Origin of the sequence: Streptomyces flavofungini, from assembly GCF_014650815.1 — a bacterium.
Lineage (GTDB): Bacteria > Actinomycetota > Actinomycetes > Streptomycetales > Streptomycetaceae > Streptomyces > Streptomyces flavofungini.
In genome coordinates, this window is record NZ_BMVR01000012.1 from 168,962 (window position 1) to 280,921 (window position 111,960).

93 protein-coding genes and 2 pseudogenes (1 of these 95 running past the window's edge) are annotated in these 111,960 nt (G+C 72.6%); 38 read left to right on the forward strand and 57 right to left on the reverse strand.

The window, feature by feature from the left end:
* The 4 genes in view from IE274_RS28755 to IE274_RS28770 are tightly spaced (at most 41 nt apart) and all read right to left on the reverse strand, a layout consistent with a single transcriptional unit that may run on beyond the window.
* Positions 1–926, reverse strand: partial view of a 3-oxoacyl-ACP synthase III family protein gene (locus IE274_RS28755; RefSeq protein ID WP_190118819.1) — the 5' portion only. 121 nt of this gene lie to the left of the window's left edge; 926 of the gene's 1,047 nt are visible here — the first part of the coding sequence; the start codon lies at positions 924–926; its stop codon lies off the left edge, out of view.
* A gap of 19 nt (positions 927–945) precedes the next feature.
* On the reverse strand, positions 946–1,905 hold the full coding sequence (locus tag IE274_RS28760) for a ketoacyl-ACP synthase III (protein ID WP_190118820.1): 960 nt from the start codon (positions 1,903–1,905) through the stop codon (positions 946–948).
* Positions 1,906–1,915: 10 nt separating this feature from the next.
* Entirely contained in the window at positions 1,916–3,688 is a 1,773-nt protein-coding gene (locus IE274_RS28765) for a CoA-transferase (protein WP_229909865.1), read from the reverse strand.
* Between the two features lie 41 nt (positions 3,689–3,729).
* Positions 3,730–5,046 (reverse strand): beta-ketoacyl-[acyl-carrier-protein] synthase family protein, encoded by a 1,317-nt coding sequence (locus IE274_RS28770; RefSeq protein ID WP_229909866.1) that lies wholly within the window; start codon positions 5,044–5,046, stop codon positions 3,730–3,732.
* 265 nt (positions 5,047–5,311) lie between these two features.
* Here IE274_RS28770 and IE274_RS28775 point away from each other — a divergent pair, with 265 nt between their 5' ends.
* From IE274_RS28775 to IE274_RS28785, 3 genes are read left to right on the forward strand one after another with little or no spacing between them, the layout of a single operon-like run.
* Positions 5,312–6,631 (forward strand): beta-ketoacyl synthase N-terminal-like domain-containing protein, encoded by a 1,320-nt coding sequence (locus IE274_RS28775; protein ID WP_190118822.1) that lies wholly within the window; start codon positions 5,312–5,314, stop codon positions 6,629–6,631.
* A gap of 11 nt (positions 6,632–6,642) precedes the next feature.
* Complete coding sequence (locus tag IE274_RS28780; RefSeq protein ID WP_190118823.1) at positions 6,643–7,677, forward strand: beta-ketoacyl-ACP synthase III; 1,035 nt, start codon at positions 6,643–6,645, stop codon at positions 7,675–7,677.
* Positions 7,678–7,737: 60 nt separating this feature from the next.
* A complete protein-coding gene (locus IE274_RS28785) occupies positions 7,738–7,968 on the forward strand; it encodes an acyl carrier protein (RefSeq protein ID WP_190118824.1) in 231 nt (76 codons plus the stop codon).
* Positions 7,969–8,059: 91 nt separating this feature from the next.
* Here the strand turns inward: IE274_RS28785 and IE274_RS28790 are convergent, their stop codons facing one another.
* Positions 8,060–9,721: an MFS transporter gene (locus IE274_RS28790; RefSeq protein WP_190118825.1), complete on the reverse strand. Its 1,662-nt coding sequence runs from the start codon at positions 9,719–9,721 to the stop codon at positions 8,060–8,062.
* A gap of 89 nt (positions 9,722–9,810) precedes the next feature.
* Between IE274_RS28790 and abrT the strand changes: the two genes are divergently transcribed.
* The 3 genes from abrT (at position 9,811) to IE274_RS28805 (ending at position 12,042) form a co-directional block, all read left to right on the forward strand.
* Complete coding sequence (gene abrT, locus IE274_RS28795) at positions 9,811–10,548, forward strand: HTH-type transcriptional regulator AbrT (protein ID WP_190118826.1); 738 nt, start codon at positions 9,811–9,813, stop codon at positions 10,546–10,548.
* A gap of 179 nt (positions 10,549–10,727) precedes the next feature.
* Entirely contained in the window at positions 10,728–11,159 is a 432-nt protein-coding gene (locus tag IE274_RS28800) for a hypothetical protein (protein ID WP_190118827.1), read from the forward strand.
* 244 nt (positions 11,160–11,403) lie between these two features.
* Complete coding sequence (locus IE274_RS28805; protein ID WP_190118828.1) at positions 11,404–12,042, forward strand: alpha/beta fold hydrolase; 639 nt, start codon at positions 11,404–11,406, stop codon at positions 12,040–12,042.
* Here the strand turns inward: IE274_RS28805 and IE274_RS28810 are convergent.
* Positions 12,039–13,187, reverse strand: a complete 1,149-nt coding sequence (locus IE274_RS28810; RefSeq protein ID WP_190118829.1) for a serine hydrolase domain-containing protein — start codon at positions 13,185–13,187, stop codon at positions 12,039–12,041. The two genes, IE274_RS28805 and IE274_RS28810, sit on opposite strands and share 4 nt — an antisense overlap.
* Before the next feature lie 332 nt (positions 13,188–13,519).
* Here IE274_RS28810 and IE274_RS28815 point away from each other — a divergent pair, with 332 nt between their 5' ends.
* From IE274_RS28815 to IE274_RS28835, 5 genes are all read left to right on the forward strand, one after another.
* A complete protein-coding gene (locus IE274_RS28815) occupies positions 13,520–14,368 on the forward strand; it encodes an endonuclease/exonuclease/phosphatase family protein (RefSeq protein ID WP_190118830.1) in 849 nt (282 codons plus the stop codon).
* A 111-nt stretch (positions 14,369–14,479) separates the two neighbouring features.
* Entirely contained in the window at positions 14,480–15,898 is a 1,419-nt protein-coding gene (locus tag IE274_RS28820) for a helix-turn-helix domain-containing protein (RefSeq protein ID WP_268255594.1), read from the forward strand.
* A 437-nt stretch (positions 15,899–16,335) separates the two neighbouring features.
* Entirely contained in the window at positions 16,336–17,298 is a 963-nt protein-coding gene (locus tag IE274_RS28825) for a hypothetical protein (protein WP_229909868.1), read from the forward strand.
* 99 nt (positions 17,299–17,397) lie between these two features.
* Positions 17,398–18,921, forward strand: coding sequence for an amino acid permease (locus tag IE274_RS28830; protein WP_229909869.1), 1,524 nt, complete (start codon positions 17,398–17,400; stop codon positions 18,919–18,921).
* A 187-nt stretch (positions 18,922–19,108) separates the two neighbouring features.
* On the forward strand, positions 19,109–20,632 hold the full coding sequence (locus tag IE274_RS28835) for a carotenoid oxygenase family protein (protein WP_190118832.1): 1,524 nt from the start codon (positions 19,109–19,111) through the stop codon (positions 20,630–20,632).
* An 18-nt stretch (positions 20,633–20,650) separates the two neighbouring features.
* Here IE274_RS28835 and IE274_RS28840 read toward each other — a convergent pair whose 3' ends face one another.
* The 6 genes from IE274_RS28840 to IE274_RS28865 all read right to left on the reverse strand — a co-directional run bounded on the left by IE274_RS28840 (position 20,651) and on the right by IE274_RS28865 (position 26,525).
* Complete coding sequence (locus IE274_RS28840; protein ID WP_190118833.1) at positions 20,651–21,346, reverse strand: alpha/beta hydrolase; 696 nt, start codon at positions 21,344–21,346, stop codon at positions 20,651–20,653.
* Between the two features lie 125 nt (positions 21,347–21,471).
* Positions 21,472–22,836, reverse strand: coding sequence for a sensor histidine kinase (locus IE274_RS28845; RefSeq protein WP_190118834.1), 1,365 nt, complete (start codon positions 22,834–22,836; stop codon positions 21,472–21,474).
* A 1-nt stretch (position 22,837) separates the two neighbouring features.
* Positions 22,838–23,590 (reverse strand): two-component system response regulator CseB, encoded by a 753-nt coding sequence (gene cseB / locus IE274_RS28850; protein WP_190118835.1) that lies wholly within the window; start codon positions 23,588–23,590, stop codon positions 22,838–22,840.
* Between the two features lie 203 nt (positions 23,591–23,793).
* Positions 23,794–24,840, reverse strand: coding sequence for an endonuclease/exonuclease/phosphatase family protein (locus IE274_RS28855; protein WP_190118836.1), 1,047 nt, complete (start codon positions 24,838–24,840; stop codon positions 23,794–23,796).
* Entirely contained in the window at positions 24,837–25,835 is a 999-nt protein-coding gene (locus tag IE274_RS28860; RefSeq protein WP_372447126.1) for a D-alanyl-D-alanine carboxypeptidase family protein, read from the reverse strand. Before IE274_RS28860 ends, IE274_RS28855 begins: the two co-directional genes overlap by 4 nt.
* Positions 25,836–25,961: 126 nt before the next feature.
* The gene (locus IE274_RS28865) at positions 25,962–26,525 is read right to left on the reverse strand and encodes a hypothetical protein (RefSeq protein WP_190118838.1); all 564 of its coding nucleotides are present in this window, start codon (positions 26,523–26,525) and stop codon (positions 25,962–25,964) included.
* 303 nt (positions 26,526–26,828) lie between these two features.
* Between IE274_RS28865 and IE274_RS28870 the strand changes: the two genes are divergently transcribed.
* Positions 26,829–27,746, forward strand: coding sequence for a glutaminase (locus tag IE274_RS28870; RefSeq protein WP_372447127.1), 918 nt, complete (start codon positions 26,829–26,831; stop codon positions 27,744–27,746).
* Positions 27,747–27,780: 34 nt separating this feature from the next.
* Entirely contained in the window at positions 27,781–28,104 is a 324-nt protein-coding gene (locus IE274_RS28875; protein WP_190118840.1) for a DUF6191 domain-containing protein, read from the forward strand.
* Between the two features lie 145 nt (positions 28,105–28,249).
* Here the strand turns inward: IE274_RS28875 and IE274_RS28880 are convergent, their stop codons facing one another.
* A complete protein-coding gene (locus IE274_RS28880; RefSeq protein WP_190118841.1) occupies positions 28,250–29,056 on the reverse strand; it encodes a polysaccharide deacetylase family protein in 807 nt (268 codons plus the stop codon).
* Between the two features lie 140 nt (positions 29,057–29,196).
* Between IE274_RS28880 and IE274_RS28885 the strand changes: the two genes are divergently transcribed.
* Positions 29,197–30,066: a maleylpyruvate isomerase family mycothiol-dependent enzyme gene (locus IE274_RS28885; protein WP_190118842.1), complete on the forward strand. Its 870-nt coding sequence runs from the start codon at positions 29,197–29,199 to the stop codon at positions 30,064–30,066.
* Positions 30,067–30,108: 42 nt separating this feature from the next.
* Here the strand turns inward: IE274_RS28885 and IE274_RS28890 are convergent, their stop codons facing one another.
* The 6 genes from IE274_RS28890 to IE274_RS28915 all read right to left on the reverse strand — a co-directional run bounded on the left by IE274_RS28890 (position 30,109) and on the right by IE274_RS28915 (position 36,630).
* A complete protein-coding gene (locus IE274_RS28890; RefSeq protein WP_190118843.1) occupies positions 30,109–31,422 on the reverse strand; it encodes an alpha-glucosidase/alpha-galactosidase in 1,314 nt (437 codons plus the stop codon).
* On the reverse strand, positions 31,419–32,375 hold the full coding sequence (locus IE274_RS28895) for a carbohydrate kinase family protein (protein ID WP_190118844.1): 957 nt from the start codon (positions 32,373–32,375) through the stop codon (positions 31,419–31,421). The genes IE274_RS28890 and IE274_RS28895 overlap by 4 nt, the downstream gene beginning before the upstream one ends.
* 51 nt (positions 32,376–32,426) lie before the next feature.
* The gene (locus IE274_RS28900) at positions 32,427–33,314 is read right to left on the reverse strand and encodes a carbohydrate ABC transporter permease (RefSeq protein WP_190118845.1); all 888 of its coding nucleotides are present in this window, start codon (positions 33,312–33,314) and stop codon (positions 32,427–32,429) included.
* A 31-nt stretch (positions 33,315–33,345) separates the two neighbouring features.
* Positions 33,346–34,299 carry a carbohydrate ABC transporter permease gene (locus IE274_RS28905; RefSeq protein WP_190118846.1) on the reverse strand — a complete coding sequence of 318 codons (954 nt, stop codon included), beginning with the start codon at positions 34,297–34,299 and terminating at the stop codon, positions 33,346–33,348.
* Positions 34,300–34,308: 9 nt separating this feature from the next.
* On the reverse strand, positions 34,309–35,637 hold the full coding sequence (locus tag IE274_RS28910) for an ABC transporter substrate-binding protein (RefSeq protein WP_190118847.1): 1,329 nt from the start codon (positions 35,635–35,637) through the stop codon (positions 34,309–34,311).
* Between the two features lie 114 nt (positions 35,638–35,751).
* Positions 35,752–36,630, reverse strand: coding sequence for an endo alpha-1,4 polygalactosaminidase (locus tag IE274_RS28915; RefSeq protein WP_190118848.1), 879 nt, complete (start codon positions 36,628–36,630; stop codon positions 35,752–35,754).
* Positions 36,631–36,901: 271 nt separating this feature from the next.
* Between IE274_RS28915 and IE274_RS28920 the strand changes: the two genes are divergently transcribed.
* Complete coding sequence (locus IE274_RS28920) at positions 36,902–37,660, forward strand: DeoR/GlpR family DNA-binding transcription regulator (RefSeq protein ID WP_190118849.1); 759 nt, start codon at positions 36,902–36,904, stop codon at positions 37,658–37,660.
* A gap of 228 nt (positions 37,661–37,888) precedes the next feature.
* Positions 37,889–38,650, forward strand: a complete 762-nt coding sequence (locus tag IE274_RS28925) for a hypothetical protein (protein WP_190118850.1) — start codon at positions 37,889–37,891, stop codon at positions 38,648–38,650.
* Between the two features lie 56 nt (positions 38,651–38,706).
* On the opposite strand, the gene IE274_RS28930 is transcribed toward IE274_RS28925, so the two are convergent.
* The gene (locus IE274_RS28930) at positions 38,707–39,396 is read right to left on the reverse strand and encodes a nitroreductase (RefSeq protein ID WP_190118851.1); all 690 of its coding nucleotides are present in this window, start codon (positions 39,394–39,396) and stop codon (positions 38,707–38,709) included.
* A gap of 101 nt (positions 39,397–39,497) precedes the next feature.
* On the opposite strand from IE274_RS28930, the gene IE274_RS28935 reads away from it, so the two are divergent.
* Positions 39,498–40,109 carry a TetR/AcrR family transcriptional regulator gene (locus IE274_RS28935; protein WP_190118852.1) on the forward strand — a complete coding sequence of 204 codons (612 nt, stop codon included), beginning with the start codon at positions 39,498–39,500 and terminating at the stop codon, positions 40,107–40,109.
* Here the strand turns inward: IE274_RS28935 and IE274_RS28940 are convergent.
* The 3 genes from IE274_RS28940 to IE274_RS28950 all read right to left on the reverse strand — a co-directional run bounded on the left by IE274_RS28940 (position 40,106) and on the right by IE274_RS28950 (position 43,312).
* Entirely contained in the window at positions 40,106–41,329 is a 1,224-nt protein-coding gene (locus tag IE274_RS28940) for a glycoside hydrolase family 113 protein (protein WP_229909870.1), read from the reverse strand. The two genes, IE274_RS28935 and IE274_RS28940, sit on opposite strands and share 4 nt — an antisense overlap.
* Before the next feature lie 225 nt (positions 41,330–41,554).
* On the reverse strand, positions 41,555–42,187 hold the full coding sequence (locus IE274_RS40250; RefSeq protein WP_198897848.1) for a BBE domain-containing protein: 633 nt from the start codon (positions 42,185–42,187) through the stop codon (positions 41,555–41,557).
* 207 nt (positions 42,188–42,394) lie between these two features.
* Positions 42,395–43,312: an SDR family NAD(P)-dependent oxidoreductase gene (locus tag IE274_RS28950; RefSeq protein ID WP_190118854.1), complete on the reverse strand. Its 918-nt coding sequence runs from the start codon at positions 43,310–43,312 to the stop codon at positions 42,395–42,397.
* Positions 43,313–43,440: 128 nt separating this feature from the next.
* Between IE274_RS28950 and IE274_RS28955 the strand changes: the two genes are divergently transcribed.
* Entirely contained in the window at positions 43,441–44,826 is a 1,386-nt protein-coding gene (locus tag IE274_RS28955) for a sensor histidine kinase (RefSeq protein WP_229909871.1), read from the forward strand.
* A complete protein-coding gene (locus IE274_RS28960) occupies positions 44,823–45,482 on the forward strand; it encodes a response regulator (protein WP_190118855.1) in 660 nt (219 codons plus the stop codon). Before IE274_RS28955 ends, IE274_RS28960 begins: the two co-directional genes overlap by 4 nt.
* Positions 45,483–45,498: 16 nt before the next feature.
* On the opposite strand, the gene IE274_RS28965 is transcribed toward IE274_RS28960, so the two are convergent.
* From IE274_RS28965 to IE274_RS28975, 3 genes are all read right to left on the reverse strand, one after another.
* Positions 45,499–46,239: a class I SAM-dependent methyltransferase gene (locus IE274_RS28965; protein WP_190118856.1), complete on the reverse strand. Its 741-nt coding sequence runs from the start codon at positions 46,237–46,239 to the stop codon at positions 45,499–45,501.
* A 163-nt stretch (positions 46,240–46,402) separates the two neighbouring features.
* Positions 46,403–47,023, reverse strand: a complete 621-nt coding sequence (locus tag IE274_RS28970; RefSeq protein WP_190118857.1) for a DJ-1/PfpI family protein — start codon at positions 47,021–47,023, stop codon at positions 46,403–46,405.
* 151 nt (positions 47,024–47,174) lie between these two features.
* A complete protein-coding gene (locus IE274_RS28975) occupies positions 47,175–48,098 on the reverse strand; it encodes an EamA family transporter (protein ID WP_190118858.1) in 924 nt (307 codons plus the stop codon).
* Positions 48,099–48,370: 272 nt separating this feature from the next.
* Here IE274_RS28975 and IE274_RS28980 point away from each other — a divergent pair, with 272 nt between their 5' ends.
* Entirely contained in the window at positions 48,371–49,231 is an 861-nt protein-coding gene (locus tag IE274_RS28980) for a LysR family transcriptional regulator (RefSeq protein ID WP_190118859.1), read from the forward strand.
* Positions 49,232–49,656: 425 nt separating this feature from the next.
* Here the strand turns inward: IE274_RS28980 and IE274_RS28985 are convergent, their stop codons facing one another.
* The 7 genes from IE274_RS28985 to IE274_RS29015 form a co-directional block, all read right to left on the reverse strand.
* Positions 49,657–50,016, reverse strand: a complete 360-nt coding sequence (locus IE274_RS28985) for an aldehyde dehydrogenase family protein (protein WP_190118928.1) — start codon at positions 50,014–50,016, stop codon at positions 49,657–49,659.
* Positions 50,017–50,030: 14 nt separating this feature from the next.
* The gene (locus tag IE274_RS28990) at positions 50,031–51,593 is read right to left on the reverse strand and encodes a GMC family oxidoreductase (protein ID WP_190118860.1); all 1,563 of its coding nucleotides are present in this window, start codon (positions 51,591–51,593) and stop codon (positions 50,031–50,033) included.
* Between the two features lie 40 nt (positions 51,594–51,633).
* A complete protein-coding gene (locus IE274_RS28995) occupies positions 51,634–52,668 on the reverse strand; it encodes a dipeptidase (protein WP_190118861.1) in 1,035 nt (344 codons plus the stop codon).
* 67 nt (positions 52,669–52,735) lie between these two features.
* Positions 52,736–53,629, reverse strand: a complete 894-nt coding sequence (locus tag IE274_RS29000) for an alpha/beta fold hydrolase (RefSeq protein WP_190118862.1) — start codon at positions 53,627–53,629, stop codon at positions 52,736–52,738.
* 5 nt (positions 53,630–53,634) lie between these two features.
* Positions 53,635–55,533, reverse strand: a complete 1,899-nt coding sequence (locus tag IE274_RS29005; protein WP_190118863.1) for a S9 family peptidase — start codon at positions 55,531–55,533, stop codon at positions 53,635–53,637.
* A gap of 100 nt (positions 55,534–55,633) precedes the next feature.
* On the reverse strand, positions 55,634–56,872 hold the full coding sequence (locus IE274_RS29010; protein WP_190118864.1) for a metal-dependent hydrolase family protein: 1,239 nt from the start codon (positions 56,870–56,872) through the stop codon (positions 55,634–55,636).
* Positions 56,873–56,930: 58 nt separating this feature from the next.
* Complete coding sequence (locus IE274_RS29015) at positions 56,931–58,220, reverse strand: MFS transporter (RefSeq protein ID WP_229909872.1); 1,290 nt, start codon at positions 58,218–58,220, stop codon at positions 56,931–56,933.
* Between the two features lie 88 nt (positions 58,221–58,308).
* On the opposite strand from IE274_RS29015, the gene IE274_RS29020 reads away from it, so the two are divergent.
* Complete coding sequence (locus IE274_RS29020) at positions 58,309–59,370, forward strand: Lrp/AsnC family transcriptional regulator (protein WP_229909873.1); 1,062 nt, start codon at positions 58,309–58,311, stop codon at positions 59,368–59,370.
* A gap of 141 nt (positions 59,371–59,511) precedes the next feature.
* Here the strand turns inward: IE274_RS29020 and IE274_RS29025 are convergent, their stop codons facing one another.
* Positions 59,512–61,131, reverse strand: coding sequence for an alpha/beta fold hydrolase (locus IE274_RS29025; RefSeq protein WP_190118867.1), 1,620 nt, complete (start codon positions 61,129–61,131; stop codon positions 59,512–59,514).
* A 590-nt stretch (positions 61,132–61,721) separates the two neighbouring features.
* Between IE274_RS29025 and IE274_RS29030 the strand changes: the two genes are divergently transcribed.
* Positions 61,722–62,285: a helix-turn-helix transcriptional regulator gene (locus IE274_RS29030; protein ID WP_229909874.1), complete on the forward strand. Its 564-nt coding sequence runs from the start codon at positions 61,722–61,724 to the stop codon at positions 62,283–62,285.
* An 88-nt stretch (positions 62,286–62,373) separates the two neighbouring features.
* Here IE274_RS29030 and IE274_RS29035 read toward each other — a convergent pair whose 3' ends face one another.
* From IE274_RS29035 to IE274_RS29055, 5 genes are all read right to left on the reverse strand, one after another.
* On the reverse strand, positions 62,374–62,841 hold the full coding sequence (locus tag IE274_RS29035) for a YybH family protein (RefSeq protein WP_190118869.1): 468 nt from the start codon (positions 62,839–62,841) through the stop codon (positions 62,374–62,376).
* A 77-nt stretch (positions 62,842–62,918) separates the two neighbouring features.
* Complete coding sequence (locus IE274_RS29040; protein ID WP_190118870.1) at positions 62,919–65,618, reverse strand: AAA family ATPase; 2,700 nt, start codon at positions 65,616–65,618, stop codon at positions 62,919–62,921.
* A gap of 623 nt (positions 65,619–66,241) precedes the next feature.
* Complete coding sequence (locus IE274_RS29045) at positions 66,242–67,009, reverse strand: cyclase family protein (RefSeq protein WP_229909875.1); 768 nt, start codon at positions 67,007–67,009, stop codon at positions 66,242–66,244.
* A gap of 116 nt (positions 67,010–67,125) precedes the next feature.
* The gene (locus tag IE274_RS29050) at positions 67,126–67,755 is read right to left on the reverse strand and encodes a TetR/AcrR family transcriptional regulator (protein ID WP_190118871.1); all 630 of its coding nucleotides are present in this window, start codon (positions 67,753–67,755) and stop codon (positions 67,126–67,128) included.
* 101 nt (positions 67,756–67,856) lie between these two features.
* Positions 67,857–68,720: a helix-turn-helix domain-containing protein gene (locus IE274_RS29055; RefSeq protein WP_190118872.1), complete on the reverse strand. Its 864-nt coding sequence runs from the start codon at positions 68,718–68,720 to the stop codon at positions 67,857–67,859.
* A 210-nt stretch (positions 68,721–68,930) separates the two neighbouring features.
* Here IE274_RS29055 and IE274_RS29060 point away from each other — a divergent pair, with 210 nt between their 5' ends.
* The 3 genes from IE274_RS29060 to IE274_RS29070 all read left to right on the forward strand — a co-directional run bounded on the left by IE274_RS29060 (position 68,931) and on the right by IE274_RS29070 (position 73,227).
* Positions 68,931–69,455, forward strand: coding sequence for an ATP-binding protein (locus IE274_RS29060; RefSeq protein ID WP_307822158.1), 525 nt, complete (start codon positions 68,931–68,933; stop codon positions 69,453–69,455).
* A 273-nt stretch (positions 69,456–69,728) separates the two neighbouring features.
* A complete protein-coding gene (locus tag IE274_RS29065) occupies positions 69,729–70,550 on the forward strand; it encodes an SDR family oxidoreductase (protein WP_190118873.1) in 822 nt (273 codons plus the stop codon).
* Between the two features lie 247 nt (positions 70,551–70,797).
* Entirely contained in the window at positions 70,798–73,227 is a 2,430-nt protein-coding gene (locus tag IE274_RS29070; protein ID WP_190118874.1) for an RICIN domain-containing protein, read from the forward strand.
* Between the two features lie 51 nt (positions 73,228–73,278).
* Here IE274_RS29070 and IE274_RS29075 read toward each other — a convergent pair whose 3' ends face one another.
* Positions 73,279–73,695 carry a VOC family protein gene (locus IE274_RS29075; protein ID WP_190118875.1) on the reverse strand — a complete coding sequence of 139 codons (417 nt, stop codon included), beginning with the start codon at positions 73,693–73,695 and terminating at the stop codon, positions 73,279–73,281.
* A 94-nt stretch (positions 73,696–73,789) separates the two neighbouring features.
* On the opposite strand from IE274_RS29075, the gene IE274_RS29080 reads away from it, so the two are divergent.
* Positions 73,790–74,386: a TetR/AcrR family transcriptional regulator gene (locus tag IE274_RS29080; RefSeq protein WP_190118876.1), complete on the forward strand. Its 597-nt coding sequence runs from the start codon at positions 73,790–73,792 to the stop codon at positions 74,384–74,386.
* A gap of 53 nt (positions 74,387–74,439) precedes the next feature.
* Entirely contained in the window at positions 74,440–74,931 is a 492-nt protein-coding gene (locus IE274_RS29085) for an SAM-dependent methyltransferase (RefSeq protein WP_229909876.1), read from the forward strand.
* Here the strand turns inward: IE274_RS29085 and IE274_RS29090 are convergent.
* From IE274_RS29090 to IE274_RS29100, 3 genes and pseudogenes are all read right to left on the reverse strand, one after another.
* Positions 74,828–75,043 (reverse strand): annotated as a pseudogene (locus IE274_RS29090) (transposase); the annotation flags it as partial. The gene IE274_RS29085 and the pseudogene IE274_RS29090 overlap by 104 nt on opposite strands.
* A gap of 3 nt (positions 75,044–75,046) precedes the next feature.
* Positions 75,047–75,949, reverse strand: coding sequence for a class I SAM-dependent methyltransferase (locus IE274_RS29095; protein ID WP_190118878.1), 903 nt, complete (start codon positions 75,947–75,949; stop codon positions 75,047–75,049).
* Between the two features lie 168 nt (positions 75,950–76,117).
* A complete protein-coding gene (locus tag IE274_RS29100) occupies positions 76,118–76,771 on the reverse strand; it encodes a TetR family transcriptional regulator C-terminal domain-containing protein (RefSeq protein ID WP_229909877.1) in 654 nt (217 codons plus the stop codon).
* A gap of 83 nt (positions 76,772–76,854) precedes the next feature.
* Between IE274_RS29100 and IE274_RS29105 the strand changes: the two genes are divergently transcribed.
* Positions 76,855–77,010, forward strand: a complete 156-nt coding sequence (locus IE274_RS29105) for a hypothetical protein (RefSeq protein ID WP_190118879.1) — start codon at positions 76,855–76,857, stop codon at positions 77,008–77,010.
* Positions 77,007–77,501, forward strand: a complete 495-nt coding sequence (locus IE274_RS29110) for a DUF3237 domain-containing protein (protein ID WP_190118880.1) — start codon at positions 77,007–77,009, stop codon at positions 77,499–77,501. The genes IE274_RS29105 and IE274_RS29110 overlap by 4 nt, the downstream gene beginning before the upstream one ends.
* A gap of 7 nt (positions 77,502–77,508) precedes the next feature.
* Here the strand turns inward: IE274_RS29110 and IE274_RS29115 are convergent, their stop codons facing one another.
* Positions 77,509–78,078: a TetR/AcrR family transcriptional regulator gene (locus IE274_RS29115; RefSeq protein ID WP_190118881.1), complete on the reverse strand. Its 570-nt coding sequence runs from the start codon at positions 78,076–78,078 to the stop codon at positions 77,509–77,511.
* Positions 78,079–78,308: 230 nt separating this feature from the next.
* Here IE274_RS29115 and IE274_RS29120 point away from each other — a divergent pair, with 230 nt between their 5' ends.
* Positions 78,309–78,767 carry a nuclear transport factor 2 family protein gene (locus tag IE274_RS29120; RefSeq protein ID WP_190118882.1) on the forward strand — a complete coding sequence of 153 codons (459 nt, stop codon included), beginning with the start codon at positions 78,309–78,311 and terminating at the stop codon, positions 78,765–78,767.
* 127 nt (positions 78,768–78,894) lie between these two features.
* On the opposite strand, the gene IE274_RS29125 is transcribed toward IE274_RS29120, so the two are convergent.
* The 6 genes and pseudogenes from IE274_RS29125 to IE274_RS29150 form a co-directional block, all read right to left on the reverse strand.
* Entirely contained in the window at positions 78,895–79,947 is a 1,053-nt protein-coding gene (locus IE274_RS29125) for a methyltransferase (protein WP_190118883.1), read from the reverse strand.
* A gap of 27 nt (positions 79,948–79,974) precedes the next feature.
* A complete protein-coding gene (locus IE274_RS29130; protein ID WP_190118884.1) occupies positions 79,975–80,985 on the reverse strand; it encodes a helix-turn-helix domain-containing protein in 1,011 nt (336 codons plus the stop codon).
* A gap of 52 nt (positions 80,986–81,037) precedes the next feature.
* Positions 81,038–82,324, reverse strand: a complete 1,287-nt coding sequence (locus tag IE274_RS29135) for a cytochrome P450 (protein ID WP_229909878.1) — start codon at positions 82,322–82,324, stop codon at positions 81,038–81,040.
* A gap of 138 nt (positions 82,325–82,462) precedes the next feature.
* The gene (locus IE274_RS29140) at positions 82,463–82,864 is read right to left on the reverse strand and encodes a hypothetical protein (RefSeq protein ID WP_229909879.1); all 402 of its coding nucleotides are present in this window, start codon (positions 82,862–82,864) and stop codon (positions 82,463–82,465) included.
* A gap of 152 nt (positions 82,865–83,016) precedes the next feature.
* Positions 83,017–84,483 (reverse strand): FG-GAP repeat protein, encoded by a 1,467-nt coding sequence (locus IE274_RS29145; protein ID WP_229909880.1) that lies wholly within the window; start codon positions 84,481–84,483, stop codon positions 83,017–83,019.
* Positions 84,484–84,661: 178 nt separating this feature from the next.
* Positions 84,662–84,769: pseudogene (locus IE274_RS29150) on the reverse strand (alpha/beta hydrolase); the annotation flags it as partial.
* Between the two features lie 218 nt (positions 84,770–84,987).
* On the opposite strand from IE274_RS29150, the gene IE274_RS29155 reads away from it, so the two are divergent.
* Together IE274_RS29155 and IE274_RS29160 are read left to right on the forward strand one after the other, a co-directional pair.
* Positions 84,988–86,361, forward strand: coding sequence for a cryptochrome/photolyase family protein (locus IE274_RS29155; protein ID WP_190118885.1), 1,374 nt, complete (start codon positions 84,988–84,990; stop codon positions 86,359–86,361).
* A 68-nt stretch (positions 86,362–86,429) separates the two neighbouring features.
* On the forward strand, positions 86,430–87,677 hold the full coding sequence (locus IE274_RS29160; RefSeq protein ID WP_229909881.1) for an SLC13 family permease: 1,248 nt from the start codon (positions 86,430–86,432) through the stop codon (positions 87,675–87,677).
* A 31-nt stretch (positions 87,678–87,708) separates the two neighbouring features.
* Here the strand turns inward: IE274_RS29160 and IE274_RS29165 are convergent, their stop codons facing one another.
* Positions 87,709–88,077 (reverse strand): MerR family transcriptional regulator, encoded by a 369-nt coding sequence (locus tag IE274_RS29165; RefSeq protein ID WP_190118887.1) that lies wholly within the window; start codon positions 88,075–88,077, stop codon positions 87,709–87,711.
* A gap of 117 nt (positions 88,078–88,194) precedes the next feature.
* Between IE274_RS29165 and IE274_RS29170 the strand changes: the two genes are divergently transcribed.
* The 4 genes from IE274_RS29170 to IE274_RS29185 all read left to right on the forward strand — a co-directional run bounded on the left by IE274_RS29170 (position 88,195) and on the right by IE274_RS29185 (position 91,574).
* Positions 88,195–89,265, forward strand: coding sequence for an alkene reductase (locus tag IE274_RS29170; RefSeq protein WP_190118888.1), 1,071 nt, complete (start codon positions 88,195–88,197; stop codon positions 89,263–89,265).
* Positions 89,266–89,323: 58 nt separating this feature from the next.
* Complete coding sequence (locus IE274_RS29175) at positions 89,324–89,956, forward strand: hypothetical protein (RefSeq protein WP_190118889.1); 633 nt, start codon at positions 89,324–89,326, stop codon at positions 89,954–89,956.
* Between the two features lie 77 nt (positions 89,957–90,033).
* Positions 90,034–90,789 (forward strand): nucleotidyltransferase domain-containing protein, encoded by a 756-nt coding sequence (locus IE274_RS29180; RefSeq protein WP_190118890.1) that lies wholly within the window; start codon positions 90,034–90,036, stop codon positions 90,787–90,789.
* Positions 90,790–90,833: 44 nt separating this feature from the next.
* A complete protein-coding gene (locus IE274_RS29185; protein ID WP_190118891.1) occupies positions 90,834–91,574 on the forward strand; it encodes a nucleotidyltransferase domain-containing protein in 741 nt (246 codons plus the stop codon).
* A 56-nt stretch (positions 91,575–91,630) separates the two neighbouring features.
* Here the strand turns inward: IE274_RS29185 and IE274_RS29190 are convergent, their stop codons facing one another.
* On the reverse strand, positions 91,631–91,882 hold the full coding sequence (locus IE274_RS29190) for a DNA glycosylase AlkZ-like family protein (protein WP_307822159.1): 252 nt from the start codon (positions 91,880–91,882) through the stop codon (positions 91,631–91,633).
* Between IE274_RS29190 and IE274_RS29195 the strand changes: the two genes are divergently transcribed.
* Positions 91,874–92,032: a hypothetical protein gene (locus IE274_RS29195; RefSeq protein WP_190118892.1), complete on the forward strand. Its 159-nt coding sequence runs from the start codon at positions 91,874–91,876 to the stop codon at positions 92,030–92,032. The two genes, IE274_RS29190 and IE274_RS29195, sit on opposite strands and share 9 nt — an antisense overlap.
* Before the next feature lie 48 nt (positions 92,033–92,080).
* Here the strand turns inward: IE274_RS29195 and IE274_RS29200 are convergent, their stop codons facing one another.
* Both IE274_RS29200 and IE274_RS29205 read right to left on the reverse strand, forming a co-directional pair.
* Positions 92,081–94,339, reverse strand: a complete 2,259-nt coding sequence (locus IE274_RS29200; protein WP_229909882.1) for an MGH1-like glycoside hydrolase domain-containing protein — start codon at positions 94,337–94,339, stop codon at positions 92,081–92,083.
* 134 nt (positions 94,340–94,473) lie between these two features.
* Positions 94,474–95,211: a S1 family peptidase gene (locus IE274_RS29205; protein ID WP_190118893.1), complete on the reverse strand. Its 738-nt coding sequence runs from the start codon at positions 95,209–95,211 to the stop codon at positions 94,474–94,476.
* A gap of 691 nt (positions 95,212–95,902) precedes the next feature.
* On the opposite strand from IE274_RS29205, the gene IE274_RS29210 reads away from it, so the two are divergent.
* On the forward strand, positions 95,903–97,705 hold the full coding sequence (locus tag IE274_RS29210) for a pectate lyase-like domain-containing protein (protein ID WP_190118894.1): 1,803 nt from the start codon (positions 95,903–95,905) through the stop codon (positions 97,703–97,705).
* 128 nt (positions 97,706–97,833) lie between these two features.
* Here the strand turns inward: IE274_RS29210 and IE274_RS29215 are convergent, their stop codons facing one another.
* The 3 genes from IE274_RS29215 to IE274_RS29225 form a co-directional block, all read right to left on the reverse strand.
* Entirely contained in the window at positions 97,834–98,592 is a 759-nt protein-coding gene (locus tag IE274_RS29215; protein ID WP_190118895.1) for a thioesterase II family protein, read from the reverse strand.
* 137 nt (positions 98,593–98,729) lie between these two features.
* A complete protein-coding gene (locus IE274_RS29220) occupies positions 98,730–110,072 on the reverse strand; it encodes a type I polyketide synthase (RefSeq protein WP_190118896.1) in 11,343 nt (3,780 codons plus the stop codon).
* Positions 110,073–110,121: 49 nt separating this feature from the next.
* Positions 110,122–111,960, reverse strand: a 1,839-nt coding sequence (locus IE274_RS29225; protein ID WP_190118897.1) for a type I polyketide synthase, incomplete at its 5' end; no start/stop codon positions are given.

Sequence of the window (111,960 nt, forward strand, 5' to 3'; positions counted from 1 at the left end):
CCCACGCTGGAGGTGTTTCCGCGCCGCGGCAGGTTCAGGAGCATGCGTTCGCGGGGAATTCCGAGGCGGTCGGCCATCGGGTGCAGGAGATTGGTGTTGGCCTGGTGGGGAACGCACCAGGAAATCTGTTCCGGTGTCAGGCCGTTGCGCTTGAGGACCGTCTGCCCGGCGTCGACGAGCATGTCGGGGGTGACCTCGGAGAGCACTCCCCCGCGCATCACCATCTTGTCGTTCTCGTCGATGTCGAAGGCGTCGTAGTAGCGGCCGTCGGCGCGCAGGACCACGTCGACCATGCCGCTGCGGGTGGGCAGTCCGTCGGTTCCGCCGCCCACGGACTCGCCGCGGCGCCAGACGGCCGCCGCCGCGCCCGCGCCGAACAGCGCGGAGTTCTTGAACCCGAAGTTCAGGATGGCGCGCGGGCTCTCGGCGCACACCACGAGGGCGGTCCTGGCGCCCGTCGTCGCGAGCAGGCCGCGGGCCACCACGCTCGCGTACAGGAAGCCCGCGCAGGCCACGGCGGTCACGTCGAAGCAGAACGCGTCCCGCGCGCCCAACTGCCGCTGCACCGGCAGGGAGATGTCCATGTAGTTGTTGCCGATCGAGGACGGGTTGGCGCGCGGCCGCGCGGTCGCGCTGGTGCCGACGATCACGTCCACGTCGGAGATGTCGAGGCCCGCGTCGTCGAGGGCCTGCCGCGCCGCCTTGACGCCCATCTCGGCGAACCGCTCCTCGGGTCCGGCCCAGTGGCGGGTGCGTACGCCCGTGTACCTGCGGATCCAGGCGTCGTCGACGTCGAGGCCGGGCAGTTGGGCGAAGTGGTCGTTGGTGACCGGCTCGCCGGGGAAGTAGTGGCCGACACCGCTGAGGACGACCGGCGGACCGCCGTGGTCGAGCGGTGACTGGGTTGCGGGCTGGGTTTCGGACATGGGCATCCTTTCCTCGTCTTCAGAGCTGGTACAGCAGAGCTCCGGAGAACCAGCCCGCGCCCGCCGCGGGCGACAGGATCACGTCGCCCTTGCGCAGTTCGCCGGACTCGGTGAACTCCGACAGCGCGCTCGGGATGGTCGCGCTGGTCGTCTGGCCGCGGGTGCGCAGGTTCGTCAGGACCATCGCGGGGTCGGCGCCGATGCGCCGCACCAGCTCCTCGCTGATCCGGGTCGAGCCCGGGTGCGGCACCACCCAGTCCACGTCGGCCATCGTCATACCGGCCCGCCGCAGCACCAGGTCCGTGGCCTCGCCCGCGGTCGCGGCCGCCACCTGCGCGATCGAGGGCAGGCTGACCGTCCAGCCCGCGCTGCCCCGGGCCTTGGAGACGCCCGCGTGCTCGCCGTAGCTGAGCACGACGGAGTCCCGCAGCCGGGAGTCGTCCGGCGACCCCGCCTCCAGAACCGCCGCGCCCGCCCCGTCCCCGCCGACGTAACTGCCGCGCCGTCCGGGCTTGAGCCGCCGCGAGAACTGGTCGGAGCAGACCACGAGGGCGCGCCGCCACTGGTGGCTGGTCAGCATCGCCGCGGCGGTCTGCACGGAGTGCACGAAGCCGACGCAGGCCGCGCACACATCGAAGGCCAGGGCCCGCCCGGCCCCGAGCCGCATGGCGATCCGGGGTGCGTCCTCGGGCGCGTACCGGCGTTGCGACCAGGAGGAGAACACCACCAGGTCGAGGTCGTCGGCCTCCAGACCGGCGTTGCGCAGCGCGTGCCGTCCGGCCTCCACGGCCATGTACGGCACGGTCTCCGTGTCGTCGGACAGGTGCCGCCGCTCCACGCCGAGGTCGGGTCCGAGGACCGCCGCCTCCGCCTCGGGCGCCTCCGGCAGGTCCGCCGGGATCTCCTCGCAGTGCCGCGGGAAGTAGTGCCCGAAGCCCCGGAAGGACAGGCCTTTGCCCATCCAGATTCCACCGCTCACACCGTGCTCCTCACCTGTAGAAACCCTGCGGATCGAGACTGCGCAGCCAGGCGATCTCCGCCTCGGTGACTTCCGGTTCCGCCGTGCAGCCCGCGCTGCTCACGGGCCACCGCGTCAGGGCCGCCACCGCCTCCTCGGGAGCGGCAGGGCCGTCGCCGCCGGGCGGCAGCCAGGTGGCGAGCCGGAAGGGGCCGGGCCTGTCCGTGCCCGCCTCGCCCTCCGTGCGCCGGAACCGGCCGAAGTGGCTGACCACTTCGCGCACCCGGGTGCCGGGGCTGGTCACATAGGCGACGCGCTCGACGAACTTGCGCGGTGAGGCCGTGGAGAGGACCAGGCAGTCGGTGCTCGTGGCGATGTCGTTGGCGCCGCCGGAGCCGGTCAGCCACCGGCCGTCCGCCAGCAGGCTGGTGTTGACGTTGCCGTCCGCGTCGACCTCACCGGCCGCGAGGACACCGAGGCAGCGCGGGTTCGCCGACACCATCCCGCCGAGGATCTCCGGGATGCCGCCGAGCTGCTGGGAGCGGGTGGCGTGCAGCTGGCTGAACAGGAACACGTCACCGGGCTCGGGATCCGTGGCGTAGAAGCCGAGTTCGGCGCAGACCGGCACCCGGACGCCCCGCTCGCGCAGCAGCGCGGCGGCCAGCCAGGCGGCCAGGTGGGACACGCCGATGCCGGCGAGCAGGGTGTCGTACCCGTCGTCGGTGACCCGTTCGACGATGGCGCGCGCCCCGAGGACGATGGTCCGCTCGGCGCGCGTCACCGGCTGGGCGGTGACGGGGAGCGGCGGCGGGGCCAGCGGCTCTCGCGGGGTCAACGGCTGCGCAGCCAGGGTCAGTTCGGTACGGCGTGCGGCGCCGAGCTTGCGTACGTACTCGGCATGCCCGGCGGGTTCCTCCACCCACTCGCGGTACCACTGCTTGGCCCCGTCCTCGGTGGCGAGGCGCTCGACGAGATCGGTGAGGAAGGCGTAGTCGTCGCGGTAGCCCACCACGTCGCCGCCCTCGTCGCCGGTGGCCAGGCCGCGCAGCGACTGCGGGTGCGCGCCGAGCGGCGCCTCGCACAGGGCGAGCACGCGCTGCCCGGGGATGACGACCCGCTCGGGGTGGGCGTCGATGAAGTCGTCAGGAACGATGCGCTCCACCGTGGCGATCACCCCCTGTTCGGCGGCGTACGCGGCCCAGGCGCCCTCGCCCGCGGGCGGCACGAGCACGATGTTGCCGCGCCGGTCCGCGCAGGCGCCGTGCACGAGGGTGAGGTCGGGGCGCAGCCGCTCCACCAGGGCGAACGGCCGTTCCCCGGCGGCCGGGTCGGCCATCCTCAGGTACTTCGCGCCGGGATTGCCGTCGGTGAGCCCGCGCTCCAGGTCGCTGCCGACGAGCGAGGACGTCACGGCGTACGGCAGCCCGGTCGCCCCGGCCATCAGCCGCTGCGTGAAGCTGAGCAGCGACCACAGCTCGCAGCTGAACGGGGTGCCGCGGACCAGGTCGCGGTAGAGCGGGTTGGGGCGCGGCGTGGGGTAGGTGTCGCCGAGAAAGCAGGTGATCAGGTGTTTGACGGCGCCGGACATGGTCAGCGCGTGCATCGCCGTGTGCGTCGCCGAGGTGCTGACGGTGAACTCGCCCCGGCCCGCGAACTGCCGCGCCAGCGCGTAGACCATGGCGTTGGGCCGGGCCATGGTCATGGCCAGGTGCAGGTGCATGCCCGGCGTCACGTAGCGGGACACCAGGGAGTCGACGTCGGGGACGACGACGGGGCGGGACGCCGTGCCGGTGTGCGTGCTCATGGTCTCCTTCAGGGGTTCGGTCCGCCGGGGCGGGGCACCGGTCACGCGGCGCCCAGGGCGAGCACCGAGGTCTGGCTGCCGATGGCGAAGGCCAGGGACACCGCGAGGTCGGCGCGCGTCGGCCGGGGGCCCTCCGCGACGTGGTCGTGGTCGCACTCCGGATCGGGTACGGCGCCCGCGTAGTTGGCGGTCGAGCACAGGCACTGGTGGTGCAGGGCCAGGGCGGTGGCCGCCGCGTTCACCAGCGCGGCCCCGCCGAGGAGGTGGCCGTAGACGGGCTTGATGGAGCTGAGCGGCGGCCAGGCGGACCGGGGCCGGTCCTCGTACAGCGCGCCGAGCATCCGGCTCTCCGCCACGTCGTTCTTCGGGGTGGCGGTGCCGTGCGCGCAGAACCAGTCGACGTCCCGCGGCGTCCGGCCCGCCTCCGTCAGCGCCTCGGCGACGGCCGTGGCCGTGACCTGACCGCTCATGTCCATGCCGAAGGGGTGGGTGGCCTCGTTCAGCGCCCGGTGGGCCAGGAACCGGGCGTAGCCGCCGGCGCCGCGGGCCCGGGCGTGGCTCTCCCGTTCCAGGCACAGGGCGACGGCGCCCTCGCCGAAGGCGAAGCCCTCGCGGTCGCGGGTGTAGGGGCGGATCGCGCGCCGGGGATCGTCCGACTCGGTGGACAGGACGCGGTTGCCCATCGACCGGAAGGACTGGAAGACCAGGGGCGTCAGCGGGAATTCGTAGCCGACCACGACCACGGCGTCGGCGGTGCCCGCGCGGATCAGGTCGGCGGCGAAGCCGATGGCGTGGTGCCCGCCCACGCAGGCGCTGCTCAGCGTGGTGACGAACCCGCGCACGTCGCCGTAGATGGCGGACAGCGTGGCCGGGGCGCCGGGCATGCCGCGCAGCATGGCGCCGCTGTCGTCGAAGTGGCCCGCGTCGCCCGCCTGTGGGGCGCCGTCGTCGCCCGCCGCCAACGCCTCGCTGACCCACTCCAGGGGGCCGCGTGAGGACGAGGCGATGAGGGACAGGCGCCGCGGGTCGATGCCGTCGGGCCCGAGCCCCGCGTCGCGGCGGGCCTCCTCCACGGCCGACATCGTCACCAGTGCGTCCCGCGTGTACCGGCGGGCGAATTTCTCGTTCAGCTCCGGCAGGAACTTCCGGTGGTCGAAGTCGCGCAGTTCACCGGCCACGCCGACGCCGGCAATTCCCGGATCGACGCGTGTCAGACGGCCGATCCGGGAATTGCCGTCGCGCACGTCCTGCCAGAATTCATTGACGTGGGTGGCACCCGGGAGCATGACGCCGATACCGGTGACCAGTACCGAGCCCCCGCGGTCTTTCCGTGCAGCGGGTCCAGCCAGTTCAGCCATGCCGGAAAACTATCCGGCGGCCTCCCGGACGACATCGGTCCGCAGGTACCCGGGAGAAGTTACCACCGGTACTTGAAGTACCAATTATTGATTTCGGTACCTCTGATACCTGCCGCGCGCGAAAACCGGGTACCGGCGGCCGGTTACGCCCCGGCCGGTCACCGCCCTAACGTCGGCAGCCGTCACCGGCACGGCACGGGGCATCAGCATGCGCCCACCGCGTGCGGGCGACCTGTCGACAGCGGCCCGCAACACAGGGAGTCTCATGGCGGACCAGCAGCAGGATCCCGGTCGCGACACATTGGTCACGGGCATGGGATTCGCCCTGCCCGGCCCTGGAGGACTGTGCGCGACTTCCGCGGAATTCCTGGACATCGTCTCCACAGGCGCCTGTCACGTGGAGAACGACGGCGTCTTCTTCGGTCAAGTACGCACTGATGTCGCGGATGTGAAGGAGCGTTATCCCGAACTTCCCCTCAAGGCCCTGAAGCTCTATTCCCCGGTGCAGTTGCTCGGCCTCATCTCCATGGCGGAGGCGTGCGGCGACGCCGGACTCGACTGGCGTTCGGGCGCGTTGTCGGAGGCGGCGATCCTGGCGGCCCGCGACGGCGGTGACTGCTGGTCGGCCCAGTACGCGGACATCCTCAACACCGACCGCGCCAAGGCCACCAAGGACGAGATCAACGAACTCGGCACCCGGCTCGCCCTCACCGGCATCCCCATGGACGTGGCCAACGTCCAGGTGTCCGTGGTGGCCGGCACCGGCCCCAACTTCACCGTCTCCAACGGCTGTACGTCCTCCGCGGTACTGCTCGGCATGGCGCACCGGATGATCGCCGACGGCGAGGTCGAGGTCGCGGTGGTCACCGGCGCCGACGTGTTCGGCCTGGACTTCCTGCGCCACTACGCCGATCTGCTCGACCGCTACGCCGAGCTGAGCGCCGAAGAGGGCGTCACCGTCGACGCCATGGAGGACGCGGCCCTGGCCATGGGCGCGCAGATGCGCCCGTACGACAAGAACTCCCCGGGCTCCAACATGGGCAGCGGCTCGATCACGATCGTCGTGGAGAGCCGCGCGCACGCCGAGCGGCGCGGCGCGGTGCCGTACTCCCGGATGCTGGCGCAGCGCACCCGGCGCAGCCCGCAGCACAGCGCCTTCGCCATCGACCGCGCGGGGACCGGCATGGTCCAGGCCTCGCGGGACGCCATGGCGGGCATCGTCGAGCCGGACCAGATCGACTACGTCAACGGCGGCGCCGAGGGCGACCGCGTCTTCCACGAGACGGAGTCGAACATCGTCCGGAGCCTCTTCGGGGACCGCGCGTCCCGCCTGCCCGTCACCGTGCAGGAGGCCTGTTTCGGACACAACGGCGGGCCGCTCGGCGGCCTCGGCGTGGCGGCCACGTCGCTGATGATCCAGCGTGACGCGGTGTTCCCGACCGCGGGCTGCGTCGACCCCGACGACGCCTGTCTCTTCGACCCGGTACCGGGCAGCACCGCCCGGCCGCAGCGCGTCGACCACGCACTGTCCTTCAACTACACCGTCGGCATGGTCAGCAGCGCGATCCTGCTGGGGAAGGCGTGAGGGCCGAGGAGATGGACAAGCACCGCACACGCGCGGCCGTCCTGACGGGCGTCGCCGGACATGTGCCGCCCGGCACGGTCACCAACGCCGACCTCGAGGCCCGGCTCGACACGACCGACGAATGGATCCGCAGCCGCACCGGCATCGCCGAGCGGCACATCGTCCCCCCGGGCACCGCCACCCGTGAACTGGCCGTCGAGGCGGGGCGGCTGGCCCTGAAGTCGGCGGGCCGCGACGGCGTGGACGCCGTCGTCCTCGCGACGGCGACCCCGGACCGCCTCTGCCCGGCCACCGCCCCCGAGGTCGCCGCGGCGCTCGGGCTCGGCCCCGTCGCCGCGCACGACGTCGCCGCCGTGTGCGCCGGGTTCCTGTACGCCCTGTCGGCCGGGGTCGGGGCGATCGCGGCGGGCTTCGCCGAGCACGTCCTCGTCATCGGCGCCGAGACGTTCTCCGCCATCGTCGACCCGGAGGACCGGAACACGGCCGTCATCTTCGGCGACGCCGCCGGTGCCGTCGTGCTGCGCGCGGGCGACCCGGACGAGCCGGGGGCCATCGGCCCGATCCGGCTCGGCAGTGACGGCACGCACAGCGACCTGATCCAGATCCCCGCGGGCGGCGCCCGGCAGCGGTCCTCCGGCACCGTCCCCGAGGCGGGCGACCACCATCTGCAGATGCAGGGCCGCAAGGTCTACCGGCACGCCAAGGAGCGCATGACCCAGTCGGCGCTCGACGTCCTGGAGCGCTCCGGCTGGGCCGTCGAGGACGTGGACCGGCTCGCGACCCATCAGGCCAACGCGCGCATCAATGAAGCCGTCGCCGACGAGCTGGGCATCCCGCGCGACCGGGTCCTGTCCAACATCGAGCGCGTCGGCAACACCGCGGCCGCGTCCCTGCCGCTGCTGCTCGCCGACTCCGCGGCGGAGGGCAGGCTGCGCCCACGCGACCGGGTACTGCTCGCGGCGTTCGGCGGCGGGCTCGCCTGGGGTGCGGCATCGCTGACGTGGCCGGATGTGACGGCCTTCGCGGCGCACACCTATCGCGGGTGAGGTTCCCCCGGCGCGGGCCCCGCGCCGGTCCCACCGACACTGCGCTCCCTGGAGGAAACGGTGTACGAAACGGTCAAGTCCCTGCTCACCAAGGAATTCGACATCTCCGAGGATCAGATCGCCCCGGAGTCCACGCTGGAGGACCTGGGCCTGGACTCACTCGCCTCGGTCGAGTTCGCCCTCGCCCTGGAGAAGGGGCTCGGCGTGGAGATCACGGACGACGAAGTGGTCGAGCTGGAGCGGCTCGACAAGATCCTCGAACTCGTCGAGCGCCGCAAGCGCGCGTCCTGACGCAGCCGTGCGCGGGCCCCTGGAAAGAGCCGCGCGCACCAGCGCCGGACAGCCGGGGCCCGTGACAGGTCCCGGCTGTCCGGTGCTGCGGTCAGGAGCGGTCCGCGGACCCGGCCCGGTTCTCGGCGGACTCCCCCGGCGCCTGCTTCACCAGGTCCACGTTCGCCTCGGGCCCGTCACCGCCGCCCTCGGCCGCCGCGGTGATCCGCCCCGCCGACCGCGGGATGAACAGGAACACGGCGATGGCGACGAGGACGAGCAGGATGCCGGTGACCAGCGACGTGAACCCGAACGCGGACGCGAACGCCTCGTCGGCCTGCTGCTTCAGCTCCTCCCCCGCCGAGCCCGGCAGCGTCCCGGCGACCCCGATGGCGTCGGCGAGGCCCTCCCGCGCGGTGTCCATGGACTTCTCGTCCACGCCGGGGACGGAGGTGTCCATCTCCCTGCGGAACAGCGCGGAAGCGACACTGCCCATGATCGCCACGCTCAGTCCGTTGCCGAGTTCGTAGGAGGTCTCCTCGATGCCCGCGGCGCCGCCCGCGGTATCCGCCTCGGCCGTCGACATGATGGAGTCCGACGCGGCCGTCATGGCGCAGCCCGCCCCGGCGCCGATGCCCGCGAGGGCGATGGCGAAGACCCAGTACTCGGTGTCGGGCTTGACGTTCATCAGGACGAAGAAGGCCCCGCCGATCAGGCCCATCCCGATCATCATGGCGTACCGCGTCCCGTACCTCGGCACGATGACGGACATGATCGGGGCCCCGATCATGGTGGCGAGGAGCAGCGGCAGCAGCCGCAGACCCGACTCCATCGGCGAGGCGCCGCCGATGAACTGCCAGTGCTGCGTGAGCAACAGCATGAGCCCGCCCATGCCGAACATGGCGAGGACCACGCTCACGACCGCCACGGAGAACGCGCGGTTGCGGAACAGCGCCGGGTCGAAGAGCGGATCGGGCACCCGAAGGACCCGGAGCACCAGGGCGGTGAGCAGCACCAGGCCGAGCACGCCCGTGACGATGGTCTGGGCCTCCAGGCCCTCCGCGCCGCCGTGCTGAATGGCGTACACCAGCGAGATCAGGCCGGTGACGGAGAGGACCGCGCCAATGGTGTCCCAGCGCGGCGGGTTGGGATGCCGGGACTCCGGCACCAGCGTCACCGCGGCGAACAGCGCGAAGACCATGATCGGCACATTGATGAGGAAGACCGAGCCCCACCAGAAGTGCTCGATCATGACACCGCCGACCACGGGTCCGACCGCGGCACCGGCCGCGGACATGGTGGCCCACACGGCGAGCGCCACCGTTCGCTCTTTGCGGTCCGTGAAGACATTGCGAATGATCGACAGCGTCGAGGGCATGATGATCGCGGCGCCGATGCCGAGCAGCGCGCGGGCCGCGATCAGCATCGCGGGCCCGTTCGCCCAGGCCGCGGTGGCCGACGCGGCACCGAAGACGACGAAGCCCAGGCACAGGAATCGCTTGCGGCCCAGGCGGTCGCCGAGGGTGCCGCAGCTGATGAGCAGCCCGGCCACGACGAGCGAGTAGACGTCGACGATCCACAGCAACTGCACCGACGACGGCTCGAGTTCGGTGCTCAGAGTGGGCAGCGCCACGTTCAGCACGGTCAGGTCAAGGGCGACGACCAGGAGGCTCAGCGAGAGGACACCGAGCACCGCCCACCGGTTCTTCGCCCCTGGGACCTCGCCGTCCCCACCCTTCCCCCCGCCTCGCCTGTCGCGCACCACGCCATCCATGGCCGGCCTCCTTCGGGATTCCGTCAACTGTGTTCCCGTACGGCATACCATCTATCGTACGACGTACGAGTCTGCGTTAGCATAGAGACGTGACTGAAACTTCTGGACGAGACACGAATCCGAACGCCCCACCTGGCTCGATCTGGTTGCGCGAGCTGAAGCAGCGGCCGGCCAAGCAGCCGCTGAGCCGGGAGCAGATCGTGCGGGGCGCGGTGCGACTCCTGGACGAAGGGGGTGTGCGCAACCTGCGCATGCGGCAGCTCGCCGACTCGCTGAACTCGGCGCCGATGTCGCTCTATTGGCATGTGCCGACGAAGGACGACCTGCTGGAACTGGCCATCGACGCCGTCTTCCCCGACCCGCCCACGCCGTCCGGCTCGGGGAACTGGCGCGCCGACATCCAGACCTGTGCGACCGACCTGTTCGAGGTGCTGCTGCGGCACTCGTGGATGATCGAGCTGATGGGCGGGCACCCTCCGGTGGGACCCCGGGCCCTCGCGCACACCAGCGCCATCATCCAGATCCTGGAGCAGGCCCGCTTCTCCCCCAGACAACTGGACTCCGCGCTCTCGGCGATCTACTACTACACCGTGGGCGCGGCCCTGTCCGAAGCGTCCTGGCAGGCCATGGCCCGGCAGAGCGCCGAGAGCGAGGAAGAGTGGGCGAGCCGCCTCGGGCCCTACCTCAGCTCGGCCACGCAGGACCACCCGGCGTCCCTGGCCGACTACGTCAAGCGCAGCGCCTCCAGCAGCACGGGCCAGCGCTTCCGCGACGGCCTGGAGTGCATGGTGTCCGGCATGGAGCAGATGCGCTCGCTGAACTCATGACCCGCACGGACACCGCCCACGGCCGCCCCACCGAGGAGGCGTTAAGGAAACGTAAATCCGTACATGCTTACGAGGCATGTCTGACACGCTCCCGAAGCACCACTGGCTGCTGACCCGCACCGGGGTGCCAGCAGCTTCCGACACGCGCCGTATACGGAAACCCCAAAAGGGAAGGCGTCATGAGTGATGTGGTCGTGCGTGCCGAGTATCGCGAGCCGTACGAGAACGACCCTCGCACCCTGAACATCACCCTGGCCGACCCCCACGGGGGCCCCGAACCCCCCGACGACGTGAACCAGGTCGAGGAGTTCACCCGCACCCTGGAGTGGGCCCTGTCGCTGCTGCGCACCCTGGAGCGGAACCATCGCGACCGCGTACCCGAGGACGACCTGAACCGCTTGCACACCCTCGTCCGCGCGCTGGACCAGCGGCTCATTCCCGCCCTGGAGGGCGTCAGGGACGCCGCGGTCCGCCGCTACCGCGAACTCGGCGGCTCCTACGGGAGCCTGGCCAAGGCGATGGGCGTGCCGCGCTCGACGGCACAGACCCGGTCGACGGCCCTCCTCGGCCGCGAGCCGTCGGCCCACGAGCGGTGGGCGTCCGGCGAGTGACGCCGCACTCCCACGACGGCGACACCGACTCCTGACTCCTGAGCCCCGAGTCCCGAGTCCCGAGCAGGGGCGTCGCCCGGAGCAAGTCATACCTCCGCACCGCTCACCAACTCAGCCTTGAACAAGGTGAGTTCGGTGTGCTGCCCGACGAGGGCGCGGTTCCGCCCGAGGGTGACGCCGTTCATCGATTCCCTGCAGCACCCTCCCCCGCGGCAGCCAGTATGCCGATCACGAGAGGAAGACCGTGACCACTGTCTTTGTCCACGGAGTGCCCGAGACCGCCGAGGTGTGGGATCCCCTGCGGGCCCGTCTGAGCAGGGACTCCGTCGCGCTGCGCCTTCCGGGGTTCGGGGCGCCCGTTCCCGACGGGTTCGCCTCGGCCAAGGACGAGTACGTGTCGTGGCTCGAACGCGAACTGGCGGCGCTCGACGGCCCCCTGGAACTGGTGGGGCACGACTGGGGCGCCCTGTTGGTGGCCCGCGTCGCCTCCCGGTCCGTGGTCGGTCTGCGGAGCTGGGCCATCGACGTCGCGGCCGTCCTGCACCCCGACTACGTATGGCACGACGCCGCCCGACTCTGGCAGACGCCGGAGTCCGGGGAGGCATGGGCGACCGCGACGCTGGCGGAGTCCGACCCCGGCAGCCCCCTCAGCGCCACCGGGCAGCTCGGCGCGGCAGGCGTGCCCGCCGAACCAGGTGCGGGCGATGGGCGAGCGCTTCGACGCCCCGATGGCGTCGTCCATCCTCGCCCTGTACCGCTCAGCCGTCCCCCATCCGTTCGCGCACTGGGGCCCCGGCCTGACGTCCCCGGCCACGGCACCGGGCCTGGTCCTCCACCCAACCCGGGACCCGTGCTGGAGAGGTTCTGGTCGGAGCTGGACTAGGGACGGTTTCGGCACAGTTCCCGGTCCACGAGTGTGCGCATGGCCTCCTGGGTTTCCTTGCCGCCGTCGCTGGTGGTGTACACCGCGGCGGTCCGGGAGCCGTCCCGGGTGACGCCGCTCCAGGTGTGATGGCCGAGCAGTTCGCCCGGGTGGCCGAAGTAGCTGCCGCCGCAGGACAGCGGGAGTTCGCCCAGGCCGAGTCCGTACCGCACGCCCAGTTCGGGGGCGTCCTTGGTGGTCGTCATCTCGGCGAGCTGCGCCGGGGCCAGCAGACGGCCGCCGAGCAGGGCACGGTAGAAGCGGTTCAGGTCGTGCGTGGTGCTGATGATCGAGCCGGAGCCGTGGGCCATGCTCGGGTTGAGCGCCGTGACGTCGATGGCGGTGCCGGTGCCGAACGCGGCATAGGCCTGGGCGTGCGGGCCGCGGATGGACGGGAATGTGCCGGGCGTACTGGTGCCCCGCAGGCGCAGCGGGCGGATGATCCGGTCGTTCACCTCCCGTGCCCAACTCCGGCCGGTGACCTCGTGGATGATCATCGCGGCGAGGACGTAGTTGGTGTTGGAGTACGACCAGCCGTCGCCCGGCGGGAACTCGGTACCGTCCCGCATCGCGAGGCCCACCAGCTCCCTGGGCGTGTAGGTGCGGAACCGCTCGGCCCGATAGCCGTCCGCGCTCCGCAGCGCGGGGATGTGCGGCAGGGTGTCGGGGATGCCGCTGGTGTGCTGAAGGAGCTGGCGCACGGTGACCCGGCTGCCGTCGTCGCCGTTGCCCCGGACCACGCCGGGCAGCCATCGCTCGACGGTGTCCGCCAGCGACATGCGCCCCTCGCCGACGAGCTGCAGCACGACCGTGGCGGTGAAGGTCTTCGTGGCGCTACCGATCCGGAACCTGCCGTTCGACGGCATCGGCCTGCTCGTGCCCCGCTCGGCCGTCCCGGCGCGCGCCCTGTCCCGTGCGTCCGGTGAGGCCACCTCGGCGGACACGCCCACGGCCCCGGATTCATGGATCGCGTCCACCTGCCGTTGGAGCGGATCGGTCTGCTGCGGCTTCGCCGCCGCCGTCAGTCCACTCGCCGCGGCGAGGAGGGCCGCGGCCGATCCGGCCAGGCCGAGCAGGACTCGCCGACGCCGTCCTAACGCGTACATGTGATTCCTCTTCTGTTCCGGTCGTCTGCGCGTGCGGGGGCCGCCCCGGCCGTGGGCAGCGGCTGTTTCGCGCCTGGATCCGTGGCCGTGACCATCCCACCAGCCGAGGGGGGACCGGCCCATCCGGCTTTCCCCCTCCCTACCGGTGCGCTGTCCTCAGTGCGGTGCCGGGGGTTAGCCCCCTTCGGGGACATCGAGGCCCCCGGCCCGCCCCGGCCAGCGAGTTCCGGCAAACCGCACGCGGCGCCGACCGCCCCGTCCCATAACCTCATGCCTGGAGACGTCAGAGGGCACGTGCGTCCGCTGTCACGTGCATCCACGCTGAGGAGGCGATGGTGCTCGGAAGGGCCACCCGGTTGCTCGCAGGCGCCATGACCCTGGCCTGCCTGGTGCTCATCGGCCCCAGCACACCCAGCGGCGCTCACTTCGCCGCGTCGCCGCCCGTCGAACCGGTCCGGGATGTCGTACCGAACCGGGTCATGACGTGGAACATCTGCAACCCCTGCGGCGACGAGAACAACGTCGGCCGGGCGGCGGAGATCGCCACGTACGCGCCGCAGGTCATCGGCATGCAGGAAGCGTGCGTGCGTGACGTCGAGCGGATCCGGGACTATCTGGAGCAGCTGCACGGGCTCGTCTACCACGTCGAGTACGGGTCGGTGCTGCGGAACCGGAGCCGTTGTGGCGGGTGGCCGTGGAGCCCCGGGGGCTTCGGTCAGGCGATCCTCTCGGCGGCGCCGATGACGGACCGCGTGAGCGTGGAGTATCCCGACGGCGGTTCCGAGAACCGTGGGTACATGGCCGTCACCACCCTGGTGGGCGGCCGGCCCGTCCGGGTCTTCAACACGCACCTCGCCCAACGGCAGCAGGAAGAGATCCGGGCAGGCCAGGTCGGCGTCCTCGCCAAAGCCGTCGCCCGGCACGACCGCGCCATCGTTCTCGGCGACTTCAACGCCATGCCGGACGCCCCCGAACTCACCCGGATGTGGGCGCGGGCCAAGGACGCGGACCCGCAGTGCCGCCCCTCCCCCGCCGGGACCGGCGTCTGCGAGCCGACCACCGACTGGCAGCTCAAGTTCGACTACGTCTTCCTGCGGAACATCGACTCGCGCGATCAGGGTGTGCACCCCAGCCCGTACTCGGACCACCACCCGGTGCACGCCGACGTGGACCTGACGTAGTGGCTGCTTCTCGCATTGCTCGCGTCCGCCGACTCCCCAGCGGGCGCGAGACTCCGTATCGTTCGCCTGTGCACATGATCTGACCGACCCGAGGCGAGTCTGGGAGGACGCATGCGGGGGGACGGCATCATCACTGGGCGGGGAGGGCAGCCCCGGTTAGGGGAGGTGCTGCGACAACGGCGGGAAAGTCGGGGTATGTCGCTGCGTCAGATGGCACGGCTCCTGCACTACAGCCCCGGCTGGATCAGCCGCGTGGAGAACGGGCGGGCCATCCCCACGGACGACTTGGCCCGCGCCTGTGACGAGCTGCTCGCGATGGACGGCAAGCTGATCGCGCTCGCGCGGGCCGACCGGGGCGGCGCCGTCGACCTGCTCCGGCCCGCGCAGCTGCCGCCCGGAGCGTCCGCCTTCGTGGGCCGGCAGGAACTGTTGCGGGAGCTGGACGGACTCCTCGCAGATGCAAATCGGAGGGAGAGCGTTCTGACGATCGCCCTCGACGGACCGGCGGGCGTGGGCAAGAGCACGGTGGCGCTGCGGTGGGCGTACGACATCGCCGAGCGGTTTCCCGGGGGCGTGCTGTTCACCGACCTGCAGGGCAACTCCCCCGCAGGACGGCCGCTCGAAGCAGCCGACGTACTCGAACAGTTCCTGACCGCCTTCGGCCTGCCCGCGGCCGCCGTTCCGGCGGACGAGGCCGAGCGGGCGGCGGTCTTCCGCAGCATCGCGGTGCGCCGTCCCATCCTCCTGATCCTGGACAACGCCGCGGGCTCCCGGCACGTCGAGCCGCTGCTCGTCGGTGCGCGCGGCTGCGTCGCCCTCGTCACCAGCAGACGCCGTCTGACCGGGCTCGCCGTCAAGGCGGGGGCCCACCGGCTCACGGTGCGGCCGATGGACCAGCGGGAGTCCGTCGACCTGCTGCGCGCCGTCGCCGGTCCGGAGCGGGTCGCGGCGGAGCCGACGGCCACGGCGGTCCTGGCCCGGCGCTGCGCGCACCTGCCGCTGGCCATGCGCATCGCCGCCGAGCGCCTCGCCACGTTCCCGCACCGGTCCATCGCCGACGCGGTCGCCGAACTCGACGACCGCAAGCACCGGTTGAACGTCCTCACCGACATCGACGACCCGCACCTCGCGGTCCGCGCCGCCCTGGCCTCCTCGTACCGCGAACTGGACGTCGAGGCCGCACGGACGTTCCGCTTCCTCGGCCTGTTTCCCGGAGCAACGCTCAGCGCCGCCGCCGCGGCCGCCCTCGTCGACCGGCCCCTCGGCCACACCCGGCGCCTCCTCGAAGTCCTGGTCGCCGTGCACCTCCTCGAAGAGACCGGGCCCGACCGCTACCGCCGCCACGACCTGCTGCGCGACTACGCCGCCGAGCGCGCCGCCGAGGAGGAGTCGCCGACCGCCTGCCAGGAGGCCGTCCGACGGCTGATCGGCTGGTACGTGCACACGGCGCGGGACTGGTCGCCGCCGCACGAGCCCGGGAGCACGCGGCGCAATGGGGTCCCGCAGCGCCGCGTGCCGGGCGGCCAGTGACCCGGGGCCGCTCGGGGGCCGTGGCACGGGCCCGGCAGACGGACGGGCGCTGACTTCCGTGATCCGCCGGGCCGTCCCATGAGTGTGCCCAGCCGCAGTCGCCTCCACCGCTGCCCCGTGTTGCGCAACGGAGAAACACTGTCGGGCGGGTGACCCGCTGACAACAGTAGGACCGCGTCGTTCCGGGCAGCTCAGGGCCGGGCGGCGTCGACCCGCCCGCCGGCCGGCGACCTCGGCCGGGTCCCCTGCGTGGGGGCGGGGGGCCGGGCCCGTACCCGCGCGTGACCTGCGCGGAGTACCGCCACCGTGCCCGACCGAGCGCCACCGCGACTGAGTGTCAGCACACAACAGAGCATCACCACGACAGAGCTTCACGAGCGAGCTTGGGGTGCGAAGAGCCTGCCTATGAACGCCATCGACCGTCACACACGGCGCTCATGACGCCCGGGCGTCGTCCGGGAGCGCGAAGGAACGCGGCCAAGCGGGCACTCGACACGCACCCAGCGCGCGAGGACACGGCCCTGCGCCGGGTCCTGGAAGACGCCTCGATGGGCCGCTGGGAAGGCCCGCGAGAGCTGCTCACGGCCACCGGCGCGGACTGGGACCGCAGGGTGTTCCAGCTCCAGGTCCTCGCCGAGGCCGGGGCGCGCCTGCGGTTCGCCGACACCTGGGCCGAGGCCGAGCCGCGCTCCCCGCACGCCCTCGCCCTGCTCGCCAACGTGCAGGCCCTGCGCGCGATGATCGCCGGTCGCGACGAGGGCCGGTCCCTGATGGAGGACGCCTGGAACACCTGCGCCACCGTGCAGCGCCTGTGGCCCGAGGACGTGGCTCCGCTGCTCGTCATGCTCGCGCTGCTGCGCACCCACGCCCCCGACCGCTACACGCTGCGGCACGTCTGGGAGGAGATCAAACAGCGTGACCCGTGGAACCGCGAGGCCCACCACGAGGTGGTGACGTACCTCTTCCCCCGCAACCACGGCGAGCAGGGTGAGGCCATGTGGTGGGCCGAGGAGCAGGCGGCCGTCGCCCCGCAGGGGCTGCCCCTCGCGGTCCTGCCGCTGGTGGTCCTCGCCGAGGTGCACCGCTCGCGGCAGGAGCGGGACCAGGACGGGTACGGCCTGACGATCCACCCCTGGGTGGAGTGCCCGACGACCGACCTGGTCCTCGACCGCTGGTGGCGCTATCGCGCGCCCCGCCCGCACGCCTGCTTCGCCGACGACGCCAACTACCTCGCCCACGCCCTGTCGTTCGCGAACCGCCACCACGAGGCCCAGGAGGTGTTCGACGCGATCGGCCCGTACGCCACGACCGTGCCGTGGTCCTACTGCGGCCCCGCCCACGAGTTGTTCCAGCGCCACCGCGCCTGGGCCTACGACCCGCCGCGCGGCCGACGCCGCTAACCCCCGCTTCCCCCCGTCTCCCCCGCCACTCCCCCCTTGCTCCCCTTCTCTCCCCCTCCCCCCTCCCTCCCCCTTTCACAGACCAAGGACAGACGACCCGTGCCTCTTGATGTATCCCGCGTGTCCGACGAGGAACGCCTGAAGCAACTCGGCTACCAGCAGACCCTGTCCCGCTCGATGTCGGGCCGCGCCAACTTCGGCGTCAGCTTCACGATCATCTCCATCCTGTCCGGCTGCATGACGCTCTACGGCTACGGCATGAACACCGGCGGCCCGGCCGTGATCATGTGGGGCTGGCTGTTCGTCGGCGTCATGACCCTGTTCGTCGGCCTGGCCATGGCGGAGGTGTGCTCCTCGTACCCGACCAGCGCGGGCCTGTACTTCTGGGCCCACCAGATGGCGCCCGAACGCTCGCGGGCGGCCTGGGCGTGGTTCACCGGCTGGTTCAACACCCTCGGGCAGATAGCCGTGACGGCGGGCATCGACTTCGGCGCCGCGACGTTCCTCAACGCCCTGCTCGACCTGCAGTTCGGCTTCGAGGCCACGCCGGAGCACACGATCATCCTGTTCGGCTGCATCCTCGCCCTGCACGGCGCCCTGAACACCTTCGGCGTGCGGATCGTCGCCTTCCTCAACGAGGTGTCGATCTGGTGGCACGTCCTCGGTGTGGTCGTCATCTGCGGCGCCCTGGCGATCGTCCCCGACCACCACCGGTCGACCGGCTTCGTCCTCGGCGAGTTCGTCAACAACACCGGCTTCTCGTCGAGCATCTACGTGGTGGCCATCGGCCTGCTGATGGCCCAGTACACGTTCACCGGTTACGACGCGTCCGCTCACATGACCGAGGAGACCATCGACGCGGCGACCGCCGGGCCCAAGGGCATCGTCCGCTCGATCCTCGTCTCCCTGGTGGCCGGGTTCGTGCTCCTCTTCGGCTTCACCTACGCCATCCAGTCGTACTCCGGCGCCCTCGACTCGGACACCGGGGTGCCGCCCGCGCAGATCCTCATGGACGCGCTCGGCACGACGGCCAGCAAGTGGATGCTGCTCGTCATCATCGTCGCCCAGCTCTTCTGCGGCATGGCGTCGGTGACCGCCAACTCCCGCATGATCTACGCCTTCTCGCGCGACGGCGCGCTGCCCTTCTCCCGGACGTGGCACAAGCTCAACCCGACCACCCGCACCCCCACCAACGCCGTCTGGCTCGCCACCCTCGGCGCCTTCGCCCTGGGCCTGCCGTACTTGTGGAACAACACCGCGTACGCGGCCGTGACGTCCATCGCCACGATCGGCCTGTACATCGCCTATGTGATCCCGACCTTCCTGCGCCTGCGTCAGGGCGACCGCTTCGAGCGCGGCCCCTGGCACCTCGGCTCCTGGTCCACCATCGTCGGCACCATCGCCATCGCCTGGGTCATGGTGATCACGGTCCTGTTCATGCTGCCGCAGAGCTCCCCCATCACCAGGGACACGTTCAACTACGCCCCCATCGCGGTCGGCGTGGTCGTCGCCTTCTGCGGCACCTGGTGGCTGGCCTCGGCCCGCAAGTGGTTCCTGAAGCCCGACCGCCCCCGCGACGACTCCGGCGCGTCCGTGCCCGAGCGGCACGGCGCACAGCGATGACGTGCGCCGCCGGGTCGTCCACCGGACGAAGGGGGTGCCGGACCCGGCCGCGGGGGTGGTGCTGACGCCACCCCGACTCGGGCCCCAGACCTCCTGACCCGCGCCCCGTACCGGAGCAGGATTCTCCGTGTCACCAGCGACGACCCCGGCGCCAGCGCCGGGGTCCGGACACGAACGGGGTTGCACGATGACCAGTCAGACGACCAGTCACACGCGGCGGCGGATTCTCCAGGGGGCGACGTTCGCGGCCGCGGCCGGCGCGGCCGGGGGGCTCGGGCTCGGCCGCTACGCCCCGGCGGCGCGGGCCGCGACGCCGGGCCCGGCCGCCGGGGGCACGGGCGCGGGGTCGAATCCGTTCATGGAGGGGGCCTTCGCCCCGGCCACCGACGAGCTGACCGCGTTCGACCTGAAGGTCGTCGGGCGGGTGCCGCGCGACCTGAACGGACGGTTCCTGCGCACCGGCCCGAACGCGCTGGGCATCGAGGACCCGCGGGCGCACCACTGGATGCTGGGCGACGGCATGGTGCACGGGGTGCGGCTGCGCGGCGGGCGCGCGGAGTGGTACCGCAACCGGTGGGTGCGCTCCTCGCAGGTGACGAAGAAGCTGGGCGAGACCTACCCGGGCGAGGTGCCGCCCGACGACTTCGCGTGCAACACCCATGTGATCCCGTACAAGGGTCGTGTCCTCGCGCTCCAGGAGGGCGGGCCGCTGCCGTATGAACTGGACGGCGAGCTGAACACCCTGCGGCCGTACGACTTCCGCGCCACCCTCAAGGGCGCGTTCACCGCGCACACCAAGTACGACGCGGCCGCCGACGAGCTGCACGCGGTGGCGTACTACCCGACCTGGGACCACGTGCGGCACATCATGATCGACCGGACCGGCCGGGTCGCCCGGACCACCGAGGTCCCGGTGCCGGACGCGCCGATGATGCACGACTTCGCGCTGACCGAGAAGTACGTGGTGATCGTGGACGTGCCGATCACGTTCGACGCGGCAGCGGCGGAGGCGGGCGCGCTGGTGCCGTACATCTGGAACGACAAGCGCCCGATGCGGGTCGGCGTGCTGCCGCGCGCGGGCGGCAGCACCCGCTGGTTCGAGGTCGACCCGATCTACTACTCGCACACCCTCAACGCCTACGACCAGGGCGAGTCGGTGATCGTCGACTTCACGTCCATGCCCGCGCCGTTCCACGCCGCCGGGCGCGGCAACGGCGGGCCGTCCGCGACCGGGGCCCCGGCCCTCGACCGCTGGACGATCGACCTGCGCGCGGGCCGGGTCCGCAGCTCCCGCGTCGACGACCGCCCGCAGGAGTTCCCCCGCGTCAACGAGTCCCTGGTCTCGCGTCGGCACCGCTACGGCTACACGGCCAGCGCGGCCGCCATGTGGACGGCGTACGAGACGGTCGACGGGGTGCCGCCGGACACCAAGTTCACCAACTGCCTGGTGAAGCACGACATGTTGCGCAGTACGCAGCAGGTGCACCGCTTCCCGAAGGGCGCGGCGGCGAGCGAGCCGGTGTTCGTGCCCCGGCGCGGCGCGCGGGACGAGGACGACGGCTACATCGTGTCCTACGTCAACGACCCCGACCGGGGCGCCACCGACCTGGTGATCCTCTCGGCGCAGGACTTCACCGGCCGCCCGCTGGCCCGGGTCCAGCTGCCGGGGCGGGTGCCGTTGGGCTTCCACGGCAGCTGGGTGGCGGCGTAGCCGCGCCGGGGCGGGCCGTCAGCCGTGCAGGTCCTTGGCCGCTTCCGCGATCAGCTCGACGACCGGGTCGGGCTGGGAGGCCAGGGAGGCGTGGCCGCAGTCGAGTTCGACGGTCGCGCGGGGGGCCATGCGCTCGGCCATGCGGCGTTCGTTGTCGGGGTGGATCATGCGGTCCTGGGCGGAGACCTGGTACCAGGACGGTTTGCTCCGCCAGGCCGGTGCGGTCACGGTGTCGCCGAACGTGGAGCCCAGCGGCGCCTTCTGCGTGACGGCCATGACCAGCGCCTCGTCCACGGGCAGGTCCTGGCAGAAGCTCTCGTGGAACTTCTCCTGCTTGATCCACAGGTAGCCGTCGGAGTCCGGGGCGATGTTGTCGACGGCCTCGGGCGGCAGCTCCTGGGTGAGCTGACCGGGGCTCTCGCCCGCGTCCGGGGCGAACGCGGCGACGTAGACGAGACCGGTGACCTGGGGCAGGTCGCCCGCCTCGGTGATGACGGCGCCGCCGTAGGAGTGGCCGACGAGCAGGACCGGTCCTTCGAGCCGCCGGACCATCTTGCGGGTGCGCTCGGCGTCGTCGGCCAGCGAGGTCAGCGGGTTCTCCACCGCGTGCAGGTCGGTGAAGCCGCGCTTGTGGAGCTGGACGATGACCTTGGACCAGTGGGCGGCTCCGCCCCAGAATCCGTGGACCAGAACAATCGAGGGCTTGTCCGCCATGATCTCGTACCGTCCTTCGAGGGAACGCGGTGCGGCCGGTCTTCCCGAGGGCCTCGGCCCACGCTAAGCGGGCGCCGCGGCGGCCGCCACCGCTCGCCGGGGCGCGCGGCGCCTGCTGTCCGGCCTCAGGTGTGCCGTCGCGGGAGGCTCAGCGTGGCGACGGCTCCGTGCGGCTCGGCGTTCGTCAGCGTGACGCGGGCGCCGATGACGTGGGCCTGGCCGAGGGCGATGGTGAGGCCCAGGCCGTGGCCGTGGCCGCGTTCGGCGGCGCCGGTGCGGAAGCGTTGGGGGCCGTGGTCGAGGAGGTCCGCCGGGAAGCCGGGGCCGTGGTCGCGTACGACGACGGTGACGGCGGCGCCGGTGGTGGCGTCGACGGTGACCTCCACCGGCGGGCCGCCGTGCCGGTGGGCGTTGAGGACCAGGTTGGTGACGATGCGGTCGACGCGGCGCGGGTCGGTCTCGACCGTCGGGTCCCCGACGACGGTGATCCGGGTGTCGACACCGGTGCGGCGTACGCACTCCGTGACCACTTCGCCCAGCGGCACCGGCTGCGCGTCGGCCCGCTCGGCGCCCGCGTCGAGGCGGGAGATCTCCAACAGGTCGTCCACCAGTGCCCGCAGCACCCGCACCCGGTCCTGGACCAGGTCGGTGGCCTCGCTCTCCGGCAGGAGCGAGGCGGAGGTGACGAGGCCCGCGAGCGGGGTGCGCAGTTCGTGGGCGACGTCGGCGGTGAAGCGCTGTTCGCCGCGCAGGCGTTCCTGGAGGGCGTCCGCCATGTGGTCGACGGCCGAGGAGATCTCGCTGATCTCGTCGTGGCCGCGGCTCGCGGTGCGCGCGTCCAGGGCGCCGTTCCTGATGCGCCGGGCCGTACCCGCGACCCGGCGCAGGCGACGCAGCACCAGCTCGGCGGCGAGCAGGGCCAGGGGCACGACGACGGCGAGGGTGGCGACGGCCGCGTACCGGATGTGCCGGTCGAGCGCCTGCAGGCTGCGCTTCTCGGCGCCCATGTCCATGCGGACGGCCAGGTCGGTGCCGTCGACGCGGCTCGCCGCCCACATGAACGGACCTTGGAGCGGCTTGCTGGTGTCGTACCAGGTGAGAGGGCCGGGCTCGGAGGCGAGCCGGTGCCGCAGCCCGTCCGGCACCTCGTCGCCGATGGCGTAGCCGGGTGGCTCCGAGGGGTTCCGGCTCGCGGACCTGCCGTCGCGGAACTCGAACTCGGCGACCTCCAGTTCGCGCAGCGCGGTGCCGCGCCCGATGCTCATGGAGCGCGTCTCGGTGGTCTGGTGCACCAGGACGCCGATGCCCACGGCCATCGCGCAGGCCGCCGCTGCGACGCCCGCGGCGATCTTCCAGCGCAGGGAGCGGGGGTCGACGAGGCGGCGGAGCGCCTCACCGGGCGGGGTGCGGTCGGCGTCGGCGTCGGCGGCTTGGGGATCACCGCTGATGTCAGCTGTGGTGGGGCGCGCGTCAGGTGTCGTACGTCGCATGTCAGCGCCGGAACTTGTAGCCGAAGCCGCGCACGGTCTCGATGTGATCGGCGCCGATCTTCTTGCGCAGCCGCTGCACGGTCAGGTCGACGACCCGGCTGTCGCCCTCCCAGCCGTAGTCCCACACCTTGCGAAGGAGTGTCTGGCGCTCCAGGACGATGCCGGGCGCGGCCACGAACTCCAGGAGCAGGCGCAGTTCGGTGGGGGTGAGGGCGAGGAGGCGGCCGTCCGTGCGGACTTCCAGGCCGCGGGTGTCGACGCTGAGGTTGCGGAAGGTGAGCAGGCCGCCGTCGTCGGGGGCCGGGGCGTCGGCCGTGGCGTGGGCGGTGAAGGTGGCGCGGCGCAGCAGGGTGCGGATGCGGGCGACCAGGACCGTGGTGTCGACGGGTTTGACGATGTAGTCGTCGGCGCCCGCCTCCAGGCCCGCGACGACGTCCAGCGCGTCGCCGCGCGCGGACATCATCAGGAGGTGGGCCTGGCTCGTCTCGCGGACCCGGTAGGACAGGCCGATGCCGTCGAGGTGGGGCAGCATGACGTCGACGAGGAGCAGGTCGTACGCCCCGTCCCGGAACATCTCCAGGCCCGTCAGCCCGTCGGGGGCCGCCGCCACCTCGTAGCCGTAACGCTCCAGGGCCATGCCGACGGACTTGCGGATCGCGTCGTCGTCCTCGATCAGCAGGATGCGCACGGGGGCGGCGGGGCTGCCTTCCTGGGGTGCGGGGCGTCCCGCCGGTTCGCTGTGGGGCTGTGGCATCTCGTCACCTGGGGGTCGTGTCGTACGGGGCCGGGCGGCGCGGGGGCACGGCGGAGGTCCGCTGTCCGCTCGGCGCGTCTCGCCGGACCTGCCGGGCCTGCCGGACCCGCCGGACCCGCCGGGCCTGCCGGACCCGCCGGACCCGCCGGACCCGCCGGACCCGCCGGACCCGCTGATCACGACGGTATCCGCTTTCGCGGTGGTCACAGGCTCAGTGCGGCCGCGACGGGCAGGTGGTCGCTGCCGGTCCGCGGCAGGGTCCAGGACGAGGCCGCGGTGACGCCCTTGACGAGGATCTGGTCGATCCGGGCCACCGGGAACGACGCGGGCCAGGTGAACCCGAATCCGTCGCCCGCCTCCTCCTGCGTCGACCGCAGCTGTCCGGTCAGCGGGCGCAGGGCCGTGTCGTCGGTCGTGCCGTTGAAGTCGCCGACCACCACGACGCGCGGCAGCGGTTCGGCGCGTACGGCGGCGGCGAGCTTCGCGGCCGCCTCGTCGCGGGTGGCCGTGGCGAACCCCCCGCTCGGGTGCACGCGCACCGACGCGAGGTGTGCGGCGTACACGGCGAGCGGCCCCTTCGGCGTCGCGACGGTGGCCCGCAGCGCGCGGGTCCACGGCATGATCGCGACCGGTTCCACGGCCCGCAGCGGGTACCTGCTCCACAGCCCGACCGTGCCCCGCACCTCGTGGTACCGGTAGCTGCGGTCCAGTACGCGCCCGTACTCCGGTGCCGTCGCCGGGGACAGTTCCTCCAGGGCGACGAGGTCCGCGCCGGAGGCGATGAGGGCGCGGGCGGTGCCGTCCGGGTCGGGGTTCCGGTCCTGGACGTTGTGGCTGACCACGGTGAGGTCCCCGCCGCCGGAGCGCTTGTCCATGACCATGCCGCCGAACAGCGAGCACCAGACGACGGCCGGGACCAGCACGGCGAGGGCGGCGGTCGCGGAGCGCCGCACGGCGGCGAGCACCAGGAGCAGGGGGACGCCCGCGCCCAGCCACGGCAGGAAGGTCTCCAGGAGGCCGCCGGGGTTGCCGAAGCGGTGGGGCACCCAGGTGTGGCCGAGCATGACCAGGGCGAGGAGCAGGGCGGCCGCAGCGATGAGTCGGCCGCGGCGCCAGAGGTCGCTGCGGCCGTTGAAGCCGTTGCCCGCGCGGCCCTCGCCGCTGTCCCCGCCGCAGGTGTCGGCCGCCCCGGACGGCCCCTCGGCCACGCCGACCGTGCGTTGCGGAAGCTGCTCGTGCAGTGACGTCATGACCGCACCGGCTTGTCCGCGCGGAGGGCGCCGGGAAGGCGCCGCTGCACGGCGTCGATCAGCGCGCCGCTCCTGTCGATGGCGGCCTCCAGGCCTTCCATGGGGGTGGTGTCGGCGCGCTGCCCCAGGACGACACCGAGCACGAGGTGGTGCCCGGCGCCGGACTTCGCCTCGGCGGCCCACATGAGGTTGCCGCCCGCGGGTGTGCTCGACCCCGTCTTGAGGCCGATGACGCCGGGCTTCTCCAGGAGCCGGTTGGTGTTGGTGACCGTGCCGGGAACGCCGGGGACGGTCGTGCTGCGCAGGGCCACCACCTCGCGGAGCACCGGCTGCCTCATGGCCTGCCGGGCGAGCTTGAGCTGGTCGTCCGCGGTGCTCTTGGTGCTGGACTCGAAGCCGCTGGCTCCGGTGTACGTGGTGCGGGTCATCCCCAGGTCCTCGGCGGCGCGGTTCATCTTCGCGACGAAGGCCCGCTGGCTGCCGGCGTCCCAACGGGCCAGCAGCCGGGCGACGTTGTTGCCGGACGGGAGCAGGAGCAGTTCCAGGAGTTCACGCTGGCTGTGGCGGCGCCCCTCGCGGAGTTGCACGGTGGACTCGCTGAGCGAGTGGGACTCCTGCGCGGCGGCCGCGTCGACCGTGATCCGCGGACCCTTCTCCCCCGCTGCGAGGGGGTGCTCCTTGAGGATCACGTACGCCGTCATCACCTTGGTGACACTCGCGATCGGCACCGGCCGCCGGTCGCCCCTGCTGCCGAGGCTGCCGACGCCCTGGACCTCGATGCTCGTCTGCCCCTCGTCGGGCCACGGCAGGCTCACGGCCCCGACGAGCCCGTCGCCCTGCCCTTCCTTGCCCTCCGTACCACCGGGCAGGGCCAGCCAGCCCCCCGCCCCGGCCACGACCAGCACGGCGGCCGCCCCGCACAGCGCCTTGCCCCGGTGCGGCCCTTTCCGCAGCGCCCTGCCCACCCCGGCTGCCCGTACCCGACGAACGATCACCGACGACCACCTCTCCCTGCCCGGCGTACGCGGCTCTCCCGCGTACGCCTCCAGCCTTGGAGAGGACCGCATCCGGCCGGTCAGGACCGTGCATCCACCGGCGCGCGGATATGTGTCGTCCAGGTATCAGTCCGACACGATGTGGAGGATCGCCGTCCCGTCCGCGCCGGTCGCCGCCTGGATCACCACGGCATCGGGCTGGGGACTGGGCCGGGTGGCGTCCCCCAGACCACCGCAGGAGTTGCCGCTCCCGTTGGTGCGAAGGACGGTGATGCATCCTTGCCCCGGCCCGCTGGCCCCGCCCTTGGACCGGCCGCTGCCCGACTTCACCTTGTACTCGACCTTGTTGGGGCCGACGTCGGTGACGGACAGGGTCGCCGTGCCCCGCGGCCCCTTGAAGCGGAACGTCACCTTCTTGGACACCGCTATCTCGCAGTTGCCATCGGCACAGGCGCCGACGTCACGCCCGTCCGCAGCCGACACCGACGGCGTCGGCGACGGCTTCGGCGAAGAGGACTGCGCGGCCGGGGACTTCGAGCTCCCCTCAGGGGACGAGGACGGGTCGTCGCCGTCGTCCGAGCCGCCGCACCCGGCCAGCGTCAGGGGAACCAGCGCGGCGAGCACGAAACCCACCGCCCACCGGCGATGGATCCCCGTCCGCCGCCTGCGTGCCGATGTCGTCGCGGCCATGGTGCGCTCCCGTGTCCCGGCGTGCCTGCCTTCGATGTCCGGCAGCCAGCCTTCCCACTTGTCACCGTCGTACGCGCCGCACCGGCGGCCGCCGGGCTTCCGCTCAGGATGTGACGCACAGGGTGAACGCGGTCAGCGGGCGCTGGCGCGCGAGCCGGAGCAGACCCCCGGGTGGCGGGGCGGGCGCCCGCCCCGCCCAAGACCCGTACGACCTTCTCCCGGCCCCTGAACATCACCACGGCACGCCTGCCTTAAGGTACTCCGGACACCCCCGTATACCGCGCGAAACCGGAGCAAGTGCCCGTGCCCCCGTCCCTCCAGCCCGTCCTGGACCGCATCGCCACCGAGATCCAGGCCCTGCCCGGCCGTGGCCGCCCCGCCGACTACATCCCGGCGCTCGCCTCGGCCGACCCGCGGCACTTCGGGATGGCCGTCGCCGAGCTGGACGGCACGGTCTACGGCGTCGGCGACTGGCAGCGCCCCTTCTCCGCCCAGTCCATCACCAAGGCCTTCACCCTCGCCCTCGACCTCTCGCTGGACGGCGACCTGCTGTGGGAGCACGTCGGCCGGGAGCCGTCCGGCAACCCGTTCAACTCCCTGGTGCAGCTGGAGTACGAGAACGGCATCCCCCGCAACCCGTTCATCAACGCGGGCGCCCTCGTCGTCACCGACCGCCTGCAGACCCGCACCGGCGACGCGGCCGGGACGCTCCGCGCGTTCCTGCGCGCCGAGTCCGGCAACGACCGGCTCGACTTCGACGAGGCGGTGGTCGCCTCCGAGTCCGCACACGGCGACCGGAACGCCGCGCTCGCCCACTTCATGGCGTCGTACGGCAACATCACCAACCCGGTGCCCACGCTCCTCGACCAGTACTTCCGGCAGTGCGCCATCGAGGCGTCCTGCGCCGACCTCGCCCTGGCCGCCGGGTTCCTCGCCCGCCACGGCATACGGTCCGACGGCTCCACGCTCCTCACCCGCAGCCAGGCCAAGCAGGTCAACGCCGTCATGCTGACCTGCGGCACCTACGACGCCGCGGGCGACTTCGCCCACCGCGTGGGCCTGCCCGGCAAGAGCGGCGTCGGCGGCGGCATCATCGCGGTCGTGCCGGGCCGCTGCACCGTCTGCGTGTGGAGCCCGGGCCTCGACCAGCGGGGCAACTCCGTGGCGGGGGTGGCCGCGCTGGACCGCTTCACCACGCTCACGGGCCTGTCGGTCTTCTGACGGGTCCGAAGCCGTTCTTGGGCAGACTGGGCCCATGGGATTCGCTGTGTTGACGACTCTGCCCGGTCTGGTGATGGTGCTGACCCTCGTCGCCTTCACCGATCAGCTGTTCCTCCGCGCTGGGCGAGCCGGGCTCCTGCCCTGGCGCACCAGCGCCCACCAGGGCCAGATATCGGCGACCGGCTTCGAACAGCTCCACGCCGGCTTCTCCCCCGGCAAGCAGAACGAACTCAAGGAACGCCAGTCCGCGCTGGTGCTGCGCGACGACGAGGAGGACGGGGCGCCGCCGAACAGGACGGTGGTGGACCTGGAGGGCGGGGTCGCGCTCGTCCGTGTACCGCCGCGGGCCGACCGGTAGCAGCCGTCTCCGCCCGCCGCCGCGTTCCCGCTCCGGGGTGCGCTCGGCGCGCTCCCTCGCGCGTACGCCGACGGGCTCGCGGCGAGAACCCGGGCCGCCTCCGCTGCCCCGGTGGCGCCCGCCAGCGCAAGGAGCCGTCGCCTGTTCACCCGGCTTCGGTCAGGAGCGTGCGCAGGTCGGTGACGCGGTAGCCGCGGGACCGTACGGCGTCGATGATCCGGGGCAGGGCCTCGGCGTCCAGGATGGGGAGCTGTCCGCTCGACGAGCCGACGTGCATCTGGATGATCTCGCCCGGGACCAGCTTGTCCAGCGCCCGCTCGACGGCCTTGTCGACGCTCATGCCACCGGCGGTGCCCTTGTATCCGTTGGTGTCGGTGGTCCACTCGATGTCGGCGTACCCCAGTGCGTTGGCCTCCGCGATCTGCTCGGGGGTCGTGTCGCCGTAGGGGAACCGGAAGAACGGCAGCGGCTCGGCGCCGCCGGCGCGGCGGATGGCCGACTGGGCGAGGGTGATCTCACCGGCCCGCTCCGCCGGGGTCAGCTCCCCGAACCGCGGGTGGCTGTGGGAGTGGTTGCCGATGCCGTGTCCGGCCGCCGACATGGCCCGTACCGCCTCTGGGTGGCGTTGCGCGAAGTCGCCCGTCAGGAAGAAGGTGGCCGGGGCCCGCTGCTGCCGCAGCACCTTGAGGATGGTGTCCAGCCCCTGCGTGTTCCACGCGGCGTTGAAGGTGAGGGCCACGACTTTGCCCTGCCCGGGGATCAGCCGGATCGCCGAGCCGTACCAGCGCGCCACGGGTGCGGGCGAGGGCTCGGGAGCGGGCGTGGCGGTGGCGCCCGTGGTGTGTCCGGCCGACCCGTGAGAACCAGCGGCGGGAATGAAGGAACCCGTGAACAGTGCGGTGCCCGCGATCAGCGTGGTGAGCAGGGCGCGGAAGCGAAGGGAGGCGGCCATATCCCCGGAAGCTAATGCGGACCGGAGCGCCGGGCTGCGGGACGCGCGGGCACCGGCCCGGTCAGAACCTGTTCGTACTCCTTTGGCGCGCCAGGGAAACGCGGTGGTCGACCGGAGGGGCGGGCGGGCAGGCTTGGCCCATGAACCCCCAGCCCGGCGACGTGCCGGACCATTCCTGGCTCGGCTCCCCCATCGACGTACGTCCGCTCTTCTCTCCGGAACAGAGCGCGCTCATGGCCACCCTGCGCGGTCTGGCACCCGCGGACTGGGCCATGGAGGCGGTGCCGGGCTGGACCGTGCGCGATGTGGCCGCGCACCTCCTCGGTGACTTCTACGGGCGCCTCGGCCGCGACCGCGACGGGCACACCGACGGGCCCGCCTTCCGGCCGGGTGAGACGTTGGCGGCGTTCATCCATCGCATCAACCAGGAGTGGGTCGACGCCTGCCGCCGGATGAGTGCGGTGGCGCTCGTCGACACCCTGGACCTGGTCGGCGGGCAGGTCGCCCGCTTCTTCGAGTCGACGGACCCGGGCGCCCCGTCCCTGGGGGTGTCGTGGGCCGGAGTCGATCCGGCGCCGAAGTGGCTGGACACCGCCCGCGACCTCACGGAGTTCTGGACCCACCGCCAGCAGCTCCGGCACGCCACCGGCCAGGGGACCGACCCCGACCCGCGGTTCCTGTCCCCGGTCCTGGACACGTTCCTGCGCGCCCTCCCCCACACCCTGCGCGAGGTCGGCGCCCCCGTGGGTACGCAGATCCGGGTACGCGTCGACGGCCCGGCGGGCGGCACGTGGACGGCGACGGCCGTCCCCGTGCGGACCGGTGCTCGCTGGTCACTGGCCGAGCCGGACACCGGGCACCCCGCCGCGACCGTTCACCTGGACGCGGACACCGCCTGGCGACTGTGCACCCGCGGCATCCGGCCCGCCGCCGCCCTGGCCCGCGCCCGCGTCGACGGTGACCCCCAACTGGCCGCGGCGGCCTGCCAGATCGTCTCCATCGTCTACTGATCGGGCAGCGCAGGCGCGGCGAACAGCCCGTGGCGAACCGGGTCAGCCGTCGGCCAGCGGCACCCGCAGCGACGGCTGCAGCCGGTCCCCGTGCGCCCGCGCCAGCTCGTCGCACAGCCGCCAGATCTGGTCCACCGTCAGGGTCGCGGCGGTGGCCGGGTCGGTCATCGCGGCGTGCCGGATGTGGCGCGGCTCGTCGTCGAGGGCGGCGCGGACGACGAGGTCGTTCATGCTCAGGTAGGTGCGGTTGAGGGCGGCCAGTTGCGGGGGCAGGGATCCGGCGCGGGTGGGCTGGATGCCGCCTGCGTCGACGAGGCAGGGCACCTCGACCACGCCGTGGGCGGGGAGGTTGTCGATGAGGCCGTGGTTGGGGACGTTGCCGTAGACGGTGCGCGGGGTGCCGGTGACCATGCTGTGGATGATCTGCGGGGCGTACTCCATGGTGCCCTCGACGGTGAGGGGGGCACCGGTGGCCAGGGCGTCGCGGGTGCGCCGGTACGTGGCGACGTTCTCGTCGACGATGTCGAGGTACGCGCCGACCGGCAGCCGCAGCCGGTCGATCTCGCTGTCGTGGCGCAGGTACCAGGGGACGTACTCGGACGAGTGCTCGCTGGTCTCGGTCGGGTAGTAGCCGAGCCGCCGGTACATGTCGACGCGGACGCGGCGCCGCAACTGCTCGTCCTCGGCGATGAGTTGGTCGAGGCGGGGGTAGAGGTCGCGGCCCCGGTGCTCGATGCGCAGCACCCAGGCCTGGTGGTTGACGCCCGCCGCCCGGTAGGTGATCTCGTCGTACGGGACGTCGAGGAGCTTGGCCAGGTCCTGCATGGTCCAGTACACGGAGTGGCACAGGCCGACGACCCGGGTCAGGCCGGTGGCCCGGGTGAGGTACTGGACGTTCATGGCCATGGGGTTGGTGTAGTTGAGCAGCCAGGCCTCGGGGCAGAGTTCGGCGATGTCCTCGCCGAGCTGCTTGAGGAACGGGAAGGTGCGCAGGGCCCGGAAGATGCCGCCGATGCCGAGGGTGTCGCCGATGGTCTGGCGCAGGCCGTAGCGGGCGGGGATCTCGAAGTCGGTGCGGGTGGCCTCGCGCATGCCGATCTGCACGATGTTGATGACGAAGTCGGCGCCGGTCAGGGCGGCGCGGCGGTCGGCGTGGGCGGAGATGCGGGCGTCGGCTCCGCGTTCGCGGGCGATGTAGCGGGCGGCGGCCTCGGCGGTGGCGAGGCGTTCGGCGTCGATGTCGTGCAGGGCGATGTGGGCGCTCGTCAGCTCGGGGAAGGCGAAGAGGTCGGCGAGCAGTCCCTGGGTGAACTCGACGCTGCCTGCGCCGACGAAGACGATCTTGGGGTGCGTCATGAGGCGTGCGCTCCGGTGGGAGTGGTGTGGATGAGGGCTTCGTACCAGGTGGGCTGGGCCGCGGTGCCGCCGTGGGCCCGGGTGGACAGGGCTCCGCACACGGCGGCGAACCGCAGTGCCTGGTGCGGAGGTTGGCGGTGCAGCGTGGCCGCGATGAAGCCCGCGTCGAAGCTGTCCCCGGCGCCGACGGTGTCCTTCGGGGTCACCGTGAGACCCGGCGCGGTCATCAGCGTCCGGCCGTCGTGGCACAGGGCGCCGTCGGCACCGTTCTTGACGGCGACCAGGGGGACGCGGGTGGCCAGCAGGGCGGCCGCGCGCTGCGGCGTCCCGGCGTGCGGTCCGGCCAGGCACAGCGCCTCCTGCGCGTTGGGCAGCAGGATGTCCGTCTCCGCGAGCACCGCGTCGAGGGCACCCCCGTCCCACGTACCCGACGGGTCGTCCTGCGTGTCCAGGGACGTGGTGGCACCGTGCGAGCGCGCGGTGCGCAGCAGGTCGGGCAGGTCCTCGGCGAGCCGGGGCTGGAGGAAGTAGGAGGCGGCGTGGACGTGTCGGCTGGCGGCGAGCAGGTCGGGGGGGACGTCGCGGCCGGAGGTGGCGGTGAGGGTGCCGGGCGAGGTGAGGACGGCGCGGTCGTCGCCGCGGGTGAGGACGACGGTCAGCGGGGTGGGGCGGGTGGCGTCCAGGGTCAGGGCGCGGGTGTCGACGCCGTGGGCGGTGAGGGTGTCGCGGACGTAGCGGCCCGCGTCGTCGTCACCGACGCGGCCCGCGAACGCCACCTTCAGGCCGAGGCGGGCCGCGCCGCAGGCCATGATCGCGGCGGAGCCGCCGAGGACGAGGGAGCCGGTCTCGGTGAGCTGTTCGCGCTGGCCGAAGGCGAGGGGCTCGGTGAGCGGGCCGAGGATCACATCGGGGTTGGCGTCCCCGATGACGAGCAGGTCGTACACGGGCGGCATCGCGGTCCTTGGGTTCGTACGGCGAGTGGGCGAGGGAGGTGGGCGCGGCGGTCAGCCCTTGAGGCCGCTGGAGGTGACCGAGCGGATGAACGCCTTCTGCGCGAAGAGGAAAGCCAGCAGCACCGGCAGGACCGTGATCACGTTGCCCGCCATCACCGCGGACCAGCGCGTGTGGTGCTGCCCCTGGAAGGTGGTCAGGCCCAGTTGGAGGGTGTACTGGGTGTCGTGGTTGATGGCGATCAGCGGCCAGGTCAGGTCGTTCCACGTGGTGAGGAAGGTCAGCACGGCCACGGTGGCGAGCGCCGGCCGGGCGAGGGGCAGCACGATCGCGTACAGCACCCGCAGCCGTGAACAGCCGTCGATCCAGGCGGCCTCCTCCAACTCCCGGGGCAGGGACAGGAAGAACTGCCGCAGCAGGAACACCGCGAACGGCGTGACCAGCGCGGGCACGATCAGCGCGCCGAGGGTGTCGATGAGCCCGAGCTTCTTCATCACCAGGAAGGTCGGGATCATCGTGAGCTGGAACGGCACCGCCATCGTCGCCAGCATCAGGACGAGCAGCACCCGCGAACCGGCGAATCGCATCCGGGCGAACGCGTAGCCGCCGAGCGTGCCGAACACGAGGTTCGAGGTGACCGCGACGGCGGACACGATCAGCGAATTCAGCAGCCAGCGCGGGAACATGGCGTTGCCGAGGACGTAGCGGTACCCGCCGAGGTCGATCCTGGACGGCCACAGCGCGGGCGGGAAGCGGTTGATCTCCGCGTTGCTCATCACGGAGCTGAGCAGCAGCCACACCAGCGGTACGGCGAACAGCGCGGCCAGCGGCACGAGCAGCAGGTGCCACGGGCTGAACGGAAGGCGCGGGCGCCGCCGGGCGGCGGGCAACGCGGCCGGGCGGGAGCCGACTCGGGTCCGGCCGGTCGTGGTCACGGTCATGGGGCGGCGCCTTTCGTCCGACGGTTCGCGGTCATGAGGCGGCTGCTTTCGTACGAGGGGTCCGCTCGCGTCCGCGTACCACCCGCAGCAGGACCGCCACGACGAACAGCGCGAGCGCGAGGACATAGGCGGCAGCGGCCCCGTACCCGGCCGTGAATTCCTTGAAGGCCTGCTCCCAGATGAAGTAGACGATCACGGTGGTGGAGCCCAGCGGCCCGCCCTTGGTGGTCACATAGACCAGGTCGAAGACCTGCAGGGCCTGGATGGTCTGCCACAGCAGCAGGAACACGCTGACCGGTGTGAGCGCGGGCAGCGTCACGTGCCGCAGGAGTTGCAGCCGTCCCGCGCCGTCGAGGCGGGCGGCCTCGACGAGGGACTGCTGTACGTCCTGCAGGGCGGCCAGGTAGATGACGGTGCACAGGCCGGTGCCGCTCCACAGGGTGATGGCGACCAGCACGAGCAGGGCCTGGGAGGGGTCGGTGAGGAACCCCTGCGGTGAGATCCCGAGGCGGTGCAGGACGGAGTTGGCCGCGCCGAACTCCGGGTCGAGGATGAAGGAGAACAGCACTCCTTGTGCCGTGGCGGAGATGACGAACGGCACGAAGAAGAGTGTCCGGTACAGGCCGACGAAGCGGATCCGCCGGTTCAGGACGAGGGCGAGGGCCAGGCCGACGGCGATGCTCAGGGGCACGTACAGGACGGTGTAGACGACGGTGTTCTCGACCGCCTGGTGGAAGTTCGGGTCCTGGCGCAGGGCGCGGTAGTTGTCGAGGCCCACCCAGCGGCTGGGGGTGACGAGGTCGTTGACCTGGAAGGACAGGAGCAGCGACCAGACGACCGGCAGGATGCTCAGGCCGAGGATGACGAGCACGGCGGGCGAGATGAACGCCCAGGCCGTGGCGGCCTCTCGGCGGCGCCGACGGCGCAGGGTGTGCGGTCCTGACCGGTCCGGTGGCAGGGTCAGCGGGGTGGGAAGTCGGGGCATGTGTGGTCCTCAACGCGGGATCAGCAGGGCGGCGTTGGACTCGTCGGCGCAGGCGCGCACGGCGTCGGCGGGGCTGGAGCGGCCGAGCAGCACGGAGACGACGGCCTGGCCGAGGGCGCGGGAGACGCGGGGGTAGGCCGGGTGGACGGGGCGTACGCGTGCCGAGGAGACGGCTTCGGTGAACACCGCAAGGCCCGGCGTACGGGTGGCGTGCGCGCGCCAGGCCGGGCGGTCCTCGCTGCGGCGGCTCAGCGGGAGGCTGCCCGCCTCGACGTCCCAGCGGCTGTCCTGGGCGGGCTGGGTCAGCCAGGTGACGAAGGTCCGGGCGGCCTGCGTGCGGGCCTCGCCGTTGTCGAACAGCGTCCAGGTGTCGGGGCCCGAGATGGTCATGGGGCGGCGGCTGAAGCTGGGCAGCGGGACGACGTGGTAGTCCATCCCGGCCTGCAGGATGTCGGGCAGTTGCCAGGGCGCGGTCAGCACCATGCCCATCCGCCCGGACACGAAGACCTGGTACATCTGCTCGCTGCCGGGCTTGGGGTCGAGGTAGACGCTCCTGTCGCGCGCCAGGTCCCGCACGACCTCCAGTGCGCGTACGCCCTCCGTCGCGAAGCCGATGCTCTTGCCGTCGTCCGCGATCACGTCCCCGCCCAGGTCCCACACCAGCGGCCACAGCCGCCACACGGTGTCCTCGTCGCCGGTCCCGGGCCAGCCGGTGCCGAAGCGGCCCTTGCCCGCGTCGGTGAGGCGCCGCGCGGTGTCGGTGAACTCCCGCCAGGTCCAGCCCGCCGCGGGCAGGTCGAGTCCGGCCTCGGCGAACAGTTTCTTGTTGCAGACCACGGCCAGGCAGTCCAGGAGCGCGGGCAGCGCCCGGACCCGGCCGTTGACGGTGACGGCGTCCCGGGCCGGTGCCCAGTAGTTCTTCCACGGGGTCGGGCCCCGCTGTACGTGCGCGGTGAGGTCGACGACCTGGGGGCTGCGGGCGACGCTGGCGAGGTCGGAGCCGAAGACGTAGGCGATGTCGGGGTAGGAACCGGCGGCGAGGGCGGCGGTGACCTTCTGCAGCATGGCGTCGGCGAGGACACCGCCGCCCAGGTCCACGCGGATGTCCGGGTGGGAGCGCTCGAACTCGGCGACCAGGCTCTTGATGACCTTGGCGGCGAGGTCGGTCTGGCCGTGCCACATCTGGATGGTGACGCGGCCGTCGGCGCCGACCCCGTCGCCGACGCCCGCGGCACAGCCGGTCAGCGCGCCACCGGCCGCCGCGAGCGCCCCGGCGCCACCGGCGCGCAGCACACCGCGCCGTGACGGCGGGCCCGGCGCGCGGGGTTCTGCGGTCATCTCTGCCTCCAGGAGGGTCGGGCGCCAGTCGTCGGGTCGGCACCGCCGCGGGGCACGGCGGAGCCCGGGAGGGGACGTGCGAAGGGGGCGTGCGGAGATCCGAGGGGGTTCCCGCTAGCAGGTCTCACGGAGGTACGCACCGCTGCCCGCGGGCGAGACGCCGACGTCGCGGCGCACGATGCTCAGCCGGTCGCCCCAGCCCGAGCAGGCCGTGCGCAGGCCCTTCGCCGAGTACTCGATGACGAGGACGTGATCACCGAACGCGTCGGTGTACGTGCCGCATTCGTCCCACTCGCCGCACTCCTCGGCGACGGCGAAGTCGAGGCCGGTCTCCTGGCGGGACGCGGCCAGGTCCGGCGTGTTCTTCTGCGCGATGGCCAGGCCCGCGCTGTGCGCGTGGGCGGAGAGCAGCGAGATGAACGCCTTGGCCTGGCTCGCCTTCAGCAGCTCGGGGAAGCGGGTGTACGTGTCGTAGTTGTCCGGCTCGACGGCCTGGAACCCCTTGTCCGCGCAGCCGTCGATCCACCCGTTGACCTTGGCGGCGATGCGCTCGCGCTGGTCGGCGGTGCGGATGTCGAGGACGGCCTCGCCCCACTCGCCGTCGTACACGACGTCGCCGTTCGCGTCCCGCAGGAGCAGGTCCTTCTCCCACTCCTGCTCGGCGCCGGGCTGGGCCTGGAAGGCGTTGACGTAGCAGAGGTTGTAGCGGCCGGGGGCGGGGGTGGCGGCGCGGTCGCGGCTGACGACCTCGACTCCGGGGGGCGGGGTGTAGGCGCCGCCGATCTGGTAGTCGAATCCGGTGTGGGGCGGGGGAAGCCGGACGGCCCGCGCGTCGGCTGCGGCACCGGCTGAGGCTGTCGCTTCGCCGGACGCGGTGGCACCGGCCGAGGCGGTGGCACCGGCTGACGCCGAGGAGGGGGCGAGCAGGCAGGCCGCCGCGGTGGCGGCGAGGGCCGCGGTCGTACACCTGCGGGGAACACGATTGAGGCTCATCAGTGAGCTCCAGCTGTGGGAGGGCACGTCCCCGCCTCGGACCCACAGCGGTCCTGGCGACTCAGTCCGGGCTCATGGCGAAGGGCCAACTACCGGCTAGGCGTACCTCTGCGCCGAGGGCTCGTCATCGGCGTTGCCAGGGAGTTAAGCGAGCGCGTTCGACCCTGTCAAGGGATCGGATTTGATTGAACTACCGCGAGATCGCGCACAACCGCGCTCACCTGGTGCGCGATCACTGAGCGAAATCGCCGCCCGGGACTATGCTCGCCGCGTGCTGAGAAGCGACCGCCATGTGCGGATACTCGACCACGTCGCCGCGCAGGGAAGCGCCGACGTGACGCAGTTGTCCCGGTTGCTCGGGGTCTCGCAGGCCACCGTGCGCCGCGACCTCCGCCACCTGAGCGACCAGCGGCTCCTGGAGCGCACCCACGGCGGGGCGCTCCCCGGCGGCCTGAGCATCGAACTGCCGCTCCAGCACCGCGCGGACCAGCGTTCCCCGCAGAAGCAGGCCATCGCGCGGGCCGCCGCCGACCTCGTCCCCGACGGCGCGGTGGTCGGCCTGACCGGCGGCACCACGACGACGGAAGTGGCCCGCATCCTCGCCGACCGCGGCCCCGTCACCATCGTCACCAACGCGGTCAACATCGCCGCCGCCCTCGTGCTGCGCCCCACCGTCACCCTGATCGTGATCGGCGGCACGGCCCGCAGCGAGAGCTACGAACTCGTCGGCCCCATCGCCGAGAAGACTCTCGCCGACCACCACACCGACATCGCCTTCCTCGGCGTGGACGGCATCAGCGCCGCGCACGGCTGCACCACGCACGACCAGTTGGAGGCGGCCACCGACCGCGCCTTCGCCCGGCACAGCGGCCGGACTGTCGTGGTCGCCGACCACTCCAAGATCGGCCGGACCACGTTCGCCAAGATCTGCCCGGCGGCCGACGTGCACTGCCTGATCACCGACGCCGAGGCTCCCTCGGCGCAGCTCGACGGGATCGCGGCCGTCGGCGTGGCGGTCACCGTCGTATGAGGCCGTCGTGCCCGTGATCGCCACCCGCCCTTCTCCGGTCCGGGGCGGGCACACGTAGCCCTCCCCCTCCCTTCGCCGGAAGCGGGCCCCGGCCGTCTGGCGTAGCTGTGCCGTGACCCCCTTCGACGGGGGCGGTCGCGCACCTACGCTGGCGGCCCGGCGCACGGTCGACGCCTCCGTGCAGGCCGGTCGGGGGGCACGTCGGGGGGCACGATGGGATCCAGGGGCATGGCAGCGGGGGTCGTCGCTGCGCTGATCGGCGTGGCGGGGATGATCGTCGCCGCGCTCATCACGGTGAGCGGCGACGGCGGTGGGGACAAGTCGGGACCGAGCACGATCGTCCAGACCAACGAACACGGCGACAACGTCCTGTGCATCGGCGACGGCCAGGTCTGCGTGGGCAGCACGGACAAGGCGACACCCAAGTCGTCCGCATCGCCCCCGGCGCCGGAGAAGTCACCGCCTCCGACGTCACCCGCGCCCGAGGACCCGCCCGCGGACCGCCCCCGTATGCCCTCCCCGACGGACGACGACGGCGACGGCGGGACGGAGCCGAGGCCCGACAGCGCCGCCGTCGCCTCCCTGCTCTCCCGGGCACCCCGGGTGGCGCTGCGGGGCCCCGGCCCCGGCGCCCTGCGCGCCGCGCTGCTCGACGTCCCTTCCCCGGCGCCGCGGTGGAGCACGCTCGGCATCGGTGCCCTTCGGCTGCGCGCGGCCGGGGTGGACGGGGTGCTGTTCCGGCTGCCGACGCCAGTGTCCGCCGGGGTGTCCGTCGAGACGTCACAGGCACCGGCCGACGTGGAGTACGTCTTCTTCGACACCGACGGGTGGCGCCTGGGCACACAGACCGCGGCCAGCTGCGCCACGCTGTGCCCCTCCCTGACGCAGAACCAGGTGACCGCGCCCCAGTACCAGCACGTCCTGGTGACGGACGCGGGCCGCAGCGCGGGCTGGCCGCCGGGACAGCGGTACGTCTACACGCCCGGCTAGGAGCACGGAGGCTGTCACCGGCGGTCCAGGGGCTCCAAGGGCTAGCCGGAACCCGCCTAGCCGTGGAACGTCGCGAGCGTCTCGAGCGCCGCCCGCTCGGTCGTGACGCGGTTCACCGGTGCCGCCTCGTCGGCATAGCCGAAGGAGATGCCGACGAGCAACTTCCCTTCGGTGACGCCGAGTTCGGCGCGGACCGTGTCGGCGTAGAAGCTCAGCAGCCCTTGTGGGCAACTCGCCACGCCGTACGCGGTCAGCGCCAGGAGCAGTGTCTGCATGTAGGCGCCGACGTCCGCGGCCAGGCGAGGCCCGCCGTCGCCGGTGACGAACAGGAACGCGGCGTGCGGTGCGCCGTAGAAGCGCAGGCTCTCCGCGTCGTAGGCCGCCCGCGCCGCGTGGTCGCCAGGGGCGATGCCCAGCGCTCCGTACAGTTCGGCGCCGAACGCCGCCCGTCGCTCCTGGTGCACGGACGTGTAGATGTCCTCGGAGTACGGAACGTCGATCGAGGTGCGCTGTGCGGCGTGGGCCGCCTGCAAGGCGTCCGCCAGGCGTGCGCGCTTCGCGCCGCTCACCACCTCCACCTGCCACGGCTGCGCGTTGGAGTTGGACGGCGCGGCGCCCGCCAGCGAGAAGACCGCGCGCAGCGTGTCCTCGGGCACCGCGTCCGGGCGGAAGGCGCGGGTCGCGCGCCGCGCGCGTATCAGCTTCTCGGCGCAGCCACTCAGTTCGGTGGGGATCGACGGACCCATGGATCACTCCTCGACGACAACCAATGTAAACGGGGTCGTTTACTTGGCGCGACCCTAGCAAGCCACTCCCCTCGAAGTAAACGCGGACGTATACTTCGCGGATGGGAGCGACGACCACGACATCGACGACCACGGCGCCTCAGGGGCGGGGACGCGGCGGACGGGAGCGCGTCCTGGCCGCCGCCGCCCGGCTGTTCGCCGTCCAGGGCATCAACGCGACCGGCATGGAGCAGGTCGCCGAGGAAGCGCCGGTGTCCAAGCGCACGCTCTACGTGCATTTCCGGACCAAGGCCGACCTGGTCATCGCCCACCTCCAGGACCTCGCGTCGTCAGGGGCCACCCTGGAGAGCGCACTGACCCGCGCAGACGTCCCCCCGCGGGAACGGATCCTCGGGCTGTTCGACCCGCCGCCCGCGGCGGACGCGGCACCGGTGCGCGGGTGCCCGTTCATCGATGCCGCAGCAGAGTTCCCCGACCCGGAGAACGCGGTCCACTCCTACGCGCGCGAACAGAAGCTGCGGATGGTGGAGCTGGTCACCGTGCTGGTGACGGAGCTGGGCTGCCGCGAACCCGCCGCGCTCGCCGAGCAGTTGGTCACCCTCGCGGACGGAGCGGCCAGCCGCGCCATGGTCCTGGACGACGCGGGCTACGGACGGCACGCGCGGGCGGCGGCGGAGATCCTCCTCGCGCACGCCCTGCCGGAAACGGCCTAGCGGTCCCTGCGAGGGGCCTCGGACAGGCCCTGGCGGTCCCTGCGCTCGGCGTGCGCGAAGTGCCGCGCCACGGCGTGGAACGACTCCTTCGGCTCCCAGTGCCAGCGTGCCGTCGGGCTGTCCGCCGCCTTCCAGATCGCCTTGGTGAGGCTGTAGCTGGCGATGTCGAGGTCGTAGCGGCGCTCGCGACGGTGCGGGGCGTCGGAGGTGACGAACTGGTACACCATCGCCGCGTGCAGGTTCATCTGCTCGAAGACGTTCAGGACCTCCCCGAGGTACTGCGCCTGGGTGTGCTCGCTGCGCCGCACGCCCATGCGGACCTCCGGCTTGGGCTTGCTGTAGTCGACGACGTCCCAGCCCATGCCGCCCGCGTCGGGCGCGCCCTTGAAGGTGCAGGTGCCGCACTCCGTGATGGCGACGGGCTTGCCCCACTTCCGGTACGGGGCCAGCTCCTTGACGTGACCGCGCGGATCGGCGAAGGACTCGTAGTAATTGACGCTGACGATGTCGAACAGGTCCCAGTCGACCTTGTCACCGTGCGCGGAACCGTACGTCAGCGGACCGCGGAACACCCGGCGGCCGGTCTTCGCGGCCAGGCCGATGAACCGCGTCAGCTTCCGCTGCGCCGCCTCGGGGTTCCAGTTCCCCTTCAGCATGTTCTCGATCCGCTCGACCGCGTTCGCCCCGGGGACGATGCCCGGCACGAACAGGATGAACTCGCACCCCACGCTCAGGTACACCCGCGCGCCCTGGCGGCGCAGCCGCTCGGCCTGCCTGCCGGTCTCGGCCAGGTGGTCGAGGATCTCGCGCTCGGGTACGTCGGCCATGCGCGGCTGGAGCCACACGTGCATCCCGTGCTCGGCCGCCTCCGTGGCGGTGGCGGTCAGGCGCTCGACGCCGGTGCCGAAGGCGGCGACCGAGTTCGCGTGCAGCTCGCGCCGGATGGACCGCATGTCGGACCGCATCCGGGTGCGCTTCCAGCCCGTGTGCGGGGTCTCGCCGTCCTCGCACTCGTACATCACGCCCCGGCGGACGAGGCCCCGGCCCGGTGTCCGCTGCTCGCCGGCCGGGTTCGGGGTGGCAGGGGTGCGCGTACCGGCGTCCGGGCCCGTCGAGGCTTCCGGGCCCGTCGCCGCGGCCGCCTCCCCGGTCAGCGCCGTGCCCACCAGCGCGCCCGCGCCGACCGCCGCCGCCCCCGCGAGGAAGCTCCCTCTGGTCATCGCTTCGATCCGCATCAAGCACTCCCGCCGTCGCCAACTGGTCGTGTTCCAGAGCGCTTCCGGAACGTCTCCAGCGTCGGTGGCGGGCGGGGGCCCGATCATCAGCCATCGGTTCTCGCCGCCGTATCCAAAGTCGAGACCGTGCGATCGGGCGCCCGACTTCCGGCCCGAAACCCGAAGCCCAAAGCCCGAAGGGGAACGCCCCCCCCACAGCGGCCCCCGCGCTCAGGCCGCCGACACCGACAGCGCGTGGTGGAACACGTTCCGCGGGTCCCACTGCGCCTTCACCGCGCCGAGCCGCGCGTGGTTGGCCTCGCAGGAGAGGGTCTGCCAGGGCGTGCCCGAGGTGTTCCGGCGCGGGTCGGCGAGGTCGGTGTCGGGGTGGTCGATGAAGGTGCCGTCGGCGTGCTCGCCGGGGACGGGGGCGCCGCCGGTGTCGGCGAAGAGGTCCCGGTAGCAGCCGCGGATCCAGGCCAGGTACGCGGGCGCCCGCCTCGAAGCAGTGCCCGCCGCTGCGGACGGCGAGGCGGGCACCCGTCCGCACCGACTCCCGTACGGCGTGGACGACTTGAGCCGTCGAGCCGACCAGGTGGACCTGCTCGGGCCGGCCCGGAAGCGGTTGCTGGCGCCTCGGGTGGTGAGGTGGGGGTAGCGGGGGCCGTCGCGGGTGACGCGTACCGGACCGTTCGGCAGCCGGTCCGCAGCCGCGACAGGAGCAGCGGGGCGAGTGGCGGCCCCCGCCGGGGACGTCGCCCCGGCGGACACCGGGTTCAGCACCGGACCCAGCGCCGACCCCGCGCCCGTCACCGTCGCGGGCCGCAGTGCGGTGCGTCGAGCGTGCTCGTCCTTGGAAGCCATTGCTGCCCCTTCGGTAGTCGGCCAGGCGTAGGCGCCGCGCGTCCATGCCCTGCGTCCGTGCCGCGAACTCCGTGTCGCACAGCGGCAGTCACGAAGGTATGCGGGCGCGGCAGCCGTGGCAGGCGCGCTACCAACCACTTCGGGGGTGCACTCAGCACCACCCCCCGTGGAGGTGGTGCCGCGCACACGGCCCTCAGGGCGGCGCCGTCACGTGCCGCTGGGCCGGATCATCTTCCGCCCGGCCGTGGCCCCGCCGTCCACGGCCACGGAGGCACCGGTCATGTACGAGAGGTCGTCGGACGCCAGGGAGAGCACGGCGCGGGCGATCTCCGCGGGCTCCGCCATCCGTTCGAGGCCGTCGATGTTGAGGGGTCCGAACGCCTTCTTGTACGCGGCCCAGTCGGCGTCGGGGATGCCCGGCGGGCGGACGAAAGGAGTGTCGGTGGTGCCGGGCAGGATGGCGTTGACGCGGATGCCCTGGGGACCGTACGCGAGCGCGGCGGCCTTGACGATGCCCTGGACGGCGCGCTTGCTCGCCGTGTACGCGGAGCCGTTCGGCCGGGCCTGCTCGGCGGCCGACGACGAGGTGCAGACGATGACGCCGTGCCCCGCCTTGAGCATGTGCTCGACCTCGTACTTGAGGGCGAGGAACACCCCGCGCGCATTGGTGGACTGGACGTCGTCCCACTCCTCGACGGTCAGTTCGTGCGGGAGCTTGGCGCTGCCGATACCGGCGTTGTTGAAGGCGATGTCGATGCCTCCGTGGCGGTCGGCCATCCGGTACACGAAGGCGCGCACCTGGTCGGCCTCGCGCACGTCGGCCTGCATGTAGGTGGCGTCGCCGCCCGCCTTGCGGATCTCCTGCTCGACGCGGCGCCCCGACGAGACGCGGCGGCCGCAGAATCCGACGCGCGCGCCTTCTGCGGCGAAGGCCTTCGCCGTGGCCTCGCCGATGCCCGAGGTGGCGCCGGTGATGAGGACGGAACGGCCGTCGAAGCGGCGTTTCGCCCGGGGGCCCGGGCGGGGGGTGGCGGCGCGGGCGGTGCCGTCGAAGGCCAGGGAGGTCAGGCCGAGGGCGGCGGCGCCGCCGAGCAGGGAGCGCCGGGTCGTGTCGTGTGCGTTCATGCGGTCCACACTGTCAGCGCGGGCGGGCGGGGCACTTCCTTCGACGGGGCGGTGCGGCGGCCACTGGGAGGAGCGGGCTCCTGCTGCGGCAGGAGGCCGGTGCTCTGGCGGCGCCTATCGTTGTCCGAGTGAACCGATCTTGGGTGGAACCGGTCTTCGACCGGAAGTACGCGCCGGTACGCGTCCTGGTCGTCGCCGGTGCGCTGCTCGGCTACCTCCTCCTGGTGCAACGGCCCGCCCAGGCGGCCGACTGGGGCTTCGCCGCGGCCGGGATCGCGCTGTGTCTGGCGGAGGTCGAGTGGGTGTTCGCCGCGGCGGTGGCCCAGTCGGGGCTGCTGGTCGCCGCGCACGCCTGGGGCGCGGAGCCGGTCGCGGCCCTGAAGGTGCTCGCCGCCCTCGGCGTCTTCGAGGTGTCGGTACGGTGCGCGGGGCGGCGGCCGGTCGTCGCGTCCGCCGCACTGGCCTGCGCCGTCGCCGCGAACCGCCTGGGAGACCTCCCCGGCGAACTCCCCTCCGTGCTCTACAAGATGAGCGTCGTCGCCGGGGTCCCCCTGGTGCTCGGCGCGTACGTCCGGGCCACGCGGGACGCCACCCACCGCGCCCGCGACCACGCGGAGCAGGAGCAGGCGCGCGCCGAGCAACGGCTGTTGGCGGCCCGGACCGCCGAACGGACCGCCATCGCCCGCGAGTTGCACGACCTCGTGGCGCACCATGTCTCGTCCATGGTGGTACGGGTCGGGGTCGCCCGGCACGTCCTGCCCGCCGCGGGCACCGACGGCGCGCCCGATCCCCGCATCACCGCCGTCCTCGACGACCTGCACACCGGCGGCACCGCCGCCATGGCCGACCTGCGGCGCCTGGTCGCGGTGTTGCGCGACCCCGACAGCATCGCCCCCGACGCCTCCCCGCTCCTCTCCCCCGGCGCGCTCGCCACGGCCCTGGAGTCGGTCGTCGCCCAGAGCGCGCGCTCCGGCCTGCTGGTCGACGCCGCGGTGGACGACGCGGAACTCGCCCGGATCGACACGGCTCGTGGGCTCGCGGTGCTGCGGCTGGCACAGGAGGGACTGGCGAACGTGACGCAGCACGCGGGCGCGGGGGCGCGGGCCGGGCTGACGGTGGGGGTCGGTGGGGACGGGGGCGTGTGGGTCGTCGTGGAGGATGACGGAGGGGGTGCTGGTGGCGGCGGGGGCGGGTCGGGGGAACTGGGCGCTCCGGGGCGGGTGGCCGGGGTCGGCCCGTCCGGGCAGGAGCTGGTCGGCGGACCGTCCGGGCACGGTCTCGTCGGCCTGCGTGAGCGGGTGCGGCTGCTCGGCGGGCGCTTGGAGGCCGGGCCCGTGGGGCGGGGGTGGCGGCTGCGGGCGGAACTTCCGGTCCTGGACGGGGGCGCCGCTACGGAAACCGTGGGAGCCATGAGCACCGCAGGAACCGCGGAAGCCGCAAGCACCGCAGGAGCCATGAGCACCGCAGGAGCCGTATCGCGCAAGACCGCCACGAACACGGAGCCGCACCTGTGATCCGCCTCCTCATCGTCGACGACCAGCAGCTCGTCCGCATGGGACTCCGCATGCTCTTCGAGCAGCCCGACGACATCGACCTCGTGGGCGAGGCGGCCAACGGCCAGGACGCCGTGCGCCTGGCCGAACACCTCACTCCCGACGTGGTCCTGATGGACCTGCGCATGCCGGGGGTGGACGGCATCACCGCCACCCGGCGCATCACGACGGCCCGGCCCGGCACCCGCGTGCTCGCACTGACCACGTTCGACGACGACGATCACCTGTACCCGGCGCTCGCCGCCGGAGCCTGCGGCTTCCTGGTGAAGGACACCCCGCCACCCCAACTCCTGGACGGCGTACGGCGCGCGGCCCGCGGCGAGGCCCCCTTCAGCCAGGCCGCCCTGGACCGCATCGTCGCCCGCGCCCTCGACACCGGCGCGACCCCGCCCGCGCAGCGCGCGCCAGCGCCGCCCGCCGGGCTGACGCCCCGCGAGCAGCAGGTCCTTGCCCTGCTCGGGCAGGGCCTGTCGAACAAGGAGATCGGCGACCGGCTGCACCTGGGGGTGACCACGGTCAAGACGCACGTGGCGAACCTGATGGCCAAGACGGGCTGCGACAACCGCATCCGGCTCGCGGTCCTGGCGGTCCGGTCCGGGGTCACCGCGCCCGCCTGAGGGGGCGTCGCACCTCTCAGGCGCGGCAGCGCAGCATCACCAGCGGCGGGTTGACGAGGAGGTCCGCCCAGAAGTCCGCACCGTGTTCGCGCACCCCGGCCTCGGACACCTCCACCGGTACCCAGGTCAGCTCGCTGAACCCGGCGGCCCGCAGACTCTGTTCGTACACCTCGCGGCGCGGGCAGGTGCCGACGAACGAGATCGGCGGGTCGAGCAGTGCCGTGAGCCGGATGCGGGGGCCGGTCTCGATCTCCTCGCCGGTCGCCTCGCAGCGGAAGCCGTACTTGGCCAAGGACGGGCCGTCGAAGCGGTACTCGGGCGTCTGGGCGAGCACGAAGAACTCGCCGCCGGGCCGCAGGCTCCGGTGCACGTGGCGGCACATCCGCTCCATGGCGGCGATGTCCGGGGCGTAGTTGAGGAGCTGCACTCCCAGGGCGACGTCGAAGCGCCGCTCCAGGGGCCGCAGTTCGGCGACGTCGCCCACCTCGTAGCGCACGCCCAGCGGGTCGCGCTCCTCGAACCCCCGGGCCGCGGCGACCATTTCGCTGGAGATGTCGACGCCGAGCACCTCGGCGGCGCCGCGCCGCTTGAACTCCCTGCTGTAGAAGCCAGTGCCGGAGGCGAGGTCGAGGACCGCCTTGCCGCGCACGTCACCGACCATCGCCAGGAAGCTGGGGACCTCCCCGTACTGCGTCAGCGGCAGGGACTTGAAACCCTCGAACGCCTCACCGATCTCGTCGTACTGCTGCACGCTCATCGCGCTGTCCTCCCGTGGGCCTCGTCATGGCCCCGGCGCCGTCCCACAGGGCGGGCCGCGGCCTCTGGCGGGCAGTCTTCCCGCGCCCCGGCAGACGGTCGTACTCACAGAAGCCACAAAGATCAGGACGGCGTCCCGGCGTCCCCCACAACGGGGGCGGGCCTCAGGTCAGGTTGCGCGCCCGTTCGAGCACCTCGGCCGGGGCCTTGGCGACCGAGCCGGTGTCGTACGGGGGCCGGGGGTCGTACTCGGTGTAGAGCTGGATCGCCTGGGCGGTGGTGTCGTCGCTGAGCAGCGCGGCCAGTCGGATCGCCATGTCGATGCCCGAGGACACCCCGGCGGAGGTGATGATCCGGTCGTGGCGGACGACCCGCTCGGCGGTGTAGGTGGCGCCGTACGACTCCAGCTCGTCGATGACGCCCCAGTGGCTGGTGGCGGTCAGGCCGGTCAGCAGCCCGGCTGCCGCGAGCACCAGGGCTCCGGTGCAGACCGAGGTGGTGAAGCGGGTGCCGGTGTGGACGCGGCGGACCCAGTCGAGGAAGTCGGGGTCGGCCGCCACCGTCCAGGCGCCGCCACCGCCGGGGACGAGCAGGACGTCGCAGTGCTCCACCTCGGAGTACCTGGTCGGGACGTGCACCGGCAGGGAGCCGAGCACGTCCTGCACCAGGCCGGGTTCGGGGGCCACGAAGCGCACGGTGGCGTCGGGCACATGGGCCAGGATCTCGTACGGTCCGATCGCGTCGAGCGGCTCGAAACGGTCGAAGAGCGGGATCACTATGTCCATGCGGCGCATCCTAACCGGGGAGTTGATCAGGCTTCTCGGGGCCCGGTGGAGTCGGCGGAGCCGGAGCGCGCCCTCTCCTCGCCGGGGGGGCGCCCTCTCCTCGCCGCCGGGGCGCGCCCCCTCCTCGCCCGGAGCGCCGCCTCCCCGCCCCTCACTTCCGCCCCGCGCCCCCAGCCCGTACCGCCCCCGCGCTCGCCCCCACGACCAGCGCGATCGCCGCGCACTGCAGGGCCGACAGCGTCTGCCCGAGGACCAGGAACCCGGCCAGCGCGGCGACCGCCGGGGCCAGGCTCATCAGGACCGCGAAGGTGCCCGCGGGCAGCCTGCGCAGGGCGAGCAGCTCCAGCGTGTACGGGACCCCGGACGACAGCAGCGCGACGACCAGGCCGATCCCCAGCACCTTCGGCTCCAGCAGGGTGGTCCCCGCGGAGCCGATGCCCAGCGGCAGGCTCACCAGCGCGGCCACGGCCATCGCCAGGGCCAGCCCGTCGAGGCGCGGGAAACGGGCCCCGGCCCGGGCACTGAAGACGATGTACGCCGCCCACATCGCGCCCGCCCCGAGCGCGAACCCGGCGCCCGCCAGGCTGAGTTCGCCGAAGCTGCCCTGCCCGAGCAGGAACACGCCCGCGAACGCCATCCCGGCCCACACCAGGCTCGCCGCCCGCCGCGCCGTGACGACGGACAGGAGCAGCGGGCCCAGGACCTCCAGGGTCACCGCGGGGCCCAGCGGAATGCGGTCGATCGCCTGGTAGAAGAGGACGTTCATGCCACCCAGGGCGAGCCCGAACGCGCCGACGACCCCCCAGTCCGTACGGCTGTAGCCGCGCAACCGGGGGCGGCAGACGACAAGGAGCAGTACGGCCGCGATCGTCACCCGCAGCGCCACCACACCGAGCGCGCCCGCGCGCGGGAAGAGCAGGGCCGCCGCGGCGGAGCCGAACTGCACCGAGAGGACACCGGCGAGCACCAGGCCGATGCCGCCGAGACTGCCCGCACTGGCGGGGCCGGCCGCCTTGCGGATGCGGCCGACGGCGGAGGTCCGCTGCCCGGTCGCGGACGTCTCCGTTCCTGTCATCGCCGTACCGGACGCCACCGCACCACCGGACGTCGCCCCACCGCCCGATGTCGCCGCCTCACCCCCTGCCGTGCCAGACCCCGCCGCCCCGGACCCCGCACCCGTGGCGCTCACAGCCCCTGCCCCCGCCGGACCGGCCCCGTCGACCCCCGTCACCGCGGCGCTGCCCGTCGCGGCCCCCACCTGAACCCTCGTGTTTGTCATGCCCCCACGCTAGAAAGCCGAGCGCGCCGCGTGAAATGCCTTTCGCGCGGTGGTTATGCTTCCTGGGCATGACCATGGAACTGCGCCATCTGCGGGCCTTCCTCGCCATCGCCGAGGAGGGCACGATCACGCGTGCCGCGACCCGGCTGCACACGGGCCAGCCCGCGCTCTCCCGCACGCTGCGCCAGCTCGAGACGCACCTCGGTGTGCGCCTGGTCGACCGCTCCACGCACCACCTGGAACTCACCGCCGCGGGCCGGGCGTTCCGCGACCAGGCCGCGGCCGCGCTGGCCGCCGTGGACACGGCCTTCGATCCCCGTTCGCTGGCCGCGCTGCCGCTGCGCCTGGGGCACCCCTGGGCCGCGCTCGGCGACCTGACCCTGCCGCTCCTGCGCCGCTGGGACGAGGAACACCCCGGTGTGCCGCTGGAGCTGCGCCGCGTCGACGACCGTACGGCGGGGCTCACGCGGGGCAAGGTCGACGTCGCCCTGCTTCGCGGCGAGCTGACGGCTCCGGACCTGGTCACGGAGTTGCTGATGCGGGAGGAACGGGTGGCGGTGGTGCCCGCCGACAGTGACCTCACCGCACGCGACGCGCTCACGCTGGCCGACCTGACGCCGTGGCCGATCGCGCTCAACACGGTGGCGGGCACGACCACGCTCGACCTGTGGTCCACGGCCGCGCGCCCCGAGGTGGTGATCGAGGTCACCAACACGGACGAGTGGCTGACGGCCATCGCGGCGGGGCGGGCCGTGGGCATCTCGACCTCGGCGACCCCCCGCATGCACACCCACCCGGCGATCGCCTACCGCCCCCTGACCGACGCCCCACCGGTCCCGCTGGTCCTGGCCTGGCACCGCGGCACCCCGGCACACCCGGCGATCCCGGACCTGATCCGGCTGGCCCACGAGCTGGTGGCGGAACGCTGATTCGCTCCGCTGTCCCCCTGTGAAGTCCCGGGGAATCCCGCGACGCGCCACGAAAGCAGCCACGCCCCGAAGGCGAGAAGCTCGCCCGCCGCCCGCAGGGCACCGCAGCGGCTCAAGGCGCTCGCCGACCGCTTCGACCAGGCCGTTCCCGGTCTGCGTGCGGCGTTGCGCGACTCGTTCCTGCTGACCCGGCCCTACGGCGGCGGCTGGGGCGCGTAACCCGCGACCGCGAGTCCGGAGCCGAACCAGCCCCGCCGCTTGGCCGGGCGCCGTCACGCGCCCCCTTCCCTTGGGCCGTGCCCACGGCCGTAGGCGACGACGCGTTCGATGTCCCTACGGCGTGAGCTGCGCCCAGGCCTCGCCTGCCGCCCGATCTGGGCGGCAGACCGGCCACAGCCCCAGGATCACCACGGCTGACGCGACCGTCAGGTCGCGTTGCCCTCGGCGATGATGACGGCGGACGGGCGAGTGGCCGCGTCGTAGGCGGCGTGGGCGCCGGTGGCTCCGGTGCCGCTGTCGCCCGCCGGTTCCCAGACCATCTCGGGGCTGCCGCCTTGCCATTGGTTGATCCATACGACTCCCGCGGGGAGCCGGGCCGCGGCGTCCCTGTGCTCCGGGTCGTCGGTGTACACCGTCGCGGCGAGGCCGTAGCGCGAACGGGCCGCCCGCTGGAGCCCGATGGCGAAGTCGGGCACGACGGCGACCGCCGGGTCCACGACGTTGAGCAGGGCGTCCCCGGCGGTGGCCTGCCAGGCGCCGCCGAACAGATTCTCCGCGGTACGCACGAGTCCGGTCCCCTTCACGTGAGTCGGTCGGACATCAACTCGCCGGCCATGATCGAGGCGAGGTTGGTGTTGGCGCGGGGAACGAACGGGAAGATCGACGCGTCGACGACGCGCAGCCCGTCCACGCCGAGGACCCGGCAGTCGCTGTCCACCACCGTCTCCGGGGCGTCGGCCGCGCCCATCCGGCAGGTGCTGGTTCCGTGCTGCGTGTCCACCACGGTGGCCAGGAGGTGCTCGTCGAGCGCGCTGTCGCTGTGCAGCGCGGCGAACAATTCCCGGTTCGCCTCCTCGACCGGAGCCGTCAGGATCCCCTCCGTCTCGGGCCCGCGCGCCAGCTCGACCAGCTCGCGCACTCCCGTGCGCAGCCGAGGCAGGTCCCGTGGATCGGACAGCATCCGCTCGCGCACCAGCGGCTGCTGGGTGGGGTCGGCGGACGTCAGCGTCAGCACACCGCGCGAGTAGGCGCGGTTCAGCCACACGCCGTAGGACCCCGTCCGGGCGCCGGGCGTCGCCGAGCCCATGGCGAGGACGTTCTCGTTGAGGGCGACGAACATCATGTCGTTCTCGGGCGCGCCGGGACCGCTGGTCCAGCGGACGCACACGTTGGTGTGCCGGTCGTGCGGTGTCCTGTTGCCGGCCTCCTCCGTGAGCGGGAGGGTCACCGACGCCAGCGGGTGGTCCTGCAGCCCCTGGCCGACGGGCAGATCCTGGCGTACGCCGATGCCGAGCTCGTCCAGGTGCGCCGCGGGGCCGATGCCCGAGCGCATCAGGATCGTCGGCGAGTGGATGACGCCGGCACTGAGGACGACGGTGTCCGCGTGCTCGGTGGACACGACTCCGTCTCTGATCAATCGCACTCCGACGGCCCGGTTGCCGTGGAACAGCACGCGGTCCACCACGCTGTCCCCGCGTACGGTGAGGGTGTCCAGGTCGCGGGCCCACTCCAGGTAGCCGTCGTTGACGCTCACCCGCAGGCCGTCCCGCGAGTTGATCGGGTACGGCGAAACACCGGTGCCCCGGGGCGCGTTGACGTCTTCGGTCCAGCGGTACCCGGCGGCCCAGCAGGCCCGGGCCAAGGCCTTGTCGACGCCTCCCCAGCGCTCCTGCGGCATCCGGTGGATCGGGATCGGGCCGCCGCGGCCGTGGTGCGGATCGTCGCCGAACAGCTCGTCGTCCTCCAGGCGGGCGAAGTACGGCAGCACGTCCTCGGGGGCCCAGCCCTTGCAGCCGAGGGCCGCCCACTCCTCGTAGTCGACCATCGGCGGGCGGATGGCGATCTGGCCGTTGACCGCCGAACTGCCGCCGGTCCCCCGGCCGCGCCAGTACAGCTCCTGCTCCTGCCGGTCCGTGCGCGCGGCGTTCACGTCGGGCCAGATCAGCTCCGCGCTCGCCGCCGGGTCCAGCAGCGCGAGGCTCGGGTTGGGGGAACGCCAGACGTCCTTCATCTCCGCCGACCGGTAGTCCGGTCCCGCCTCCAGCAGCAGCACGCGTCTGCCCTGCGCCGCCGTACGTGCCGCGAGCGCGGCGCCCGCAGAACCCGCTCCCACGACGATGACATCCCAGCCCTTGCTCATCATGTCCCTTCCCTCTCAGTGGAATTGGCGGTGTGCCGTCGCGCTATGGGGTCCTGGTCGTCGCGGGTACGCCCATCACCTCGTCGAACACCCGCATCGCGTTGCCGCCCAGGACCTTCTTGATGTCGGCGTCGGGGAAGCCGCGCTCCGCCATCTCCTCGGTGATCCTGGGCAGGTCGGAGGGCCGCCGGAGCTCGCTGTCGGCCCATGTGACGTCCATGCCGGGGACCACCCAGCCGCCGTGGACGTCTTGGTAGTAGTCGTCGATGAAGTCGGGGCCGAGCGCGATGGCATCGATGGAGGTGACCGAGGCGAGGTGTTCGATGTGGTCGACCACCCGGGCCACCGTGGGGCGGCCCGGATCGATGAAGGGCGGGATGGCCGCCGCCACGCCGATCACGCCGCCGAGGTCGGCGATGCCCTTGAGCTGGGCGTCGGTGAGGTTGCGGTGGATGTCGGTGACGGCACGGCACGCCGAGTGCGTCGCGAGGAGCGGTCGGCGGGCGTGCTCCAGTACGTCCTCGACGCCTGCGACGCCGAGATGGCTGATGTCGTAGACGATGCCCAGGCGCTCCATCTCGGCCAGGACTTCCAGGCCTTGCGGGGTGAGCCCGCCACAGGCGGAGTCGTCGACGCCGCTGCCGTCGGCGAGCAGGGTGCGGCCCAGGTGGGCCAGTGACACCACCCGCACGCCGACCCGCTCCATGGTGCGGATCAATGCGGGGTCCTGGCCGAGGGCGTGCGCGCCTTCGAGGGCGATGACCAGCGCGATCCTCCCGTCGGCCGTCGCGCGCGCGACATCGGCTCCGGTGCGGCAGACCGTCGTCTGCGGATACTGCTCGGCCAAGCGGTGGATGCGCTCGACGAGCAGCAGCGTGCGGCGCAGGGCGCCCTCGGACTGGAACTGCTCGTCGATGAAGACCGGCAGCACCTGGACGTTCACACCACCGGCGTGCAGTTCGGGCAGCCAGAACTCGCCGAAGTAGTCCGTGCGGCCGCGATGGTCGAAGTGGTCGACAAGGAGGATCAGGTCGTTGTGGAGGTCGGCCACCAGGGCCTCGTCGTGCAGTGCTGTCATCGTGCGCGTCCGCCTCTCGGTTCGTCCTCGGAGAAGTCCTCGGTCGGGATGACGGTGGCGGCCCTCGTCATGGCCGTCCCTTCCCCAGCAGATCGGTGACGATGTCCGGCAGATACGCCTGCTGGAGGCTGAGATGGCCGTGCCCGGCGATGACGTGCAGATCGGCGCCGGGCACGGCGCGCGCGAGCCAGACGGAGTGCTCGTGACTGACCATCCGATCGAGCTTGCCGGTCCAGAGCGTGACGGGGGTGGTGATCGCGCCGAGGTCGAAGCCCCAGGGCGCGACCAGCGCCAGGTCGTCCTCGACCCAGCCCTCGACGCCCGTGGACGTCGACTTCCTCGTGCTCGCGATGAAGGTGTCGCCGAACTCGGTCGTGCAGAGCTCCTGGTCGACGGGGGGCAGCGCGCCGCGGTAGGAGTCGACGAAGTCCGCCGCGGTGAGGTCGCCCCAGTCGGCCACGGTCCGCCGCAGCCACGGCTCGATGGCCTCCCGGCCCTGTTCGGCGAGCTTCCACTCCTCGACGTTCTCCGGCCCCATCCCGGCGTAGTGGTCGAGGCCGTCCGCGTCGATCGGCGCCGGGCTGACCACCGCGGCCGTGGCGCGGCAGCGGTCCGGGAGCAGCGCGGCACAGGCGAGCGCGTGCGGGCCGCCGCCGGAACCGCCCATGCTGACGAAGGTGTCGACGCCGAGGTGGTTGAGGACTACGGCCGTGTCCTCGGCGATGTCCGCCATCACCCGCCCCGGCCGGGGCGAGCTCCGTCCGTATCCAGGGCGCCCCGCCATCACATGGCGCAGGCCGAGTTGGTCGCAGACCCGCGCGAACGACTGCCGGGGCACCAGGCCGCCGGGGGTGCCCGCGTGGCAGAGCAGCGTGCCCTCGGTCGCCGTGCCGTACGTCAGCACCTCCGTCACCCGGCCGTCGGGCAGCGGCACGAGGTCGTACTCCCAGCCCTCGGTCATGCCGCTCACACTGCCGCCACGGCCTGCTTGCCGCCCAGATGGCGGGCCAGGAACCGCTCCAGGAGCTGGTGGATCTCGATGAGGTTCTCCGGGTTCTGGAAGCGATGGCCCTCGTCGTCCTTGACCAGGTACTCGACCTCCACCCCGCGGGCGCGCAGCGCCGCCACCATCAGGTCGGACTCCTCCTGCACCACGCGGACGTCGTTGGCTCCCTGGACCACCATCAGCGGGGTGCTGACCTGATCCACCTTGGTGATCGGCGAGCGGGCCAGCATGTCGGCCTCCTGCTCCGGGAAGTCGGGATCGCCCACGTAGGTCAGGAAGTTGTTGCCGATCAGGGTCCGTGCGAAGTCCGGCAGGGTGCGGATGAAGTTCGCCAGGTTGGAGATGCCGCAGAGGTCGACGGCGGCGGCGAAGACGTCCGGGGTGAAGGTGACGCCGACGAGCGCCGAGTAACCGCCGTACGAGCCGCCGCAGATGGCGACACGGTCCGGGTCGGCGTACCCCTGCCGCACCGCCCATGCGACGGCGTCGATGAGATCGTCGTGCATCCGGCCGGCGAACTCGCCGATGGCCGCACGGGTGAAGGCCTTGCCGTAGCCGGACGAGCCGCGCATGTTGATCTGCAGCACGGCGTACCCGCGGTTGGCGAGCAGTTGCACGCGGGGCTCGTATCCGTAGCTGTCGCGGAACCACGGACCGCCGTGCACGTGCAGGACCAGCGGCAGTCGCGTGGCCCCGGCGCCGATCGGCTGGGTCAGGTATCCGTGCACCGTCAGCCCGTCACGCGCGGAGAAGGAGACCGGCAGCTTCTCCGCCAGCGTCCGTGGGCTCAGGTGCGGGTACGGGCGGAACAGCTCACGGCTCTCGCCCGTCTCGTGGTCGTAGTAGTACGTGACGTCGGGGTCGGTGTCGTGGGTGAAGCTCACCACCCAGCGGCGTTCGCCGGTGTCGCTGCTGACGGCGGCGAGGTCGCCGTCGGACAGCCGGGACACCTGCTCGTGGACCGCTGCGAAGTGCGGGTCCAGCGGGTGCACGACCTGCCGGGCGCCCAGGTAGCGGACGGCGAGGATCTCACCGGTGCGCCTGCTGAGGATCAGCGGGTCCTGGTTGGCCGTGTTGACGCCGCTGCGGGTGTCGAGTTCGTACGCGGGGTGGCTGTCGACGACGGTCTCCTCGCCGGTGGCGATGTCGAGCCGGACCAGTCGGATGAGGTCGCTGTCGCGGTTGGAGCCGATCCAGATGCCGGTGCCGTCGGGGGTGACGGTGGCCGGGGTGAGGCCCATGGGCAGGTCGGCGCCGTCGTACGCGGTGATCTGCCGCATGGTGCCGCTGTCGGTGTCCCAGGCGTGGATCTCATGACCGCCGGTGGTCGGTATCACCGTCGCGAACAGCTCGCCGTTCCTGCCGCACAGCCAGCCGCCGATGTGCCCGGGGTTCTGCGCGACCCTGCTGATCTCGCCCGTGGCGATGTCGATGCGGTGGACGTCGAACTGGTCCGGCCGGCGTTCGTTGAGTACGGCGACGACGGTGCCGGGAAGGCCTGCGGGCTGCCAGAAGTCCTGCAGCCTGGCTCCGGGGAACGGGGTGAGGTCCCGCGCCGGGGCGTCCGGATCGTCCAGGTCGACGCGGAAGAGGTGCCAGTTCTCGTCGCCGTCCCCGTCCTGGGTGTAGAGCAGCCAGCGGGGATCGTCGGTCCAGCGGTAGCTGTGCACGTCGCGGTGGTGGTCGTGGGTCACGCACACGGCCTCTTCGGCATCGACGCCGCGGATCCAGACGTTCAGCCGACCCTGCTCGGGCGCCAGGTACGCGATCTTCGTACCGTCCGGGGAGATCGATCCGGCGGCGGCGACCGGGCTCCTGAAGAAGTCCTCGATGGGGAGGAAGGGGGCCTCTGACGTCATGGGGTTTCCTTTCGCGGTGGATCGGTGGCGCGGGCGGACGGCTGGGCCTCCCGCTGCCCGCTGAGGCCACGGGGCAGGTGCCCGCCTCCAGCCGGTTTCGCTAGGACAACTCACTGCGGACGACCTCCCCGCCCCGCATGACGAGGTCGATCCCGGCACCGGAGTCGGCCAGCGGCGACAGGTCCTGGAGCGGGTTGCCGGACACCAGCAGGAGGTCGGCGAGGGCGCCGGGCGCCACCGCTCCCAACTCGCCGGAGCGGCCGAGGAGATCGGCGTTCACCGCGGTGGCCGACCGCAGGACATCGAGCGGGGACTGCACCCGCGCCCGCAGCAGCAGCTCGCGGCCCTGCGCCGGGTGCGACTCGCCGAGCAGGTCGGTGCCGAAGCCCACCCGTACGCCGGCGTCCAGGGCGATCTCGATGGCGTTCGTCCCGGCGCTCAGCACGGCCTGGAGCTTGTCGAGGCTCGGTGCCGGGTAACCCCACCGGCGGCCGATCTCGGCGAGCTGTTCCAGGACCACCAGCGTGGGGACGAGGAAGGCGCTGTGCTCGGCCATGACGCGGGCGGACGCGGTGTCGAGGAAGACGCCGTGCTCGACCGACTTCACGCCGGCGGTCACGGCCTGCACGATCGCCTCCGGCGCGAAGGCGTGGGCCAGGACGTACGTGCCGCGCGCTGCGGCCTCGGACGTGGCGGCCCGTATCTCGTCGCGCGTGTACTGCACCGTGTCGAGAGGGTCGGTCGGCGAAGAGATCCCGCCGCTCGCCATGATCTTGATCTGGTGGGCGCCGTTCTTGAGTTCCTCGCGGACCGCGCGGCGCACGGCGTCGGGCCCGTCGGCGACGTGGGCGAACCAGTTGCTGCTGATGTGGCAGGCACACAGGTGCGGATCGCCCCGGCCGACCGGGTCGAAGTCTCCGTGACCGCCGGTCTGGCTGATGACGCGGCCGGACCGGAACACCCGCGGGCCCTTGATCAGCCCGGCGTCGAGGGCCTCGGTGACGCCGCGGTCCAGGCCGCCGGCGTCGCGTACGGTCGTGAACCCCCGCCGCAGCATGGCCTCCAGGAGCCCGGCGGCCTCGATGCCGATGTGCGAGGCGGTCCGCCGCGCCATGGCCGGCATGTCCAGGGTGGTGACGGCGGCGTGCACATGGGCGTCGATCAGCCCGGGCATCAGGGTCCGGCCGGCCGCGTCAAGAACCGGAGCGGCGCCGGTGATCCGGCTTCCGGGCGCCACTTCCACGATGCGGTCGCCCGAGACGCGGACCGAGGACGCGGGCACGGTCTCGCCCGACTCCAGGTCGAGGAGGGCGGCGTTCTGGATGATCAGCTCGCTCATGCCGCGTCCCCTCCGAACGCGGCTGTGTCGGCAGGGCACAAGAGGCGGGCGGCGGACGTCATGCCGGCTCCTTTTCGTTCGTGCGGTCGGGGGCCGGTGCCGCGGTGCGGACGCGGTCGTCCGCACCGGCGAGGAAGGTCTCGGTGTCCTGCGGTGTCAGGCAGGCCATGACCATGGCGATCACCGGGCCGAGCGCGAGGAAGGTGAAGGCCACGTGGAAGGAGAAGGCGTCGGCGAGCACGCCCATCACGGTGGGCGCGACGATGCCCGCGAGCTGACCGCCGAAGACGAGGATTCCGCTGGCCACCCCGATGTGCGCGGGCGACAGGCTCCGGATCGGCACCGCCATGATCGGCATGTAGCAGAGCGCCGCGGCGAACACCGCCACGGTGGCGAGTGCGACGAACAGGGCGACGCTGGCGGCGTTCGCCATGACCGGCAGCGCCACGGCGGCCACGCCCATCGCGGGGACCACGATCCTCCGGTGCCGACCGCCGGTCCCGTCCACCCACCGGCCGCCGACCACCGTGGCCAGTGCCGCGGCCAGGCCGGGGATCGCCATCAGCGCGCCTGCCGCGTGCAGATCGACCCCGTGTTCGTCCTTCAGGTACGTCGGCACCCAGGAGCTGAGACCCCAGATGATCAGGCTGTAGCCGAACATCATCGCGGCGAACCGCCACAGCACACCCCACTTCAGGAGGGCCTTCGTGTCGGCTCCGGGGGTGGCGGAGGGCAGGCTCCGCCGGTCGGGCAGGGGCGACGGCAGGCGCAGCCGCAGCGCCACGTAGACGAACACGCCCAGCGCGGCGATGGAGAGGTACGCCGAACGCCAGCCGAAGGCGGCGACCAGCGGTGCCACGGCCAGCGGTGTGAACACCGCCGCGAGCGAGTTGGAGCTGAGGATCAGGCCATTGGCCCGCATCCGCTCCTGCGGCTGCGACCGCTCGACCAGGACCTTGGTGGCAGCGGGCGGGAACACGCCCTGCGCCAGGCCGAACAGCACCCGCAGCACGAGCAGCGCGGCGAACGACCAGGCAAGCCCGGTCAGGGCGGTGCACACGGTCCATGCGCCGAGCGCCCAGAGGACCATCCGGCGGCCGCCGATCCGGTCGGCGAGGACGCCGCCGGGAATCTGGCAGACGGCATAGGCCAGGAAGAACACGGAGACGACAAGACCCTGCTGGCTGTGGCTGAGATCGAACTCGTCGCCGATCGACGGCAGTACGAAATTGATCACGAGCCGGTCCGCGTAGTCGATGAACCAGGCCGCGAACAGCAACATCACTGTGGTGCGGGCCGGCCCGCTCAGCGGGACCGATCCACTGGCGTGGGAACGCGGTAGGGGCACCTGCCACTCCTTAACCTGCAGTGGCCGATACTCGGCCTCGGTGGGGAACCCCCATATCGTCCGACTCGCATGCGGAAGGGCCGGAAATTTGCAGGAAAACAGCGCCCGTCACGAATTCACGCAGGAAAGCGACACCGGCTTCTCCGAACTGGACCTCGCACTGGTCGACGCCCTGCAGTCCGCGCCCCGCGCCACCTGGGCCCAGCTCGGCCGGGCCCTGGGCGTCGACGCCACCACGGCCGCCCGGCACTGGGACCGGCTGCGCTCGCAGGGCCTGGCCTGGGTCACCGCCCATGAGACACCGCGCACGGCCACCGTCGCCTTCGTCGACGTCCACTGCGGCCCACGGCGGTTCGACGCCGTCAGCGACACGCTCACCCAGCTGCCCTGGGTGATCAGCGTCGAACAGATGACGGGCGACTACGACCTGTTCCTCTCCGTCGTCGCCGCCGACCTCCACTCCCTGGGCCGGGCCGTGCACGGCACCATCGGCGGCCTGCGCGGCGTCCGCTCCACGCGCACGCACCTCGGCCTGAGCGTCTTCAGCGAGGGCGGCGACTGGCGTACCCACGCCATCCCCCCGGCCAGCCGCGCCCTGCTGCCGGAAAGCGGCACCGGCAGCCGCGACACGTACGGCATCCACACCCGCACCCGGGACACGCCGCACGACCATGCCCTGCGCACCGCGCTCGGCAACGACGGGCGCATGAGCTACAAGGAACTCGGCGCGGCCATCGGCGTCAGCGAGTACGCCGCCCGACGGCGCCTGCTGCGGATGCTCCGCGACCACGAGATCACCCTGCGCTGCGACCTCGCGCATCCGCTGGCCGGTTACCGCGCGGTGGCCCTCTATCGCGCGAGCGTCCCCCACCAGCGCCTCGAACACACCGGCGCCGCCCTGGCGCGCATGGAGCAGGTCCGCCTGTCCGTCTCCATCAGCGGCCCCCACAACCTCCTCGTCATGGTCTGGCTCCACGACCTGGGCGGCATCAGCCCGTTCGAAGCTCTCCTCGCCGAGCGATTCCCCCACCTCGCAGTGGGCGACCGCACCATAGCCCTGCACACGCCCAAACGCATGGGCTGGCTCCTCGACGCCCACGGCCGCGCCACCGGGTACGTTCCGCTCGCCCTGCCCGCCGTCGGCCCTTGACGAAAGAGCGGTGGAACCGAGTGAGGCCCGGTATCCCTGCGCGGGCGATCAAGCGCAGGGGTACCGGGCCTCTGTCAGCGGCGGCGCCGCTCCGGGACGGTGGTGCTCAGGACGCGGTCACGCATCCGTCCGATGTCGGCGTCACCGTCGTGTCGCCCCCGGAGCAGCGGCGAACGGCTCGGCGTCCGGCCGACAGCTCGCGCCGTCGGTCGCCTTCAGCTCCACCAGGTAGCGCGCGGCCAGCACGTTCATGCACGTGCTCTGCAGCAGGGTGCCCGCGTGCCCCCAGCCTTCCAGGGTCGCCACCCGCGCGTCGGGGAAGTGGTCGGCGAAGGGCCTGGTGAACTCGTACGGCGTCGCCGGGTCGAAGCGGGTGCCGACCACCATCACCGGCACGTCGACGGTCTGCTTCCAGCCGCCCATGTAGACGTCGTCGTCCTCGTTGTGGATCACCATGCAGGACAGGCCCTGCCAGGCGCGGTAGCGCCCGAAGTGCGGGCCCTTGGCGTCCTCCGCTGCGGCCTCCGCCGGGAAGTCCTCCGGCCGGACCCCGTTGCGGGTGTCGACGCACAGGTTCGCCAGGGTCCCCCCGATCGACGCGTAGTCCTCACCACCCTTTCCGCGCAGGTACTTGGTCACCTTGGGCGCGGGCCGGTGGTCGACCTTGCCGGTGGTGGCCACGGTCGCGAGCGTCTGAGCGAGGATGGTCCAGGTCCGCGGTGTGGACATGGCCTCGAAGAGCGTCTTGACCGCGTAGGGGTACGTGACCTCGATCGGCGGCCCGTCCGGCGGGTCGATCGTCACCGGATGCGACTTGAGGTTCTGCAGCATCCGCTCCGTGACCTGGCGCGGATCGCCCAGCTTGGCCAGCGCGCACCGCTCCGGACCCGCTTTCCCGCACAGCCGGAGGAACTCGTTGAAGGCGCGGCTGGTCGCCCAGCCCTGACCGGACCGGGTCACCACCGAGCGGTCCCCCTTCTTCCCGGTGCGGTTCTCCGGCTCGACGGTGCCGTCCAGCATCAGCGCGCGGACGTTGCGGGGGAAGAGCTTGGCGTACGTCGCGCCCAGGAAGGTGCCGTACGAATACCCGGCGTAGGTGAGCTTCTTGTCGCCGACCGCCTGACGGAGCAGGTCCATGTCCCGTGCGACATTCGCCGTCGACGCGTGCTGGATACGCTCGCGTGAACGCTGCAGGCATCCTTGCGGAATCTTCGGCAGCTCACGGAGGTACTGCTTCTCCTGCTTCGGCGTCACCGGAAACGCCGGGAGCTTGTCCATGGCGGCAGCTTCGTCCTTGGCATTCGCGAAACACGTGACCGGATCCGACCCCGCGACACCCCGCGGATCGAAACCGATGATGTCGAAGTGCGCACGCACGCTGGGGTCGTACGCGGTCTTGCCGGCGCCCTGCACGAACTCGACACCGGAGCCGCCCGGGCCGCCGGGGTTGGTGAACAGCGAGCCGATGCGCTGGTGGGGATCGGTCGCCGGCAGTCTGGTGAGGGCGATGGTGGTGGTCGCACCGTGCGGCTTGTCGTAGTCGGTGGGGACTTCGGTGGTCGCGCACTGGAAGTCGGCCAACTCCGGCTTGTCGCAGGACGTCCAGTCGATGGTGGGCACGGGAATCGGGCGCTTCGCGGGCGGTGCGCCGGGGAGTGGAGTGGCGTTCGTGGTACTCGCAAGCCCGAGCACCGTGGCGATGCTGAGCGCCAAGGCGGTGGTGCGGCGGCCTGGTCGTACGGGATGTGGTCGAGACATCATGTCTCCTTGCCTTCCTGCGGGTGGGGGAGAACTCCGGCATGGTCGTGCCCGCCGACCACGCGGTTCCGGCGCTGAGCAGCGGTCGTGCACCCGTGGTGCGGGTCGGCCATGGCGGCGAACGCGAACATCGTGCGTCTCGCATGCGGAGATGGATGAAAGTTGCAGGAAAACAGCACCAACTTTGGGTTGCTGCTCGAAAGTGACATGCCGCGAGGTCGACGTCGGCGGCGGGCTGTACCGGGAACGCACCGACCGGGCCGCCTAGTAGCCTGAGGCAGCCAATTGCGCTACGTAGCTGTGCCGCATGCCTGCTCTGTCCGAATGCGTAAACGTCCGCATACGTAGGCACTACGGAAGTGCGGGGCTGATGCGCGCCCTACCTTGAGCATGGCTCCCCCGTCGGAGCCGACCGGTCAGAGAGCCGTCAAGGAGGAGTGGGCAGGACAGCCTGCGTGTCCGCCACCGAACCTCCGGAGCATCGTGGAAGTCGGAGGCCTCAGCCTGTGCAGCAGACCGACAAATACGTTCCTGCCACCCGGCGGGTGTCGGTAGCCATTCACGCGCCGGACCCCATCTCCCGGGCGGGAGTGGTGAGTCAGCTCCGTGCGCACGCGGAGATCACGCTGGTCGGCCATTCCCGGCAGGACCACGGGCACGTCGCCCTGTTTCTCGCCTCGACCGTCGACCGGACCACCCTCCAGAGTCTGAGCGCCCTCATCGATGCCCGTGCCCGTGTGGTCCTGGTGGTGGACCGGATGCGGGAGGCCGACGTACTCGGCGTCGTCGGCTGCGGAGTCACCTCGATCGTGTGGCGCCGAGCCGCCACGTCGACACGGCTGCTGCGGGCCATACGAGCAGCCCACCAGGGCGAAACCAACGTGCCCTCCGACCTGGTGGGCACCCTCGTCGCCTGCCTGGGGCGCCGGAAGGGCCAGGCGTCCGGTTCGGCGGAACTCACACCGATCGGGATGACACCACGGGAGATCGACGTCCTCCGGCTGGTCTCGGAGGGACTCGACACCGGGGAGATCGCGGCGAAGCTCGCCTACTCGGAACGAGCGGTGAAGTACATCCTCCAGCACCTGACCTCCCGCCTCCAACTGCGCAACCGCTCCCACGCGGTGGCTTACGCACTGCGCGCCGGCTACATCTGAGTCGGCGCGCGCCCGCGCCGCCGGTGGGGCGAACTCCTGGCCGCCCACGGAGAGACATTCTGCTTCTGAGCCCGAGCTGACGCTCGGGTCAGCGGACCTCGGGTTCCCGCAGCACGTGGGCGAGGGATCCTGCGGGCAGCTTCTTGCTCGAGTTGTGTTCGCGGACGATTCGCCAGCCCTCCGGTGTTCGGCGCCAGACCAGCGAGGTCGTGGTGCGGATGTCGGTGGTGCCGTCAGGCATGGTGACGCGCGCGACGAATATCAGGGTGGACGCGGCCAGATCGTGGCCGACGACGACGTGCGGGCCGTCGTCGACGGCATGGTGCGCGGAGACCATCTTCTGGAATGCGGGCTCCCAGATCGCCCCGTACCCGACGGCTGTCGTCGCCACCCGCTGCTCGGGGTCGAAGTCGTCGTAGAGACGGACGTCCGGAGAGCTGAAGTCGTAGAACTCGCCGAAGGTGCGCCGGAAGTCGAACAGGGCGTCCCCGTCGTTGCGCTCCCATCCGAACACCCATCGGCCGTGCAGATCCGCGATCAATTCTTCATCGTTCATGACTCGACGCTAGGACAGCGGGCGAGTTCCCGGGAGGGTCCATCGCACCCACCCACCCATCCATCCATGGAAAACGCTCAGCTCGACCACTTGCGGAGCTGCTGGCGCGAGGAGATCCCCAGCTTTCGGTAAGCATTGTGCAGGTGCGTGTCGACCGTACGCGGACTGAGGAAAAGCGCCGCCGCCACTTCCCTGGACGACCCTCCCTCAGCCACCTTGTTCACGATGAGGCGCTCCCTCGCGGTGAGCACACCGAGCGGGTCATCGGCTGAATCCTGCGGGCCCGGCCTTTCGCCGGCGGCCCGCAGTCTCCTCGCCGCACGCTCGGCGAAGGCGTCGGCGCCCATGGCGGACAACATCTTCTGGGCGGCGCGCAGTTCGACACGGGCCTCCCCGGGGCGGCCTTCGCTGTCCAGCCATTCGCCGTACACGAGCCGTGCCCGCGCGTGGTAGATGTGGGCACCGGTCCGCGCGAAGTAGTCGACCGCTTCCCGGTACAGCGCATCGCGGTTCTCATCCCGGCCGACGAGTGCTTTCGCCCGCAGGCATTCAGCGACGGCCCAGGGGGCGGGGTTGGCATGCGCCAGGCTCTCCAACAGGTGCACCGCGGCTGCGGCTTCCTGGGGGCGCCCGACCCGCACGGCGGCCTCGACGAGCTCGGGATAGACGCCCCAGATCGCATAGGAGCCCGCCTGTTGGCGACTCTGAGCTGCGAGAGCTGCCTGCAGGGCGGCTTCGTGGTTGCCCAGGCCGTTGTGCAGGACTGCCCGCGCGAACTGCTCCCCGGCGGTTTCGGACGGTTGCCCGTCGCGGCCCATCAGCCTCTTGACCTCGCTGTAGTGGTACGCGTCGCCGCGGAACGCGGCGAGGATCAGGTCAACTCCGACGACGCGCACCGTACCTGCGGCTTCGTCGAGCGCGTGGGCTTCGGTGAGGATGCCGTCCGCTTCGGTCAAGCTCCCTCCCGCGATGCGCGAGAGCGCCTGGTAGCGCAGTGCCTGCGGCAGCGTGGACAAGGATCCCTGGCTGCGGGCCGCCTCCACCTGCCGATCGGTCACCTCCCGCAGGGCCTTGTCGTCGCGCAGGTCGAGGATGAGCTGGCAGACCAGGTTCATTCGCCAGGGGCTGCCCGCGAAGGAGCCGGTACTGGTGCGACACGCGGTCACCGCACCGAGCATCGCGGGCACCGCTTCCTCGACAGGCAGCGTGATCTGGTCCATCAGGGCCTGCAGGAGCAGGTCGACGGGCCGAGCAGGGTGGCGCGGCATGTCCTGCTTGCGCAGGGCGGCGCCGAGATTCTTGAGCAGACCAGGCTGGTTGTCGTTGTACATGATCGACGCGAATGCCTCCAGGTACACCTCCCTGGCCTGGTCCGGCGGCAGTTGTGCGGCGATGTCGATGAGGGCGGCTGTCGCCTGCGGGGTGTGGCCGAGCTGGAAGTCGATCCTGGCGCGCAACAGGCGTGCCTGGGTGCGCCGGTGGTCCTTCAGTCGGAGCTCGGCCCGGGCGACGAGTGTGCGGGCCGTCGCGGGTGAACCGGCTTGGAGTCGCAGCCGTGCCGCCGCGATGAGCCGCCCGGACTGGCGTCCGGTCCCGGGAGTCAGTTGCGCGGCCCGCTCCATGAAGGCCGCTGCCGCGGCGAATCCGCCCCGCACGCGTGCTCTTTCGGCGGACCGCTCCAGCTCCGAAGCGACGTTCTCGTCGGCCTCGACGACGGCGTGGGCCCGGTGCCACACCTGGCGGTCGGGGTCGGTCGCGGGGTCGGTCGCCTCGGCAAGGGCGCCGTGCACACGCCGACGCAGTCCCGGCGTCGCCGAGGTGTACAACGCCGAGCGCACGAGGGGGTGCCGGAAGCGCAGCTGCGGGCCGAGTTCCAGCAGTCCCGCGTCCTCCGCGACGGAGAGAGCCTCAGGATCCAGCTTCAGGAGCCGCGCCGCCCGTCGCAGCAGGGCGAGATCACCGACCGGCTCCGCCGCCGCGAGCACCACGACCGACCGGGTGTCGGGCGGCAGTTGCTCGAAGCGGTGGACGAACTGCGCTTCCAGCACGGTCCCGGCACGGGGCAGCGACGGGCGTGCGCGGGGCACCCCGAACGGCCCGTCGTCGTGCGCGAATTCCAGCAGCGCGAGCGGGTTGCCGGCGGCCTCGGCCAGGATGCGCTCCACGAGTTCGGCATCGAGCCCGGACCGCGTCACGGTGCCCAGTAGACGGCGGGCGTCCTCGTGGCTCAGCCCCGCGAGGGGCAACCGCGGCAGCGCCGCCAGTCCTGGCACCGTGGCCGCGTCGCGGGCGGCGAACACCACCGCGATCCGCTCGGCTTCCACGCGCCGGGCCACGAAGACCAGGACTTGGCGGGACGCGTCGTCGATCCACTGGGCGTCGTCGACCACGCAACACACCGGGCGCTTGCGTGCGACCTCGTGCAGCAGCCCCAGCACGGCGAGTCCTACCGTCAAGGGCTCCGGGGAGGTCTGCTCGCCGAGTCCGAACACGGCCTCCAGTGCTTCCCGTTGCACGGCGGGAAGCTTGCCGCGCCGATCGAGGACGGGGGCGCACAGCTGGTACAGAGCGGCGTAGAGGAGGTCCTGCTCGAATTCGGCGCCGCTGGTACGCAGCACCGCGTGCTCGTCCAGTGCCGCCGTCGCCGCGTCGATCAGCGTCGACTTGCCGATTCCCGCCTCACCGGCCACGACCAGGGACCCGCCGCGTCCGGCCGCGGCTTCGGCCACCATCTGGTCGATGGCCCTGCGCTCGTCCTGTCGGGCCACGAGCTCCACCGGCACGGTCCTCCGCCTGACACCTGGGTGCTTGTTCTCCTTTGACCGCGAGTCGTCCCAGCGGGAGCCGGGGCCTGGCTGCCCGACCGTCCGCCCGGCCGGAGACGGCCGGTCCGAGTCGGCCAGGGCGCCGTCATCCGCCTTCTTCGACGCGGCCGCGGCGGATGGATCGGCGTTCGGCCCGGTCGGATGGCTCTCGCACGGTGCGGGGCGGGCTGGAGGGTGCAGGTCGGGGTCGTTCATCGCGGGTCGGCCTTCTGCGGTGCTGTGCGGCCGGCTGTGGCCACGGGGCGGCGCGGACTACCGCCTCGGCGTCGTCGACTGGGCGGTGGAGGGGCGGGCTGGCATCGGGATCAGTTCGGCGGCCTGTAAGCGGTCGCGGCGCTGCTGACGGCTCACGGCGGCGAAAGTACGGTCAGATCGCATGCCTGCGGCCACAGCACTACCTCGACCATCACGACACTTAGTGACATCAGTCTGCCCTACAACCCCACGCAAGGCGAACGCTTCGGGTTTCCCCTTCGGAGCGAGGAATTCACTCCTGGCATCGGTCTGGCGCAGAAACAAAGTGCGGAGCGCGGAGCCCCCGTGGCTCCCCGGCTCCGGAACCTGGAGGACGTTCTTCAGAAGAGGGCGAGGGGGTTGACGGGGACTCCGGTCAGTCCGTGGATGTGTGGCGGCGCCACGGTCAGCAGGAAGGAATGGCGCCCCGACTCCGCACACACGGCGGCGAGTTCGTCGACGTTCACGGCGTCGATCAGGGGCAGGCCGAGGAGCGGCAGGGCGACGCCGTGGAGCGGGGCGGGGCAGGCCGGGTCCAGGGCGGGATGGGCGTCGCCGATGTCACCGGCGTACAGGGACACTCCGCGCCGGTGCATCCACCGCACCGCGTCCAGACTCATGCCGGGCAGGGGGCGCCCGGGGACGGGGGTCATGTCCCAGCCGCAGCGCACGACGAGGGCGTCACCGGGTTCCAGGCGTACGCCCTGCCGCTTCTCGGCGGCGTCGAAGTCCTCCGCGGCGACCGCGTACCCACGCGGCAGCGGCCCGTCCACGGCGAGGTCGAGCAGCACCCCGCGCGTGACCGCTCCGGCAGCGAAGGCCGTCGTGGAACCGTGCCGCACACCGACCATCGACACGCACTCGTCCAGGGGCCGCCCGGGGTAGACCTGTCCGGCCCGGGGCGTGTGGGCGACGGCGTCGATGTGTGTGGAGCGGGGGTGGTGCGGGATGACCGTGAGCACTTCGGCCGTCGCGATCGGCGGGAAGCCCGTGTACTGCATCACCTGCTGTACGGGGGACGCTTCCTGGCCGGCCGGGGCGAAGGGGCCGCTGATGAGCGGCGTCGGCTCGATCGGCAGCGCGAGCGACACCGCACGCCCGGTGGACACCTCGGCCGCTCCCCTGGCCCGAGCCTCCGCCGGAATCTGCAGCACAGTTCGCCAAGGAATCTCCAGGAAAGCATCAGCCGCTGAAAGCGGAAAAGCTGGATATGCGGATCCCCGGCTCAGATGACGGGGTCGCCGATGGCTCCGCCGGTCGCTGTGCGGATGGCGTGGGCATAGCGCTTCGAGAGGGCCTCCACGTCCGCGTACTCCGCGACGTCGGCACCGGCGACGATGGCGGCGCCGATGTGCTCGTCATGGATCCGGATGACGGCTGCCGCCGCAGCCGCGTGCTGGCGCACCTCCAGGTCATCGGGCGGGAGCCCGAGGCGGTTGCCGATGATCACGCCCAGCTCCCGCTCGGTCTGGTCGCAGGCCATCAGCCAGGAGGCGCGCAGCGCCGGTTCGGTGTCGGCGAGCCAGATCATCTGGGTGGCGAGCATCTCGTCGGCGAAGGAAACGGGCGGCTCCTCGACTCCGAGCCGGGCCAGCTCCGCCTTGAGGTGGTCCTCCAGGAACCTGTCCTTGGGCCAGGCGCTCAGTACGCCCAGGAGCGTGACGACGCCCTGCATGATGACGGGCTCGGCGCAGCTCTCCTTGTTGCGGAAGTGCCGCCAGATGGTGCGCGTGGACACGCCCACGGCTTCCGCGATCTGATCACCGCTCGTGGCGGCCACGCCCTGGTCCCAGAACAGGCGCGCCGCCTCTCGGGAGATCTGCAGCCGGATCCGTGCCCGCTGCACATCGCTCATCCCGCCCACACTGCGCTCCTCAGTCGCTCTGGCACCTCGGAGGCATGCCCCGAAGCGACAGTATGTCACTAAGTGACACGTCGCGCGAACGCAGCACAGGCTCAGCCGCGCGGCCCCAGTCGAGGCGCCGGGCGGTCCGACGCGCGCCGTGTGGCATGGAGGGAGCCGAGGAGGTGCAGCGCCTCGGCGCTGGGGCTGCCCGGTTCGGCGTGGTAGATGACGAGCTGCTGGCCGGGGGTCTCGCGCACCTCGAAGACCTGGTAGGTGAGGGTGATCGGGCCGACGTGCGGATGCAGGAGCCTCTTGTCGTCCCGGGTCTTGGCGCGCACCGCGTGCGCGTTCCAGAGTCGGGCGAAGTCCGGGCTGTGCTCGCTGAGGGACCGCACGAGCTCGCCCAGCCGCGGACTGTCCGGGTCGAAGCCGACCGCCAGCCGGAGATGGGCGACGGTCTCCTCGGCCACCCGGTCCCATGCCACGAAGAACTGCCGGGCCGCGCTGTCCGCGAAGACCATCCGGGCCAGATTGTCGGCCGGTTCGAAGGGGGCGTACAGCGCGTCGCACAAGGCGTTGCCGGCGAGGAAGTCCAGTGTCCGGCTGAGCACGACGGTGGGCGTTTGCGTGTAGCCGTCCATCAGTTGCCGCAGCGCCGGGCTGACCGTCTCGGCCGCGGGGGCCAAGGGCCGGTCGCCCGAGGCGATGCCGGCCAGCCGGTACAGGTGCGCCCGGGCATCCGTGTCCAGGCGCAGGGCGCCGCTGAGGGCTTCGAGCACCTGGGCCGAGGGGTGGCGCTCGCGTCCTTGTTCCAGGCGTGTGTAGTAGTCGGCGTTCACACCGGCGAGGACGGCGACCTCCTCGCGGCGCAGCCCGGCGACTCTGCGGAGCCCGTGACTGGCCATGCCCACGTCCTCGGGCCGCAGCCCGTCTCGGCAGGCCCGCAGGAAGTCTCCCAGGTGGTTTACGCGCATGGAGTCAGGCTAGGCGGCGGGGTCGGCAGGGCGCCTGGGTGCGGTACACCCCGGCACGGGCCGGGCCGCGGGCACCGCCCCCTCCCGGCACCCGCGGAGCGTCTACGGGTGACTACTTGCGTAACGGAATTCGTTCGAAATGTCGCCCTCGCGCGCCTGGGGCGTGGTTCGCTCCTCCGGGAAAGACCTTCGTTGAGTGGGAGGCCCCCCATGAATTCCTCCATTCGCAGGTCCCTCTTCACGAGCGTCACGCGCCCGCAGCGGCAGCGGCCCGCCGCCGCACAAAGCGATCAGCCTGCGATGAGCCCCGCCACAGCCGCCGCATTGGTCCCGTCGAATCCACTGCCGGAAATCACGCACGGCTTCGAGGCGGCCTTCGAACCCGATCCGGCCTGCGTCAGCGGCGCACGCAGGATCACCACGGCCTTCCTGCCCTTGTGCGGTGTGTGCGGGCAACTGGCCGACAGCATCGTGCTCGCCGTCTCCGAGTTGGTCACCAACGCTGTCCGACACGGAAAGGGAGATGTCGACCTGCGCCTTTCGATTTCCCGGAACGAACTGCTCATCGAAGTCACCGACGGCAATCCGAATCCGGCCGAGATGAATACGTCCGGCACCGACGAGGAATCGGGGCGCGGTCTGCTCCTGGTCGACGCCCTCGCACGAAAATGGGGCGTCACCCCGGACGGCACGACGACGTGGTGCGTCTTTCTCCTCCTCGTGGAGAAGCCGTGACGGTCACCTTCCGAGTCGCCCCAGGCGCTGCGTGCGGAGCGAGGCGAGCGTTTTCGAAGCATCGGCCGGCATTGGGATGCGCGGCGCGGCCATGCTCGTTCCGATCTACGTATACGCAACTGGCCCCGGACGAGGGCTGGTGCCCGCTGTCGGACGGCGCCCGTGGCACTCGTGCCGCTCTCGGCGGCAGAGGGGGTGGGCCACACCCAGGTGGGCGGCCACCGGACCAAGCACTGCCTGGTGGGGGCCGCCGGTCCGGTCGAAGGTGGAGGCATGCCAACTCCTTCCACGCATTCGGCCACGACCGTATCCACCAGTCCCGCCCCCTCCTCCTGGCCCGGCACCTCCCTCGCCGGGCGGGTCGCCGTGATCACCGGTGCCACCAGCGGCATCGGCGCCGCCACCGCCCGTCGACTGGCCCTCGGCGGCGCCCACGTCGCCCTCATGGGCCGCCGCGAGAACCGGCTCAAGGACCTGGCCGACGAACTGCGTTCAACCGGCCTCGGCAAGGTCCTCCCGATCGCCGTGGACCTGGCCGACTCCGCGGCCCTCGACCGTGCGGCGACCTCCGTCCGCTCCGGGCTCGGTCCCGTGGACCTGGTCGTGGCCAACGCGGGCACCATGCTCGGTGCGCCCTTCGAGACCGCCGACACCGGCGAGTGGGACCGCATGCTCGACGTGAACGTGCGCGGGCTGATCCACACAGGGCGTGCCTTCATCGACGATCTGATCACCGCCGCCACGAGCGGCCCCGCCGACCTCGTGCACATCGGCTCGGTCGCCGGCCACATGCTCTACCCCCAATGGTCCGTCTACGGCGCCACCAAGGCGGCGGTCGCCCAGCTCACCCGCAACCTCCGGGCCGAACTCGGACCGCGCGACGTACGCGTGCACAACATCGAACCCGCCGTCACCACCACCGAACTCGGCAACGACATGAGCAACGAGGACATGCGCACCGCCCTCACGCAGATGCGCGACAGCCTGCGCCCGCTGGCAGCGCAGGACATCGCCGAAGCAGTGGCCTTCACCGTCGCGGCACCTGCCAACGTGAACATCGCCGACATGGCTGTCGTCTCCGTCCGCTACGGCTGACCTGGCCACCATGCCCCGGCGGGTGCCCCCGACACACGGGGGCACCCGCCGGGGCATGAGCTGAGGGCCCGCCCTCCCTCTGGACAACGCCGAGACTCGATGCTGAGATGCCGGTGACCCCCGTTTCCAACGTTGCAAGAGGGTCGGGTGCGGCCGCCTCAGCGAGGCTGTCCCCCGCCTTCTCCACGTCGTACAGCGCCACGCACGCCACCCACCAGCGAGCACGGACCACGACGGGACAGCGGCCATGACGCAGCTCGGGCGACGGCACTTCCTCCTGCGCTCCGGCGCGATCACCCTCGGCGCGACCGGCGGGACAAGCGCCGTGACCGGCGGCCTCGCACCAGCGGCCGCCGCGCCACGCGGCGGCCTGTACGGCCCGAACCTCGCGCCCCTTGCGCCCACGGCCTTCCAGCGGCTGCCGCTGGGCAGCGTCACCGCTCGCGGTTGGTTGCGCGGGCAGCTGGACCTCCTGCTCGGCGGTCTTTTCGGAAGGTACGCGGAGGTCTCGCACTTCCTCGTCTTCGACGAATCCGGCTGGGTGCACCCGGACAAGGACGGGTGGGAGGAGGTGCCCTACTGGCTGCGGGGATACGTGGATCTCGCCGCCCTCACCGGGGACCGCACCGCCCTGGCGGCCGCCCGCAGATGGATCGACGCGATCGTCGCGACCCAGGAGCCGGACGGATTCTTCGGGCCCGGAAAACTGCGCACCCAGCACCGCGGCGGCCCGGACTTCTGGCCGTACCTGCCGCTCCTCCAAGCGCTCCGCTCGCACGAGGAGCTCACCGGCGACGAGCGGATCGTGCCGCTCATGTCGCGCTTCCTGCGCTTCATGAACGCCCAGGGCCCCGACGCCTTCAACTCCGGTTGGGTGTCCAAGCGTTGGGGCGACGGCCTCGATGTCGCCTTCTGGCTCTACAACCGCACGGAGGAGCCCTTCCTCCTGGACCTCGCCGACACGATGCACACCCATGGCGTGGACTGGTCCGCGGGCATCGCCGACTGGCACAACGTCAATGTGGCACAGGGCTTCCGCGAGCCCGCCCAGTACGCGCTGCGCTCCGGAAAGGACGCGCACACCCGGGCCGCGTACCGGAACTACGCGACCGCGATCGGAACGTACGGCCAGTTCCCCGGTGGCGGCTTCGCGGGCGACGAGAACGCCCGGCCCGGCTTCGGCGACCCCCGGCAGGGCTTCGAGACCTGCGGGATCGTCGAGTTCATGGCCAGCCATGAACTCCTCACCCGGATCACCGGCGACCCGGTGTGGGCCGACCTCTGCGAGGAGTTGGCCTTCAACCTGCTGCCCGCCGCGACGGACCCCGCCGGGTCGGGCGTCCACTACATCACCAGCGCCAACAGCATCGGCCTCGACAACCGTCGCAAGACCGAGGGACAGTTCCAGAACGGGTTTGCGATGCAGGCGTTCCAGCCCGGCGTCGACCAGTACCGGTGCTGTCCGCACAACTACGGCATGGGCTGGCCCTACTTCACCGGGGAACTGTGGCTCGCCACCCCGGACCGGGGTCTCGCGGCGGCGATGTACGCGCCGTGCCGAGTGACCGCGAGAGTCGGCGACGGCACCTCCGTCACCATCACCGAGGACACCGACTACCCCTTCAAGGAGACCATCACCCTCACCCTGGCCATGACCGAGCCCGCGCGCTTCCCGCTGCGCCTGCGCATACCCGGCTGGTGCGACCGGCCCCACCTCTCCGTCAACGGCACGCGGCTGCGGGCCCCGGACGGTCCGGCCTTCGCCGAGGTCGAGCGGACCTGGCGCAACGGGGACCGGGTCACGCTGCGGCTGCCGCAGCGCACCACCGTACGCACCTGGAAGAACGGAGCGGTCAGCGTCGACCACGGGCCCCTGACCTACTCCCTGCGCATCGGCGAGTCCTACGAGCGGTATGCGGGAACGGACGCCTTCCCGCACCTGGCGGTGCGCGCCACCACTCCTTGGAACTACGCGCTCGCACCCGACCCGCAGCAGGACCTCTCCTTCAGCGCTGAGCCAGGGCCGCTGACCGACGACCCCTTCACGCAGGCGGGCACTCCGGTACGCATCCGGGGCCGCGCCCGGCGCCTGAAGGAGTGGGTCGCGGACGCCGAACACGTGGTGGCCCCGCTCCAGCGCGGCCCGGCCCGTGCCACCGGCGCGCAGGAGGAGGTGGCGCTCATCCCGATGGGCGCGGCACGGCTGCGCGTCACCGCCTTCCCCACCGCGGCCCCCGGCGGCCGCCCCTGGTCACCCGAGCCCGCCTACCACCGGATCGGGAACCGGCACAGCGGCAAGGTCCTCGCGGTCGACGGCATGTCCCTGGACGACGGCGGACGCGTGGTGCAGTTCGACAACTCCGGCACGGGCGACCACGCGTGGCAGCTCATCGACCGCGGCGAGGGCAGTTGCACAGTGCGCAACGGGCACAGCGGGAAGGCCCTCGGTGTCGAAGGCGCCTCGACGGCCAACAGTGCCCGCTGCGTGCAGTACACCGACGACGGCGCCGCGCATCTGCGCTGGGAGCGGGTCGACAAGGGTGACGGCTGGTTCCTGCTCCGCAACCGCCACAGCGGGAAGGTCCTCGGGGTGGACGGCATGTCGACGTCGAACAGCGCTCAGGTCGTGCAGTACGAGGACAACGGCACCGCGGACCATCTGTGGCGGCTGGTCTAGGCGCGGCACGCCCTCCCCCGGCTGGTCCAGGAGCGGCGCGCCCTCTCCGGTTCACACCCCCACGTACTGACTGACGTACTCACCGCTGGGCGGTATGGGCGTGATGACGTCGACGAGAACCCCCGAGGGATCGGCCACGATGAAGTGCCGCTGCCCGAAGTCCTCGCTGCGCAACTCCAGGGCGGGGCTGAGCCCTTCACGCACGACAAGGCGCTCCCATTCCGCGTCGACGTCCTCGACCTCCAGGTTGAGCAGGAGGCCCTGAGCGGGGAGGCGGTGGGCCTCCGGGATGGTCGGGTGGGTGTGGTCGAGGAGGGCGAGCTCGTACGGCGAGTCGCCAGGGCGGCGCAGGCTCACGTACCAGTCGGCCTCGAAGGTGGTCTCGAAGCCCAACAGTCGGGTGTAGAAGTCCCGGGATTCCGCGAGCCGGGCGGTGCAGATCACGGGATAGAAGCTGGTCAGTCTCATGGTCGCTCCCCATTCACATACCGTTGGTATGCGAATGACGGTAGTCACGTACTATCGGTACGTCAACCGTCAACCGTCAACCGAGTGGAGCGCGATGAGCCGGCAGGGTGTCCGGGCGCAGCAACGGGAGCAGACGAGGCGGACGTTGCTGCGGGAGAGCAGGCAGTTGTTCGCCGCTCAGGGCTACGGCGCGGTGGGGCTGGCCCAGATCGTCGAGGCGGCGGGGGTGACCAAAGGCGCGCTGTACCACCACTTCGACAGCAAGGCCGAGCTCTTCGGCGCCGTGCTGGAGGAGGTGCAGCGGGAGGTGGGGCGACGCGTGGCCGCGGCGGCCGAGGAGCACACCGACCGCTGGGATCAACTGACGGCGGGCTGCCGCGAGTTCCTCACCGTGACCGCCGAGCCGGACATTCAGCGGATCATGCTCGTGGACGGGCCGTCCGTACTGGGCTGGAGCGCCTGGCGCGCCCTGGACGAGGCGTCCTCTGCCCACCACCTCCACGACGCCCTGACCGCCCTCGTCGCCGAGGGCACCCTCCCCCCACAGCCCGTGGCCCCTCTCACCCACCTCCTGTCCGGCGCCATGAACGAGGCCGCCCTGTGGCTGGCTTCCGCCGACGGGCCCACGGACCCGGCCGAGACCTGGGCGGCCCTCGAAGGACTGCTCAACGCCCTGCGCCACACGGGCTGAAGGCCGCGATGCGGCAGACGGCCGAACGGCGCGGCGAGGGTTAGCCTCTGGCCATGCCGAGCTTCGAGATCACACCGATAGGCACGGTCCGCAACGACCGGACGGATGTCCAGCACACGGACAACTGGGGTGCCGTCCGCAGCACGATCACCGTCGACGAGCGCTTCGGCGAGGCGTGTCTCCAAGGCCTGGAAGGCTTCTCCCACGTGGAAGTCCTCTTCGTCTTCGACCAGTTCCCGGAACCCGACGACTACCGCGCACCGCGCCCCTACCGTGGCCGTTCCGACCTCCCGCCCGTCGGCATCTTCGCCGGACGTGGCCCCCGCCGCCCCAACCGCATCGGGGTGACGTGCTGCGCCATCGAAGCCGTCCACGGGCGTGAACTGACGGTGGTGGGCCTCGACGCGGTGTCGGGCACGCCGGTCATCGACCTCAAGCCGACCAGGTGCCGTCGGCCGCCCAGATCCGCAACCGGTTGTGGACGCCCTTCCACGAGCCGAACTGCTCGGGCAGGTCCATCCACGGCGTCCCGGTGCGGTACTTGAACGCGATCGCGTCGATCACCTGCCGATGATCCCGCCACCGCCCGCCCCGTCGAGGCGCCCGGTCGGGCAGCAACGGCTCAATGCGCGCCCACTGGGCATCAGTCAACGACACACATCAACCAACGATCAGATGATCCGAAGGAAACGGCCTAGCCGCAGGCGCAGCCACCCCCTGCCGGGGCGGGCGCTTGTGCCAGATGAAGATCTCTGTGCCCGGCTGGCGTTCGGAGAAGCGACCGGACGGGGAGGCCTCCCGGAGTACGCGGCGCAGGTCCGACTCGAAGGCTTCGCGGTGGGGACCGAACAGGTGCGGGGCCGAGAAGGACATCGAGAACACCTGGGCCACCAGGTCGTCGCAGTCGCGGTCCATGGGCTGGCCGCCGGGGGCGACGTGGCGGTCGGGGCCGGAGAATCCGGCGCGGGCGAAGATGGCCGACTCACCGCCCGGTGTGCCCTGCGGGAGCGTTCCTCGGCCCGCTCGCCGCACCGGGCCGAGGTACGTCCTGACCAGGTCGTCCAGCGCGGCTCGGGGCGGGGCCGGGTGGGGCAGGTCCGCGTCGGCGCGGGGGGCCGTCTTCAGGTCCGAGATGTGCAGGAGTACGCCGTCGGGCGTGAGCATGTCCCGTACGGTCGCCGCCACCAGTTCGCGGTCCATCCAGTGGAACGACTGGGCGAAGGCGGCCGCCGTGAACGTGCCGAGGCCCGCGGGCAGGTCCTCGGCGCGGGCCCGCACCCAGTGCGTCTTCGCGGCCAGGCCCGCCTTCGCCGCCTGCCGTCCGGCCTCGGCGATCATTCCGGCGTCCGGATCCACGCCCACGACCTCGCCGAACAGATCCACCAGCGTCAGGGCGACCGCGCCCGGGCCGCATCCCACGTCGAGAAGGCGGCCCCGCCCGTCGAGTCGCAGGGCCTCGGCCAGCGCCTTCGCCAGCCCCGGCGCGTACGGGAGCCTCCCCCGCGCGTAGTACGCAGCCGTCCCCGCGAACAAGCTCTCGTCCCACTCCCAGCCGTCGATCACACCCGTCCCCGTCCCTCGTCTTGTTCGTTCGCGGAGTCGCCCGCCCGTCCGGGCCGCCCGATGATTCCACGGCTTGAGGGAGATGCGGCACGGCTTTTCCCGTGTCGTGCGGGGTGTGGGCGTCGCGCACACGGTCAGTGCGGGGGCGCGGTCAGTGCGGGAGCGCGGTCAGTGCGGGAGCGCGAGGAACCCGTCGACCACGCGGCGGGCCTTCGCGACCACGTCGGTTCCGCCCAGGCGCAGCTCCGTGTTGGTGGCCACCAGGACCGCGTCGATCTGGAAGGCCGTGAGGTCCGGGTCGAGTTCGGTGATCTCGTGCGCGTCGACGGCGTGGCGCAGTTCGGCGGCGAGGACGGCCAGCCAGGTGCGGCGGTGGACGAGCAGGGTGTCGCGGACCTTCCCCGGTCGGCTGTCGAAGTCGGGGAGGCTCGCCGCCCAGAAGCAGCCTCCGTGGAACAGCGGTTCCTCGGCGTACGCGAGCCAGTGTTCCGTCAGTGCGCGCAGTCGCGCGGCGCCCGGTGCGGCAGTGCGCGCGGGACGGATGACCGCTTCCGTGAACGCCTCGCGCGCCGCTTCCGCCACGGCGAGCTGCAGGTTCTCCTTCGTCTTGAAGAGCGTCTGGATGCCGCTCTTGCTCAGCTCCAGGTCCGCCGCCAGGCGGCCGATGCTCAGACCGCTCAGGCCTTCAAGGGAGGCGACGTCCACGCCGTGGCGGGCGACCTTCCGGCGGGCGCGCATCCCCCGGACGAGGCGCTGATCCCCCGCGGCCTCCGCCCCGGCTGCGGCTGTTGGTGAACTCCGGTGCCCTGCGTGCTCGTTCATCGGCCCCATCCTGCCATGTGCTTGCACAAAACATACGACCGATCGTACGTTTAGTTCAGCCGAGCTTCCCAGGAGGCGCGTCCATGGATGATTCACGCATGTTCGAGCTGACGCACGCCCTCGCCGCGGCCAACAGTCGGCAGGACGTTCCGGCCGCGCTCGGCGCCCGGCCCGGCGTCCCGACGGACCGGGTCCGGCGCACCCTGCTCCCCGTACCGACAGGAGGCAACGCAGCATGACAGTGGACCCGCGCGTGAAGGACGTCGGTGACGTCCGGACCGCTCATCTCTTCGACATCGTCGTCGACTTGGACCCCCGCCTGTCCATCGGCAGCGGCCCTTACGGCCGACGGGTCCTCTTCGGTGCCGCAGGCGGTACGTTCCACGGCCCGAGGCTGCACGGCGACGTGCTGCCCGGCGGCGGGGACTGGGCGCTGTTCGGCCCCGACGGCACGATGAACCTGGACGTGCGCCTGACCCTGCGGACCCACGACGGCGCCCTCCTGCACATGACGTACGGGGGCCGCTGGGTCACTCCGCCCGAGATGCGCGAGGGGTTGGCCGATCCCGCCGAGCGGCACCGGATCGACCCCAGCCGCTACTACTTCCGCACCAGCCCCCTCTTCGAGACCGGCGCCGAGCGCTATGCGTGGCTCAACGGCACGGTCTGCGTCGGGTCGGGCTACCTCATCGAAGGCGGCATCGCCTACAAGGTCGCCCAGGTGCTGTGAGGGATCGTCACGCGGAAGCCTGACGGGAGGCGGTGATCAGGAGTCGGGCGGCCTGGGCCGCCTGCTGCGCGGGGGCCGTGGTGCGGGTGATCGCCGCCGTCGCCATCGCGCCCTCGGCCAGCAGGAACACCTGCTCCCCCAGGCTCGCGGGCAGGCCCGCCCGCGCCACCAGGTCGGCCACATAGTCCCTGAACGCCGCCTTGTGCAGGCGCACTTGGCGGGCCACCGGCTCCGACGTGGCGCCCAGCTCGCCGTACGAGTTGATCCAGGCACAGCCGTTGAAGTCGGGCTCGGCGAACCACTCCCCCAGCCAGTCGAAGACCGCCAGGATGCGCCGCTCGGGGCTCTCGTGCCGCTCGACATGCTCGGCCAGCTCGCGTCGCCAGCGCTCGTCGCGGCGCTCCAGGTAGGCCTCGACGAGGCGTTCCTTCGCGGGGAAGAGCTGGTAGAGGCGCTTGAGGGAGAGGCCGGACGCGGTGCGGATCTCGTCCATGCCGACGGACTGGATGCCGCGCCGGTAGAAGAGCCGCTCGGCCGCGTCCAGCGCCCGCTCCGCGGCGGTGACCGTGGTGTCCATCGGCCGACGGCCTCCTGTCTCCGGTCCCTCTCTGGCCCCTGGGTGTTCCCCGGCTTGGCCTGGGGTTTTCCAGTATTCGGAGCCACCGTACCCCGTCAAGGGCGCGCCGCCGGGTTTGCCTCAGGGGCAAGGCGACTACCCAGGAGAACGCACGTTCTCTAGAGTGGCCGACGAGGCAGAGAACGAGCGTTCTCCACCTGTGGTCACCATGAGCACCTGAAGGAGCCGACATGACGTCACGCCCCCCGTTCCCCCCGTTCGACGAGGAGACGGCCCTGCAGAAGGTCCAGGCCGCCGAGGACGCCTGGAACACCCGCGACCCCGAGCGCGTCGCGCTCGCGTACACCGTGGACTCGGTCTGGCGGAACCGGGACCGGTTCGTCACCGGCCGGGACGAGATCGTCGCGTTCCTGCGGGACAAGTGGTCCCGGGAGGGCGAGTACGCGCTGCGCAAGGAGCTGTGGGACTTCCACGGGCCGCGGATCGCGGTGCGTTTCCAGTACGAGTGCCAGACGCTGGACGGCCAGTGGTGGCGCAGCTACGGCAACGAGCTGTGGGAGTTCACGGCGGAAGGGCTCATGGCCCGCCGCGAGGCCAGCATCAACGACACGCCGATCAGCGCGGCGGAGCGGCGCATCTTCGGGACCCGGCCGGAGAGCGAGCGTCGACAGCCGCTCCCCGTGCGGTAGTCGGCCGCGCGGGGCGCGGCGCGACAGCCCTGGTTCCGGGCGGCGCACCCCCGCAACCAGGCCTCCCGCGTCCCTCGGCCTTCCCCGGCCGACCGGACCCACCGCTCCTGCCGGACCCGCCGAACGGTCAGTCCCCGGCGGCCTCCGCCTCGATGGCGTGGAACGGCGGCGCCTGCGGCAGCGGCGTGACGGACGTGACCGTGAGTCCGGCGCGGCGGCACACCTCCTCGAACTCCGCGCGGGTGCGTTCCCTGCCGCCGACGTTCACCAGCATGTTCAGATCGCTCAGGTAGATGCGCCCGGCGGTCGCGGGGTCGACGACCTCGGTCAGTACGGGCTCGACGATCAGGACGCGGCCACCGGGCGGCAGCACGGCGCGGCAGTGGCTCAGGATCGTGACCACCTGGTCGTCCGACCAGTCGTGGACGATGCTCTTCATCATGTGGAGATCGGCGCCTTCGGGCACCGAACGGAAGAAGTCCCCGGCCACCAGGGAACATCGGTCCGCGAGCCCGTCCCGGCTCAGGGTGTCCGGGGCCTGGGCCAGGCCTTCCTCGGTGTCGTAGATGACCCCGGTGACGGCGGGGTGCTCGCGCAGCACCGCGCTGAGCAGCGTGCCGTCACCGCCGCCGATGTCCATGACCGTCTTGAACCGCCCGAAGTCGACGGCGCCCGGCAGCGCCGCGGCCGTCTGCCGGGTGCCCTGGCTCATCGCCGCGTTGAACTCGGCCGAGAGGTCCGGGTGTTGCTTGAGGTGGCCGAAGAAGTCCGTGCCGAAGACCTTGTCGAAGGCGACGTCGCCGGTGCGGACGCTGTCGTCCAACTGCTCCCAGCCCCGCAGCATCATCGGCTCGGTGAACATCCGGGCGATGGACGCGAGGGAGCCGGGGCTCGCGGGGTCGAGCAGGGCACCGGCGGGCGTGACGGCGAAGGTGCCCGCGGCGCGTTCCTCAAGGAGGCCGAGGCCGGCCAGGGCGCGCAGCAGCCGGGACATGGACTGCGGGGCGGCGTCGGCCCGGGCGGCCACGTCGTCCGCCGTCATCTCCTTGTCGCCGATCAGCTCGACCACGCGTAGCCGCAGGGTCGCGCGCAGCACCTGCGCCGCCAGGCCGCCGAAGGCGTACTCGATGACCAAGCGTGCGTCGGCGGGAGTGGTCGCCCGGGCCTCGTCGTTCGTCACGGTGTCTTCCCTTTCGCCATGGGTGTGTCAAGCGCTGTGCGAGGTGCTCGTTTCGCGGTGGGTGACGGCGTCGACCTCATGCCCGGCTTCCGCGTCAGCGTCGCGGGCCACATCGGCGTCGGCGTCGGCGGGACTCGCCATCCGTGTCAGCGCCCCCGGCGTGCACCCGGTGAACGCGTACACGTCGCGGTGCAGGTGCGACTGGTCGACGTAGCCGCACGCCAGCGCCGCCTCGGCGGCATCCGCGCCCGCGTACAGGCGTCGGGCCGCGCAGTGGAAGCGGACCAGCATCGCCGCGCGTTTGGGGGTGAGGCCGACCTGGGCGGTGAACCTGGCCCACAGCCGTTTGCGGCTCCATCCGCACGCGGCCGCCAGGTCACCGACCCGCACCCGGCCTCGCCGGGCGACGATGGACGACCAGGTCGCGGCCACCTCGGCGTCCATCACCGGTGCGCGCGCCGCCCGTTCGCCGAGGAACCGGTCGACGAGGGCGAACCGCTCCGGCCAGCCCCCGGCCCCGGCGATCCCTTCGCCGAGCCGCCGCCCGCGCGCGCCCCACAGCTCCTCCAGGCCGGTCACGGCCCCGTGGAGGTCGGCGGGCGCGGCGTCCAGCAGCGCGTACGCGGCCGGCGGCGACAGGCGCAGCTCGACGCAGGAGAACCGCCCGGACCGAATGCGGGTCGGCCCGGGCACGGGACCGGCGACGAGGCTGCCCAGGGCCGTCCGGCCCGAGCCGCCGTCCACGTGCAACAGGGCGTCGCCGAAGCCGAGGACGACAGTGACGAACGGCTGCGGGAACACGCGCATGTCGAGGCACCCGCCCGCGCGGGAGCGGTACCCGGCCACGTAGACGCCACCGCCCCCGCCGCCGCCCCCGCGCACTGCTGGTCCGCCGACGGGCCGCACGGTGTCCCAACCGGCGTCGAAGTCCCGGCCGTCCTCGGCACTCAAGCCACCTGCGGATCCGGCGTCCCAGCCGCCCGCTGAGCCCCGGCTGCCGTCAGCCTCCCGGCCGTCTTCGAAGTCGTCGCCGTACATGCCTCCACCCTGGCCGGTTCTCGCAGGCTCGTCTTGGACGAATGTTCCCGTGCTACGCCGGGGCGCGCGGGCTCACCAGCATGCGGATGTCGTCGGCGGCCCAGAGCACGAACCGTTCGACCGGCACCACCTCGTGCCCCGGCACGGGCCGGAACCGGAAGCGTTTGAGCAGGACGGCCAAGACCAGCTGGGCCTCGGCCACGGCCAGGTTCGCGCCCTCGCAGCTGCGCGGGCCGATGCCGAAGGGGATGTGGGCGAGCCGCGGCCGCTTCGCGGTCTCCTCGGGCGTGAACCGCTCGGGGTCGAACCGCTCCGGCTCGGGCCAGTGCTCGGGGTTCATGTGGACGGCCCAGAACGGGTAGAAGACGGTCGCCCCGGCGGGGATCTCGTAGTCGCCGACGGTGAGGGCGTCGGTGGTCTCGCGCGCGCCGTACGGGCCGGGCGGGTAGAGCCGCATCGACTCCTTGAGGACCATGTCCAGGTACGTGAGCCGTCGCAGGTCGGGGTAGTCGGGCACGGCGCGCTCGCCCAGGACGCGGTCCAGTTCGCCGGTGACGCGCGCGGCCACGTCGGGGTGGCGCGCCAGCAGGTGCAGGGTCCAGGAGACGGCCACGCCGGTGGTGTGGTGGGCGGCGAGCATCGTCACCATGACGGTGTCGCGGATCCGCGCGGGCTCCGCACCGGCTTCGACGAGCGCCCCGATGAGGTCGCTGCGGTCCGTGCGGCCGTCGGAGCGGTGCGCCGCGACCACCCGGTCGACGGTCGCGCGCAGGTGGGCCAGGGCGTCTTCCGCCCGGGCGGCGCGCTCCTCCTGGGTGCCGGGGACGGGGGCTTCGTAGAGCCGTCCCAGGTATTCGGTGAGGACGTCCTCGAACGCGGTGATGACGCTGTCGGGGTCCGCGGCGGCGCTGCCTCCGAGGGCGTACTCGCAGATCATCCGCAGGGTCAGCGCGGTGAGGTCCTTCTGCAGTTCGACGGGCTCCGCGGCGGCGTGCGCGGCCCAGCCGTCGGCGAGTTCCGTCGTCAGCGCGGCGAAGGCCGCGAAGTGCCGCTCGTGGGAGGGGCGTCCGGCGAACACCGAGAGCAGCAGCCGCCGCCACGGCGTGTGCTCCGCGGCCGGGATGACCTGGAGGTTGCCCGCCTCGCACAGCGGCGCGAGGAACTCGAAGAGCTGGTCCGGCCGTTCATTGAGGTGCGCGGTGGCTTCCAGGAGCACGGGGTCGGCGACGGACACGGCCGTCGCCGTGCCGGGCAGCTGGAACCGTACGACGGGTCCGTACTCGGCGTGCAACCGCAGTTGGTACTGGTGCAGTCCGCCCGCCGCCGTGATGGCGCCCACGCCGCCGTCCGGCCGGGGCTCGGGGCCGGGGATCCTCGTGTCTCCGATGGCCGGACCTCCTCCTCGTACGGGCGTCCCACCAGAAAACCCCCACCCCGCAGGCCAGTTCCACTCCCTTTGAGCCAATCGGCACGGGCATTACCGGCCCCGTCCGGGCCCGTCGGCGCGGGCCGCGTCCTGGGCCCCGTCGTGGGCCGCGGCGCGTGCCGCCCGATAGCGGGTGATGAGCGTGGTCAGTTGCGGGTTGAAGCCCTCAGCGGCCTCCAGGGCGGCGTCCGGCAGCGGGTCGTCGGGGGCGTAGCCGAGGGCGGGCTTTCCGGCGAGGTGTCCGCAGAGGGCGTCGAGGTGCTCCAGGAGTGCCGCGTCGCGGGCCTGCTCGGGGGTGAGGGAGCGCAGCCAGGAGAAGCGTTCGGCCGGTGCGTCGGGGCGGGGCGGCAGCGCCCGGCGCAGGCCTTCGGCGCGCGCGGACAGGGTGTTCCACACCGGCAGTCGCAAGGCCGCGACCAGGTCGCCGGGTGCGGCGCGGGTGGTGGTCGTCATGCGTCCACGTTCGCAGGGGGCACTGACATCGGCGTGGTCCCGGGACGGCGATTCGGGCGGGTCAGCCGTCCGGGACCACGCATTGCGGCAGGTGGGGCAGCCGGTGGCCGGAGCCCTCGCGGTGGGCGGGCGGGGTATCCGCAGGGCGTTACTCAGCGGCTGTTCAGCGGATTGCCGTACTTCTGAGCCGTGCCGAGGTACGGCAGGCCGAGCGTGCGCGGCGAGAAGGCCACCGAGCCGCCGGGCGCCCCCTTGGGGAGGAGCCATGCGGCGCCCAGGGAGGCGTTCTCGCCCGGGGATCCGACCGCGACGTCCGGTGTCCGGTCGGCGTCGTGGTCGCCTGCGGCGACCGCCGCGCCGAAGATGTCGCCCGCCTCGGCGACGCCAGGGACACCAGGCGTGTCCTGGTTCCAGGCGACGGACCTGGCACCGCCGCCCGCGTCGAGCAGGCCCTTGGCACCACCGCGCAGCAGCCAGGCGGCGCCCGCCTTCGCCTTGCTTCCGACGGCCTCGCCGGGGGCGCCCGCGATGAGGTCGTCGCGGCCGTCCCGGTCGACGTCGGCGACGGCGAGGGCGGCGCCGAAGCGGTCGCCGTCCTCAGCCACGCCCGGGACGCCCGCGGTGTCCTGGTTGAGGGTCTGGGCGCGGGTGCCGAACGAGCCGCTCGCGGGGCTTCCGTAGTGGAGGTGGATGCCGCCGCCCTTGGCGAGCTTCTCGGGGCCGCACGGGTCGTCGATGTTCTCGTCGGCGATCTCGCGGCATTCGCCGAGCGCCAGGTCGTCGTGGCCGTCGCCGTCGAAGTCACCGGCGGCCAGGGCGGTCACCCCGGCGTTGTCCGTGTTCCAGAAGTTGGCCATCTCGGACCGCTCGGCGTCCCACTTCCACAGCCGTACGTGGGACTGGGTGTGGGGGGTGCCCGCGGTCCAGTACGCCACGGCCAGGTCCGGTGTGCCGTCGCTGTCGAAGTCGCCGGTGGCCAGGACGGGGGCGCGGCCGCCCATGGGGGCGGCGACGACGGTGGTGACCATGCTGTCCTCGCCCACGATGACGCGGGCGACGACCTTGTCCGTGCCGCCGACCACGATCGCCTTGTTGTCGCCGCCGGTCAGGTGGGCCGCCGCGACCGACTTGCCGTACGCGGCGGACGGCGAAGGACCGGTGAGGACCGTCGAGCCCGGTCCCGGCCCGTCCTTCGAGCCGCCGACGGCGATGACCATGCCCGCGTCCGTGCCGCGGTCGGTGACGTCCTCGCCGGGGACACCGGCGAGGAGTTCCGCGATGCCGTCGCCGTTGAGGTCCGTCAGGGTGACGGCCGCGCCGAAGCGGTCGCCTGCCTCCGGGGTGCCGGGAACCTCGGGGGTGGCCTGCGTGACACGGATGCTGCCGTGGGCGCCGACGCCCCTCGGGCCGCCCCAGACGACGTTCACGTACCCGGCCTTGGCGTGGCCGCCGACGGTCCCGTCCGGGACGCCGACGGCGAGGTCCGCGTAGCCGTCGCCGTTGAAGTCGCTCGTGGCGGCAGCGGGTGCCGCGGTGGCGGCGCCGGTCGGGAGCACGAACCCGGCGGTGGCCGCGGCGGTGGCGATGGCGTACGTCAGGATGCGGCGGCGGTGTGACACGGAGGCTCCCACTCGGTCGATGGGGTGCGCTGTTGTGGGGTGTGACCCCCGAAGGGCCGAGCTGGTTGTACGAAGTTCACCGGAGGTTGGTGCCGGGTTCACGGCCGGGGCGGGGCACGTACCCCCCCCCGCGAACAACCCGGCGGCCGCGATGCGCGGCTCGGACCGGTGCGGCCCCGGCAGCTCCAGCAGAGTCGGGCGTCCACAGGGTGCCGGGGATGTCGCCGAGGGTGAACTCGCGCTCGATGACGCCGTCGTCGAGGCGCTGTTCGGAAGTGAACTGCATGATCGTGCCTTTCGGGAGTGCGCGGAGACGGCGCTCCCGGACGGCCTGTCGCCCGACCGTGCCCCCGGAGGGAAGCACCCATGTCGATACGTTCACGGGTACCACCTCCTCGTTCTCCAGCACGGCCGCCGGAAAGCCAGCAGCGGCCGCCGCGGTCCTCCGACAGGTTCTTACGCAGCCTCCCCGCCAGCAGCACCGCCCCCCTCAGGAGCAGCGCCATGGCCACCTCCATCGTCCTGTTCACCGCCGACCTCCGGCTGCACGACCACCCGCCGCTGCGCGCCGCGCTCGCCGAGGCGGACGAGGTCGTCCCGCTCTTCGTCCGGGACGACAACGTGGCCGCCGCCGGGTTCGCCGCGCCCAACCGTCTCGCCTTCCTGGCCGACTGTCTGACGGCGCTCGACGCGGCCTTGCGCGAGCGCGGCGGGCGGCTGGTCGTGCGGTCCGGGGACGTGGTGGACCAGGTGGGTGCCGTGGTCGCGGCGACCGGCGCCGGGGCGGTGCACATGGCGGCCGGGGTCAGCGGCTTCGCGCAGGACCGGGAGCGGCGGCTGCGGGCCGCGCTCGCGGAGCGGGGCTGTGCGCTGCACGTCCACGACTGTGTCGTGACGGCGGTCGCGCCGGGCGCGGTGACCCCGGCGAACGGTGACCACTTCGCCGTCTTCACGCCGTACTACAGGCGCTGGTCGCAGCAGGGCGTGCGGGATGTCGTCGCCGCCCCGCGCACCGTCCGCGTGCCGTCCGGCCTCGCCTCCGAGCGGGTGCCGGCGCGCGCCGACGTACGGGAGGTGTCGCCCGGTGTGCCGCCCGGCGGCGAGGCCGTGGCGCGGACCCGGCTCGCGGCGTGGCTGCGGTCGGGGATCGCGGGCTACGCGGACGGGCACGACGACCTGGCGGGCGACCGGACGTCCCGGCTCTCCCCGCACGTGCACTTCGGCACGCTCTCGCCCGTCGAGCTGGTCCACCGCGCGGGGAAGACGGACGGGCCTGGTCCGGCCGCGTTCGTACGCCAGTTGTGCTGGCGGGACTTCCACCACCAGGTGCTCGCGGCCCGGCCGCGCGCGGCCTGGGCGGACTACCGGGACCGGCAGGACCGCTGGCGCGGCGAGGACGAGGCGGCCGACGACATCGAGGCGTGGCGGCGGGGGCGCACCGGCTTCCCGGCCGTGGACGCGGCGATGCGGCAGCTCGCGCACGAAGGGTGGCTGCACAACCGCGGCAGGCTGATCGCCGCGAGCTTCCTCACGAAGACGCTGTACGTGGACTGGCGGATCGGCGCCCGGCACTTCCTGCGCCACCTGGTGGACGGCGACATCGCCGACAACCAGCTCAACTGGCAGTGGACGGCCGGCACCGGCAACGACACCCGCCCCAACCGCGTCCTGAACCCGGTACTGCAGGGCAAGCGCCACGACCCGGAGGGCGCGTACGTACGCCGCTGGGTGCCCGAACTGGCGGAGCTGGCGGGCGCGGCGGTGCACGAGCCGTGGCGGCTCACCGGCCTTGAGCGCGCCCGGTTCGACTATCCCGAGCCGATCGTCGACCTCGCCGAGGGGCTCGCCCGCTTCCGGCAGGCCCGGGACCGCTCCTGAATGATTCCCTCCGCTTGTTCCGGGGGTGGCGTCCGGGTCCGGGCCGGGCACCGGGAATGATCGAGGGCATGCTCCTTGAGTTCCTGTCCGTCGCCGCCCTGATCGTCGTACTGGCGTGCGCCGTCGTCCGCCCCTTCGGGCGGCCGGAGGCGGTGTTCGCCGTGCCCGCCGCCGCTCTCGTCATCGTGACGGGGGCGATCCCGCTGGACGACGTACGCGACGAGGCGGCCCGGCTCGGCCCGGTGATCGGCTTCCTCGCGGCGGTCCTGGTGCTGGCCAAGCTGTGCGACGACGAGGGGCTGTTCCGGGCCTGCGGCACGTGGATGGCCCGCTGGGCCCGGCACCGGCCGCGGCGGCTGCTCGGTGCGGTGTTCGCGCTCGCGTCGGTGGTGACCGCCGCGCTGAGCCTGGACGCCACGGTGGTCCTGCTGACGCCCGTGGTGTTCGCCACGGCCACCCGCATGGGCACCTCCGCCAAGCCGCACGCCTACGCCTGCGCCCACCTCTCGAACACGGCGTCCTTGCTGCTTCCGGTGTCGAACCTGACGAATCTGCTCGCGTTCACCGCCACCGGCCTGACGTTCACCCGCTTCGCGCTCCTGATGCTGCTGCCGTGGCTGGCGGCGATCGCCGTCGAGTACGTCGTGTTCCGCCGCTACTTCGCGGCCGACCTGGACGCGCCCACCGACGACGACGGGGCCCAGGAACGCCCGGAGGTGCCGCTGTTCGCGCTGGTGACCGTCGCGGCGACGCTCGGCGGGTTCGCCGTGGCCTCCGCGGCCGGCGTCGACCCGGCGTGGGCCGCGGCGGCCGGTGCGGCCGTCATGGCCGTACGCGCCCTGGCCCGGCGGCACACCACACCGGCGGCGATCGTCCGCTCCGCGGGCCTGCCGTTCCTGGCGTTCGTCCTGGCCCTCGGCGTCGTCGTCCGCGCCGTGATCGACAACGGCCTGGGCGACGCGCTCGGCCAGGCCCTGCCCGACGGCACGTCCCTGCCCGCGCTGCTCGGTACCGCCGCGCTCGCCGCGGTCCTCGCGAACCTGATCAACAACCTGCCCGCCGTGCTCGCCCTCACCCCGCTCGCCGCCACCTCCGGCCCCGGCGCGGTCCTCGCCGTCCTCCTCGGGGTCAACATCGGCCCCAACCTGACGTACGCGGGCTCCCTGGCCACGCTGCTCTGGCGCCGCATCACGCATCACCACGAACACGACGTCCGGCTCAAGGAGTTCACCGTCCTCGGGCTCCTGACCGTGCCCGCCGCGCTGCTCGTCTCGACGCTCGCGCTGTGGACGTCGTTGCGGGTCATCGGCACCTGACGACGGCACCCGACGGCGGCCCGGCGGGTCCTCAGCGGGGGCAGGGGCGGCCCCGCTCCCGGGCGTCGTCGGCCAGGGCGATGGCCGCGTCGAGGCGGTCCCTGGTCGCCAGCATGCCGGTGATCTGCCCGTCGAGACGCGCCCGCTCGGCCCGCAGCCGCTCCAGGAGCTGCGGGGCCACTTCGTCGGTCTCGATGCAGGGCAGCAGGTCCACGATGGCCTTGCTGGCAAGCCCGGCCGCGTACAGCTGCTGGATCAGCCGGACCCGCTCGACGGCCGCGGGCCGGTAGTGGCGCTGACCGCTGGGGCTGCGGTCCGCGGACAGCAGGTCCTGCTCCTCGTAGTACCGCAGCGCCCGCACGCTCACGCCGGTCGCCGCGGCGAGTTCCCCGATCCTCATGCGCCCCTCCCGAACACGTGCCTCCGACCTCGACACTTGCCTCTGACGTCAACGTCAGGTTTTAGCGTAGCCGACGCACCACCCCGCACCCGCCGGTACTACGCGAAGGACACCACTGTGACCAGCCTGTTCGACAGCTTCCCGCTCGGGAGCCTGACGCTGCCCAACCGCCTCGTCATGGCCCCCATGACCCGCGCCCGCGCCACCGCCGACGGCATCCCCGCCGAGCTCACGGCGACGTACTACGCGCAGCGCGCCACCGCCGGGCTCATCGTCACCGAGGGGGTGCAGCCCAGCCGCACGGGCCAGTCCAACCCCAACACTCCGGGCCTGCACACCGACGAGCAGGTCGCCGCGTGGCGGCCGGTGACCGACGCCGTCCACACCAATGGCGGCCGCGTCTTCGCCCAGCTCATGCACGCGGGCCGCGTCGGCCACCCCGACGTCGCGGGCCACCATCCCGTCGCGCCGTCCGCGATCGCCCTCGACGCCGCCCTGTACACCGGCCCCAAGGGCCGCCAGGCCGCCCCGGTCCCCCGCGCGCTCAGCACCGCCGAGGTCCGGGACGAGGTGCGGGTGTTCGCGGACGCCGCCCGCCGCGCCGTCGACGCGGGCTTCGACGGCGTCGAACTCCACGGCGCCAACGGCTACTTCATCCAGCAGTTCCTCGCCACCAACACCAACCACCGCACCGACGCCTACGGCGGCTCCCTCACCGGCCGCATCCGCTTCGCCGTCGAGGCGACCGAGGCGGCCGCCGAGGCCATCGGCGCCGACCGCGTGGGCCTGCGCCTCTCCCCCGGCGGCAGTGTCTGGGGCATCGTCGAGGACGACGTACCCGAGCTCTACGGCGCGCTCGTCGCGGCCCTCGCACCCCTCGGTCTCGCCTATCTCCACGTCCTCACCGGCACCGAGGAGGACACCCTCGTCGCGCTCCGCAAGGCGTGGCCGGGCGCCTTCATCGTCAACCCCGGCGGCCAGATCGGCCCGACGCCGGGCGACCGGGCCGCCGGTGAGCACTGGCTCGCCCAGGGCGCCGACCTCATCAGCTACGGCCGCGCCTACCTCGCCAACCCCGACCTCGTCGAGCGCTTCCGCGCGGGCCTGCCGCTGGCCACCGCCGACCCCGACACCTGGTACCAGGGCGGCGCCAAGGGCTTCGCCACGTACACCGGCTACCAGCACTGAGCGTCCCGGGATGGGGGGCCTCGGCGCCCCGAAGCCCCCCATCACTACGCTCAGCCCCATGGGGCTGAGCATCGAAGTGCTGATCGCCGACGCGGCCTGGCTCGGGGAGGTTCCGCTCCCGGAGCGGCTGTCGCGGTTGCGGGACGCCTGGTACGCCGACGAGACGGGACTGTGGGACCTGGACGCGGGCGCCGCGCAGTCGGTCGAGGGAGACTGGCAGTGGCCGCAGGGGCCCGACAGCGCGTACTTCGGGGTCTACGCGTTCCGGCGCACCCTCGGTTCGTACAAGCCGCACTTCTGGGCCGGGGAGCGGTGGGAGGACGTGCGCGACCACGCCGACCCGGTGCTGCGCGCCGCGTTGGACGCCCTGCTGCTCGGGCTGATCTGGTGCGGCCCCGACGGCGAGGACGAGCACACGGATCCTGGCGTCTTCGGCGACGGCCCCGCCGTCTCCAACGGAGTGCTGCTCGCCCGCGCCCCGGACAGCGTCCGGCGGCTGGCCGCGACCTGGGAGAGGCTGAGGCCTCGCCTCGGCGGGTTGCGCGCGGCCTTCACCGCACATGCGGCGACGCCCCAGGAGGGTGGGTGGATCTCCTCCTTCGACGAGTTCACCGACCTCCTTGAGGACTGGGGCCGCGTCCTCACCGAGGCCGACCGGCGCGGTTGGTGCGTGGTGGGACTCAAGGACTAGGCGGGGCGGGCCCGACCCGGCCCGCCCTCGTCCGCCGCTCACGAACCGCACCTGAACCACCCACGATCGGAGCGTTGATGACCGGGACGAACGACGACCGCTTCCTCGACGACGTCGCCGACCGGCTCGCCGCCCTGCCCGCCGTGCACGCCGTCACCCTCGGCGGCTCCCGGGCCCAGGGCACGCACGCCCCGGACAGCGACTGGGACTTGGCGGTGTACTACCGGGGCCGCTTCGCCCCGGACGACCTGCGGGGCATCGGCTGGCCCGGTGAGGTCTCCGAGATCGGCGGCTGGGGCGGCGGCGTGTTCAACGGCGGGGGGTGGTTCACCATCGACGGCCGGGGCGTGGACGTCCACTACCGCGACCTCGACGCCGTCGAGCACGAACTCGCCGAGGCCCGGCAGGGCCGATTCCACTGGGAGCCGCTGATGTTCCACCTCGCGGGCATCCCCAGCTACCTGGTCGTCGCCGAACTCGCCCTCAACCAGGTCCTGCGCGGCACCCTGCCCCGCCCCGAGTTCCCTCAGCCCCTGCGCGAGGCCGCCCCACCGGTGTGGCGACAGCGCGCCACCATGACCCTCGACCACGCCAAGTCCGCCTACGCACCCCGCGGCCAGGCCACCGAGGCCGCGGGCGCGATCGCCACGGCCGCCCTCCAGTCCGCGCACGCCGTCCTCGCCGAGCGCGGCGCGTGGGTCACCAACGAGAAGCAGCTCCTGCGCCGGGCGGGCCTGCGGGGCATCGACGCGGTCGTGGCGGGGCTCCGGCCGGACGACCCCGCCGCGCTGCGGCGTGCGGTCGTCGAGGCGGAGGCGCTGCTGCTCCCGTGACCTCGGGCGGTGGTCGCACGCCTGTGCTGGCACGATGAACTCCCATGAATGATCACGGCAATGATCAGGACACGTACCGCGCGGCGGCCACCCGTCTGGTCGCGGCACGCCACCCGCACGCGCTCGGCGCCCTGCTCGGCGGCTCGGCCGCGCAGGGCCGCGCCACGCCGAGCAGTGATCTGGACCTGGCGGTGCTCCTGCCGGACTCCGGGCACAGCGGCCGCGAGGTGGTCCGGCACGAGGGCCGCCTCGCCGAGCTGTTCCTCAACACCCTCGCGGACATACCGGAGTTCTTCGCCTGGGACAGGTCCCGCCGCCGCGGCACCGTCCTCTTCCTCTACGACCGGGGCCTCCCCCTGACCGACCCGCACGGCCATGTCGCCCGCACCCGCGAACTCGCCCGGCAGGTCCTGGCGTCCGGACCCGCCCCGCTCGCCCCGGAGGAGCGGGAGCACAGCCGGTACGCCCTCACCTGCTTCCTGGACGACCTGGTCGACCCGGGTGACCCGGCCGACCGCCACGAGCAGTTGTCCGTCGCCGAACACGTCCTGCGCGAGGCGGCCCACCTCCTCACCGCCCACCACAACGCCTGGACGGGCATCGGCAAGTGGCTCCCCCGCAGGCTCCTCGACGCGGACCCCGTCCTGGGCAGGGCGCTCCTGGACGGCCGTCGGGCCGTGGCCGAACACGCCGACCCCGGGCCGCTCGCGGCAGCAACGGAGCAGGTGCTCGACCTGCTCGGCGGGCCCCTGCGCGAGGGCTACGCGCACCGCTGGAAGCCCTGACCCAAAGCCCTGGCCCCGCCCCGATACGGACGTCGGACCCGATGACCGCACCCCGCTCAGCGGGGCTGGGTGGCCAGTTGGCGTTCGAGGGGGGTGCGGTAGCAGGGGGTGACGCGGGTGTCGCCGAGGAAGGCGGCCAGGCGGGTGGCTTCGGCTTCGATGGCGGCGCGTGCCGCTGGGCCGGGGTCGATGAGGAGGTGGTGGTTGATGCGGCCGTCGGGGGTCTGGGCCCAGGCTCCGATGATCCGGCCGTCGGCCCACAGGGTGGGGCCGATGTTGCCGTTGCGGTCGAACAGGCCGTGGCCCACTACACCGACCAGATCACCGCCACCGCGGCCGCCGCCGTCATGAACGGCCTCACCCTGCGCGGCCTCGCCGGCACCGAGCCGCCCACCCGCACCGCCATCGAGGCCGTCCTCCGCCGCGTCCTGACCCCCAACCCGGGCCTGGCACGGTAGGAGCGCGCATCCTCAAGGGCGGCCCCCCGAAGAGGGCCGGACAGCTCGCTAGCGCTGGCTCAGCATGGGCAGCAGCACCGCCGCCGACCAGCTGAAGTTGGGTGAGTTCAGGGGGGCGCCGGTCAGCGGGTCGTAGTTCTCCATCACCGGGCTCCGGGCCGAAAGGCCGTGGGCCGCGGTCAGGAGGCGGTCCGTGAGGGTGCGGGACTGTGCCGCGTAGCCGTAGCGCCGCAGGCCCGCCTGGGCGAAGTACGCCTGGTCCAGCCAGACGGGGCCGCGCCAGTAGCGCTGTGGGGCGAAGTAGGGCGAGCTGCGGGCGACGGTCGGGAAGGGGACGGGGGTGGCGAACTCGCGCGGGTCGGTGAGGCGGTCGCGTACGGCGGCGGCCTGTGGGCGGGACGCCGTGCCGGTCCACAGGGGGATGGCGCCCTCGATGCCTCGGCCCCGCGCGGTGAGCCGCTTGCCGCTGTCGAGGGCGATGTCGTGGAACCAGCCGTCCCCGGGGTCGTACATCCGCTCGCGCACCGCCCGGTGCGTGGCCTCGGCCCGGGCGCGCCAGCGCCGCTCCCCGGCGCGGTCCCCGGTCGCGCGGGCGATGTCGGCGAGGTGGTCCTGGTCGGCGGCGAGATAGGCGTTGAGGTCGACGGACTCCTGGGTGAGGGAGTAGCCGGTGACCGTGCCGGAGGCGTCGCGGTTGGTGACGACGGAGGTGCCGAGGCCGGCGTCGAAGCGCGGCGCGTTGTCCATGCCGCTCTCCCAGGCGGCGGCGAGCCTGCGCTGCTCGGTGCTGTCGTTGGCGGGGTCGACGGTCGCGCCGTACTCGGCGAGCCCGTCGCGGTCGTGGTCCCGGTTGCGGTACCACCAGGCCTGGTACGCGGCCAGCTTCGGGTACATCTCGCGCAGGAACGCCCGGTCGCCGCCGCGCCGGTAGACCTCCCACACGGCCCAGGCGGCCAGCGGGGGTTTGCTGTTGCGCTCGTTCCAGTTGCCGCCGCCGTCGGCCTGGTCGTTGAAGAAGACGGCGTCGGGGATCATCCCGGCGTCCTGCGGCCGGGTCGCCGAGGTCGGCCGGATCTGGTGGTCGAACATGGCGCGGATCTGGGACTGCGCGAGCCGGGGGTCGAAGCGTGCGGTGCCGACGGCCTGTTTCCAGGTGTCCCAGGCCCAGATGCCGCCGGTGAACCACTTGTAGGAGAGGGACGGGCTGATGGCGTCGTGCCGGATCCGCCCGGCGGCGGAACGCCAGTTGGTGACGAGGGTCTCCAGCGACTTCACGGCGAGACGGCGCCGGTCGGCCGGGACGCCCCGGGTGACGCCGGCGACGTAGCGGCGCCAACGCGCTTCACCGGCCAGCGCGTTGGCGGCGGGGTGCGCGAGGACACGGCGCACGGAGGAGGCCTCGCTGGCCCGCTCGGCCGCGGTGAACGTGTAGCTCTCGGTCCAGTCCAGGCTGCGGGCCGCTCCGGGGGCGAGGGTGAGGGGCGCGGCGAGCTCACTGCGGTACGTGTCGCCCTCGACGGTGGTGCGGACGGGCTCGCGGTGGGTGACCTCGAAGCGCTCGGTGCCGTCGGTGAGGTAGTCCCACTTCTCGCGGACCCGGGCGAAGCCGACGGCGACGCCGCGCGCGGTGGCGCTCAGCGCGGGCGCGTCGCGCTGGGGCGCCGCCTCGGGGCGCAGCAGGGTCCCGGTCCAGTCGGCACCGAGGGTGCGGGGCGCGCGGCCGGTGTTGTGGACCCGGGCCCGGACGAGTGCGGTCCGCTCCGTGGCGAAGCGCAGTTCCAGGGTCAGTCGCAGGCCGTCGTCGAGGCGGTAGGTCTGGCGCAGCGCCCCGGGCAGTGACGTGAAGCGCGGTGCGCCGCCCCCGGCGAGGTCGAGGTGCTCGCCCGCCTCGGTGAGGCGCATCCGGCTGAAGGACTTGCTCAGCCACCACGGGTATTCCTGCGCGATGTGCAGCGGCCCGCTGAAGCCGCCGTGCGTGGACGGGTCCTGCACCGAAGGCAGCGCGTAGGCGTGCCAGGCGCCACGGTCGGCGAAGACGGTGACCGGGTTGAACTCGCCGGGCTGCGCGGCGGCCGGGACGCCTTGGAGGTCCAGGACGTTCGCGTACGCGGAGCGGATGCCCGTCGCCTCCGGGTCCGCTGCCTGCCGGTCCGCCGTCGCGGTGGTGTGCCGCGCCGGGTCCTGCCGTGCCGCGTGCGCCGGTGGCGCCCCGTGCGCTGGTCGCGCCGCGTCGGCCGCGGGGGCGAGGCCGACGGCCAGGGTGACGGCGAGGGCTGCGGCGGTCAGGGCGCGCGGGCGGGAACGCAACGTGCTGGTCTCCGGTCTGTGGCGAGGGCGTGGGCGGGGCGGGTGGCCCGGCGTCGCCTCCGCGCGGTGACCGCGCGGAGGCGACGGGACTGGCTGGGGGTCACTCGGTGGCGCGAGGGAGGCGGCGGGGCGGGTCAGACGCCCGCGATGCTCTGGATCCAGGAGCGGTACGCCGTCACGTTCGTGTACGCGGTCGAGGTCTGGCGGTCGCTGGTGGACGCGACGCCGACCTGGATGCCGTTGGCCATCATCGGGCCGCCGGAGTCGCCGCCCGCGGTGATGCCGTTGCCGCGCCGGGCGCAGATGGCCTGACCCTGGAAGTAGTCGCGGCAGCCGCCGGTCACGACGACGTTGGCGACCTTCAGGAGCTGCGACTGGCAGTTGATCTCCTGGCCGCACTGCGAGGTGGCGCCCCAGCCGTACACCTGCACGGTCTGGTTCACCTGCACGGAGCCCGGGTTGCCGAGGCGCGCGTAGGTGCCGGACACGGAGCGGTCGAGCTTGACCAGGGACAGGTCGGAGTTCGCGTTGTTGTGGACGCTGACACCGTTGGCCGTGGTGCCGCCCGAGGTCTGGTCGAGGCTGCCGATGCGGAACGAGAGGCCGCCGCCGCTGACGCAGTGCTTCGCGGTGAGGATCCAGGTCGGCGCGATGATCGTGGCGCTGCAGGTCTGCCGGCCGTTCGAGAACAGGCGGGCCGCCCAGGGCGCGTTGCTGGCGTAGCCGCCGCCGATGATCGGCTGGGCGGAGGTGCCGGATGCGACCGTGGGTGCGTTGGCGGACGGCGCCGTCTGCGCCGCCGCGGTGGGGGCGAGCCCCAGTACGGCGATTGCGGTGGCCGCGAGCGCGGGGACGAGTCTGGATATTCGCACGTTCGTCTCCATTGTGTGGGGGATGGAACGTCCTGCGATGAGGACGCGACCGCATAGGTATGCGGCTGAAACGCACACGCGGAAGGCGGGATCACCCCTGGCGCGTGCATGCCATGCTCGGCTGGGGTGAATGTGGCAGAGGAGTCACTGCGGACGCAAGAGGTTGACCGGCGAAATCCCCTCGCCATAGCGGTCCCGCGGTCGCCTTTGGATCTATTTCGCAGTTCACGGTTGCGATTTGACCTTCAATCACCTAACCGGACGAGACCCGTCCACCCTGCGGACCTCACCCGTAAGCCGCCGCGCCAGGCGCCGTTCGGCAGCGTTGCACAGCTAGCCGTCACGTCGGGAATGCCCCGCGGCAGCTCCCGCTCATCACTGCGTGACGTGATGCGTGGGCTTGCAACCCGGCGCATGTCCAAACGGGCGGACACGCGGCGGTACGCAGATCGGCTTGACCCCGCGCGAAGCCACCTCTTGAACGCAGTGGCTCCGTACAGCGGCACGGCCCGCGCTCCCCATTCACCGCCAACTACCCTATATACCCCGCGATTTGGCCTCCCCCGTTCAACAAGTCACGGAACTCCGGTCGCTTCCCTTGACGCGGGATTCACGCGGATGAAACATGCAACGGCAAGAGAGCGCTCCCAGAACCCCCACGTGTTCATTTCCTGAACTAGGAGAGTGCCCCATGCCCCCTTCCCCCACGAACTCCCCCTCCCCCGGCTCCCCGGCCCGCAGATCCGTTCTCGGGGCCGCCGCCGCGTCGGTGCCCGCACTCCTCGCCCTGTCCGGTCCGGCAGTCGCCGGTCCGGCAGCCGCCGCGCCCTCGGCCCGGAAGGCCCGGCTGCCCGGCGGCGGTGACCTCGGGCCGAACGTCATCGTCTTCGACCCGGCCACCAGCGGGATCCAGGCCAAGCTCGACGAGATCTTCAAGAAACAGGAGTCGGCGCAGTTCGGCACGGGCCGCTACGCCCTCCTCTTCAAGCCCGGCACGTACCACGGGCTCAACGCCCAGATCGGCTTCTACACCTCCATCGCGGGCCTCGGCCTGTCCCCCGACGACACCACCATCAACGGCGATGTCACCGTCGACGCGGGCTGGTTCGACGGCAATGCCACGCAGAACTTCTGGCGGTCGGCGGAGAACCTGGCGCTGATCCCGGTCAACGGCACGAACCGGTGGGCCGTGTCGCAGGCCGCGCCGTTCCGGCGCATGCACATCCGCGGCGGCCTGAACCTGGCGCCCACCGGGTACGGCTGGGCGAGCGGCGGCTACATCGCGGACAGCCGCATCGACGGCGAGGTCGGACCGTACTCGCAGCAGCAGTGGTACACCCGCGACAGCGCGGTGGGCGGATGGCGCAACGCCGTGTGGAACATGGTGTTCTCCGGCGTCGAGGGCGCGCCGGGGCAGAGCTTCCCCGAACCCCCGTACACGACGCTGCAAACCACCCCGCTCTCCCGCGAGAAGCCGTTCCTCTGTCTGGACGGCGCCGAGTACAAGGTGTTCCTGCCGGAGCTGCGGACCAACGCCCGCGGGGTGTCCTGGGGCAGCGGCACACCGCGCGGCACGTCGGTGCCGCTGTCGCGGTTCTACGTCGCCCGGCCGGGCGTGTCCGCGGCCACCCTCAACCAGGCCCTGGACGAGGGGCTGCACCTGCTGTTCACGCCCGGGATCTACCACCTGGACCGGACGGTCGAGGTACGGCGGGCCGGGACCGTCGTCCTCGGGCTCGGCTACGCCACCCTCATCCCCGACAACGGCGTCACCGCCATGAAGGTCGCCGACGTCAACGGGGTGCGCCTCGCCGGTCTCCTGATCGACGCCGGTCCGGTCAACTCCCCCACCCTCCTGGAGATCGGCCCGCAGGGCGCCGCCGCCGACCACGCGGCCGACCCCATCACCGTGCAGGACGTGTTCATCCGCATCGGCGGCGCGGGCCCCGGCAAGGCCACCACCAGCATGGTCGTCAACAGCCGCCACACCATCGTCGACCACACCTGGGTCTGGCGCGCCGACCACGGCGACGGCGTCGGCTGGGAGACCAACCGCGCCGACTACGGCGTCCGCGTCAACGGCGCCGACGTCCTGGCCACGGGCCTGTTCGTGGAGCACTTCAACAAGTACGACGTGCAGTGGTACGGCGAGCGCGGCCGCACGGTCTTCTACCAGAACGAGAAGGCGTACGACGCCCCCGACCAGGCCGCCATCCAGAACGGGAACATGAAGGGATACGCGGCCTACCGCGTCGACGACTCCGTGACGACGCACGAGGCGTGGGGCCTGGGCAGCTACTGCTACTACAACGTCGACCCGAGCATCGTCCAGCACCACGGCTTCGCCGCCCCGACGAAACCGGGCGTGAAGTTCCACCACCTGCTGGTCGTGTCGCTCGGCGGCAAGGGCCAGTACGAGCGCGTCATCAACGACACCGGCGACCCCACGTCCGGGACGTCGACCATTCCGTCCAAGGTCGTCTCGTACCCCTGAGCACGGCTCGATCCGCACCCCTGAGCACGGCTCGATCCGCACCCCTGAGCGCCTGAGCACGGCACGCTCCGCACACGGCGGAGCGGGGGCTGGACGGCTCCCTCGTCCAGCCCCCGCTCGTCCCGTGCCTAGCCGACGGCCACGGCGCCGCGCAGCGCCTCACGTATCGCCGCGAGCACCTCCGCCGCGCGCGGGCTGAGGAAGAAGTGGCCGCCGCGGAACACCTGGATGTCGAACGCGGCGGTCGTGTGGGCGCGCCACTGCTCGGCTTCGGCGACCGTCGTCTTCGGGTCGTCGTCGCCCGTGAGGGCGGTGATCGGGCAGTCGACGGTCGCCTCCACGGGGCCGTACGTCTCGATGGCCCGGTAGTCGCTGCGGATCGCGGGCAGCACCATCCGCAGCAGCTCCTCGTCGCCGAGGACCTGGGCGTCGGTGCCGCTCATGGACTTCATCTCGGCCACGATGCCGTCGTCGTCCCGCTGGTGGACGTTCTCCTCGCGCCGCGTCGACGGCGCGCGCCTGCCGGAGGCGAACAGGAGCGCGGGCTTGTGGCCCCGCTCCTGGAGCCTGCGCGTCACCTCGAACGCGAGGACCGCGCCCATGCTGTGCCCGAAGAACACGACGGGACGGTCGAACAGCGGCTCAAGAACGGCCGCGATGCGGTCGGCGAGGACGCCGATGTCGTCCACGTTCGGCTCGTGCCGCCGGTCCTGGCGGCCGGGGTACTGCAGGGCCGTCACGTCACAGCCGTCGGCGAGCGCGGCGGAGACGGGGAAGTAGAAGCTCGCCGACCCGCCCGCGTGCGGGAAGCACACCAGGCGGACCGGGGCGTCCGCTGCGGGGTGGAACCGGCGGAGCCAGAGGTCGCTGCCGTCGGCAACTGTCATGTTCTTCGTCCATTCTGCTGTCGTTGCTGTCGTTGTCGTCGTCGCTGTTGGCGTCGTTGTCGTCGTGTCAGGAAGAAGGTCCCGCCCTGGTCCGGAGGGTGTCATCCCGCCGGCCCGGAGGGCCATATCGCCCTGGTCTAGCGGGAGTTGTCGCCCAGGCTCTGGTCCAGCCAGGCCTGTACGGCGCGTGCCGTGGACTCGGAGCGGTCCTCCATGATCGTGAAGTGGTTGCCGGGGACGTCCGTGTCCTCGTGCGGGAACGGCCAGCCGGGCTGCCAGTCGTCCTCGGTCTCGATCGCCTCCGACTCGCCGGGCGGGAAGGTGGCGTGCACGTACAGCGTCGGCGCCTCGACCGGCTCGGGCTCCCAGTCGTTGAACACGCGCAGGTAGCCGCCCTGCCCGGTGAGCTGCGGGCCGTTCATCATCTGGAACGCCTCGGTGGTGGTGCCGCGTTCCTGCAGCGCCGCGTACAGCCGGTCCTCGAAGGAGTTCGTCGAGATGTACGTGTCCACGAGCACCACGGCCGCCGGGGCGTGGCCCTGCCGTTCGAGGAGCGCGGTGACGGCGTTGACCATCCACCCGCCCGACGAGTACCCGGCGAGGACGAACGGCCGGTCCCCCGCCGCCCTGCGGACGGCCGCCGCCTGGTAGCGGACGACGGCCTCGCGGGTCGCGGGCAGCAGCTCCCCCGCCCCGAAGCCGGGGTTGGGCAGCACGGTCACGTCCCGCTCGCCCGCGAACACGGGGGCGAACCGGGCGTAGTAGTGCGGGCCGGAGGGCGCCATCGTCGGCGGGAAGCACAGCAGCGGGACACCGGGACCGGTGGCCAGCGTGACCGGCGGCAGGGCGGGCATCTCGTCCGGCTCTTCGAACACCGCCCGCAGCCGCGCGGCCGCGTTCACCATCTCCCACGCCTCGTCCTCCATGCCGCTCTCGTACGCCTGCCGGTACAGGCCGGTGAGCGAGTCCTCAAGGACCGCGGGGGCGCCGGCGGCGGGGGTGCCGCCGGCCACCGAGGCGAGTTCGCGCCGCAGGTATCCGGCGAGCGCCGGTCCGGTCGGGTGGTCGAACACGACGGTGGTGGGCAGGCGCAGACCGGTCGCGCCCGCGAGCTGGTTGCGCAGCTGCAGCGCGGTGAGGGAGTCCAGGCCGAGCTGCGTCAGCGGGCCGGAGACGTCCAGCTCGTCCGGCGCGTAGCCGAGGACGGCCGCCACGTGGTCCCGGACGAGGCGCAGCAGTGCGCTCTCCCGCTCCTCCTCCGTCAGCCCGGCGAGGCGCTGCGCCAGCGGCTCCTCGTCCACGGCCACCGCCCTGGTGGCGCGCGGGCGTACGAGGCCGCGCAGCAGCGGGGGCGCCGCGTCGGGCCCGCCGCGCAGGGCGCCGACGTCGAGCCGCATCGGCACCACGACCGCGTCGTCGGCGGCGCAGCCGAGGTCGAACAGCGCGAGGCCCTGCTCCTCGGTCAGGCCCGCGACACCCGAGCGGGACATCCGCGTCGCGTGGGTCCCGGCCATGTGGCCGGTCATCTCGCTCGCCGTCTCCCACAGGCCCCACGCCAGTGAGGTCGCGGGCAGACCGGCGGCACGGCGGTGCTGGGCGAGCGCGTCGAGGAACGCGTTGGCCGCCGCGTAGTTGCCCTGGCCGGGGCCGCCGAGGATGCCCGAAACCGAGGAGAACAGGACGAACGCCGACAGGTCCAGGTCACCGGTCAGCTCGTGCAGGTGCCAGGCGGCGTCGACCTTGGGCCGGAACACGGTGTCGATCTGGTCCGGCGTCAGCGAGCCGATCGTGGCGTCGTCGAGGACGCCCGCGGAGTGCACCACGCCGGTCAGCGGGTGGTCCAGGGGCACCGCGGCGAGGAGTTCGGCGAGCGCCACGGGGTCGGTGACGTCGCAGGCGGCGAGCGTGACCTGCGCGCCGAGTTCGGTCAGTTCCGCGCTGAGTTCGTCGGCGCCGGGGGCGGCGGCGCCGCGGCGGCTGGCGAGGACGAGGTGCCGGACGCCGTGGTCGGTCACGAGGCGCCGGGTGACGAGGCCGCCGATCATGCCGGTGGCGCCGGTCACGAGGACGGTGCCGCCGGACGTGAAGGCGAGCGGGGTCTCCGTCTCGGACGGCCGGGAGCGCGCGAGCCTCGGCACCAGCGGGTCACCGGCGCGCACCGCCGCCTGCGGCTCGGCGGCGGCGAGGACGGCGGGCAGCGCCGCCCAGGACGCGTCGTGCCCGTCCACGTCGACCAGCGCGAACCGGTCGGGGGTCTCGGACTGCGCCGACCGGATCAGGCCCCACACCGCCGCGTCGGCGACGTCGCTCACGTCCTCGTCGGACCCGGTCGCGACGGCCCCGCGGGTCACGAAGACGAGGCGGGAGTCCAGGAACCGGTCGTCGGCCAGCCACTCCTGGGCCAGCCGCAGCGCGCGCAGGGCGGCGCCGCGGGCGCCGGAGACCGGCTCCGCGTCGTCTTCGGCGCACGGAACGAGGACCAGCTCCGGCACCCCGGCCTCGGCGAGGGCAGCCAGATCGACGTGCTCCTCGACAGTGACGCCGGACGCCGCGAGGCCCGCTCCGGCCTTCAGGTCGTCCGGGCCGACGATCGCGCAACCGCGGGCGGGAGCGGGGGTGGCCGCACGGGTCGGTGCGGCCACCCACTCCAGCCGGAACAGTGAATCGCGGTGGCGCGCACCCCATTGGTCCGCGGCGATCGGCCGCAGGACCAGGGATGCGACCGTCGCCAGGGGGTTCCCCTGCGCGTCGGTCAGTTCCAGGGAGACGGTGTCGGGTCCGGCCTGGGTGAGCCGGACCCGCGCCGCCGTGGCACCGGTCGCGTGCCACCGGATCCCGCTCCAGGAGAACGGGAGCCGGGGCCGACCGGCGTCTTCGACGAGGCCGCCGAGCATGCAGGCGTGCAGCGCGGCGTCGAGCAGCGCCGGGTGGAGGCCGAACGACGCGGCGTCCCGGTGCTGTTCCTCGTCAAGCTCGATCTCGGCGTACACGGCGTCCGCGCCGCGCCACACCGTTCGCAGGCCCTGGAAGGCGGGCCCGTAGGCGAACCCGGCCTCCTCCAGGCCGTCGTAGAAGCCGTCGATGTCGACGCGTTCGGCACCGGCGGGCGGCCAGTCCGCCATGGGGGCCGGGTCGGTGGCGGCACCGGTGGCGAGGTAGCCGGTGGCGTGCCGGGTCCAGTCGGTGTCGGCGGCCGGGTCGTCGGGGCGGGAGTCGATGCCGAGCGTCCGGCGGCCGGAGCCGTCGTCGCCGCCGACGGTCACGCGCAGGCGTACGCCGCCGTGTTCGGGCAGGACCAGGGGCGCGGCGAGGGTCAGTTCCTCGACCTCGTCGAGGCCGAGCCCGTCGCCCGCGGCGAGCGCGATCTCCGCGAAGGCCGTGCCGGGTACGAGGGTCGTCTCCGCGACGGCGTGGTCGGCGAGCCACGGGTGGGTGTCCGTGCCCAGCCTGCCGGTGCACACCAGGCCCTGCCCGTCGGCGAGTTCCACGACGGCGCCGAGCAGCGGGTGGTCCGCGCCCGCGAGCCCGAGGCCCCCGGCCGCTTCTTCGAGGCGCAGGTCGCGGGGGGCGTCCAGCCAGTAGGACTTGTGCTGGAAGGCGTACGTGGGCAGGTCCACGCGGCGCGCGCCGCGACCGGCGAACAGGGCTTCCCATGCGACCCGTACGCCCCGTGCGCACAGCTGTGCCACGGCGGAGACCAGCGCGGGCTCCTCCGGGCCCTCGCGGTGCGACACCGGCACGAACGCCGCGTCCGGCGCGGATTCCTGCCCGAGTGCCGACAGCGTCCCGCCGGGGCCGACCTCGATGAACGTGGCCGTGCCCGCGGCTACCAGCGTGTCGACGGCGGCGGCGAACCGCACGGCCTCGCGCACGTGCCGCACCCAGTACCGCGGCGAGGTCAACTCCTCGGCCGTCGCCCGCGTACCGGTCAGGGTGGACACGATGGGGATCTTGGGCGCCGCGAAGGACACGCTCTCCAGGACCGTGCGGAAGTCGTCCAGCATCGGGTCCATCAGCGGCGAGTGGAACGCGTGGCTGACGCGGAGGCGGGTGACTTTGCGGCCCGCCTCGCGCCACCGCTCCGCGACCGCATCGACATCGGCGGCGACACCGGAGACGACCACCGAGGCGGGGCCGTTGACCGCCGCGACACCGACCGTCTCCGGCAGGTCCGACGCCACCTCGGCCTCCGTGGCCTGGATCGCCACCATCGCACCACCGGACGGCAGCGCCTGCATCAACGCGCCACGCGCCGACACCACCTTCGCGGCGTCGGCCAGCGACCACACACCCGAGACGTGCGCGGCGGCCAGCTCGCCGATGGAGTGCCCGGCCAGCATGTCGGGGCGCACGCCCCACGACTCCAGCAAGCGGAACAGCGCCACCTCGACCGCGAACAACGCGGGCTGCGTCACCCCGGTCTCGTTCAGCGCCTCGGCATCCTCACCGAACAGCACCTCACGTACCGATGGATCGAACTCCGCCAGCGCGGCGTCAAGAGCTTCGGCGAACACCGGGAAGCGCTCCGCCAGTTCGCGTCCCATGCCGAGCCGCTGCGCGCCCTGCCCCGGGAACAGGATTCCCACGCCGCCGGTGGCGACGGACCCCGTGTGCAGGCCGGAGAACGGCCGCCCCTCGGCCAGCGCGGCCAGTCCGTCCAGGAGTGTCGCGCGGTCGTCCGCGACGACGACACCCCGGTGGTCGTGCGCCGACCGCGTCGTGGCCAGGGAGTAGGCGACGTCCAGGACGCCGGTGCCCGGCTCGCCCTCGACCTGCTCGCGCAGCCTGGCCGCCTGCTCCCGCAGCGCATCCGCGCTCAGCGCGGACAGCACCACCGGAACCGGACCGGCCGGTGCGGCGGCAGGAGCGGACGCCGCGTCCGCTGAGGCCGCCGGGGCCTGCTCGATGATGGTGTGCGCGTTCGTCCCGCTCACGCCGAACGACGACACGCCCACCCGGCGCGGCCGACCGGTCTCCGGCCACGACCGGGCCTCGGTCAGCACCTCGACCGCGCCCGCCGTCCAGTCGATGTGGGGCGAGAGCTCATTGACGTGCAGGGTGCGGGGCAGCTCGGCGTGGCGCAGCGCCATCACCATCTTGATCACACCCGCCACACCGGCGGCGGCCTGGGAGTGGCCGATGTTGGACTTCAACGAGCCGAGCCACAGCGGTTCTTCGGCGCGGTCCTGGCCGTAGGTGGCGAGGAGCGCCTGGGCCTCGATCGGGTCGCCGAGCGAGGTGCCCGTGCCGTGTGCCTCGACCGCGTCCACCTCGGACGGGGTCAGGCCCGCGCTGGCCAGTGCCTGCCGGATCACCCGCTCCTGCGAGGGGCCGTTCGGGGCGGTGAGGCCGTTGGACGCGCCGTCCTGGTTGACCGCCGAGCCGCGCACGACCGCGAGAATCTTGTGGCCGTTGCGCTGGGCGTCCGAAAGGCGTTCCAGGACCAGCATGCCGACGCCCTCACCGAGGCCGGTGCCGTCCGCGTCGGCGGAGAACGCCTTGCAGCGGCTGTCGGGGGCCAGGCCCCGCTGGCGGCTGAACTCCAGGAAGGCGCCCGGGCTCGACATCACCGTCACACCGCCCGCGAGCGCCAGTTCGCACTCGCCGGAGCGCAGAGCCTGCGCCGCCAGGTGCATGGCCACGAGCGACGACGAGCACGCCGTGTCCACGCTGACGGCGGGCCCTTCCAGGCCGAACGTGTAGGAGAGGCGGCCGGAGGCGACGCTGCCCGAGCTGCCGAAGCCGAGCTGCCCCTCGAAGCCCTCCGGCGACCGCGTGAGGCGGGAGGCGTAGTCGTTGTACATCACGCCCGCGAACACACCGGTGGCGCTGCCCCGCAGCGACTTGGGTTCGATTCCGGCCCGCTCGAACGCCTCCCAGGAGGTCTCAAGGAGCAGGCGCTGCTGCGGGTCGACCGCCAGGGCCTCGCGCGGCGACATGCCGAAGAAGGCCGGGTCGAACTCGGCGGCGTCGTGCAGGAAGCCGCCCCGGCGAACGGTGCTGGTGCCGGTGTTGTCGGGGTCCGGGTCGTAGAGCGACGACACGTTCCAGCCCCGGTTCTCGGGGAATTCGGAGATCGCGTCGGTGCCTTCGGCGACCAGTCGCCACAGGTCCTCCGGCGAGCGCACCCCGCCGGGGTAGCGGCAGCTCATGCCGATGATCGCGATCGGTTCGTCGTCGGCGACCGCCCTGCGGACGACCGCGGCGCCCGCCTCCTGGCCGCCGAGCAGCATGGCGCGCAGGCGGCCCGCGAGCACCACGGGCGTCGGGTAGTCGAAGACCAGGGTCGCGGGCAGGCGCAGGCCGGTGGCCGCGTCGAGCCGGTTGCGCAGCTCGACGGCCGTGAGCGAGTCGAAGCCGAGGTCGCCGAAGGACCGCTCGGGCTCCACCTCGGCGGCGGACGCGTGACCGAGGACGGCAGCGACGGCGGTGCGTACGACGTCGAGCAGTGCCGGGAGGCGCTCGTCCTCCGGGAGTTCGGCGATCCGTGCCGCGAGGCTCCCGGCGGCCTTGGCGGCCTCGGGGCGCGCGGTGCGCACCAGCGCGCGCAGCAGCGGCGGGACGGTTTCGGGGCGGGCCCGCAGGGGTGCCAGGTCGAGGCGCATGGGTACGGCGACGGGTGCCGGCAGCGCGAGGGCGGCGTCGAAGAGGCGCAGTCCCTCCTCGGTGGACAGCGCCGCGGCACCGGCGCGCGTGAGGCGGCCGCGGTCGGTCTCGGCGAGGTCCTCGGTCATGCCGCTCGCGTCCGCCCACAGGCCCCAGGCCAGGGAGGTCGCGGGCAGGCCGCTGGCGTGCCGGTGCTGGGCGAGGGCGTCCAGGAACGCGTTCGCCGCGGCGTAGTTGGCCTGGCCGGGGTTGCCGAAGGTGCCCGCGGCGGAGGAGAACAGGACGAACGCGGACAGGTCGAGGTCGCGGGTCAGTTCGTGCAGGTTCCGGGCGGCGTCGACCTTGGGGCGGAAGACGGTGTCGACGCGCTCCGGGGTGAGCGAGCCGATCACGCCGTCGTCCAGGACGCCCGCCGCGTGCACGACGGCCGTCACGGGATGCTCGGCCAGCAGGGCCGTCACCGCGTCCCGGTCCGCTGCGTCGCAGGCGACGGCGTCGACCTCGGCACCCAGGCCTGCCAACTCGTCGTACAGCTCGCCGACGTGGCCGCGACGGCTCGCGAGGACGAGTCGGCGTACGCCGTGGTGCCGCACCAAGTGCCGTGCCACGAGGCCGCCGAGCATGCCGCTCGCGCCGGTCACGAGGACCGGGCCCGCGCCGAACGCCGGGGCCTGCGCCCCTTCGGGCCGGGACCGCACGAGCCTCGGAGCGAGCAGTTCGCCGCCCCGCAAGGCCAGTTGGGGTTCCCCGGTCGCGACAGCGCCGGGCAGCGCGTGGACGGAGGCGACCAGCAGGTCGACGTCGACGAGCACGAAGCGGCCGGGGTGTTCGGCCTGTGCCGCGCGGACGAGGCCCCACACCGGCGCGTTGGCCAGATCGGGGACGTCCTCGTCGGGGCCCGCAGCCACCGCGCCGCCGGTGACGAACACCAGCCGCGCCGAGGCGAACCGGTCCTCGGCGAGCCAGTCCTGCACCAGCGCGAGGGCCCAGTGCGCGGCCTCCGCGGGGTTCGCGGCCGGGGGCACCGGGGCGAACACGAGGTCGGGCACGTCGTCGTCGGCCAGCGTGTCCAGGTCCGCGTACGCGGTGATCGGCTCGGCGATCTCCACCTGGGCGAACCCGTGCCCGAGGACGGCCCAGGGGGCCGGGGCCGAGGCGGCGGGGCGCACCGGCGTCCAGTCGACGCGGAACAGCGAGTCCAGGCGGCCACCGGTCAGGCCGTCCGTCGACAGGGGCCGCAGCGCGAGTGCCTCGACCGAGGCGACGGGGGCGCCCGTGGTGTCGGTCAGGTCGATCGCGACGCCCGCGGCGCCCGCCGGGGCCAGCCGCCCGCGCAGGGCGCTCGCGCCGCCGCTGTGCAGCCGCACCCCGCTCCAGGAGTACGGCAGGTGCAGCCGCTCCGTGTCGGCGACGAAGGCGCCGAGCCCGATGGCGTGCAGCGCGGAGTCGAGCAGCGCGGGGTGCAGCCCGAAGGAGCCCGCGGTGTCCTGCTCGGCCAGCTCCACCTCGACGAACACCTCGTCGCCCCGGCGCCAGGCGGCGCGCAGCCCGCGGAACGCGGGGCCGTAGCCGAGTCCCGACGCGGCGAGGTCGTCGTAGCGGCCCTCGATGTCGACGCGCTCGGCGCCCGCGGGCGGCCAGGCGTCGCCGAGAGCGGCCGGGGCCCCGGCACCGCCGGCCGCGGCGGCGTTCGCACCCACGACGAGCGTGCCGAAGGCGTGCCGCGTCCACGGCTCGCTGTCCGGCTCGTCGTCGGACGCGTCGTCGGCGCGCGAGTGGACGCTGACCGCGCGGCGCCCGGACTCGTCCGGTGCCCCGACGGACACCTGGAGCCGCACCGCGCCGTCCTCCGGCAGGACCAGCGGCGCCGCCAGGGTCAGTTCCTCGACGTGGTCGAGGCCGACCTGGTCGCCCGCCCTGATCGCGAGCTCCACGAACGCGGCGCCCGGCACGAGGACGACGCCGCCGACGGTGTGGTCGGCCAGCCACGGATGGGTGGCCAGGGAGAGCCTGCCGGTGAGGAGGGCGCCCTCCTCGTCGGCCAGGGTGACGGCGGCGCCGAGCAGCGGGTGGTCGGCGGACCGCAGGCCCGCCGAGGCCACGTCGCCGACGTGCGCGCCCGCGTCCAGCCAGTACCTGGCGCGCTGGAACGGGTACGTGGGCAGGTCGGTGCGGTGGGCGCCGCGGCCCGCGAACACCGCCTGCCAGTCGAGGGCGACGCCCCGCACGTGCAGGGCGGCGACCGCCGAGGTGAGCGTGGCGCCCTCGGGCCGGTTGGCGCGGGACCCGGCCACCAGGAGCGCGCCCTCGTCGGCGCAGTCGCGGCCCGCCGCGGTCAGCACCGCGTCGGGGCCCAGCTCCAGGAAGTTGGTGACGCCGTGCTCGCCCAGGCAGCGCACGCCGTCGAGGAACCGCACGGCCTCGCGGACGTGCCGGACCCAGTGCTCGGGGTCACGCGCCTGCTCCGGGGTGAGCACGGCGCCGGTCAGGGTGGACACGACCGGGATCGTCGGCGTGCCGTAGTCGACGGCCCGGGCGACGGCGCGGAAGTCGTCGAGGACGGCGTCCACGTGCGGGGAGTGGAAGGCGTGGCTGACCTTCAGGTACCGGGTCTTGCCGCCACGCTCCCGCCACGCGGCGTCGATCGCGGCGACCGCGTCGGCGTCGCCCGCGACCACCGTGGACTCGGGGCCGTTGACCGCCGCGACGTCGACCGTGCCGCCGTGCTCGGCGACCAGGCCGCGCACGGTGTCCTCGTCGGCGCGCAGCGACAGCATCACGCCGCCCTCGGGCAGCGCGCCCATCAGCCTGCCGCGGGCGGCGACCAGCTTGCACGCGTCGGCGAGGGAGAACACGCCCGCCACGTGCGCCGCCGCGAGTTCCCCAATGGAGTGTCCGGCGAGGAACTGCGGGGTGAGGCCCCACTGGGTGACGAGGCGGAACAGCGCCACCTCGACCGCGAACAGGGCGGGCTGTGTGTAGGTGGTCAGGTCGAGCAGGTCGGCGGCCGGGTCGGCCTCGGGTCCGGGCCCGGCGAAGAGCACGTCGCGCAGCGGCCGGTCCAGGTGCGGGTCCAGGCCCGCGCAGACCTCGTCGAGGGCCTGCGCGAACACGGGGAACTCCCGGTACAGCTCGCGGCCCATGCCCACCCGCTGGCTGCCCTGTCCGCTGAACAGGAACGCGAGCTTGCCGCGCGTACCGACCGTGCCGCGCACGAGGTGGGGCGCCTCGCCGTCGGCGGCGAGGGCCGCGAGGCCCTGCAGCAGCTCCGCGCGGTCCGCGCCGACGACGGCGGCCCGGTGTTCGAGGGCGGTCCTGCTCACGGCGAGCGAGTAGCCGATGTCCACCGCCGACGCGTCCCCGCCCCGCACGTGGGAGAGGAGGTCGGCGGCACGCTCGCGCAGCGCGGCGGGGTCGTTGCCGGACAGCACCCACGGCACGGCGTCGGCGCGGACGGGGTCGACGGGCGCCTCGGCCCGCTCGTCGTCGGGGCCCGGGGCCGGGGCCTGTTCGAGGACGACGTGGGCGTTGGTGCCGCTGATGCCGAACGACGACACCGCCGTGCGGCGCGGCTGCCCCGTCTCCGGCCACGGCCGGGCCTCGGTGAGGAGTTCCACGGCGCCCGCCGACCAGTCCACGTGCCGGGAGCGCTCGCCGACGTGCAGCGTGGGCGGCAGTACGCCGTGCCGCATCGCCATGACCGACTTGATGATGCCCGAGACGCCGGCGGCGGCCTGGGTGTGCCCGATGTTGGACTTCACCGAGCCGAGCCACAGCGGCTCGCCGTCGCGCTCCTGGCCGTAGGTGGCGAGGAGGGCCTGGGCCTCGATCGGGTCGCCGAGGGTGGTGCCGGTGCCGTGCGCCTCGACGGCGTCGATCTGGGACGCGGTCAGTCCGGCGCTCTCCAGGGCCTGCCGGATGACGCGCTGCTGCGAGGGGCCGTTGGGCGCGGTGAGTCCGTTGGACGCGCCGTCCTGGTTGACCGCCGAGCCGCGTACGACTCCGAGCACGGGGTGGCCGTTGCGGCGGGCGTCGGAGAGGCGCTCCAGGAGCAGCATGCCGGCGCCCTCGCCCCAGCCGGTGCCGTCGGCGTTCTCGGAGAACGACTTGCACCGGCCGTCGGCGGCGAGGCCGCGCTGCTGGCTGAAGCCGATGAAGGTGTCCGGGGTCGCCATCACGGTGACGCCGCCCGCGAGGGCGAGCCCGCACTCCCCCGACCGCAGTGCCTGGGCCGCCAGGTGCAACGTGACCAGGGACGACGAGCAGGCGGTGTCCACCGTGACGGCGGGCCCCTCCAGCGCGAACGTGTACGACACGCGGCCGGAGGCGACGCTGCCGAAGCTGCCGGTGCCGAGGAACCCGGCGACTTCCTCCGGCACCGACCGCAGGCGCGACGCGTAGTCGTGGTACATCACCCCGGCGAACACGCCGGTCCTGCTGCCGCGCAGCGTCGACGCGTCGATCCCGGCCCGCTCGAACGCCTCCCACGACGTCTCCAGGAGCAGTCGCTGCTGCGGGTCCATCGCGAGCGCCTCGCGCGGCGATATCCCGAACAGGCCGGGGTCGAACTCGGCCGCGTCGTGCAGGAATCCGCCCTCGGTGCGGAACTCCCGGTCGGGGTCCTCGGGGTCGGACAGCTCGACGTCGCCCCAGCCCCGGTCGGCGGGGAACGCCGTCACGCCGTCGCGGCCGTTCGCGACGAGCTCCCACAGGTCCTCGGGCGAGCGCACGCCGCCGGGGTAGCGGCAGCTCATCCCGATGATCGCGATGGGCTCCTGCTCGCCCTCCTCGACCTCGCGCAGCCGCCGACTGGTCTCACGCAGGTCGGCGGTGACCCGCTTCAGATAGTGCCGGAGCTTGTCTTCGTTGTTCATGCGGTCTCTACTCCAGGGAACGTGCGTGCAAGTGGGGTGGCCGGGCGGGTCATGAGATGCCGAACTCCTTGCCGAGCAGCTCGAAGACCTCGTCGTCCGTGGCGTCGTCGAGGTCGTCGGACGCCGACTCGGCGGCATCGGCACGGCTGTCGCGCCAGGCGCCGAGCAACGCCGAGAGCCGGGCGCCAACCTGGTCGTCCGCGTCGTCGCCGGGCTTGACCGAGGCGAGGCTCGCCTCGATCCGGCTCAGCTCGGCGAGCAGCGGCGCCACCCCACCGGGTTCTTCGATGACGAGCCCGTCCACGACGAGTCCGACCAGGTCGAGCGGGGTCGGGTAGTCGAAGATCAGCGTGGCGGGCAGGCGAAGGCCCGTGGCCGCGTTCAGGCGGTTGCGCAGTTCGACGGCGGTCAGCGAGTCGAAGCCGAGCTCCGTGAACGCGCGCCGCTCGTCGACCACGTCGGCGCCGGGGAGCGCCAGTACGGCCGCGACGTGCGTGCACACCACGTCGAGCACGGCGGACGACCGCTCGCTCGCCGGCAGCGCCGCGAGCCGGTCCCGCAGCGCGGCGGCGGGGTCGAGCCCGGTCTCCGCGGCCCGGCGGGCCGTCGTGCGCACCAGGCCGCTGAACACCGCGGGGATCTGCGGGAGTTCCCGTATCGCGCGCAGGTCGAGCCGCATCGGTACGACGACCGGGTCCGCCCCGAGGGCCACGGCGTCGAACAGCTCCAGGCCCTCCTCGGGAGCGAGGCCCGCGGTGCCGGTGTCGGCGAGGCGGGCGCCCATGCCGTCCCCGCCGGCCCACAGGCCCCACGCCAGTGAGGTCGCGGGCAGACCGGCGGCACGGCGGTGGCGGGCCAGCGCGTCGAGGAACGCGTTGGCCGCCGCGTAGTTGCCCTGGCCGGGGTTGCCGAGGGTGCCCGCCGCGGACGAGAACAGCACGAACGCCGTCAGGTCCGACTCGCGGGTCAGCTCGTGCAGGTGCCAGGCCGCGTCGACCTTCGGCCGGAAGACCGTGTCGACCTGGTCGGGCGTGAGCGAGCCGATGGTGCCGTCGTCGAGGACACCGGCGGTGTGCACGACGGCCGTCACGGGGTGCTCGGCCAGGAGCGCGGCGACCGCGTCCCGGTCCGCCACGTCACAGGCGGCCACGGTGACCTCGGCGCCCTGGCCGACCAACTCGTCGTACAGCTCACCGACTTGGCCGCGCCTGCTGGCCAGCACCAGTCGGCGTACGCCGTGCCGCGCCACCAGGTGCCGCGCCACGAGACCGCCGAGCATGCCGCTCGCACCGGTCACGAGGACCGGGCCGTCGCCGAAGGCCGGGGCCTCTGACACCGACTCCGACCCGGACTCCGCCTCCGCGGGCCGGATCCGGACGAGCCTCGACACGAACGTCTCACCGGCGCGCACGGCCAGCTCGGGTTCCGAGCTGGTGATGACCGGCTTCCAGGCGTTCTCGTCGTCGATGTCGACGAGCACGATGCGGCCGGGGTTCTCGGACTGCGCCGTACGCACCAGGCCCCACACCGCGGCCGCCGCCAGATCCGCCGCGTCCTCGCCGGGTTCGACCGCCACGGCACCGCGGGTCACCAGGACGAGACGTGAGGCCTCGCACCGGTCGTCGGCCAGCCAGCCCTGCACCAGCTCCAGGGCGCTCAGCACCGCCGGGCGCACCGAGGCCACGTCAGCGGACTCGGCGCACCGCACCACGACGTTGTCCGGCAGCAGTTCGCCCGCGTCCAGCTCCGAGCGCACCGCCGCCCAGTCCGCGAACTCCGCCACCGAACCGGCGGTCCCGCCCGACGGCGCCGAGGCAGGTGTCCAGTCGAGCCGGAACAGCGACTCCCAGCCCTGCCGCGACAGCGCGGCCGACACTGGACGCAGCAC

Coding starts and splice junctions, on each gene's coding strand:
- IE274_RS28765 (WP_229909865.1), bottom strand. CDS start 3,688: ATGAGCACGCACACCGGCACGGCGTCCCGCCCCGTCGTCGTCCCCGAC.
- IE274_RS28770 (WP_229909866.1), bottom strand. CDS start 5,046: ATGGCTGAACTGGCTGGACCCGCTGCACGGAAAGACCGCGGGGGCTCG.
- IE274_RS28775 (WP_190118822.1), top strand. CDS start 5,312: ATGGCGGACCAGCAGCAGGATCCCGGTCGCGACACATTGGTCACGGGC.
- IE274_RS28780 (WP_190118823.1), top strand. CDS start 6,643: ATGGACAAGCACCGCACACGCGCGGCCGTCCTGACGGGCGTCGCCGGA.
- IE274_RS28790 (WP_190118825.1), bottom strand. CDS start 9,721: ATGGATGGCGTGGTGCGCGACAGGCGAGGCGGGGGGAAGGGTGGGGAC.
- IE274_RS28800 (WP_190118827.1), top strand. CDS start 10,728: ATGAGTGATGTGGTCGTGCGTGCCGAGTATCGCGAGCCGTACGAGAAC.
- IE274_RS28810 (WP_190118829.1), bottom strand. CDS start 13,187: ATGTACGCGTTAGGACGGCGTCGGCGAGTCCTGCTCGGCCTGGCCGGA.
- IE274_RS28815 (WP_190118830.1), top strand. CDS start 13,520: ATGGTGCTCGGAAGGGCCACCCGGTTGCTCGCAGGCGCCATGACCCTG.
- IE274_RS28820 (WP_268255594.1), top strand. CDS start 14,480: ATGCGGGGGGACGGCATCATCACTGGGCGGGGAGGGCAGCCCCGGTTA.
- IE274_RS28825 (WP_229909868.1), top strand. CDS start 16,336: ATGACGCCCGGGCGTCGTCCGGGAGCGCGAAGGAACGCGGCCAAGCGG.
- IE274_RS28835 (WP_190118832.1), top strand. CDS start 19,109: ATGACCAGTCAGACGACCAGTCACACGCGGCGGCGGATTCTCCAGGGG.
- IE274_RS28840 (WP_190118833.1), bottom strand. CDS start 21,346: ATGGCGGACAAGCCCTCGATTGTTCTGGTCCACGGATTCTGGGGCGGA.
- IE274_RS28845 (WP_190118834.1), bottom strand. CDS start 22,836: ATGCGACGTACGACACCTGACGCGCGCCCCACCACAGCTGACATCAGC.
- cseB (WP_190118835.1), bottom strand. CDS start 23,590: ATGCCACAGCCCCACAGCGAACCGGCGGGACGCCCCGCACCCCAGGAA.
- IE274_RS28855 (WP_190118836.1), bottom strand. CDS start 24,840: ATGACGTCACTGCACGAGCAGCTTCCGCAACGCACGGTCGGCGTGGCC.
- IE274_RS28865 (WP_190118838.1), bottom strand. CDS start 26,525: ATGGCCGCGACGACATCGGCACGCAGGCGGCGGACGGGGATCCATCGC.
- IE274_RS28875 (WP_190118840.1), top strand. CDS start 27,781: ATGGGATTCGCTGTGTTGACGACTCTGCCCGGTCTGGTGATGGTGCTG.
- IE274_RS28880 (WP_190118841.1), bottom strand. CDS start 29,056: ATGGCCGCCTCCCTTCGCTTCCGCGCCCTGCTCACCACGCTGATCGCG.
- IE274_RS28885 (WP_190118842.1), top strand. CDS start 29,197: ATGAACCCCCAGCCCGGCGACGTGCCGGACCATTCCTGGCTCGGCTCC.
- IE274_RS28890 (WP_190118843.1), bottom strand. CDS start 31,422: ATGACGCACCCCAAGATCGTCTTCGTCGGCGCAGGCAGCGTCGAGTTC.
- IE274_RS28895 (WP_190118844.1), bottom strand. CDS start 32,375: ATGCCGCCCGTGTACGACCTGCTCGTCATCGGGGACGCCAACCCCGAT.
- IE274_RS28900 (WP_190118845.1), bottom strand. CDS start 33,314: ATGACCGTGACCACGACCGGCCGGACCCGAGTCGGCTCCCGCCCGGCC.
- IE274_RS28905 (WP_190118846.1), bottom strand. CDS start 34,299: ATGCCCCGACTTCCCACCCCGCTGACCCTGCCACCGGACCGGTCAGGA.
- IE274_RS28910 (WP_190118847.1), bottom strand. CDS start 35,637: ATGACCGCAGAACCCCGCGCGCCGGGCCCGCCGTCACGGCGCGGTGTG.
- IE274_RS28915 (WP_190118848.1), bottom strand. CDS start 36,630: ATGAGCCTCAATCGTGTTCCCCGCAGGTGTACGACCGCGGCCCTCGCC.
- IE274_RS28925 (WP_190118850.1), top strand. CDS start 37,889: ATGGCAGCGGGGGTCGTCGCTGCGCTGATCGGCGTGGCGGGGATGATC.
- IE274_RS28930 (WP_190118851.1), bottom strand. CDS start 39,396: ATGGGTCCGTCGATCCCCACCGAACTGAGTGGCTGCGCCGAGAAGCTG.
- IE274_RS28935 (WP_190118852.1), top strand. CDS start 39,498: ATGGGAGCGACGACCACGACATCGACGACCACGGCGCCTCAGGGGCGG.
- IE274_RS28940 (WP_229909870.1), bottom strand. CDS start 41,329: ATGACCAGAGGGAGCTTCCTCGCGGGGGCGGCGGCGGTCGGCGCGGGC.
- IE274_RS40250 (WP_198897848.1), bottom strand. CDS start 42,187: ATGGCTTCCAAGGACGAGCACGCTCGACGCACCGCACTGCGGCCCGCG.
- IE274_RS28950 (WP_190118854.1), bottom strand. CDS start 43,312: ATGAACGCACACGACACGACCCGGCGCTCCCTGCTCGGCGGCGCCGCC.
- IE274_RS28965 (WP_190118856.1), bottom strand. CDS start 46,239: ATGAGCGTGCAGCAGTACGACGAGATCGGTGAGGCGTTCGAGGGTTTC.
- IE274_RS28970 (WP_190118857.1), bottom strand. CDS start 47,023: ATGGACATAGTGATCCCGCTCTTCGACCGTTTCGAGCCGCTCGACGCG.
- IE274_RS28975 (WP_190118858.1), bottom strand. CDS start 48,098: ATGACAGGAACGGAGACGTCCGCGACCGGGCAGCGGACCTCCGCCGTC.
- IE274_RS28980 (WP_190118859.1), top strand. CDS start 48,371: ATGACCATGGAACTGCGCCATCTGCGGGCCTTCCTCGCCATCGCCGAG.
- IE274_RS28990 (WP_190118860.1), bottom strand. CDS start 51,593: ATGATGAGCAAGGGCTGGGATGTCATCGTCGTGGGAGCGGGTTCTGCG.
- IE274_RS28995 (WP_190118861.1), bottom strand. CDS start 52,668: ATGACAGCACTGCACGACGAGGCCCTGGTGGCCGACCTCCACAACGAC.
- IE274_RS29000 (WP_190118862.1), bottom strand. CDS start 53,629: ATGACCGAGGGCTGGGAGTACGACCTCGTGCCGCTGCCCGACGGCCGG.
- IE274_RS29005 (WP_190118863.1), bottom strand. CDS start 55,533: ATGACGTCAGAGGCCCCCTTCCTCCCCATCGAGGACTTCTTCAGGAGC.
- IE274_RS29010 (WP_190118864.1), bottom strand. CDS start 56,872: ATGAGCGAGCTGATCATCCAGAACGCCGCCCTCCTCGACCTGGAGTCG.
- IE274_RS29025 (WP_190118867.1), bottom strand. CDS start 61,131: ATGATGTCTCGACCACATCCCGTACGACCAGGCCGCCGCACCACCGCC.
- IE274_RS29035 (WP_190118869.1), bottom strand. CDS start 62,841: ATGAACGATGAAGAATTGATCGCGGATCTGCACGGCCGATGGGTGTTC.
- IE274_RS29050 (WP_190118871.1), bottom strand. CDS start 67,755: ATGAGCGATGTGCAGCGGGCACGGATCCGGCTGCAGATCTCCCGAGAG.
- IE274_RS29055 (WP_190118872.1), bottom strand. CDS start 68,720: ATGCGCGTAAACCACCTGGGAGACTTCCTGCGGGCCTGCCGAGACGGG.
- IE274_RS29060 (WP_307822158.1), top strand. CDS start 68,931: ATGAATTCCTCCATTCGCAGGTCCCTCTTCACGAGCGTCACGCGCCCG.
- IE274_RS29065 (WP_190118873.1), top strand. CDS start 69,729: ATGCCAACTCCTTCCACGCATTCGGCCACGACCGTATCCACCAGTCCC.
- IE274_RS29070 (WP_190118874.1), top strand. CDS start 70,798: ATGACGCAGCTCGGGCGACGGCACTTCCTCCTGCGCTCCGGCGCGATC.
- IE274_RS29075 (WP_190118875.1), bottom strand. CDS start 73,695: ATGAGACTGACCAGCTTCTATCCCGTGATCTGCACCGCCCGGCTCGCG.
- IE274_RS29080 (WP_190118876.1), top strand. CDS start 73,790: ATGAGCCGGCAGGGTGTCCGGGCGCAGCAACGGGAGCAGACGAGGCGG.
- IE274_RS29085 (WP_229909876.1), top strand. CDS start 74,440: ATGCCGAGCTTCGAGATCACACCGATAGGCACGGTCCGCAACGACCGG.
- IE274_RS29100 (WP_229909877.1), bottom strand. CDS start 76,771: ATGAACGAGCACGCAGGGCACCGGAGTTCACCAACAGCCGCAGCCGGG.
- IE274_RS29105 (WP_190118879.1), top strand. CDS start 76,855: ATGGATGATTCACGCATGTTCGAGCTGACGCACGCCCTCGCCGCGGCC.
- IE274_RS29110 (WP_190118880.1), top strand. CDS start 77,007: ATGACAGTGGACCCGCGCGTGAAGGACGTCGGTGACGTCCGGACCGCT.
- IE274_RS29115 (WP_190118881.1), bottom strand. CDS start 78,078: ATGGACACCACGGTCACCGCCGCGGAGCGGGCGCTGGACGCGGCCGAG.
- IE274_RS29120 (WP_190118882.1), top strand. CDS start 78,309: ATGACGTCACGCCCCCCGTTCCCCCCGTTCGACGAGGAGACGGCCCTG.
- IE274_RS29130 (WP_190118884.1), bottom strand. CDS start 80,985: ATGTACGGCGACGACTTCGAAGACGGCCGGGAGGCTGACGGCAGCCGG.
- IE274_RS29140 (WP_229909879.1), bottom strand. CDS start 82,864: ATGACGACCACCACCCGCGCCGCACCCGGCGACCTGGTCGCGGCCTTG.
- IE274_RS29155 (WP_190118885.1), top strand. CDS start 84,988: ATGGCCACCTCCATCGTCCTGTTCACCGCCGACCTCCGGCTGCACGAC.
- IE274_RS29160 (WP_229909881.1), top strand. CDS start 86,430: ATGCTCCTTGAGTTCCTGTCCGTCGCCGCCCTGATCGTCGTACTGGCG.
- IE274_RS29165 (WP_190118887.1), bottom strand. CDS start 88,077: ATGAGGATCGGGGAACTCGCCGCGGCGACCGGCGTGAGCGTGCGGGCG.
- IE274_RS29175 (WP_190118889.1), top strand. CDS start 89,324: ATGGGGCTGAGCATCGAAGTGCTGATCGCCGACGCGGCCTGGCTCGGG.
- IE274_RS29180 (WP_190118890.1), top strand. CDS start 90,034: ATGACCGGGACGAACGACGACCGCTTCCTCGACGACGTCGCCGACCGG.
- IE274_RS29185 (WP_190118891.1), top strand. CDS start 90,834: ATGAATGATCACGGCAATGATCAGGACACGTACCGCGCGGCGGCCACC.
- IE274_RS29210 (WP_190118894.1), top strand. CDS start 95,903: ATGCCCCCTTCCCCCACGAACTCCCCCTCCCCCGGCTCCCCGGCCCGC.
- IE274_RS29215 (WP_190118895.1), bottom strand. CDS start 98,592: ATGACAGTTGCCGACGGCAGCGACCTCTGGCTCCGCCGGTTCCACCCC.
- IE274_RS29220 (WP_190118896.1), bottom strand. CDS start 110,072: ATGAACAACGAAGACAAGCTCCGGCACTATCTGAAGCGGGTCACCGCC.